Genomic DNA, 115343 nt, shown 5'->3' with positions numbered 1-115343 from the left:
CAACAACAAATTAAATAGTGCGACTACAAAATAGTTTAGGAGCGGTAAGATCATTTTACTTTTTTGCAAATTTTATCAAACATTTAAAATACAAACACCGCCTGTAAAATAGGCGGTGTTGATTAAAAAGTTAATATTAAATTAATTCTCTTCTTTTGGCAGTAACAGATTCATTAAAATAGCAATCACGGAACAAAGAGCAATTCCTTTAATGGCGAAGAAGCCAACATCAATAAGCATTCCTCCAATACCAAATGTAAGAACAACAGATACAATACAGAGATTACGAGGTTGATTTAAATCAACATTGTTTTTAATCAGAGAATTAATACCAACAACAGCAATTGCACCAAAGACAAGCATCATAATTCCCCCCATCACAACTGCAGGAATAGTTTGTAAGAATGCACCAATTTTTCCGACAAAAGCCATTAAAATAGCAAAAACAGCTGCCCAAGTCATAATTTTAGGGTTGAAGTTTTTAGTCAGCATTACGGCACCTGTTACTTCTGAATAAGTGGTATTAGGTGGTCCACCTAAGAATGAGGCCGTAATTGTTGCAACACCATCACCTAACAATGTACGATTTAGTCCCGGTTTCTTTAAGAAATCTTTACCTGTTACTTGACTAATCGCCATCATATCTCCGATATGTTCGATAGCAGGTGCAATAGCAATAGGGAGCATATATAAAATGGCTTCTAACTTAAATTCAGGTGTCGTAATTTGAGGTAGAGAAAACCAAGGTGCTTCAATGATTTTAGTAAAATCAATAATTCCCATAAAGATGGAAAGAATATAACCCACAGTAATGGCACATAGAATAGGGACTAAACGTAAAATTCCTTTTGCAAACACCGATACAATCAAAGTAACGAGAAGGGTAGTCATTGAAATAATGATAGATGTATTATAATCCGTCCCTGTTGCTTTTCCTGTTGCCATATTTACGGCGACAGGTGCTAAACTTAAACCAATGATGATGATGATAGGACCGACCACGACAGGAGGAAAAAGCTTCATCAATATATCATTACCACGTAGTTTAACAAAAGAACTTAAGACTACATAGACCAATCCAGAACAAGCAAGCGCACCTAAGGTAACGGGAATTCCCCAAGTTTGTACACCATATTGAATAGGCGCAATAAAGGCAAAACTAGAGGCCAAAAAAATTGGTACTTGTCGTTTCGTAATAACTTGAAATAACAAAGTACCAATTCCAGCGGTAAGTAATGCAGTATTGGGATTAAGTCCTGTCAGGAGGGGGACTAAAACCAATGCTCCAAAGGCGACAAAGAGCATTTGGAGCCCCATAAAAGCCTGTTTCGATGGACTCATATTTTCAGAAGATGACATAATTTACACTCCATTTGGTTAAAAAATCTGATTGATTATACAGAATAAAAATAATAATGCAAACGTTTTCGTATTTGTTGAAAAATGAAATTTATAAAAAATTATTGGAGTATAAAATGTTAATTTTAATACAGAGAATGAAATCAGTATTTATTTACAAAAAAGTTGTTCTGAAAATGTAAAAGATATAGATTTGCTCCTACAGTAGGATATCGGTGGCTTTTTAAAAAATAAAAATATTCACTCTAATATGGATTTTATTCAAAATCATTTATTCTAAATAATTTATTTGTTTTTTGTTTTTTGTTTTTTGTTCTTTGGTTAGCGTTGGATCTAACTTGATTTGAATTATCCAACCAATATTTGCCAACGCCAATACCCCCCAAGGAATAAGACTATAATAGCCTCCAAAGGTACTTTTAAACCAAGATGTGAGCGCAATCATTCCCACAATAGCTACAGGAATAAGTATTATAAAAGGGTTAATGTTTAGCCACGCCAAAAAACCCATTAGTAAATAGAGTACAACTCCACAAACAATTAATGCTCCCATAATATTTCTCCGGTTATCTTATCTACGATTTGTTTTTATACACGATTACCCAGCTCTTTTTGTGGTGCAACTGCCAAAAAATACCTAATCAGATAAAATAGCCTCAATTCTTAACAAAACATCATCAATAATAAAATCAGGCACGCTTTCTTTAAATTTAGCTTGTCTGCTTTTCCAATCTAATGACTTCAATTGATGACAATGTACTGAACCTTGTGTGTGGGTACCACTTCCCATAAGTGTTACTACGGTACCAAAAGAACGAGCTTGATTAACCTTTCCTTGAGAAATGGGGCAAACAAAAGCTAAACCTTGTTTATTAAACAACTGGCTACTTACTACTAAAGCATAATGCTCGCCTTTCATTTCTGAACCGCTCGCAGGATCGAACTGTAAATGGATGATATCACCTTTTTTGGGAATATACATTATAGCTCCTCTAACCCTACGCTTGGCATTTCATCCCATCCTTCTACTCTTGGTAAGCCATCTGGCATTTCATTAAGTAAGGTTTTTAAATCGTACTTAACTTTATTAACAGGGCGCAACACCAACGAATTATCACTAATTTCGATATCTAAATTATCATTATTAGAAAGATTAAGTTGTGCTAAAAATGCTTGTGGTAGCCTTATCGCTGCACTATTACCCCATTTTTTAATTTGAATTTGCATAAAATTCCCCTTCAGTATCTAATTTATACAAAGTATATACTTAATTGCTTTTTTAGTCAATTTACTGATTATCTATTGGCTAAAAACTCTGCACTACCATCATTTTCGTCCTCATCTTTCTCAAAACTTGATTTATTCCAAAATCTTGTAGCTTTGATAGTTCGCTTTTGCTGTCTCGGTCTATTAAAGCGAGCAAGTGTGATATTTGAGCTGTCCGATAATCATCTCTTTATTGCCGAAATGTTGCACTTCGCTATTGAATCTAAGCAGTCCCCTTATTGAACCTAATTCTTTGATTTTAATACAATCTCCAGCTTTTAAACCGTGAGAAGTGGCTGTGATTGTTGCGTTAAGCGTAACAGTACACATCTAAGTTTATTTTCTTTTAAATGTTTCAGAATTTGTTGCGGATAGTTAGAAAGTTGCTTTTTAAACGCATCCGTAAAAGATTGTGAAAGTTTTCTAAGCCATCTACACGATGGTTAACTTGTCAAAGCGTGATTTATACGATGGATATTGTTTCTAAGCCATCTACACGATGGTTAACGTCGCAAACAACTCTTGGAAACTTAGAATAGATTTCTAAGCCATCTACACGATGGTTAACAGATCGAAAGATCGCCGTTTTCTCAGTATAGCTTTCTAAGCCATCTACACGATGGTTAACTTCTTTTTTTATTCTGTAATTTCTAAAATAAGTTTCTAAGCCATCTACACGATGGTTAACTAGAAATTTTATTGATAAATCCCTTATTTTGCAATATCTGAAGTGAAAAAATAGCAAAAATACCCTTTTTTTAGCAGGTTTTGTAACTTATTGATAATAAAGTGATTTTAAAACAGCTAAAAATAAAGGGTATTTTGAGTAAATAGGAGATACAAGCGGTATGATGTTATCAAAAATTTGCAAATATCCTTTTAAATCTTCATTACCTTACCAAAAACTAGATATATTCTTCCATTTCATCATTACGCTGTAACGTTAATTTTATAGCGTATTTTTTAGTTGCTTTACTCTAAATGGTAAGTATTGCCATTGTACTCTATGAGATTTTTATAATTCGGGCTGTCGGGAAGTGCGACAACGGGAACTACGCTCTTAAACTTTATTGTTTTATTTTTAAAGGTTAATTCATAATAATAAAGATCCTTAGTACCTATACCTATCACAAAATGATTTTCGCCAGTAAGATAATAACTAAGTGTTACATCATCTATCAGTTTTAATTGATATTGTGGCTTTGTTTTATAAAACGTACAATTTTTGGGTTTTGCATTTTCGTCCTCAGGTTTTACTTCTCTAAATGCCCTATGAGTATCATCACAAAAAGGAAATTTTTCTGATGAACCGTAAAACATAATATTATTTGGCGAGCGAAGAAATGATGCTATCATACTACCGTCATTTGTGGTGTATCTAAGTCTCTAAATAATTCTTTTGTTTTTATTGAATTCAAATAAGTAGTATAAGTTTGCGTGCTGTATCTTTCTAATATATTTTAAAATAAATCTGTTGAATACGAGAATCGTGCAAAGAGTATATTTTAGTTGTTAAATTTTTATCTTTTTTAAATTTCATACTTATATTTGATACTTTATAAATTTTGTTAATATAAATAATACACAATTATTGACTTTATAGGTAGAGTAGTAGCGGTCAGATCCTAACTAAAATTTGCAAAAATTTAAGATCATCCTACCGCTTAATTTTTTAAAAGATAAATTTTTGATGAAGGGTTATCTATTGATATTTTTACGTTCGTGTTCAATCAACCATTTTTTTCGTTCGATTCCACCGCCATAACCCGTTAATTTTCCGTTTTTTCCGATAACTCTGTGGCAAGGAATAATGATAGAAATTCGGTTATAACCATTGGCAGCAGCGACCGCCCTTATGGCTTTTGGATTATTGATCTTTTCTGCTTGAGTTTGATAAGTCGTTGTTGTTCCATATTCTATTTCTTGTAGCGCATTCCAAACGCTTTGTTGAAAGTCGGTTCCAGGAGTGTCCAGTTTCACATCAAAGGTTTTTCGTGTACCTTCAAAATATTCAGTGAGCTCCTTTTTTACTTGTGTGATATGTTTATTTTCACCTGTTAATATTTTAGCGTTTAATCTTTTTTGTAGATCTCTAAATTCCGTTTCGAGCATTCGTCTATCTACAAATTCCAATAAACAGATACCATTTTCTGTGGCACAGGCAAACATTGCTCCAAGTGGTGTTGTTAAGCGACTAATTAAAATAATACTTTTCTCGTTACTGTTTTTAGGGGATTTTCCGATCATTTTTTTAAAAGTATAACCAAAGCCACTTAATGATTCGTAACCTGAATCAAAGGCGGTGTGAGTGGTGTTCTTTCCTTTTTTTAATTCTTGATAGGCATTGTTTATTCTGTACATTCTTTGGTATGCCTGAAAAGTCATTCCATAATGCTTATTAAACCATCTACGTACAACGTCAGGGCTTATTCCTTTTTGGCGGAGTTGATAATCCGTTATTTTTTCCTTTGGATTTTCTTTCACTAATTGAATAGCCAATTCTACTTGCTTTGGTGCTTTATTTGCATTTTCAGTAGGTTTACAAATTTTACAAGGTCTGTAACCATTGTCTAAAGCCTCTTTGAATGTCGTATAAAACTCAACATTTTCTAATTTAGGTTTTCTGGCTCGACAAGTCGCAATGCAAAAAACAGAGGTTGTTTTTACGCCTACAAAAAAGATCCCCACAAACTGTTGATTTCTTTCTAGTAGATCAGTGTAATAGGTGTTGATGGTCTTTTTATCTGTAATTCGCATTTAAAAAATCGCTTGAAATGATTGGTGATTTGAAATTTCTTGCATTGTATTCTCAAGTTGACGATACATTTTGTCAAATAAAAAATTTCCCATACTTATTCGCTTTACCCCCAATTGATGTAATGTTTCAAAATCAGGAAGATTGGGCATACACATTACATTTATAGGTAATTTTGTATAATTAACAACCTCTTTTATATCCGTTATCTTTTCAATGCAAGGTAAAAATATCCCATTTATATTTGTTTTCTCATACAGTTCGATTCTATTCTTGGTTTCTTCCATTTTATTTTAAATATCTAGTAAAAATGTATCAATTCGTACATTTATAAAAATATTGATATCCTCTTTTTTTAAATGTTCTGTTACTTCTTTTAAGATTTTTGTAAAGTCATCCGCATTAACTAGTGTCCGAATATCATTGATCACGACACTGTCTTCGATATTAATACCAACAACGCCTAATTGGGCTAATTTTTTAATATGATTAACAATTGTTGCTGGGTTTCGGCTATATCCAGCTTCTAAATCAACAGATAATGGCAATTTTGTATTTGAAATAATACGTTTTACAAAATATTCTAATTCTGAAAAGCTGATTTTTTCACCATCTTCATAGCCTAAAAGTGTTGTAATTGCTGCACTTGATGTGCCAATTGCTTGAAAGTTTTGTTTCTCCGCAATTTTTGCACTAGGTACATCCCAAACATTTGCGATTAGTAGTGGTTTAGTCTGATTATGTAATTCTTTAAATCTCATTGCTTATATTCCTAAATATGATCTTTTGATATAAGCAATGTTATAGTGTACAAACTTAGTCAACAACCGAAAATTAGACGAGTATTTTTTATATATCCTGATCAAAATTTGCAAAAAATGGAGAACATCATACCGCTTAATTTATTTTCGAATTAATGAAATGAAAGCAGGGGAGCATACAACCTTACTTTTGCGTTACGCTGTTGCGATTAATGAGTCATTTTTTAGATATCCCTTTCTTTATTTCCATATTTTAGTAAACTTACTCTATTATTTTAATCACCGATATTTGCAATGAGTAATATTCTAACTGTTACACAACTTAACTATACCGTTCGTAATCTACTTGAAATGGAGCTGGGGCATATTTGGCTGACAGGAGAAATTTCTAATTTTAGCCAGCCTGTTTCAGGGCATTGGTATCTTACTTTAAAAGATGATAAGGCTCAGGTTCGTAGTGCGATGTTCAGAATGAAAAATCGATCCGTCAATTTTCAACCTCAAAATGGTATGCAAGTGTTAGTTTGTGCCAAAATAAGTTTGTATGAGCCAAGAGGGGATTATCAACTTATTATTGAAAGTATGCAGATGGCAGGGGATGGTTTATTACAACAGCAATTCGAACAGCTGAAAATAAAGCTATCTGAAGCGGGGTTATTTTCACAACAATATAAAAAAGCGATTCCATCATTTGTAAAAGCAGTGGGAATTGTAACCTCTTCAACAGGTGCTGCATTACAAGATATATTAAATGTGTTACAACGTCGCGATCCTAGTTTAAATATCATTATTTATCCAACTTTGGTGCAGGGAAGTGAAGCAAAGCGTGACATTGTCACAAGTATTGAAGTGGCAAATAGCCGTAAAGAATGTGATGTGCTTATTATAGGACGAGGAGGTGGCTCATTAGAGGATTTGTGGTGTTTTAATGAAGAAGACGTTGCCTATGCCATTTTTAAGTCAGATATTCCCATTATTAGTGCCGTAGGACACGAAGTTGATGTAACCATTGCAGATTTTGTGGCAGATCTTAGAGCTCCGACACCTTCAGCAGCAGCTGAATTAGTGAGTCGAGATCAACAAGATCTATTACGTCAATTACAACAATATTATGATAGATCCAATTTTGCTTTCGATCGTTTATGGGGAACTAAGATCACTCAGCTTAAGCAATTACAAAAACGTTTAAGTTTTCAACATCCAATGCGTCAAGTTGACTATCAAAAAACACAACTTGAACAACAAAAAACATTGTTATTAAAGGCATTTCAACAGGTTGTTAAAACTAAAAAGCAGAGCATTGTACAACTAAATCAGAGGGTAAAATTAAATCCATTGTCTTCTTATTTAATAAAACAACAGCAGAAGCAAGATTATTTAACACAACGTTTAAACTATGCAATAGAAAAAAAATTCACTCAAAAACAACAATTATTCCAACAATATTGTACTCAGCTTGAAAGTTTAAGCCCCTTAAAAGTACTTTCAAGGGGGTATAGCGTAACCAAAAATGAGAATAATGAAGTGATCACATCAATAAAACAAATAAAAATGGGTGATCAAATTAAAACAAAAGTATTAAAAGGCGAATTAATCAGTGAAGTTATTAAGATAAATAATTAAGATCCTTTTATTTTTATAGCGGTAAGATACTAATAACAATTTGTAAAAAACTAAAATGATCCTACCGCTTGATCCCTTTCTAGATCATTAATAGAGATCCACAAATCGCTATCTTCCTTCTTTTTGATCTGCAAATTTTTGGTAGTCACTATCAGAGATATGTTCCAATCCTTTATTAATTAACATTTTTAAAATCTCCGTATCTTTAAAACTGGTTTTAGTTAAAATCACGGCTTTTACGTGTTCTTTCTGAACACGATCCCAAGTTAAATTATCAATATGTTTAGTAGGCATCTTAAACTCTCTTTCTATAACTTATTATAAATAAAGGAAATAATAACAACTTTTTAATAAAAAACAAAGGATTTATCTATCTAATTTCTGAGAAAATAAGTTGATTAATATTTCTAATAAATTATAAACTTAGAAAATCAAGATTGAAGAGAGTGGTTACTTACTTTTGGAGATCCTTTCTTATTATAAAGTAAGCAATTACTTACTAAAGGAGGCTTTTAAAGATCTATGAATAAAGTTAAAATAAAGATCTGCTCACTTGATTGTTTTAAAAGGATCTTTTTTATACTAATTAGATATAAGAATTTAAAGAAAAGATCTTAAGTTATTTTTAGTAAAAAATAGAAGAAGACTAGTAGATAAATAGGAAAATAAAGTTATCCACTTATCCACAACAAAAAACAACCAACTAGTGCAAATGCACAATTTTAATTTTCTGAAGGAATAAAAAGAAAGTAAGCACTTACATATTTGATTTATATATATTTAATATGATGTTTGCTATTTATGATGTTTGCTATTACTGAAAGTAAATTCAAAGAGTATCTTGATAAAAATGCTTAACTTATCTAAAATATTACATCAATTATTCCATTTTAAGTTTAATTAAGGAGTTAAAAATGAATAAATTAGCTTTATTGTTAACACTGTTTAGTGTAACTGTTTTTGCTGATCCTACCGTTTTTAAGATGGAATTAGGAAAATCAACTGAGCAAGAAATAAAAAATATGTATTCACTAAAAAAAGAGGGGATTAATAAATATAGTAATGGAAATCAATATTATATTAATCCATCAGAATTAAATCTAAGCGATTTAAAATCTACATTAATTATTTTTAATGAAAAAAATATTTTAGTTGGTGTAAGTTCTGTATTGCCTAAAAAATCTGGAAAATTTAAATATTTATATAATATTCTAAACTCAAAATATAAGTTAGTAAAAGAAGAAATTCCCTTTGTTGGGGATAAGTTTGCTAAATTTAAAGATGGTAAATCTGAAATTATATTAGATGCACCTCATTTGGGGTTTCAAATCTATTTGGATTACTTACATAGTAATTTTATAGATGCAGTGAATAAAGCAAAATTAGAGAAGGAAAAGCAGAGACGCCAAAATGATGCTTCAGTATTATAATGAAGACTTAGATTAGCCTCTATGATCTCTACGTGGAATTGATCATTAATTATTATTTTTGAAAAGCAGAGACGCCAAAATGATGCTTCAGTATTATAATGAAGACTTAGATTAGCCTCTATGATCTCTACGTGGAATTGATCATTAATTATTATTTTTGTGTAGATTTTGAATTTAATATCACCGCTATATTTATAAATAACCCTTAATCTTTCAAAAAAATCGTTAAAAGCTCATTTAAAAACAATTTTCCTTTATGAGTAATTTGCCAGTAGTTAGTCTTATCTATTATATAACCTTTTTTAATGGCTTTTTCAATTTCTTGCGTGACACTGTTTCGATTTAATCCTGTGTATTTTTCAAATTCGACTTTAGGAGTGGCTTCAAGCAAACGAAAGCGGTTCATAAAATATTCAAATGATCGGTCATCAATTTTTATTTGGTTTTCTTGATATAAATAGTTACCACGCATATAACCTTTGGGGTGTTTGGTTTTGTTGAAACGATAAATCTCACCATTAGAATAACTGATTTTACCGTGAGAACCACAACCTATTGCAAGATAATCACCAAATCGCCAGTAATTCAAATTATGTTTACATTGAAAGCCTTTTTTTGCATAAGCAGAGGTTTCATATTGCTCATAACCTGCATCAGTTAAGATTTGATGCCCTTGTTCAAAAATATCCCACAACTCATCGTCACAAGGTAACGATGGTGGACGGTAATAATATAAGGTATTTGGTTCAATAGTCAGTTGATACCAAGATAAATGAGGCGGGGAGAATTCAACGGCTTGTTTTAAATCATTTAATGCTTGCTCTACAGATTGATTAGGTAAGCCATGCATTAAGTCAACATTAAAACTTTTTAAGCCAAAATTTGCAGAATTTTGTGCAAATCGTACCGCTTGTTTTGCCTCATTACCATCGTGAATACGTCCTAATTTTAATAATTTTTCAGGCTCAAAACTTTGAATTCCCATAGAAAGACGATTAACGCCCCCTTCAGCATAACCAATAAAACGTTCTGCCTCTGCCGTACCAGGATTTGCTTCTAAGGTAATTTCAATATTGTCATCAAAATCAATTAACTGCTTAATTTCATTGAGTAAATATGCAATGGATTGCGGTGAAAACAAACTCGGTGTCCCACCACCGATAAAGATAGAGTGCAATTTACGTTGTTGTATCGCAGTTTTATGACGGATTAGATCCTGATGTAAATCTTTTAACAAATGCTGAATATAATCCTCTTCGGGAATAATCCCTTTTTGAGCGTGTGAGTTAAAATCACAATAAGGGCATTTTTGCACACACCAAGGGATATGAATGTAAAGGCTTAAAGGGGGGAGAGTAATATTCATTAAAAAAGTTTATTTTATAAAAAGATAATTATACACGATACAGGGTTTGATGTTCTAGTTTCAGTTTTATTTATATAAAATTTAAACCACGTTACATACAACAAAATAGAAATAATTAGAAATAATTTTAATACATAAATTCTATTTAACATAATATACATTATGCGAAGTTAAACATTGTTAAGTTTTGAAGAAAAAATGTGTTTTTTTAGTTCGAGTATAATTTATAATTCTAATTGTTCCCTTTTTGATCTAACCAATATCCCACAATCATACCTATTAACGCGGAAATAACCAATCCTTGCTCAACAAAAAAAGTAAAATAATTTAACGTTAAAATACTTATTCCACTAGTTATAACCGCCATCAATATTACTCTTTTTTTAATCATAGGAATAACCATTGCAATAAATGTGGCTGCAATAGCAAAATCTAAACCTAGTTGATCGACATCTTGTAATAAGTGAGCAAAATAGATGCCTGAGAAAGTCGCAATATTCCATATAAGATAAAATGTAAAACCAGCAATAATGGCATACCAATAATCAAAATAGCCTTTTTTAAATTGCTCTGCTTGAGAAATAACAAACATTTCATCGGTTAATAAAAAAGCGAAAAAAACACGTTTAATTAAAGGTAATTTCACTATCTCATTATGATAAGTGGCAGAATATAAAAGGTGGCGAGAACCAATCATTACAGTGCTATTAATTAATGCTAACCAACTGCCCCCTGCCCCTAAAATAGCAATGCCAGATAACTGTGCCGCCCCTGCAAAAATACATAAAGACATCATTTGAGCTTGTATATTGCTAAGCCCTGCTTGTATCGACAATGTACCACATAAAATTCCCCAAGGTACGCAGGAGAGAGCTAAGGGTAATACAGCTAAAATTGCTGATATATTTCTTGAAAATTGCTGTTCTTTTTTTATCATTCTGTTTATTCTCTACTCTATTCAATTATTATTTGCAAATTTTCGTGGTAATGTTACCGCTTATTATTGTCATAAAAAGGGCTATAAAAATGTTCTTAATCCATAAAAAGCTACCATACTTAAAATAATTACCGTAAAGGTATGCTTAATAAAAATACTAAATAAAATGGCACAAATACCTGCCCAAAAGTAGCTACTATCAATCAATGCAGTTACTTGCTTAGTGGCAATAAAATCTTGAAAGAGTACGGGGGTAAACATTGCCGTTAACACACAAGGTGCGGTAAAAAGTAGGATCGATCGAACTTTGTTACTTAAATTAATTTTAAAACTACGGGTAAAAAAGAGATAACGAATTAAAAATGTGATAACTGCCATTACTAAAATCGCAATCGTAAAATAAGATGATGAAATCATTGTACTCCCCTTCTATCTAATGAATAACCCACTAACATACCAATTAAGGTAGAAATGACTAATCCTTGTTCAACAGCTAAATAACTGAAAAATAAAATACACACGCCACTCGTCATCGCCGCAATAAGAATGGCTTTATTTTTGATCATTGGCACCATCATCGCCACAAAGGTTGCAACAATAGTGAAATCAAGCCAAAACTGATCAATATCTTGCACAACTTGAGCAAAATAAATACCACTAAAGGTCGCCATATTCCATATCACATAAAATATAACGCCACTAATGACAACGTGGGTATAATCAAGATAACCTTTTTTAAACTGTTCTGTTTGTGCAATAACAAAAATTTCATCAATTAAAAAGAAAGCAAAAAACATTCGTTTAATCAACGGCAACTTTTCGATTTCTCTTTGATAGGTCGCCGCATATAAAGAATAACGAGCCCCAATCATTATGGTATTATTCACTAATCCCAACCAGCTACCACCAGCACCTAAAATAGCAATTCCTGAAAGTTGAATGGTGCCTGAAAACACCAATAATGACATAATTTGAGCCTGCATACTGCTCAACCCTGCTTGAATTGACAAGGTGCCACATAAAATTCCCCAAGGAATAGCAGATATTGCAAGGGGTAAGACTGCAAAGGTGGCATAAATTATTTTTGATAAAAAAGACTGTGTTTGTTTCTCTGTCACTCCATTGCTCCTGTTTATTTTTATATCTATTTTTTACATAACAATAACATTAGCAATACAATTTTGCAAACTTCAATAGTCTCTATAAATTTGCAAATTTTTCAATCTATCTACCCGCTATTTTTACTATAAAAAAAGCCCTTCTCAATCGAAAAGGGCTTTTTAAAAGATATCTTTTAATTATTTATAATCTTGCGAACTAAACACTTGTTTTAATAAGCGAGTATTACGCAATCCAACATTATGACGAATTCCCTGCTCTTCTTTAGCAATCATTGTAAATACGCCTTTTAAGGCTTCGTTAGTCACATAATCATTTAAATTTGGATTCACCTTATTCACAAAAGGAATATTGTTATATTGTGAAATCACGTTTTGCCAAATGGTATCCGCACCCACTTTGGTAAATGATTTCTTAATAACAGGATTAAATTGACGATATAACTGATTAAAGGTTTGTGTTTGTAAATACTGTGTCGCCGCATTATCACTGCCCATTAAAATATTTTTAGCATCACTAAAACTAATATTTTTAATCGCATTAACAAAAATAGGGGTTGCGGTTTTAACTGCATCTTCAGCACTTCTGTTTAGTGCTTTAACGCCTTTTTCTGCAATATGTCCTAATCCAACTTTATGTAGCGTATCATTCACCATTTGTAACTCTTTTGGTAATGCTATTTTAACCAGTTTATTTTTATAGAAACCATCAACGGCGGTTAATTTACTTACCTGATGACTAACACCATTATTCAGTGCTTGACGTAATGCTGTTGCAATGTCCATTTGTGATAATGAGGTATTTTGCATAACAGAAGGAAGTTGTTGCATTACCTGTTGAGGTAGTTGAAGATTTTCTAAATTTTTACAACCTGCAATCAGTGTGATTGTGGTTAATATTATGATTTTTTTCATTATTATTTCCTGATTAAAATTAGCTCTATTTTATTGTAACATAACTGCTCATCCCGTTATAGCATTAGGAAAAAAAGCCTTACTCTAATAAGTAAGGCTTTTTTATCTATTTATCCTTTAACTGTTTATTTAACGTTTCTTTTACTACACCATCAAATGAATCAGGCTTTTCTGTTTTATGCTGTTTCAAGTAGTCATCTCGCTGCTTAACTAAAGTAGCGATTTCCGCTTCTAATGATTGACGTTTTTCTAACTTCTCTTGAATAATGGCTTGCTTTTCCTTTGTGCTTTTATTTTTTAACACTTCAGGTAATTTGCTCTCTTCTAGTTCCTCTAGTGCCACTTCTTTATTTTTAATATCAGCCACTAAGTCACCCGCTCCAGAAATAACTTTTTTAACGCCTTTCTTCTTGGCATAGTAGCTTGCATTATCGACCTGTGTTGCTTTAGGTGCCGCACTACGCACTCGCATTTTAGAAACGACTTCAGCTTGTACGCTATGATCACCATAGACAATAATCGTTGTATCCAGCGCTTCTTGCTTTCTTAAAATTTCATCATCATAAGGCGTATCAATTTGTACAACTTGACCACCATCTTGCGGAATAGCCAAATACGTACCTTTACCTAAACGTGCCATTTTTTTCCATACTTTTTTGGTCGCTCTGCTATCCCCTGCCTGAACGGTATTTACAAGAATACTTTTCTCCGTTGCTTCATTAATAATCGCAGGATATTGTTTTTCATCTAAATAATCCATATGTGGAGGTGCATCACCCACTAAGAATAAAATACGCTTGGCATTCTTATCGGTGCTCCATTGCAACTTATTAACACCCTTATCAAGTGCTTCATTCACTGACTCTGGCATATCTCCACCACCATTAGCGTCAAGCCTTGTTAATGCAGAATAAAGTGATTGCACATCAGTATCTAAATTATGTACAGTTTTGACGACATAATCATCACCACGATCACGATAGGCTACCAATGCCATACGAATTTCTGCATTTGGATTAATATCAACAATGGTATTCGCAATAGACCAAATTTTCTTTTTTGCTCCATCAATCAACGATCTCATAGAACCTGTTGTATCCAGTACAAAAAATACTTCAACAAGGTTTTTCTGATGTTGCATTTGTTGTGAAACTGGAATTTGTTTGTTTTGAGTGTTTGGCTCGGCAATAGCCACACCACCAACTAATGCAGTACATAAACCTGCAAGAAGTATTTGTTTAAATTGTGTTTTCATTATTTTCATCCTGTTGTTTAATTTAACCCTAGTATATTATCGAGAACAAAACGAGATGATTTATATAATAAACTTTTATTACACACCATAATTGGGTATCTCGAACTCTATTGGAGATAAAATTATAGATGTTCCATCTGATTTATTCTTAACGTGAAACAATAACAATCCTCTTGTCCACGCATAAGTCTGTAAGTTCCCTTTTTCAAATAACGTTGGACTATATTTTTCTAAAAATGCTTGTTCACCACCTAAAACAATACTACCAACAGCAAAAGGAGGAATCCATATTAAACCAATATTATTCTCTTGATCCCAGCCAACTGATATAAATTTTTCTTTTAAATCACTTTCAATAAATGAATTATTGTCAATAACTTCTGATGGCTCATATATAAAATCTAAAAAATCAATCCACTCATAATAATAATAATGATATAAATCTGCTGCTATTATGTTTTCTTTTGTATAAAAAGTATTCTTTTTATCTTTTCCAATCCATATTGATTCCTTAATCTTGTATTTTTTGCAAATTTTATTCAACAAGTGACCGCTATAATCTACTCTTCCCACCATTCTAGTTTAGGCAACTTATTCAAATCAAAAACTTCACCAATTCTAGGGGTGACCAATTTAATTTTATCTTGTTCTAAAACCTGATTATTATACTTTTGTAAAGCTTTGGCGATACGTTGTACAGGTTCATTCCATTGATGAGTGGCTAAGTCAAACTTGCCCCAATGTATCGGTAAAACCACTTTGGTTTGAATATCAATACTCGCCTGAGCCGTTTGTTCTGGGAGCATATGAATATCTTTCCAACTTTCGTTATAAGCACCATCTTCCATAAAGGCGATATCAAAGCCACCAAAACGCTGACCAATTTTAGTAAACTCAGGTGAATAGCCCCCATCACCACTAAAATAAACTTTAATTTCAGGTGCAATAACTGCCCACGATCCCCATAATGTTTGACGATGGTTAAAAATGCCTCTACCACTAAAATGGCGACTTGGTGCAAAGACAAATTGGATATGATTAAAGTTTATCCCTTCATACCAATCATATTCAGTCACTTTTTCATTTTTTATTCCCCAACGTAATAGATGAGCTTTCACCCCCAAAGGCACATAAAAATGCCCTACTTTTGCCTTCATTTGTTTAATGGCTTGATAATCTAAATGATCATAATGATCGTGAGAAATTAAAACAATATCAATAAAAGGTAAATCATTAATAGTTGGCTTATTTGTCATCTTAAAAGGTTCTACAACAAAAGGAATAGGTGCTGCATTATGAAAAACAGGATCGGTCATAATTGTCGTATTATTGGTTTTAAACAATACACTGGAATGCCCTAGCCACACAAATTCACCATTCTTTAATGAGTTTAGGTTTAACTTTTGAGTGATAAGAGGTTGCTCTGGATTTTTACCCTTTGGAGGAAAAATAAAATTCATTATTAATGCCACACGATCGATTTTTCGCTCACTTTGAGCTTTACCAATTGAAGTGGCATTAGTCGGAACTAAGTTTTGAAAATGCTCTCCATCAAAATGTGTAGATTGTTGAATTTTAACCATACTCTCTGTATTTGGACTATCCCCAAAAGTAGGGTGTAAATTAACATATAAAACGACAATCACTACCAAACTAACAATCAATAGTAATAATTTTTTGAGCATTTTTAGGAAAATTTTCATTTGTTATTTTTTACTCACGGCTCATTTATATCGAATTTGACATAGAAAAAAAGAAGTACAATATAACACTTCATTCACAAAACTTAAATAACGAGGTAAAAAAATGTTTATTATTTGGCAAGGATTTGGATTTTTAGCCGCCCTTATTCCACTTATCATATTCGCTACGGTACAATCCACTTTAGTAGCAACATCATTTGGTGCATATATTTTTGATATCGCTGCTACACTATCTGCTATAGCCGTATGGCTAGTGGGTTCAAAACTAAATGGTGGAAAAGGGAAAGAACTTATTGCTCCTGAAACGAATGAAAAGGTTATTTTGAAGAAAAAACATACTCTTTTTTGGATTCCTATGCAATGGTTTGCTATTCCTCTTATTTTAATTGCCGTTGTTGATATTTTCACATCTTTAATGACCACTTTCACTTAAATACAAGCGGTCACTTATTACATACTTTTTGCAAATTTTGTTCAATAAGTCACCGCTATTAAAGTTTTACTCTAAAGAAGTCGCTACTATTTGTTAAGTAATCTTATCAATTCACTATTAAATTTATTTTGATCAGAGACTTTTCCAAAAAATAAATGATCAAAACGTTCAACTTCTACTACTGATTTTTTAAGTATTTCAACGCCCTTGTCTGTTAGCTTAACGACTTTTGCCCTTGTATCAATTTGATGTTCTTTTCTAATGATTAATTTTTTATCTATTAGTTTACGAATGACATTTGAAGTCATCATCTTATCAATATCAATAAAATTAGCGATTTCAACTTGTGTAACATTTTTATGTGTAGTTGATAGCCAATAGGCACTTGCTAAAATCACAAATTGTGTATGAGTTAAATCATATTTAACTAACGCTCTTTTAATTTCTCTCTGCCATAGATTTGTTGTTTTCCACAATAAAAATCCTGTGCTTTCACTTGGCGTATCAACGCTAAAAACTTTATTCATTACTCACCTTTTCTGCCATCTCTGATAAATTATTCATTGTATTAGGAAGTCCTTTTATAATTTTTTCACCAATAATTTTTGAAAATAAAAAAGTCAATAATCCCGTTATTTGAACAGCGTGTGTTATATAAATCCCCCCTTCTTTTTCAGTTATTTTATGGATAAAATCTATTTTTGTAAGGGGTAAAAATGCACGTGTCGTAAATTCATTAAATTTATCTACTGTAATCAACTCAAACTTCGATTTAGGAGCTTGGCAAGGCTTTAAAATACCACAAACGCCCTCTTCAAATTTTCCATTCAATTTAGCAAATTCAATGTCATTATCCCATTTATGCCAATTTTCAACATCAGACCACAATGTCCAAACTTGCTCACGTGTTGCATTTGTTTTAATTGTTACTTCTTTAGACCACATACCAACTCCTATCATACTCATCTTAAAAGAGCATAATAATATATTCGTATATTATATTCAAGTATATTTTATGGTGATGTTATTTTACTTTCAGAGTAATCGCAAACTTTTTACTTTTATCTAGCGTAGAGGCGTAGCATGCTACGCCTCTACAAATACACTTTTTGCAAATTTTGTTCAATAAGTCACCGCTATAATAAGGTTTATTTTAACTGAATATGTATATGATCATACTTTAGTGAAATATTTATTACTTAAGTATTGGTGCATAAGCATTATGACCTGTCCAAAACTCAACAGCTTTTTGTATTCCACTGCTCGTGATAGTTGCTCCAGTAATACCATCCACTTCAAATTGATTGGAGTCAGCTATTTTTGAATTAGTCAGTTTGAGTTGAAACTGTTGTTCTTTTCCAAATAGATGCTTACCTACAAAACGTTGTCCAAAATCGGCATTTAAAACCTCTTGTCCCAATCCTGGGGTATCTTCAGAGTGATAAAAGCGTACACCTGCAATTGTTTTATCTGGTAAATTAATGGCTAAAAATCCTACTGAAAATCCAAATTTTCCCCATACCGTCACTGGAATAATAATTTTTGATTGTTCCTTTAGCTTCCAAAATGGAAGTGCTTCAGGTAAATGTTTGATATGTAATTTTTGTGCTTCAATTGGTACATCACTTGACTTTTTTGTTAAATCTAATGGCCAATTAAAACGAGCAACAACATCATTTATTGGTGTTACCTTGCCTGTTTTACGATTTAACGAAAAGCGTGTTAGATTACTTTGTAAACTTAATTTAATTTCCTCTTTCTGAGGAGATAAATTTACCGATTCTAATAATGCAATTCGCCAATCATTAATCACTGGAACAGGTTTTTTTTCTGTATGGACTATTAATTTTTTAGAAGATTTATTATCTCCATCACAAGCAGTTAATCCTACGCCTAAAAAAACATTATCATTAAAATAGCGGTATATTTTTTCATAATTATTACACTAAAATTATTTTAAACGACGAGGAACAATTTCAGCAATTACAGGTATTGTTCCCAAATTAGTTTCTAGAGTCATTTTTAAGTATTCACCAATCTTAAATTTACGTTCTGGTTGAAACATCATAAAATGCATTGTATTTGGTGAAATTACTTTTTTAGTGTGTGCAGAAATAACAATTTTTTTGATCATAAACATTTTACGTTCACCATTAACAAACTTTGAATCGTGCAACATTGTTTCTCCAAAACCTTCACATTTGAAATTAGTAATGATCAGATCTTTATCACTACCATTGTGAATTGTCATTTTACTACCTGTTGCTTTCGCTCCTTCTCTAACTTGGAAAATTTGAGGCTTTTCAAACTCAATTGAAGGAATGTTTTTTATTATCTGTGTATTGTTTACGATATTTTCATTATGAGCGTAACTTGGTGCAACCATTAATGCACTAAGTCCAATAGCGAATACTAATTTATTTAACTTCATAATAAATCTCCTCTGTTGTTATAAAAAATAATTAATTTTGTTTAGTAATCCACTTTGTTATATTGACTTGCCAATTAGGATCACTACTTAAACCTTGTTGTACTCTTTCTAAAATATGATTTTTATTAAGATAAAAAATTGTTGGATAACCCATCACTTTATATCTTTCTTGAGAAATATTTAATTGATCCGCTGTTAACAAATATTCAATTTTTTTCTCTTCTTTGTAAATATTTAACTGTGTTTCTGTCATATCAGTGGCAATAGAAATAATCACTAATCGTTCTTTATTTTGTTGGTGAAGTTTATTTAAAATAGGCACCGCTGCAATACAAGCTCCACAAGTTTGTGACCAAAATTCAAGAAGAATAGGTTGATCTTTATAATCACTTAATTTTACTCGCTGACCTTGGGCATTTTTTATCGCCAAATCAGGGGCAAGTTCACCTAATGCTAGTGTTTGTTCCTTACAACTAGATACTATAAAAATAACATTGATGATAAGAAATAATTTAATGCTATTTTTCATTATTACTCCATTGATTTACTAGCGTGAGTAGTTTTTTTTATTCTATCTTCACCCATATATTTTCCATGTTGTAAACGAATAATACGATCTGTTCTTTGTCCTAGATCTGGATTATGCGTTACCATCACAATAGTTCTCCCTTGTTGATGTAACTCTTCCAGTAATTGAAGAACAATTTTTTCATTTTCTTCATCAAGATTACCAGTCGGTTCATCAGCAAAAATAATTGGTGGCTGGTTTACTAACGCTCTTGCAATACACACTCTTTGCTGCTCTCCGCCTGAAAGCTGGTTAGGTAAATGTTCAAAACGAGAACCTAATCCTACTTGTTCCATTACTTTTTTAGCCGCATCAATATCTGTTACACTATGATAATATTGTGCTAACATCACGTTCTCTAAAGCGGTTAAATAAGGAATTAAATGAAATTGTTGGAAAACTAATCCTATTTTACGAGAACGAAATACTCGACGAGCCTCTTCATCTAATTCAACTGTATCTACGCCATCTAAAATTACATTACCACTGGTTGCTGTATCTAAACAGGTTAAAATATTCATTAATGTTGTTTTTCCAGAACCCGATGCTCCCATAATGGACACAAATTCTCCAGCACGAATTTGAATATTGATATTATCTAATGCCACCACATTTTTAAAATGCTTACATAAATTTTGAGTTTCTATTACAATTTTAGACATTTTATTCTCCTTTCAAAACTCTAGCTGGTTGATAATTTATTGCTTTCATTGTTGGCATAATTACTGCTATAAGCCCTGCTAATACCGATGATAATACTGTAATTGGAAAAATTTGCCAACGTAGATCAATAGTCGAATAAAAAACAGTTTTACCTAAAATTTGAGCTAATCCAAATCCAATAATTAATCCAATAATAATCGCTGTAGTAGTAATAATAGCGGTTTCACTTAAAATTTGTTGCATAATTGCTTTTTTAGATGCTCCTAATGCTTTTTGTAATGCAAATTCTTTGCGACGTTCTGATACCATTGCTGTTAATGTTGTATTAACACAAAGTGTAGATAAAATTAATATAATCACAGAAACTACACCCATTAATATTTTAACTTTATCCAGTATTTTACCCTCTGAATCAGAAACCTTTAGTATTGGTCTAACTGTATATTCAGGCATTGCCTTATGCAATTCTTGTTCGAACTGTTTTACTTGGTTTTGATTATTTAACACACTATACATCGCATAATTAATTTTATTTTCTTGGTGTAACCATTTCTGCACCAACGGAATATTTACAATAAGGTAGTTGTCTTCCGCTGCTCCTGTTTCAATAATTCCTTTAATTATTAACGAATGTTTTCTTCGCTCATCAATAAGATTAATTTTTTGACCAATTTTTAAACCTAATTTTTTAGCTAGTTTACTTCCTATCATTGCATTATTTTCATCGAAACTCACCGCTACCCATTGTCCTTTTATTTGCCAAAATGGGACTAATTTTTTTAATTGAAAAAAATCTACCCCCATCAAAACAACTTTATCCAAATCAATACGTGCCAAACCGTACAAATAAGGACTTGATGCGACAACTTCACCATTTTTTGCAAGGGTCAATGTTTTTTGATAGTCCTGCATTGTAAATGGGGTCTTTCCATTAGAGCTTACAAATAAATTGGGACCAAATGTTCTTAATTCTTTACTCATTTTAATATTAATATCAAAATAAACCGATGCCATTGCAGTGATAATTGCAGCACCTGTCATTAAAGCTAAGAAAACGACTGAAATACGTCGTATACGTAAACGAATTGAGCGTAATATCAATAATTTATAGAGTGATTGAGTTATTTTTATATTATTGATTGCCATAAAGTACCTCTACAGGATAAAGGTGAGTAATTCGACGGGCTGGAAACCAAGTTCCGATAAGTGCAATCAATATTGATACAATAATAACCACAAACATCACCACCCAATGAAATGAAATAAAAGATCCAAAAAGTGCATATCCCATTGCTAAAGAAAGTAACCAGCCTACAAGACATCCTAATAGTCCACCTATCAATGAACATAAAATAGATTCTGAGTAAAAGAGTAAATAAATTTCTGAAACTGTTGCTCCCAATGCTTTCATTAATCCAATTTCTTTTGAGCGTTGTAAAATCGCATTAGTCATTAAGGAGGAGATCCCCATCGCAGCAGCAAGTAGTGCAGCAAGTGTGACCATAAATAATAAACTTTGAATTTTACTAATAATGACACCTTCAGAGGCCGCAACTTGCCATACCGGATTGACGACGACATTACTCAATGCTTTTTCCAGCTGAAATGAAATTGATGAGGCATAAGCAGTACAAAACCAACGATCGTATTCATCAGCATCTAAAGTATCTAAATCATTATGTGCTCGATGAGAAAGTTCGTTCTCTGGCACAGTTAATGCAGAAACATTAATACTTTGAATTTTACCTTGTAAACCTAAAAGTTTTTGTGCATCACTAAGTGAAAGAATAAGACTATCATCATTATCATCACCTGAATCTAAAATTCCTGCAATAGTTACTCTTATATTTTGTTTTCCATTGAGATGTACAACCGTATTTTGTTTCCAACCTGTTTTTTTTGCCAATTGTTTACCAATCAATGCTTGATTTTTATCATCTTCAGCCCATTTTCCTGTTATTTTCCAATAGCTTGAAATGATCTTATTGCCTGTATGGTAATCTTCCTCATCACGAATGGGGAGAGATTTATCAAAGAAAGTTCCTTTAATAAGAATAGATTGTGTTTTTTCATTATCTACTCTGGCTTCAACCTCTCCTTGTAACCAAGGTGCGAAGCCAACGATATTATTTCTCCAAAAAATATCTTTGATTTGTGGTAAATCTCGTTCGGCTAAAAAATCCTGTGTTGTTTGGCGTTGTTTTAAATCTAACCATTTTGGCAATACAACCTGTCCTGCTGGTGTAATTTTAATATTCGCACCATAATTTTTCATCTCATATGAAATTTTATCTCCAATTCCAATAGAAATAATCAATAAGGCACTGATTAAACTCGTTGCAAGGAATACTGTTAATACAGCCATTAACTTTCGATTTACATCATTTTTCCAAGATTGACGTAACATATTCCAGAACATATTTACTCCTTAATATATTTCAATGGGTCATTACGAAATAGATCATAAGACTCTTTTTCTGTAAAAAAGTAAGCCTTGTTACCATATTGATATTGATATGGTGCCTCTGTATTAATTAAATGTTTACCGTTAACAGGATCAACAACATCGATTGATAACACCGTGCCAAAAAAACGTAACCCCATCTCTAATGATGTTTGAGGGATAATGATTTCATTATCTTTTTGTGTCCATTTATCAATAGGGATTGGATTACAGCCACCTTTACGACCAATTGATGGGATAAAAATACGTACCCCACAAGCAAGACAAATCACATTATTTCCTTCTTTTGCATAACCTGCATCACCACACAACATACAAGAATCAAAAACAACACCATATTTCGATTGATCTGCATAATGACGAATAACAAAAAATCGGACTTCTTTACCATCACTTGCCACCCAAGAAAAACGATGTAAGTCACTATCATCTAATTTATTTTTTTCAATATTTAAATGTATTGCATTATCTACACCTAACTTGACTTCAATCGCTGGGCTTCTTTCTATTGGATTTGATGCAACCAAATCCCACCACAATAAAATAGAAAATAAGGTGACAACAAGTAGAATGAAACGTTTTAAGTAGCTTTGTTTCATTTTTTGTTGTGCCAATGCTAATCGATGTTCAATATGATCATTTTTTGATTGTGTATTTTGAATTGCAGGAAAAACTTGAATTTTCCAATAATAAATTAATATCCCAATAAAACAGCACAGAAGAAGATAAGGATATAACCAAATATAATAATTAACTTTTGCAATATAACTTAAATTAAATATATCTAATAAATCAGTATTTAACTTAATCATTACCAACATCCATTCTCCAGATAATGGTAAAATAGCAAGTAAGCTAATCACGATAATTAATATATTATGAGTAACTCTAGGTAGCTTTAATTCTGATGATAACGCAAAACTAATAAAAGAAATAAGTATAAAGCCTAAAATCGGCATAAAGGAATTGAGTACCATATCTGTATTAATGACACTGGTTGTAGATAACATTCCTAATTGACCAATCCTTGCCCAAAAATAACTAGATGTAAAAAAAATAGAAAATAAAATTATTATTATAAAAAGATGAATATATGTTGTATTGGTTACTTTAACTAGGTTTTGTTTTTTAAATAATTCCCGAATACCATATAAAATAATTACTGCATAAGTAACTAAAGCAATACTTGCAACAATAAAAATCCACTTTTGTTGCCAAGGTAATAATAGAAATAATGTTGCACCTGTAATAATACCTAATAAAGAAACTAGGAGTTGTCGTTTATAAAGATACGTTTTAACATTCGACAAAACCAGCCCACTTAAAAATGCAGGGAACAAAAGATAAGTAATAAACTGTGAAAGATAAAAGCTCATAGTACACTCTGCAAAGTAAGAAAATAAAAGACAAAAACAATATACTCAAAATAAAATATGAGTATATTGTTTTAATAATACTTAAAATTAAGGTTTTGGTTTACCTAAATATTTAAAGGTATAGTTAGCTTCAAAAGGTTTAAACCATTTACCCACACCAGTTTCTTTATCTGTGTGACGTAATAATTCTGTTACTGGTGGTTTAATTGTGAAAGTTAATTTGTAGTTACCTACACCTAACATTTTGATATTTTGACCATAGTGAGGTCCATCACTGGCAATCATAGGCATAAATGTACCAGTTTTAGTTTTCCCAGTGTCAGTATTTGTTAATTTATAATCAATAGTTAAGAATGGAATCCACTCACCAGCACCAAATCCATTGATGTTACCTTTAGTCGCATGAATATCTGCTTCCAAGTGAACATCAGATTGTGATGCTGGACGCATTAAACCTTGAGGTTCCATTGTAATTGGTTGTAAATAAACAGCGGCAATTTCCATATTGTTCATAGTTACTGTATCACCAATTGGTGTTTCTCCAGCAAATGCAGTTGTTGAAGTTAACATTGCTCCAGCGACAATACTCGCTAACATAATTTTTTTCATAAGATTTCTCCATTTAATTAAAAAGTTTATTGCGTAACTTTATTTGTTCGCAATTTAATTACTATCCAAGCAACAATTGCTGCAAGTATCAGTAATAGTTGGGGAATTAGGCTTTCCATATAAGGATAAATACCTAACCACTGTATTTCTGGTACAGAAGAAAGGAATGTCGGCTGAATAATTTTGCCCTCAACCAACTCCATTATTCCTTTACCAGCAAAAATAAAGGCCATCAAATACATAAATGAGCCTGTGAACATAAAAAATAGTTTCAATGGTAGTTGTACAACAGTGTATTTCATAATAAAGAATACTAGCATTAATACCACTATAGCTAAGATAATGCCAATCGAAATACTCGCTAATCCACCACCTTTAACACCTGCTGATAATGCAAAGTAAAATAACACCGTTTCTGCACCTTCTCGGTATATAGCTAAGAAACTAGCTAACCATAAACCAATAACAGAACCTTTTGTTAATGAACTACTTAATTTATTTTTTAAATAAAGTTGCCATTGATGTGCTTCCACTTTTGATAATAACCAGTAACTCATAAAGAATAAAACGACAACGGCAACAAGCATTGTTATCCCTTCTAAGATCTCTTGATTTACACCAGAATTTGTGAATACAACACCAAATATATACGCAGTAATAACACTACACACTAAACCTACAATCACTGAATTTTTTACAATTCCCATTTTGTCTTGGTGATTATTTTTAACAAGATAAGCTGTTATTGCAGCAACAACTAACATTGCCTCTAATCCTTCTCGTAATAAAATCAAAAAAGATTGAATAACTACACTCCAAAAATCTTGAGGAGTGTCCGTTAATATCACAGCCGCCTGAGTAAAGGCTTCTTTCTGGGTATTATGAACTTTAATTATTTCTGAAACGGATCGTTTTGATGACATCAAACTTACAATACGAGTGAAATATCCCTCTAATTCAACTTTAAGCTTACTATTTTTTGCTCCAATCGTATTTTCATAACCACTCGCTTCAAAAATATCAAAATAACTATCCTGAATGTCACCAATAGCTTCATCTATATTTCCTTTTTGGTATTTTTTAATTGCAAGTTCAATTACAGTAGAAATTTTGATATTAATGTCATTCCAGTCTTGTTCGATAGCGGTAGGTTGCACATCATTTTTTACAATTTTTTTATTCTGAGCAGAGACTATTGATTGAGTAGGTAAATTAGGTAATTCGTCACTTAAACGTTGAGTAAGTAAATATCCTTGATAGGCGATATCCTTTACCTGTTTCTTACGAAGGATTTGATCTTGTGGATTTAATTTTATTTGTTTTTTTATTTCTGCAAAAAGAGTGGAAATTTTAGTATCAATTTCTGTTTTATTATTCTCTTTAAACGCAACAGATAAACCTGAAGAATAATATTCTGCCAACGATTTATTAATAGCAATAAGCGCCTCTTGCTGTTCATTATTTTTATATGCCCAAACACTATTATTAATTTGTTCACTGATCGTATTTGCAACCTCTTGCCATTTAGAGGCAATATTTTCATTATCAAGCCCATCACCTTCAGCAATAAGTTGATGTCCTTTGCTTAATTTTTCAGGAACAGAACTAATTTCATTTTTTAACCAATTCACCTGCTCTTGAATTTGTGAAACAGGGACTTTTTGAGTAATTAAACGTCGAATTTCACCAAATTTACTTTCTAATTCAATACTATATTGAGCAGAATAATTAATTCTAATAGGTCCTTCTAAATCTTCATATACCCCAAAATACGCCATCTGTATATCTCGTTTGGCTTGGGCTACCTCGCCCTTCTCATACAAAGCGACCACAACATCTAACCGATGATGAAGATCATCTACTGCTGCTTTATAATCTATTTGTTGAGCTAAAATAACTGAACTAAAAAAGTACAGTAAAATAACAACGAAAGAATAATATATTTTATAAAAAAATTTCATAATTTACCTTGATCATTTGGCTAAATCACTTATACAATAAGGAATCATTCTTAACTAGACTCAATATGAGTTACATAATATACTATTAATGAGAATAACTTTCAATAACAAAAAGTATTTTCGAGTATAATATGACCAAATAATACACAGCTATATCAAAGAGAATAAACTATGAAAACCCCATTTTATAAACCGCCATTTTACTTATTTATTCTAAGTTCTCTCGCTTTCGCAGATCAGGGAGTTTTACCCTATTGGCAACAGCAAATGGAATCTATTAGTGTACAATTAGATGAGATGCAAAAACTATATAAAATGGGCAATAAAAAAGCAGCAATTCAGACAAAAACAACCGCTCAATTCACTTACTACAAAAATTCTGAGTTAGAATCCTCCATTCGTACTAATTACAGTATGCGTTTTGCAGAAGAAATAAATCAGAAATTTTCAAATTTATCTACTGAATTAAATGCAGAAGGGGATCACTTCAAAAATATTCAAGAGATCGCAAATAATATACAAAATGATATTAAGAAAACACTGATAGGATTACCATTAACACCTAAATTAAAGGAACAAAGAAAGAATCAATTAGCCAAAGAGAAAGCACAACAAATCGAAAATAAAAATTATGGTGCTGATATTCTAGCCTTAAATCAAGCTCTCACAAAAATTCAACAGGCATATCAACAACATCAGGTTGCCACTGCAATAAAATTAATTCAAGATAGTTACTATACTTATTGGCAACAATCTAATTTAGAAGAAAAAGTAGATTCGCAATATAGACAAGATATTAATCGTGATTTTGATCGCTTATATAGAAGTATTCAACAGCACAATCAAGAAAGTGACATTGTCACTCAAATTAAAACATTAAAAATAAAATTAGCTACTGATAAATGAGTTAAATTGTACTAACTCAAACTTACTCTAACAGTGACCCATTTTTTTGGTATGCTCTACTCTTTTAGATTAGATTAAATTTAAGTAAAAAAATAACCACTTATTTTTATAAAACAAGCGGTTACATTTTAATAAAAATTTGCAAAATATAATTTAATAGATTTTAAATCTAGAACAAAAATTACAACTTATCATCATAAATAGTACGACGGCAAAACACAACATTAATACAATGGCGGTAATTCTTTATTTCCTTTTTGAATATCTCTTTCCTTTAATGATTTCTGTTGCTGTATCGCCTTATTCATACTCTGCCAATCCATATTCGTTTTGCTGTTTAGCTGATAGCATAATTGTTCTAGTTGTTGGAAAAGTTGTTTTAATTCATCCGTAAAGTTCACGCCACTTCTTTGCCATTGTAATAATGCTTGATAAAGTTGCTTTTCATTTTGAGAGTGTAACGCCTTTTCAACATTTTCTACATAGTGAGTATTATTATTTTTAGTAACCATTTTTTTATCATCAGCTTTATTGCTATAAGCAGTTGATGGTTGACGCTTTCTTCTTATCAAGAAGATGGATAATACACCAGCCCCTAACAAAGCACCAATAATTCCTCCCCACGCAATAAATGATAAAGAATTATCATTATTTTGAGCATTCTCAATTTTTTCTATTTTAGGAGGCTCACTCTTTATTGCTTTCGTTTGTGTTGTTGTTTGTGAATTAACATTTTGCAAAGCACTCGTTGGTGCAGTGTTAGGTAAGCCTTCTACTGTTATTGTTTGTGCTGGTAAAACGGCAATCTCTTGTTTATTTGTTTGGGTATTAAGCCACTTAACCTGTATCTCAGGTAATGTTATTTTACCAGCTTGTGTTGGAACAATAGAAACACTGATTTCACGCAAGGCTTGTGTGCCTTGTGGTGTTTCTTGGCTAGCGGTTTTATCACTATCAACATAAATTTTCACTCCATCAGCATTTGAAAAAGTAAGTTTCGGCAATTGCTCAGGTGTTGCACCTAATGCAATTAGGTCAATTTTACGGGTTACCGCTTCTCCCACGTTGAAGGTTGGATTTGGTATTTGCCACTTGGCTTGTAATTGTACTGATTTAGCGGGTAAAAACCATTCGCCAGCTTGAGATTTAGCAGAGGTTTGAACTGATACACTAAGTGGTTCAGATTTAATTGCAAAAGGCTCTCCTTGACTTATCATATCGTCAAATGGCGAATTAAAGAAGTTATCAAAACCACCAAACTGACGCTGAAAATCCGCAAAAGGATCTTGGCGTTTACCTTGTAAATAACCACGTAATACAAATGGAGGTAGCGTTAAGTCTCCCGTTTTTTGTGGACGTAAAAAATAATGACGTTCGATCACAGAAATGGGCTGCCCATCTTTGACCATTTGTGTAACACGATCATCGCCAGTTTGACTAAGTTCAAAATCCGCAGAAGTCGGTGCTATCAGTTCCGCTTGTTGCAAGGGAAGACTCGTTTCAATATGCACTGTCAAAGGAATTTCTTGGAACTGGTAATATGTAGTCTTGTCAATGCTCGCTGTAATCAACATTTTACCTTGATGCGTTGCACTAATAGTTTCGCCTTTGACAACCTCCATCGCAATAGGTTGGCTCGCTGTGGTACCCGAATGGATTGCAGGAATATTTATTTTTCCTATTTTTTTAGGCGATAAGGTAATTATCCATTTTTTCGATTGAGTCGTCGATCCGTTAATCACTTGTATTTGTGAAGATTGCGATGTGCCTAGTACAACAAAATCCTTTTGTAACGGCGATAAATCTGGAGAATCCCCAAACATCTCATCACTTGATAAAACAAGTTGAAATTGTTCATTCAAGCCTACTTTTTTAGTATTTACACTTGCCGTTAATTCTGTTGCCCATATTTGTGTTGCAAATGTAGTTGCAATCAATGTACAAATAAGTTTTTTTGCTAAATTTGGTCTTTTTTGTTTACTCATTTTTATCATCTCTTTTTTATTATTTACTGAGCTTATTCCTTATGCCTTTGATAAATGAAAAGCGTTAGGAATCCCTTGCTCAATTGATTACTGCCCATAGTAATGTTGGCGAATTCTTGCTTTCAATAAACCCGATGGATCATCAGGCACTTGGCGAAGTTGTTGCTCTGTCGCTTGATCAAGTGGTGGAATACCCTTTATGGAACTCATCTCTTCACTTGGTTTATCCATTTCTTCTGTTGGTTTTGCCGCATTACTTTGAGATCGTTTATCTTCTTGGTTTTGCTTACCTCTTTGACCTTGTTGATCTTTTGGGTTTTGCTTACCGTTTTGAGCTTGTTGGTCTTTTTGGTTCTGTTTATCGTTTTGACCTTGTTGGTCTTTTTGGGCTTGTTTGCTTTTTTGACCTTGTTGGTCTTCTTGGGCTTGTTTGCCTTTTTGACCTTGTTGATCTTTTGGGTCTTGTTTACCTTTTTGACCTTGTTGATCTTTTGGGTCTTGTTTACCTTTTTGACCCTGTTGATCTTTTTGGTTTTGCTTATCCTTTTTATCTTGCTTGTTTTGTTGTTGCTGTTTTTTCTGTTTTTCTAGTAATTTTTTCACTAAATCACGATTAAAAACGGCATCACTATCTTTTGGTTTCTCTTTTAAATAACTTTCATAAGCATTTAAAGCACCTTGTAAATCGCCTGATTTTGCTAAGGCATTGCCTAAATTATAAGCTTGTTTTTGTTTTTTATACATTTTTGCTGCATTTTCATAATCCTTCGCTCGATAATTAGCGGTAGCTTTCCAATCATTATTTGCAAAAATATTCGCAGCAGTTTGATAATCTTTGCTATCAAAGGCTTGTTGTCCCTGTTGATCGGAGGTTTGCCATAAATCTTTCCAAACTGAGCCAATCTGTTTACTATTTTGGATTTTATCCTGAGCATAAGCCGATTGTGGCATAATACTTGGAGCAATCACAAATGCCATTGCGAGCATCAATAAACTACTGTTACGACGAAAAGCAAATGCGATGAAAACGGCTGGAAGTAATAAAAACCAATAACCCATATCGTGCCAATCATCTGATTTTTGGCTTTGTTTTTTCACTCCATCTTTAAACTTACTTTCACTATTTGCTAATAGTTGATTCACATCGTTATCATTTGGAGTGATTTGGCTAAATATGCCATTGCCCATATTTGCTAATTCTTCCATTGCTTGAACAGGTAATTTCATTGTTATATTTTGTCCCGATTGTGTAATTTTACGTCCATCGGCGGTTTGTAATAATGCCCCTTTTTCCGTTCCAACGCCAAGAATAGAGACTTGATAGCCGTTGGATTTTGCTTTTTTCACCGCTGTTATTGTCGCATTCTGATTATCACCTAAATTATCGGCAAGTAGCACAATACGTCCACGTTTCGCATTTGAGCGTTGTAACATATCCGTTGCCGTTTCAATCCCTAAATCAGGACGATTACCAAGCACAGGCATTAAAGTTGTCGATAATTCAGGTAACATTTGCTCAATAATTTTGGCATCATTCGTTAATGGTGTCGCAATAAAAGAAGTATCCGAATAAATCACTAAGCCACGCTCGTCCCCTTGTGTTTTAGCTAAAATGTCATAAATTTTATGTACCGAACGCTGTAAGCGACTCGGTTTAATATCATCAGCATTCATTGATTGTGCCAAACTCAACACTAATACGGTCGGTTCATTACTTGTAAAAGACGGCACGTCAGTTTTTTGCCACGTAGGGCCCGCAATTCCCAGCACAAAAATACTACTTACGAGTATTGATAACCACGAAACATAAGGACGACTTTTTTTGATATTTAGGTTGATCGCTAAATGTTTTAATAAATGTGCATCAACGTATGAATGCCAGTCGCTACTATTTTGTTGATTGCGATGACGGAAGAACAACCACACTAACGCTAAGAGTGGGACTAATAATAGTAACCACATCGGACGTAAAAAGTGAAATTGTTGTATAAATTCAGTCATTATTATTCTCCTTTATTTACTTGTCGAGAATTTAAGATAGTATGTGGTACAACTTGCCACAACATCAATAATATTAACAATCCTAGTGAGAGTGTTGCAGGATAGTAATACAATGCAATTTCAGGACGAACAAAAATAGGCTCACCTGAAACAGGTTCTAATTTATTTATATCTTTATAAATATTCTTTAAGCCCTGAGCATCAGTTGCACGAAAGTATTTTCCACCTGTAAGCTGAGCAATTTGAGTTAATGTTGTTTCATCTAAATCGCTGGTAGCAATACGCTGTCTGCCAAAAGGCGTATCAATCACTTGACCGTTTCCACCCACCCCAATGGTATAAATTTTAATCCCTAATTTTTTGGCTAATTGTGCCGCTTTCAGTGGTTGCATTACGCCCGCATTATTTGCCCCATCGGTTAGCAAAACTAAAACACGGCTATCTTTTCCTGTATTTTTATTATTTTGTGGAATATCTTTTAAGCGTTTCAATGCGACGGCAATCGCATCACCAATCGCTGTTTTTTGTCCTGTTAAACCAACTTGTGCCTCTTTTAATAAGGATTGCACCACTTGAAGATCAAAGGTTAAAGGTGCTTGCAAATAAGCACGATCAGAAAATAAAATTAAGCCTAAGCGGTCTCCTTTTCGTTGAGAAATGAAATTATCCGCTGCTTGTTTAACCACCGATAAACGATTTGTACCTGTCCCTAAATCACGTTCAGCCATCGAACCAGATAAATCAATCGCCAGCATTAAATCTCGCCCTTTGGCAGGCAAGGGTACTTCTTTACCCACAAAAGCAGGACGTGCCAACGCGGTTACCAAAAAAATCCACGCCAAAGAGAGCAATAATACTTTTCCCAATGATATTTTTTTATGATTTACCGATCCGCCAAACTGACGTTGTAGCTTGGCAAAAAAAGGGACATTTAACGCACCATTTAAGGCATTCTTATCGTTAGTTTCTTTTTTTGAAAAATAGCGTAACACTAACGGAAGTGGTAATAACGCAAACATCCAAATCCATAAAAAAGTCATTTTTTTCCCCTTTTGAGTTGATGAACAATCCAACGCTCAGCCTCTTGGCGTAACGCATTCGCATCAAACCCGCTTGATACATTATTACTATAAGGTGCATTAGCAATCATATTTGCCAATGGCATTGCTATGCCTTTATCCCCTTGATTGAGAAAATTTGCCCATTTTTGACCGCTTAAATTATGCACGGAATAAGCTTGACCGTAGCGGTAAATTGCCACACGTCGTAGCAGTGCCGATAATTCGCTGATAAACAAAATCGGATTATCACTTGGTAAACCGTGCAATTCAGCTAATACGCTTTTTTTCAAACGTGAGCTTTTCTTGAACCACCACCAAATACCTGCGATAAAAGAAATCAAGGCAATTGCAATTAAAATCCACCAACCGATCGCCAAAGGCCACCACGAAATCGGGGCGGGTAAATGAATATCTTTAAGCTGTTCAAGTTGAGCCTGAATATCAGGGGTTAACGTTGTTTGAGACATCAAGTCCTCCGTGATTTTTGCTGTGGTTTCAATATGACACTTGGATCATCACTCGTTTGTAATTGATGAATCACAATTCGATTTTGGCGACAAATTTTTTCTAACTGTTGCTGACGGTTACGATACGCCTGTTCATAAGATGCAAGTTGCTGTTTGCTCAAACCACCTAATGCAACTACCGATTGACCATCACTTAATCGACCTTGTGGAGGCAATGCTTGATCAAGGGGATCGCTGATTTGAATTGTGGTAACTTGTGTATGCGTAGCTAATCGCACCAACTCTTTGGCAGTCTGCTCATCAAAATCACTGAAATCACTGATAATAAATGCCAGTGTCCCAGGACGACAACTTTTACGCAAACGATGAATACCTTGTGCCAATGTAAGCGGTTGTTTTTCTGATGAATTTTGCAATTTTTCAGGATTATTTGTTAATTTTGTATTAAAAGAGACCGCTTCTAGAAATCGCAATACCGCACGACGAGTACGAGCTGCACGAAAATCAACAATACCGTCAGATGTCAAAATTTGTCCACCCACACGATCGCCCCCATCGTGTCCTACCCACGCCAATTCTGCGGAAATCAATGCAGCTAAATTTGATTTAAAACGAACACGAGTACCAAATTTCATCATCGCACGCATATCAACAAGTAAATGCACAGGACGTTCACGCTCTTCTTGAAATAACTTAGTATGCGTTTTGCCTGTACGAGCGGTAACACGCCAGTCAATATTGCGAACATCATCGCCTTCTTGATAGCCACGTGATTCCGCAAACTCCATTCCTCGTCCTTTAAAAATTGACCGATTACTTCCCCATTGATGTGTTGATACCTTTCCCGAAGGAGCGAATCCTGTTACTGCTTTACTAGGGCGAGCTTGAATCAGTTCATTTAATTCAGCAACAATACCTGTAAAATGTGTCATCGTATGCCTCCGCTTAAATCACAGGAACACGAGCAATAAGTTTATCAATCAGTTGATCCGTCGTCACCCCATCAGCCTCTGCCTCAAAACTTAATAAAATTCTGTGGCGTAATACATCGTGAGCGATTGCTTGTACATCTTGTGGTGTGGCAAATTCTGAACCACGCATCCACGCATACACTCTAGCACAACGTTCAAGAGCAATAGTGGCACGAGGACTTGCACCAAAATCAATCATTCCAGCTAAATCATCGCCATATTTTTCAGGATAGCGTGTTGCTTGAATCAATTGAATAATATACTCAATAAGAGACTCAGAAACGTGCGTTTGTAAGGCTTCTTGGCGAGCGGTAAATATATCTTCAATGGCAATCATTGATGTATTTTCCTCTGCTTTACCTATTGCTTCATTATGCACTAGCTTTAAGATTTCTCGTTCTGCCTCTGCACTTGGATAATCAATATTCACTTGCAACAGAAAACGGTCTAACTGTGCTTCTGGTAAAGGATAAGTCCCCTCTTGCTCAATCGGATTTTGGGTTGCTAACACCATAAATAAAGGAGGCAATGGATAAGTTTTACCGCCAACCGTAACCTGACGCTCTGCCATTGCTTCTAATAATGCTGATTGCACTTTGGCTGGTGCACGGTTAATTTCATCAGCAAGCACTAAATTGTGAAATAGCGGACCAGATTGAAAAGTAAACGTTCCTTGTTCAGGACGGAAAATATCCGTACCAGTTAAATCGCTCGGCAATAAATCTGGCGTAAACTGAATACTTCTTGCATCACATTTTATTTTACTTGCTAAGGTATTGACGGCTTTGGTTTTCGCCAATCCCGGTGCCCCTTCTAATAAAATATGCCCATCGGCAAATAAGGCCAATAATAAACGATCGACAAAGTTGGCTTGTCCGATAATACGTTTATTCATATAATCTCTTAAATCGTGAATCAGGGGATTTTTTTGTGTATTTGTCATTGTAAACTCCATTCGTTATTCTATATTTTGATACTAGTATAATAACAAATGGAGTTTAAGAGAAATTAAAGTGAAGTTTAAGAAAAATTAAGGTTTGGGGAGCTATAATTATGTCCCTTTCGGAGTAATTATAGTAATAATTTGCATACCATTATCTAATTTTGTTAAATCATTTTCTATTCCTTTCGGATTTCTAATACGCCCTTCTGGATCATATACAAAGCAAATTAAATATTTACAATTTGGGTGTTGCTGGTATCGTTGAATATCAATTAATAATTGATCTCCAACTTCTTTATGTGTAAGACCTTTTCTTGTTTTTTTAACTTCTATTATTATTTCCTCTTTTTTTAAAAGAAAATCAACTCTAGATGCTTTCCCAGCATAGCTAGGACACCACTCTTCAGGTCTTATATCATCAAACTCTAATTTTAAAATTGCGTGAAGTAAATCTTGAACATCATATTCATCTTCATCTTCAACATCCAATGTATCACGGTTATCATATCTAGCCCTTAATTGATTTGTTATTAAATGAAATCTATTACAAATTTTTTTAATTTTAATAAGAGGATTTTCATCTATCAAATTATCTTTTTCTAAATCTCCAAATTCTATTAATTCATCTTGCATTGATGTCAATATTGAGCGAGCACTTTCCATTCCATTTATAAAAGCTTGATCGAATTTATAATCTGGTGTTGAAGTAGTAAAAGCACATAAAGAATATGATATTTTATCAAAATCTTTTAGGTGGCGAGTATTATCTCCAAATATCTTTTCAATTATAATTTCAGTATCTCGATACCACTTCTTATATTCTTGTGAGAATCTTTGTTTTTGTTTTATTCCATCGATTAAATTGATCTGTTTTTGTAGTAATTCTATCGCTTTTTCTTTTTTCATATATTTTCTCCTTTAGAACTTTTAAAATTTAATTTTCAAAAATAGTTACTGTATTCGTGATAATAAAAAAGTACTAATATAAATTTTATTCGAATTATTTTAACACCAAACTCACACACAATCTCTTTAACTAAAGATATCTCTAGTTAATATCATTTGTCATATTCTCTAATTCTTCAATAGTTGGCAAATTAGATTTTAAATTATCAGGCAAAATTTCTGTTAAGTTAAACTCGCTCACACCGATTGGTTTTGTCATTCCGCGTAATGCAAATTCTGTTTCTAATTTCTTTTTATCTCGACATAATAAAATGCCAATCGTTGGATTATCATCGTCAGCTTTTATTAAACTATCTACTGCGGATAGATAAAAGTTTAATTTTCCTGCATATTCAGGTTTAAATTTTGTATTTTTTAATTCAATAACAACATAACATTTTAGGCGTGTGTGATAGAATAACAAGTCCATATAATAATCACTTTCATCAACTTCAATATGGTATTGTCGACCGACAAAAGCAAAACCTTTACCTAATTCCAATAAAAATTTAGAAATATGTTCGATTAATTGTAATTCAATATCTCGTTCATTATATGGTTCAGTCATCGAAAGAAAATCAAAGGTATAAGGGTCTTTAATGGTTTGCTCTGCCAAATCAGATTGTGGTTTTGGCAACGTATCTTGAAAATTATTAATCGCTTTACCTTGTCTGTGGTATAAATCTGATTTTATTTGCAAGGCTAACATATCTCTACTCCAACTATTTTCTATGGTTTGTTGGATATAGAATTTTGCTTGTTCGATATGGTTTACTTTGGTAAATATGTGAATATTATGTCCCCACGGAATTTGTAAAACCAAAGGCATAAAATGATCAATCTGTTTATTTTCAACAAGTTGAATTTGGTCAACAGGCTGTTGACTAATTGCATAGAATTGATAAAAACGACTACAATATTTTAAGTTCGTTTTTGATAAACCTTTAATATTTGGAAACTCAGATTGTAAATCAGCAGAAAGTTGGTCTAAAATTTTTGTTCCCCATTGGGCTTGTTGCTGTTTTTCAAAAATTTCACGCCCTAAATTCCAATAAAACTCAATCAAAGATGCATTTGCTACTAAAGCTGTTCTAACTTGTGCTTTACGAACACTATCTTTGATTTCTTGGAGCCAATTTGTATATTCAGTGTTATATGTTTTTATCTCTGTCATTTTAATCTTCCTTTAATCGCTATATGCTAGTACCAAACTCACACACAATCCCTGTGGTTCATTCTCCCCCAATTCTAATTTTCCCTGATGATATTCTGCAATCGCTTGAACTAAAGCTAATCCCAAACCGTTGCCAGAAGTAGAGCGAGAACTATCTAGGCGGTAGAAAGGTTCGAGTACTTTATCATAATCAGATTTATCAATGCCTTTGCCTGTATCACATACGCTAATGATCAAATTATCAGCAGATTTTTTTGCGGTAACCTTGATTGTGGTATGCTTTCCTGAATGAATAATTGCATTATTGATCAAATTCATGACCGCTTGTTGGATCATTGTTTTATCGGCGGTGGCGTGTAAATTTGTATCGCATTCAAAATGTAAAGTTTGTCCGTTTAGCTCAGCATTTGGGGTTAAAAAATCGATAATTTCTGTTAGTATCGGAGCAATTGCAAAAGTGCTAAATGTTGCAGTATTAGTAGGCTGTGTTTGCAATCGAGAAATGCGTAATAAGGTTTCAAAAAGTTCATTTAAGTGAATATTTTCATCGAGTGCTTGTTGCACATATCCAGCGGGATCTTGATTATTATCACAACAATCAAGAGCGGATAATAATGCAATCTGTGATCGAGAAAGAGGTGTTTTTAGATCGTGAGCAATCGCTTTACTGGTGTTTTGCACACTGTGAACTAACTGCTGTAAGCGGTGTAATTCTGTGTTGATTTTACAAGCGACCATATCAATTTGTTGCATCGGTTCTGCAACGGGTAAACGTGCAGATAAATTGCCGTTAGCGATTTCGGTAAGGGTGTGTTCAAATTGTTTGAGTTTATTTGCTGAACGGCGACTAAACCAATAACCAATAAATAACGCCGTAATAATAAAAATTAGCCCAGCAATAATAAAACCAAGAATAAGCCGTTGTTTTGCAATGTGAATAATGTTATTACCACGTCCAACGATAAGCGTGGTTTTATTCAGTTTAAGGCGATAAGTTAAATAATTTTGATGAGAAAACTGCTTATCTGAAAAGGTAAAGAATTGCTGGTTAACGTGAATAGAGGGAAGATTTTTAATACGTCCTGTTAAACTTAATCCATTATCATCAAAAGCATCAACAAGGCGTTCCGATGATGAGACTTGTTGTAAGGCTTGAGTTAGCCCAGTTATGCCATTTTGTTGATAAATATCTTTTAAAAATTTAGTTTCTTCAATAATTTGGGTTTGTAATTCAGCATTGAGCGTATTACTTACGCTCGCCACCAATACATAACCAGACGCCAAAAGTAATAGCACAAAACTCAGTACAATTTGTACGGCTGTTTTTAGGGGATTTCCTGATAAAATAAAAAAGTTATTTTGGTGCACGTAAACAATACCCCATATTGCGAACGGTATGTAATAATGAGATATTAAAGGGCTTATCAATTTTCTGGCGTAAATTACTGATATGCGTTTCGATAATTGTCGTCCCTGGATTGAAGTTAAAATCCCACACTTTTTCTAATAAGGTTGTTTTGGTAATAATATGTCCAGCGTTTTGCATTAAAATTTCCAATAATGCAAATTCTTTACCTGCTAATTCAATGAATTGTCCCTGTCGATGTGCTTCACGTGTAAGTAAGTTCAGGGTTAAATCGTGTACTTGTAATAATGTATTATCTGTGGTGGCTTTAGGACGTCTTCCTAACACGACAATACGGGCTAATAACTCTGATAAATGAAAAGGCTTAACAATGTAGTCATCGCCTCCTGCCAATAGCCCTTCCACTCGATCATCAACGTCGCCCAAAGCGGTCAAAAAAATCACAGGAATATCACATTTAGCAGAACGTAACGCCTTAACAACGGATAAGCCGTCTAATTCTGGCATCATACGGTCGATAATCGCAAGATCAATTTCGTTGTATAAACAGGCGGTCAATGCCTCACGTCCATCTTTTACCCAATCAATGGTATAACCTTGTTCCGTCAAACCTTTGTGAATATATTCGCCGTTAGTGTTATCATCTTCTGCTAAAAGGATTTTCATTGTGCTATTTCTTTTGTGATCACATAAGTGGATAAATTATAACATACAATCAATTTTTCGTTTTGATCAATGATGTTAATGTCATAAATACAACACCATTAGAAAGTAGTTCTACGCCTAAAGCATAATTTAAAGTCACTTTAAATTATTTTAAGAAACACTGTTTTTTTTATAAATCCATTCACTCAACAAACAAAAAGAATAATTGATATAGATAATCGCTAAATTAGACTACTTAGTGGATGAGTTAAGCGGTTAGTTTTTAAATAAAATTTGCAAAACTAACCAAACTTACTTTTCACTTTTTACTTTTCACTTTTTGCTAATGCGTTTTTGTAAGATTCAATCGCTTCAACTCGCTCAACATAATCAGCAATATTTGGAAAATCTCGCTGAAAATTAAATAACTTAAGACGATTAATAGTGAGTAATTCAAAGCTCGTCACAATATCCGCAGCGGTTAACTGCTCACCTGCTAAAAATTGATTTTCTTCCAAATGATCATTCATATAACCCAATAATGCTTTAATACGTGGCATTGGAAAAAATGTTGCTGCCGTTTGAGTGACACGTTTGATTAATGGACGTATTAAGAAAGGTGTTTTTTCCGTCATTGCATTAAAAATAAATATTAACAACAACATCGGCATTAAACTCCCCTGCCCACTATGAAACCAATATAAATAAGGTACTCGTTGTTTATCATCTTTTGCAGGACGCAGTCTCTGCCCTTCTTCACTATATTTATCTAAAATATAATCCACAATCGCATTAGTTTCAGCTAAAGCAATATCACCGTCAGTAATAATCGGTGCAGTTCCTGCGGGATGTAATGCTTTATATTCTGCGGGCGCGAGCATTGTTTTTTTGTCACGTGCATATACCTTTAATTCATAAGGTACATTAAGTTCTTCAAGCAACCAAATAATGCGAAAAGATTGTGAATTTTCTAGGTGATGTAATGTAATCATTTTAAACTCCTTGATATGTTAATTGATGATTTTAATAAATTGTTTTTATAGAGAGAGAAAATAAATTTGCAAAAAGTGGTAAAAATCTTACCGCTATAAAATCTAAAAATACACATTTACGATAAAAGTAAAAACTACTTGTAACAATCCTTTTCCTCTTTTTTATACCTAAATCAAATCTGATTTTAATTTATCTAATAAGTAAATCAGCTGTTGATATTCTGTTTCACTTAATATCTGTTTTTGCTCTTGTTGGATTTTTTCTCGTTCCTTTTGAGCAATAACTTTTAATTTAAGACCTTTATCAGTTAATTTTACCTTTTTTATTCGCTTATCTGTATCACTCGATATTAATGTAATTAAATTTTTATCACACATTTTTTTTAACATTACTGTTAAGCACCCATTATCAATTAAGGTTTTTTTGTGTAATTCTCCAACGCTAATATTATCCTCTTCCCACAAAGCCATCATCGCCACATATTGCGGATAAGTTAGATCAATCTTTTCAAGTGATGCTCTATAACGTCGTGTGATTGCATTTGAAATCACATAGAAACGATGACAAAGCTGATTAGATAATTGTTGGTTATTTGTTGTCATTATTATTACCTTCTATTATTAAATTTTGTATGGATAAGTATAACAGAAAATATTTTGTACACAAAGTACTTGCAAATAAAATTTTCTTCTATATAATAGTTTGCACACAAAACAATTACAACTTATAAAATAGGAATGACGATGAAAAACTTTCAATACAAAAACCCGACAAAAATTCTTTTTGGAGAAGGTCAAATAGCAAATTTAGCTAATGAAATTCCAAAAGAGTCTAAAATTTTGATGCTCTATGGTGGGGGAAGTATTAAACGTAATGGTGTTTATGATCAAATTATCAATACATTAAAAGACTATACCCTTATTGAATTTAGTGGCGTACCTGCTAATCCTGAATATGAAGTTTTAATGGAAGCGGTTAAAACGATTAAAGAAAATCAGCTTGATTATATTCTTGCAGTAGGCGGTGGTTCAGTGATTGATGGAGCAAAATTTATTTCGGCTGCCACACACTATGAAGGCGATGCTTGGGATATTTTAGCCAAAAAAGCAGAAATAAAATTAGCCGTACCTTTTTCTGCTGTTTTAACACTGCCCGCCACGGGTTCTGAAATGAACTCAGGTGCTGTGGTTTCTCGCCGAGCAACAAAAGAAAAATTATCTTTTGGTTCGCCACTATTGTTCCCTCAATGTTCTGTACTTGATCCTACGGTTATTCAATCCTTGCCTAAAAAACAATTGGTAAATGGGGTAATAGATGCTTTTACTCACGTTTTAGAACAATATATGACGTATCCAGCTGGTGGTTTACTCCAAGATCGTTTTGCTGAAAGTATTTTACAAACCTTGATCGAAGTGGGTGAAACTGTTGTGAATGATCCTAACGATTATCAAGCAGCCTCTAACTTTATGTGGTCGTGTACGATGGCATTAAATGGATTGATCAGTCAAGGCGTACCAAGTGATTGGGGCGTTCACGCCATTGGACACGAATTAACAGCATTGTTTGGTATTGATCACGCACGTACCTTAGCCATTGTTGCTCCACGCTATTATGAGCATTGTTTTGAAACTAAAAAAGAAAAATTAGCTCAATATGCTGAACGAGTTTGGCAAGTTACAGAAGGTAATCTTGAACAAAAAGCACAGCAAGGTATCTTAAAAACAGAACAATTTTTTAATTCATTAGGTATCGAAACGACGCTATCAGCTTATACGGAAGATTACAATGATAGTGCCGAAATTATCGCTGAAAGATTTACTCAACGTGGTTGGTTAGGGCTTGGAGAACATCAAGCTATTACACCTAATGATGTACAACAAATTGTAAAAAACACTTATACAAAATAAAAGGAAAATAAAATGAAAACATTATATTCAACAACGGTTACTGTAACTGGTGGAAGAAATGGCAATATTAAATCAGATAATGGTGTATTAGATTTAGAAGTCAGAATGCCAAAAGCATTAGGTGGTCAAAATGATGACTTTACTAACCCTGAACAATTATTTGCTGGTGGCTATGCGGCGTGTTTTGATAGTGCGTTAAATTTAGTGGCTCAAAAATCCAAAGTGAAAATTGATAGCACCATTACAGCTACGGTAAGTATTTTACCAAATACAACAGGTGGTTTTGAATTAGCGGTTAATTTAGTCGCTGACATTCAGGGTGTAGATAAAGAAACTGCTCAACAATTGCTTGAAAAAGCTCATCAAGTTTGTCCATATTCAAATGCCACACGTGGCAATATTGAAGTAACGATCTCTTTAAAATAAATACATTTGTCTGATAAAAGAAAAAACATTATGCTAAAAAAACTACTCGGACTTGCACCACAACCAACCAAAGACGGTGCATTTATTCCGTCAAAACTTGCTTTAAAGCTAGCAACATCAGACAAAACTGATTTTGACGGTTCAATTTATCAAAATACCTATCAAGGCTCGAAAAAAATCTTAATGATCTGTACCGAACAGCAAAATATGACAATGGCAAACGGCACAAAATTTTCAACAGGAAACCATCCTGTCGAAATGCTATTGCCTATGTTACACCTTAAAAACGCAGGTTTTGATGTTGATATTTACACACCAACAGGCAAATCAGTAAAAATCGAAATGTGGGCAATGCCACAAAAAGATGAAAATGTTCAAAAAATCTATTCAGAATATCAATCACAATTTGAAAATCCTAAAAGTTTAGCTGATTTTGTACAACATAAAATAAATGATAACGATGATTATGTAGCTGTTTTTATCCCTGGTGGACACGGTGCAATGCTTGGATTACCCGAAGATAAAAATTTAAGCCAACTCATTCATTGGTCACACAAAAAAGATTTATATATGATGGCAATTTGCCACGCTCCTGCGGCTTTACTATCGGCGAATTTAGACACCGATAAAGATTTTATTTATAAAGGCTATAAAATGGCAGCCTTCCCTGATAGCGTAGATAAACAAACACCGATGATTGGCTATATGCCGGGAGATTTAACTTGGAAATTTGGTGAAACATTGGAAAATTTAGGTGTTACTTTTGTCAATAAAAAAGCCGATAAAACTTGTTATATCGACCGAAAATTGATTACTGGTGCAAGCCCACAAGCCGCTAATGATTTTGGGAAATTGTGTGCAGAAGAACTATTAAAATCAATCAACAAATAAAAGGAAAAAATATGAAAAATAATAATTTTGAAGATATTGTTTATAATCGAACGTCTATAAAAGTTTTTGATGAAAATATCAAAATAGATCGTGAAGAAATGCTAGAAATGCTTAATAAAGCAGTAAAAGCACCATCATCTGTGAATTTACAGCCTTGGCGATTTGTTGTCGTGGATACGCCAGAAGGAAAAGATATTTTAAGACCACTTATTCGCTTTAATACAAGACAAAATGATACATCCGCAGCAATGATTGTCCTTTTTGGCGATATGCAATGTTACCAAAAAGCGGAGGATATTTATTCAAGAGCGGTTGAAAAAGGGTTAATGCCTGAAAATATCAAGCAAGAGCTGATGGGAATGTTTGTGCCATTTTATGAAAATGCTTCTAAGCAAAAAATGAATGATATTGTTAAAATTGATACAAGTTTAATGGCAATGCAATTAATGTTGGTTGCTCGTGCTTATGGATACGATACCAACGCTATTGGTGGTTTTGAAGAAGATAAAATTGCCGAGGCGTTAGGCGTTGATCCTGAAAGATATGTACCTGTAATGATCATTGCAATTGGTAAAGCAAATTATCAATCACACGGTAGTATTCGCCTTGATGCAGAAGAAATTACCACCTTTAAATAAGTTTAGGACAAAATAAATACTCATCAGTTGATTTATTCCGTTAACGGGTTTGGTATTTTTACTTGTGACTTATTCTAAAACAAAGAAAGCAACAAAAAGGAGTAAATGTAATGACGACTTACACACCGCCAAAAGTTTGGAAAAATAAAGAAAATTCTCATCATTTTAACCGCCCCACTGCTGGGGCAAGATTTGAGCAAATATTACCTCGTGGCGATAAACCATTACAACTCTATTCATTAAATACGCCTAATGGTATAAAAATCAATATAATGCTTAAAGAGTTAGCACTTTTGAATGTAGCTGGTGCTGAATTTGATGCCTATCAGATCAATATTATGGAAGAACAACAACAATTTGGTTCAGATTTTGTAGCAATAAACCCTAATTCTAAAATTCCTGCCTTGCTCGATCAGTCACTTGATGAACCGATAAAGTTATTTGAGTCAGGAGCAATTTTAATCTATCTAGCAGAAAAATATGGATACTTTTTACCAAAAGCTGGCAAAGATCGAGCTGAATGTTTGTCGTGGTTGATGTGGCAAATGGGTTCTGCTCCGTATTTAGGTGGTGGTTTTGGGCATTTTTATCATTACGCACCAGAGCCGATAGAATATGCTATTGACCGCTTTACGATGGAAACAAAACGCCAATTAGATTTATTAAATAAGCATTTAGCGGATAGTGAGTATATCTGCAAGTGTGGTTATAGCATTGCCGATATAGCGATTTGGGCGTGGTATGGACAATTAGCATTGGGTAAGTTATACACAAGTTCAGATACATTTTTAGATATTAAATCCTATCAACACTTAATGCGTTGGGCTAAGCAAATTTCCGAGCGTGATGCCGTTCAAAACGCGATGATTATGGAATTACAACCAATCTAAGTAGTTAAAATGTATCACTGTAGGCAGAAAATCAGGTATATTTAAAGGAGAGAATAATATGTTTCCTGTGATTATAATTTTTTCAACTATTATTTTACTTTTAATAGTAATTTATTTCGTTGGATTGTTATTACCTAAAAAAAGAGTTTTAACAAAAAAAATTATTTTTGATGTTCCTATCGAAAAAGTTTACAACACTGTCACAAATAATGCTGATTGGAAATATAGAACTGACCTAGATGATTTGAAAATCATAGATACAAACGGAGATTTTCAAACTTGGGAAGAAATATCTAATGGATATACTATTAGTTTTAAAACTACTAAAAAAATACCTTATACTTTTTATTCATTTGAAATGAATAGCAAATTATTTAAAGGTTCGTGGAGTGCAGAATTTAAAAAAATTGAAAATCAAAAAACTCTTTTTTCTGCGACTGAAAACATTGAATACAAAAATCCATTTATAAAGGCTTTATCATATATTTTTATGAATTTAGATAAATATATGGAAACATATCAAAAAGATTTATTGAAAAAATTAAAGCAGTAAACTAAGTACATCTTGTAATGGAATAACCGACCATAAAAATGTAATAAATTAAAGAACGGGAGCATATACGCAAACTACGTTTGCTAATACTCCCCTACAATATATTTATTAATCAATGAGTTATATTGTTTTACTATAAAATATAGCGGTGATATTAAATTCAAAGAGACTGTCCCACAAACTGTGTAAGTTCTGAAAATAGGGTTCAAGGTTATCCTTGAATCCTATCTCCAAAAATAGTCAAAAATTGATTTAAAATCAAGCCCCAATTTCTGATTGGTTGTGTCCATTTTTTTGACACCTCTCTTAAAGATAAATAAACTGACTTTGTCACTGCTTCATCTGTTGGATAAGAAAGTTTATTTTTGGTATATTTCCTAATCTTACCATTTAAGTTCTCAATCAGATTTGTCGTGTAAATAATCGTCGTAATTTCAACAGGATAGTCTAAAAATACCGTTAACTCTTCCCAATTCCGCTCCCAACTTAAAACCGCATAAGAATATTTATCATTCCATTTCTCTTTAAAAACTTCAAATGCAGCCCTTGCCATTTCTCTATTTGGGGCGGTATAAATATCCTTCATATCCCTTGTAAACGCTTTTTTATCCTTCCATACAACATATTTACACGCATTTCTGATTTGATGGACGACACAAATTTGAGTCGCTGATTCAGGGAATACACTTCTAATTGTTTCCGTAAAACCGTGAAGATTATCGGTGGCTGTGATAAGAATATCTTGTGTGACACGGGCTTTGATATCACTTAACACACTCATCCAAAAGGCTGATGATTCATTACGTCCAAGCCATAAGCCTAAAACTTCTTTTTTGCCATCAGTACGTAATCCTACCGCTATATACATGGTTTTATTGATTATTTTGGCATTCTCTCTGACTTTAAACACAATGCCATCCATCCAGACAATCAAATAAACAGGCTCTAATGGTCGGTTTTTCCACGCAATAATATCAGCGTTAATTTTATCGGTAATACGTGAAATAGTGGATGATGAAATATCAAAATGATAGATTTCTCGGATTTGTTCTTCGATATCCGAGACCGTCATTCCTTTGGCATAAAGGGAAATAATGACATTTTCAATACCGTCTATGGTATTTTTTCTTTTCTTGACAATCATTGGGTTAAAGCTACTATCACGGTCTCTAGGCACATTGATTTCAGCTTCACCTAATGAGGATTTGATTGTTTTGGTTGAGTGTCCATTACGGTAATTTGAGCCTTTAGATTTTTGATGTTTATCATAATCTAAATGGGCATCAAGCTCTGCTTCTAACAGTTGCTCAATGCCACGTTTCTGTAGCTCATTGAGAAAGGAGGTTAATTCATCCCCTGTTTTGAATTGTTTTAGAAATTCATCTGTAATTAGCTCTGTCGTTTTCATTGGTGTAAGTCTCAAAATATTATTAAGTTTAATATTAATTTAGGGCTGAAATTATTCAACCCTTATTTTTAATTTACACACTTTGGGGTATAGAGCCAATTCAAATTCAAAATTTACAAATTTAATTTTTTATTAGCTTAAAAACCATATATTCAATGTATTGTATTTATAAATCTCAACCAACCCTTTAGTACTTGAAGACTCTGCAACAAAATCAACAATATCTTTTATTTGCTGACTAGCATTATTCGGACAAGCTTTATATCCACAAAGCGATATAAATCCAAAATCACCCATTGAATCCCCTACACCAACGGCATTTTTGAGGTCTATATTAAATTTTTCAGCCAACCATAACAACGCATTCTCTTTATTAATATTGAGTGGTGTAATATCAACTGCGGTTGTTGAATGTGCGATATGAACACCTTTCAGATCAATTTTATCTAAAATTAAATGATATAAATATTCAATACTCACACCGATTGGATTTAAGCTGATACAAATTTCTTTACCTAATTCAAGTTTAGAAATATTGGTAAACTCAGATGATGTCGTTAAAATTTCTTGAATTTCTTTTAAATGCTGTTTTGTTTCAGGTGTTATATCAGGATTATAAATAATCTCTTCCGTTTCTGTATGGTAAATATAAGCCCCATTTTCACAAATACACCAAGTTTTTAAATCTAACATTTGTGCAATCGCTTCAACATAAAGTGCAGAACGTCCAGTACATAACATTGTTCCCTGCTCTGCTTTGTGTATCTGTTGTTTTAATTGATTTAAAGAAACGAGATCAATATTTTCCCCTTTTCCATCAGTAATACAGCCATCAATATCTAAAATAAACATAAATATCCTTAATTATATAATATTGAGTATGTCATATAGTATATACCAAATTAAATCCTGTTATGAAAGGGGCTTGAAACTATAATAAAAAAGGATATAGTAGGACTGGTTAAATAAAAAACTGGATAATTAGGAATATTTTGATGAATGATAAAGATATTTTTGAAAAAATTAACGCACTTCAAGAGCTAAAACGCTATCGACAAGCCATTCAGCTATGTTTAAAACATATTGGTTATCAAAATGAAGATAATGATGTTCTACATTGTCGATTGATAGAATGTTATCTGCATTTGGATGATTTAAAAAATGCAGAAAAATTTACCAAACAAGCTTTATCAAAATATCCAAATAATTCAGACTTTTATTTTTACTATGCTAAAATTTTCAATCAAAAAAAGCTTTATGATTATGCGATTGAATATATTGATAAAGCCCTTGCTCTGGAACCTAATTTTGCTAATTATTGGTATTGGAAAGCTGATATTTTAGATAGCCAGCTAGAGTATTTAGAAGCGAAGGAGTGTATTTTAAAAGCCTTAAAAGAGAACAGTAATAATACTGATTTTTTAAATCTTTATGCAATAATTTTATTAAACCTTGATGATGATAAATATAACACTATTTTAGATAAAATTTTAAGTATTGATCCTCATAATATCGATGCTTTAAGACTTAAAGCAGCACTAGAAAAAACGTGGTGGAAACAGAAACAAGCCTATTTAAAAACCTTAAAACTCAATCCTTTTGATGACACTTTACATTCATTACTTAAAAAAAATAAACTTGAATTTATTGTCTTTTTTCCCTCTTTATTTATCTCATTAGCAATTTTATTAACTAATTTATATTTTAATGTTCCAGTGATTGCAAATATATCACTTGTGTTAATTTTAATTATTAGCTTAATGCCCTTGGTGCTATATAAAATAGTTTATTTGTTTATTTTTATTGCGTGGTTTTATGTTTTTTATGATACTCATCAACCAGTATTAAGCATCATTACATTAAGTGTACATACCTATGTATCTAAATTGATTTTAATGATTATTAAAGGAGCTTTTCTTCTTATTTCTGAATATCTCACACAATTAAAAAACAGCCGTGAATACAAGCCTAAAGTTAATCCAAAAGAATTTATTTTAGCAAAAATCCCTTTTATTGTTTCAGTGCTAATCGTCGGATTTTATTTTTTACATATACCACAACAAAGCTTAAAATGGACACTATATACTGCTCTACCCTTTTTATTATTTTTTATCCAAATGGGATTTGATTTTAAACAACTTAGAAAAGAAACTATAAATATCATTATTACTTACGGATTTTTAGCTTTTTTTAACTTAATTATCAATGGGTTTTATCAGCCATTAGCTGAAATTTCCTTTGAATGGGTTGCTTATACTCTCTCTATATTATTAACAATACTTATCGTCTATCTGATTGATTTTAGAGATGATGATATATCGTCAAAAAATGAAGAAAATAAATAATACTAAAATTTAATTAAGGAATTTTTATGAAAAAAAGTGAACAAAAATATCAAAGAAGTAATGAAGTTTTAACAAATAAGGATGACTTTAAAGAAGAGCAAGAAATGGACGAAATATCAGCTCAAGGTGAAAAAAGTTTTCTCTTTCAAAAAGATTTAAAATTAAATTTTGATGATGTGGCAGGACTTGATGTGTTAAAGAAAAAGGCAAATATGAAAATTATTATGCCCTTTAAAAACCCTGAACTTTTTCAAAAATATAATAAAAAAGTCGGTGGTGGGATTTTAATGTATGGTGCACCGGGCTGTGGTAAAACCTTTTTTGCCAAAGCGATTGCCGGTGAATGTAATGCCACTTTCTTCCACGTTAGTATTAATGAAATTCTGGATATGTGGTTGGGTAATAGTGAAAAGAATATTGCTGCCCTTTTTAAGCAAGCCAGAGAACACAAGCCTGCCATTATTTTTATTGATGAATTAGATGCACTAGGCGGTAAACGTGAATCAAATCACGCAAGTCGTGCTAGTGTGATCAACACTTTTCTAGCTGAACTTGACGGTTTTGATACCGATAATGAAGGGATTTTAGTCATTGGTGCAACCAACGCACCTTGGGAAGTAGATAATGCTTTCAAACGAACAGGACGCTTTGATACAATGTTCTTTGTGACCCCTCCTGATGAATCATCACGATTTAAACTGTTTGAGCTTCTGTTAAAGGATATTCCGCATAAAGATATTGATTATGCTAAATTAGCTCAAGAAACAAATTTCTATTCTGGTGCAGATATAAAAGGCATTGTCGATAAAACCACAGAAGTGGTTTTAGAAGAAATTCTTGAAACAGGAAAAGAGCGTGACATTGTGACGGAATATTTACTTGGTGTGATTGCAACCACAAATTCAACGGTATTACACTGGTTTGAACTGGTCGAAAATATGCTAGATTATGCAAATGAAACGGGCGAATATGATGAAGTGGCAGAATTTGTACAATTTAATAAACCAAATAAGCCTAAAAAGAAAAGATTAATGGGCTTTTTGTAAAAAATTTGGTAAATTTTAATTAAAATCTAACCGCTATAAAATACTAAAATAAGGAATATTATGATAAATATACTACAACCCAACTCCCCTGCCCCACTTTTTACACTTTTAGATCAAAATGAAAAAGCAGTATCATTGGCTGATTTTAAAGGTAAAAAAGTCTTAGTTTATTTCTATCCAAAAGCAATGACACCGGGTTGCACAACCCAAGCCTGTAATTTACGAGACAGCAAAGCAGAATTAGACGAGTTAAACGTGACAGTGTTAGGTATTAGTCCTGATTTACCTCAAAAATTGGCTAATTTTGAGCAGAAAAAAGAATTGAATTTTACGCTACTTTCCGATCCTGATCATAAAGTTTCTGACGCATTTGGTGTTTGGGGGGAGAAAAAATTTATGGGAAGAACTTTTGATGGCGTACATCGTATTAGCTTTTTGATTGATGAAAGCGGTATCATTGAGCAAGTTTTTTGCAAATTTAAAACCAAAGAACATCATCAAGTAGTAATGGATTATTTAAAAGGAAAAATGCTATGAAACAAAAAGCGATTTTCCTCGACCGTGACGGTACATTAAACATAGATTATGATTATGTTCATAAAATTGATGATTTTGATTTTATTGAAGGGGTCATTCCAACTTTAAGAAAATTCAAAGAAAAAGGCTATTTATTGGTTTTAGTTACCAACCAATCTGGTATTGGTCGTGGTATTTTTACAGAAGAGCAATTTTTAGAATTAACTCAATGGTTTGATTGGTCTTTAGCAGAACAAGGCATTGATTTTGATGGTATTTATTACTGCCCTCATCACCCTGAAAAAGCCTTAGGTGAATACAAACAGGAATGTGATTGTCGCAAACCAAAACCAGGTATGTTCCTTCAAGCAATTAATGAGTTAAATATCGATCCTGCTCAGTCATTTATTGTGGGTGATAAGCTCAGTGATATTCTTGCAGGTGAGAATGCAGGCGTTAAAACCAAAGTACTTGTTAGAACAGGGCATAAATTAACAGAAGAAGCCATTGCAAAAGCGGATTATGTGTTGGATAGTTTGGTGGATTTGTTAGAAATAGTATAATATGTCCTTATAAAAATTTAATTATGTTTTAGGATAAAAAATGGCTCTTTTAAAGATACTTTTAGTCTATTTTAAAGTTTGGTGGATTCCTATCCTTTTTTATTTAGTGCCATTTTTTTTATTTAATTTAGGAAATACTTTTAGAAGTAATTTACTATTAGAGTGGTCTGATATTACTTTTTTAATTAATTTTTTAGGAAGTTTTATTGCTGCAATTAGTATAATATGGAAAAAACCATGCTTTTCTTTATTGCAAATTATATTTTCTCTTTTCTTTCTCCATATTATTTTAGTTATAGATTTATTTGGTGCCAGACCTGATTATTATGGTGTCAACAAAGAAATTCCTGAAAATATAGAAATAGGTCACCCAATATTATATAAATCATGCCCTACCCTTGAAGAATTAAAAAAATCTGATCTAATTATAGCTGATTCATTTCAAGGTGGACTATATACTTATTTTACAGATTATCAACCTACAGAAACGGGATATTTCTATCTTAAAGCCTTCGAAGTCACGTCAAATGATTCCCTTTCAGATAAAAGGTTACCACATCAATCTAAAATCTTAGTGAATGATCTTACTCGTAATGAACTTTATTCACTTGGAAAATCATTTACTATTTATGAAGGATCTTGGGGAGATTATTATGGAGCAAGATTTGAGTTATGGTTTGTTCCATCAAACGGTAATCCTGAATACAAAATTACAGAGCGAAATTATATTATTGAAGGTTGGCAAAGGTAATGATCTCTACATTTATTCTTTGCTATTCTTTTAAAGTATCTTTACTATCTCTCAATTAGGCTTCTTTATGAAAATATTAAAAAAGATATCTTTGATAATATAATTTATGAATTAATCTTATCCAAGATGTCTTTTTAATTTTTATATTCTATACCTAAACACAACTTATATTTATAGGCGTAACCTGATAATCTTTTTGTTTCTGCTCAGCAACCCATAAATCATAAGTGGCTTGTTGATGTAACCAACTTTCAGGGCTAGGACTATCCTCCCCTAACCATTTATGTAAACGAATGGCCATATCAGCACTAATTGCGGATTTTCCACTTAACAATCGTGACAACGTAACTCTATTAACACCTAGTTGTTTCGCTGCCTGTGTAACACTCAAACCAAGGTCAGGTAAGATCACTTCTTTAATTGTTTCCGCTGGATAAGATGGATTATACATTCTCATTTGCTCTCTCCTTTCCTTCTAATGATAATCTTGATAATCGACCACTTGAATATGCCCATTTTCTAGTTTAAAAGTGACTCGCCAATTTCCATTTACTTTCACACTCCAATGATCCTTTAAATTCCCACTCAATTTATGTAAATCAAATCCGATAATATTCATATCATTGATAACCTTAGTATTTTCCAAGTGAGTTAACAGAATTTGTAATTTCTTTTTATGGGAAACTACAATCCCTGCTGTACTTCCCGTTTTATAAAACTTTTCTAGCCCTTTATGTTTAAATGAAATAATCATTATACACACCTTTATTCATAATATTGTAGCCCATAACACTACGCCAAGCAACCGTTTTATATTGTGCCGTAAAAAATAAATAATTAGATTATTTAACCTTATTTTCTCGATAAAGGTCGCAAAAATAACATTACACAAGCACTTCTTCATTGACATAGTGTGAGTTTTAGATAAAGTATTAATTCTATTTTACAAACAAACTTATCATTGAATAGAAAGGTATCCTTATGAAACTACTAAGAAATTTGATTGTTACTTTCTTATTTGTTCTTACTACCTATATCGTTGTTTCCCTTATTTTAGGCTCAATGACCGTTGAACGAACTGATAAATCCTCTACTCCAAATCAAGCTATTTACTTAACGAGTAATGGCATTCATCTAGATATTGTGTTGCCTAAAGAGGGGGGGGAGTCCATCGCTATTGTCTGATATAGAATATTATCCTACAGATCGCTATTTAGCTTTTGGTTGGGGCGATGAAAATTTTTATCTCAATACGCCGACGTGGAAAGATCTCACATTCAAAACGGTATTTAAAGCCATTTTCCTTAAAAGTACTGCATTATTGCACGTAACTCGATACCAAGAAACATCCCCGAATTGGGTGGAAGTGAAAGTCACAACAGCAGAATTACAAAAATTAAATCATTATATTGCAAATTCATTTATCACTGATAAGATAGGAAAAAAAGTATTACTAAAAGATAAAAGTTATACTTTTAGGGATTATTTTTACAAAGCGAAAGGTAGCTATTCAATGTTTAACACCTGCAATAGTTGGGCAAATAATGGATTTAAACAAAGTGGTTTAAAAGCCAGCTTATGGACACCTTTTGATTTTGGACTCTTAAATAAATATCGATAGCGGTGACTTCTTGTTAAAAATTTGCAAATTTCTTATGGTAGTGTTCTATGTCTAAATTTAGTTAATCAAACACCTATGCTATGTTAAACTAACGCAATATTTTATTCTATTTTTTATGACTCAAAAACAATATGCAAAAACAAAAACCTTTTATTTTACATAGTCCTTTTAAACCAGCAGGAGATCAACCTGAAGCCATAGCAAAACTAAAAGAAGGCTTAGAAGATGGTTTAGTCCATCAAACGTTACTGGGTGTGACAGGTTCAGGTAAAACCTTTACTATTGCCAATGTTATCGCAGACTTAAACCGTCCAGCGATGCTACTCGCCCCTAACAAAACTCTTGCAGCACAGCTCTATGCAGAAATGAAAGCTTTTTTTCCTGAGAATGCTGTAGAATATTTTGTATCTTACTATGATTATTATCAACCAGAGGCTTATGTTCCAGCCAGCGATACTTTTATTGAGAAGGATGCCTCTGTAAATGAACAAATCGAACAAATGCGGCTTTCTGCTACCAAATCTTTTCTTGAACGAAGAGATACCATTGTGGTTGCCTCCGTTTCTGCAATTTATGGATTAGGGGACGCCGATGCTTATCTAAAAATGATGTTGCATCTACAAGTAGGCGAAATTATCAATCAGCGTGAAATTTTATCTCGCTTAACGGAATTACAATACTCTCGCAACGATCAAGCCTTTCAACGTGGTACTTTTAGAGTACGTGGTGAAGTGATTGATATTTTCCCTGCGGAATCGGACGATCAAGCATTACGTGTCGAACTTTTTGACGATGAAATTGAAAATTTATCCCTCTTTGATCCTTTAACAGGACAAAGTTTAGGGCGAATGCCACGCTATACCGTTTACCCTAAAACCCACTACGCCACACCTCGTGAGCGTATTTTAGAAGCAATTGAAAAAATCAAAGCTGAGCTTGTTGAACGTCGTGAATATCTGATCAAAGAAAATAAGCTCGTTGAAGAACAACGCCTGACACAACGCACGCAATTTGATATTGAAATGATGAACGAACTCGGCTACTGCTCTGGTGTTGAAAACTACTCTCGCTATCTTTCAGGTAGAAAAGAGGGCGAAGCTCCGCCAACGTTATTTGATTATATGCCTGCTGACGGTTTGCTAATTATCGACGAATCTCACGTGACCGTGCCGCAAATTGGAGGAATGTATAAAGGCGACCGTTCTCGTAAAGAAACACTCGTGCAATATGGCTTCCGCTTGCCTTCTGCATTAGACAATCGCCCACTACGGTTTGAAGAATTTGAAGCCCTTGCACCACAAACCATTTACGTATCCGCCACCCCAAGTAACTATGAATTGGAAAAATCAAATGGCGATGTGGTTGAACAAGTGGTTCGTCCAACAGGACTGCTCGACCCTATTATTGAAGTTCGCCCTGTGGCAACCCAAGTCGATGATTTACTTTCAGAAATTCATAAACGTACTGAAGTAGAAGAACGTGTTTTAGTGACAGTTTTAACCAAGAAAATGGCAGAAGATTTAACAGATTATCTTGATGAGCACGGCGTACGAGTGCGTTACTTACACAGTGATATTGACACCGTTGAACGTGTGGAAATTATCCACGATTTACGAATGGGAATGTTTGATGTACTGGTTGGAATTAACTTATTACGTGAAGGCTTAGATATTCCAGAAGTATCGCTTGTCGCCATTTTAGACGCTGATAAAGAAGGCTTTTTACGTTCTGAACGCTCACTGATCCAGACTATCGGACGTGCAGCTCGAAACTTAAACGGCAAAGCCATTTTATATGGAGATAGAATTACCAACTCAATGGAAAAAGCCATCAGCGAAACCCAAAGACGTAGAGCCAAACAGCAAGCTCACAATGAAAAACTGGGTATTACCCCACAAGGTTTAAATAAAAAAGTCAGTGAATTGCTAGATATTGGGCAAAGTAATAAAACAAAACGAAATAAAAAATCTGCAAAAGTAGAAGAAAATCCTACCGCTTATATTCCAAAAACTCGCAAAGCACTAGAAAAAGATCTCAAAAAATTGGATACCGAAATGCGAGAGTTCGCTCAAAATCTTGAATTTGAAAAAGCCGCTGCCACAAGGGATAAGATTAAGCAGTTAAAAGAGTTTTTGTTGATGGTGGATTGATTGCATAAAATACCCTTTATTGTTGACTATTTTAAAATTTCTTTATTATCAATAAGTTACAAACCCTGTTAGAAAAAGAGTATTTTTGCTATTTTTTCACTTCAGATATTGCAGAATCAGGATTTTGCGAATAAAATCTCTAGGTTAACCATCGAGTAGATGGCTTAGAAACGATGGTTCTAAAGAAGAATTGAAGGGGTGTAGTTAACCATCGAGTAGATGGCTTAGAAATGAGCGTTATCAATTAGAACTGGCAAACCCACAGTTAACCATCGAGTAGATGGCTTAGAAAAAGAAAATTATCATTGGTGTTGGAGATTGCCTGTTAACCATCGAGTAGATGGCTTAGAAAGAGTAGGATATGAAAAATCACTTACATAATTCAAAACTCAAACAGATAAAAAACATTCTTAATAATAATCTTAAAAATACTATTGAATTTCACTTTAAAACTGCTTAAAGTTACGCTTAATCACATAGTAATAAATAGAAAAGGAAAAAATAATGGATCTTAGTTATATGGCAAAAATGCCACAATCTGAATTTACTGCTCGCCGTCAGCGTGTATTTGAACAAATGCAGGATAATTCCGCATTAATCGTTTTTACAGAAACAGAAAAACGTCGTAATAACGATTGCGAATACTTATTCCGTCCAGATAGTTATTTTTGGTATTTAACAGGCTTTGCAGAACCTCAATCGGCTCTACTTTTAATTAAACAACAGGGTAAAATGCAAAGTATTCTTTTTCTACGTGAAAAAGATCCATTAATGGAAACGTGGAATGGTCGCCGTTTAGGTACTGAAAATGCACCACAAAGCTTAGAAATAGATGAAGCTTATAACATTGAAACCATCAACGAAATTTTTGCAAAAAAATGTAACAATGTGACCGCTTGTTATTATGCAGAAGGCTTACAAACTTGGGGAGATGAGATTGTTTCAACTGTTTTCGATGAAGTTATTAGCTGGGAAACAATGCTGTCTGAAATGCGTTTGATCAAATCTAAGTTAGAAATTGATTTAATGCAACAGGCTTGCCATATCTCTTCAATGGCACATATTCGAGCAATGAAAACCACTCGCCCTAATCGTTATGAAATGGAAATTGAGGGAGAAATTCATTATGAATTTAGTCGCTTTGGTTCTCGTGGTCCCTCTTATAATTCGATCGTGGCAGGAGGCGATAATGCTTGTATTTTGCACTACAATGAAAACGATCAAGTATTACAAGATGGCGATTTATTACTGATTGATGCAGGGGCTGAATTTGCAATGTATGCAGGAGATATCACACGTACTTTCCCAATTAATGGTAAATTTAGCCAACCACAACGAGAACTTTATCAATTAGTATTAGAAGCTCAAAAATCACTGATTGAACAAGCTCGTGCAGGTATTTCAATGCAAACCTTGAATGAAATTTATATCGAAAAATTAACCACAGGTTTGGTTGAATTAGGCATTTTAAAAGGTAATGTCAAAACGCTGATTGAACAAGAAGCGTGGCAAGAATTTTATATGCACGGTTTAGGACACAGTTTAGGGTTAGATGTACACGATGTAGGTAAAATTGGTAGAGATAAAAGATACCGTGATCGTCCACTAGAAATAGGAATGGTGTTTACCATCGAGCCAGGTGTCTATATTCCAAAATCGGCGGATGTGCCAGAGCAATATAAAGGTATTGGTATTCGTATTGAAGATAATATTGTGATTACTGAATACGGCTGTAAAAACCTCACTAGTAGCTGTCCGAAAGAAATTGAAGATATTGAAATGATGATGGCTGAACAAATTTAAAATTCAATCGTTGGTGTAGGGACAAAACAGGGTATGTTCTGTCCCTACAATGTATTTTATATCAATAAGTTATTTTTTTGCAAATAATAGCTATTCATCGTTATCATTACTTGAAATTTCAACCACTCAAATCATCGTGATGAAAAAAACAATATAAATTGTTGTTTTATATTGACTATCGATTTTATTCTGCTCTGTCTCTTTGTTAATAATTATTTTTATAACTATATGAATCACGGACAAGGTGGTTGATGATATCTATTTTCTACAAGAAATTTCTCCAGTAATAGATTGCACGGATTTAATTTCAATAGCTTCTACCACACTATCATAATCTTCTGCAAAGCCCTCTGTGGCTTTTCCTAAGTCTTTCAATACCAGTTCTGCAAGGACTGGAGTATAAGGTTCCGAAGGCTTAGCGAGTTTCTCATTATACAAATTATTCAATTTATCTGTTGGATCAATAATCCAATAGGCTTTTTCTGATCCACAAGGTTCGAAAGACGACACCTCGTGACCAAAGGTTAATAAACCTTGTACAGCTGTATTATCTTGAGCAATATTACAACCTGATAACGCTATTGTAATTGGTAAAATTAAATGTATTTTTTTCATATTTGTATCTCTTGTTTTTTTTAATAATAATGTAAGGATAGAGTATATAGGCTAACGAAATATTTATCTCTATTTTTATAAAAACTATACTTTACATTTATAATAAACAAATTGCAAACCCCTCATTTTTTGCATAGAATATTATCCATTCCTGTTTAAATAACGAGTAAATATGACAAATATAAAAGAACAAAAGCTCAAACAACAAGGTAAAATCAAACGTCTTACCAATAAAACCTTTAAATTTGATGAACGTGTAGGTGAGGGTTGGTTCTCTGCGGTCTATTTTTTAAAAACAGCTCAGATTGCACAGGCTAATTTTCCGAAAGATCGAGTTACTATGCAATTTTTCCAAAAGAAAAATGCTATTTTATGTGGCATTGATGAAGCGGTGGCTTTATTACATTGTTTTGCAAAAGAGCCTGAAACCTTAACTATTCACGCATTAAATGATGGCGATAAAATTTCACCTTATGAAAGTGTGCTCACCATTGAGGGGGAATACGATAAATTTGGTTATTTGGAAGGGATTATTGATGGTATTTTGGCTCGTAGAACTTCTGTTGCGACTAACGTTTATCAAATTGTACAAACAGCAAATAATAAACATATTATCTTTATGGGCGATCGTGATGATCACTTCTCTCAACAAGCTGGCGATGGTTATGCCGCTTTTATTGGTGGTTCTTCTGCTCAAGCCACTTATGCAATGAATGAATGGTGGGGCGAGCAAGGAATGGGTACTATGCCTCACGCCTTAATTCAGCTCTTTGGGGGCGATTTAGTGGCAGCTTGCCGTGCTTATAAAGAGCAATTTCCTGATGATCATTTAGTGGCTTTAGTCGATTATCATAATGATGTCATCAATGATTCTTTGTTAGTGGCAAAAGCCTTTGGTAAAGAGTTATACGGTGTTCGAGTGGACACCTCACAGCAGATGATTGATAAATACTTCCTTGATAATCCACAAGAATTGGGTAAATTCGATCCTCGAGGTGTCAATAAACGCTTAATCCAAGTATTACGTAAAGCCCTAGATGACAATGGTTTTCCTTATGTAAAAATTATTGTTAGCGGTGGTTTTAGTGTGAAAAAAATTAAAGAGTTTGAAGAGGAGAATGTCCCTGTTGATTCTTATGGTGTGGGGTCATCATTATTAAAAGTTAATATCGGTTTTACAGGTGACTGCGTACTACTCAATGGTAAACCACAAGCAAAAGTGGGACGAAATTATGTCAAAAATCCTCGTTTAGAGTTAGTTGACTTTCCAGTAAACAAACAGAGTAAATAAAAATGAAAGCAAATTGGAATGTAGCAAACTATGCTGATTATTTAGTAAATTGGTTAGAAAAACAACGCATAGAAAACTATAACGCGAACGGCTATACCATTGGTATTAGTGGTGGAATTGATTCTGCTGTGGTGGCTTGTTTATTAGCAAAAACAGGGGCGAGAGTGCAAGGTATTGCTCTACCAAGTGCAAATACTCCCGCTATTGATATAGAGCAATCTCAAGAATTAGCGGAGAGTATTAATTGCCCGCTATTAATTAGCCCTATTACAGACATTTATGATACTTTTATAAAAAGTATGCAGCCACTATTTAACGACCAAGCAGAACGCCAAAATGTGATTTCAGGTAATGTTCAAGCAAGATTACGAATGATCGCCCTCTACGCTCACGCACAAAGCCATAATCATATTGTAGTCGGCACAGATAATGCGGCTGAGTGGCATATGGGCTATTTTACTAAATTTGGTGACGGCGGTGCCGATATTCTCCCTTTAGTTCATCTTACCAAAGCCCAAGTTTATGATTTAGCTCGCTATTTAAATATTCCTCAAAGCATTATCAACAAAGCCCCGAGTGCAGGTTTATGGGTGGGTCAAACCGATGAAGATGAAATGGGTGTGACTTATGCAGAAATTGATGCTTATTTACAAGGCGAAACGGTCAGTGAAAAAGCCTTAGAACGTATCAACTTTTGGCACAATCGATCTCATCATAAAAGAGAGCTTGCGGCAGTGCCGGAGGTTTTACCAAGATAAATACAAACACTGAGTTCTTTATTTTATTCCATAAGGACAGGATCTACCCTGTCCTTATATTTTGCATATATCCAACCGTTCTTGTTTACTTGTAAATTTTTGTTTAAATGTTACCGCTTATTTTTGATTAATTTCCGTTTTTAAATTATCTTTGGGTAATGAATGTCCAAATTTATATGTGTTTTTTAAAAAACAATATCAGATAATCTTCTCAATTCTTCATTCGTAAAATTTTCTTGGTCTTTACTTAAATTGTACCCATTCATTTGACAAATATATTTCATACCATATTTTATTTTTTCTCACTACGCCTTTTCCTAAAAAATTGGCTAATCTTGTGACTACATTGTTCTTTCAAAACCCCTCCTTGAATCTCTAAAAGATGGCTGAACAAGTTTAATATGATGTAGGCAGAACATACCTCAGAGAAAGAGCATTTTACTACAAAAGTAACAATGCTCTAAAATTATCACCCAATACTGCCCTTTTTAATTTGCATTGCATGCTAGAGCAATACGGCTTGTATCAGTTTTAACAATATTCAATGCAAGTTTGCTAAATGCATTCATCATTTGGGCAGCATTTCCTCGTTTAATTAGCGAGTTATCTTAATGAAACATCATATCTAAAGTCCAAAGCTATTTTTGACACTCTAATAATTGTGAATAATAACGTTATTATTTATTGCTCTAATCGTAACAATAATATTTAGTTCAATTTAAAATAATCTCCGTCTTATCATAAAGGAATTTTTATTTGTAGTTTTCTTACAAAAGTTTAAAGTGTACGATTATCCTGCTTACTTACTAAGATTTTATGATTGAATATGTTTTTCAAATGCTTTCAAACGTTTTCTAATTGACATCAATTCAACCACGGTGCTCCACGAGTAAACAAAAAATTGAAAAGAGGTTTCTACCTGTTTAAATGCACGAATAATTTGTTGTAATAAACCTAAGGTTACCACGCCTGCAATAATGGTTGGCGCTAATGCAATATAAGGTAAAACAACATTAAATTGTAGATAAGACCATTTTACCATATCAAAATAGAAATAATTCCAATAAAGACGGAAATAATTTTTTCGGACATCTTCATATAAAGCTTTTACTGTAAAATCATCTGCACGCTGGTTATCATCTTCACCATACACTAACTCTTTACGATAAGCAGCCTCTACTCGTTGATTATTAAACTCTAAACCTGGTAATTTAACCCCAACAACAGCAAGTAATATCGTACCACCTAATGAGAATAAAATAGCTAAATAGACTAATCCGTGACTCACTTCTCCCACTAATGGATAAGATGTGACGTGTTTACTTAACTCCCAAAGTAGTGGTAAAAAAGCAAATAATGTCATTAAAGCACGTATAAAACTAATACCCAGCGATTCCATTATCCTTGCAAACCGCATTGTATCTTCTTGTACACGCTGTGCGGCACCTTCAATATGACGTAACTTGTCCCAATGGCTCATATAATAATCATTCATTGCAGTACGCCACCGAAAAATATAATGACGAGCTAAAAAATCAACAAAAACAGCTAAAGCAATATAAACCCCAGCTATTTTTGCAAAGGTAAATATTTTCGCAAAAAAATCTGATAAAGTAACAGAATTAGGCTTAGAAAGGGCTTGTTGGATCATATCATAAAAGCCACCAAACCATTCGTTAATTTCAACATCAAGAGAAACCTTATACCCTGTTATAAGGATTAAAGAAAGACTTCCCAATACTGACCATAACAGCCATTGTTTATTTAAGAAAAAAGATTTAAACATTATAAGATCTCACCATAAAATACGAATTGCCCAGTATATCTGAATTAATTTATAAGATAAACTCGGCAAATTTTATGTTATTATAAAATTCGTTTTCAACATTATGGATAATCTTATGAAATCAGTAGAAGAAATTTTTGAACAAAACCATCGTTGGGCAGTTGAGATGAAACAAAAACAGCCTGATTATTTTGAAGCAATTTCAGAACAGCAAAAACCTCGTTTATTGTGGATTGGTTGTGCTGATAGTCGCGTACCCGCTGAAAAGCTAACTGGACTAGAGTCTGGGAAATTATTTGTACATCGAAATATTGCCAATCTCGTTATTCATACCGATTTAAACTGTTTGTCTGTTGTGCAATATGCCGTTGATGTGTTAAATATTGAGCATATCATTATTTGTGGACATACTAATTGTGGCGGTATTCAAGCCTCTTTAAATAATGAAGATTATGGCTTAGTTAATAATTGGTTATTACATATCAAAGATATACGCTTTAAATATGGCACGCTGTTAGGCAAACTTCCTGCTGAAAAACGCGCAGATATGTTAGTACAATTAAATGTCGCAGAACAAGTGTACAATTTAGGGCGTACTTCTGTGGTTCGTGCAGCTTGGAAACGAGGTAAAAAATTATCATTACACGGTTGGATGTATGATGTTCACGATGGTTACTTAAATGATCAAGGGGTGATCGCAACCAGCCCAGAAACCTTAGAAATCACTTATCGCAATGCAATCTCAACATTGCAAGCAAGTGTTGATGAATAGCTCCCAAACAACCATTGAACCATAATATAGCCCTATGATAAAAAAATGACCATAGGGCGTTAAATGAATCGGTCACATTCCACTTAAAATTTACACATTTTACACAACTTAAATCGTCGCTAACGCATCACGGGTTTTTAATAGTGGACGTAAAATATAATCAATAATTCTCATACTTCCTGCTTCTAACTCGGCTTCCACCACCATCCCTGTACGAATGTCTAATTTTCTGGCTCGCCATTTGGCTAAGGAATCAGGGTTAATTGCAATGGTTACGACGTAGCTTAATTGTCTGTCGCGTCGATTTTGATCTGGTACAGTATCTGCCCCGATCTTTGTGACTTTTCCTAATAAGGTACCGTAAATACTATAATCATAAGCTGTTAATTTTAATGAGGTTTTCATATTTAACACCACATAACCAATATCTTTCGGTGCCACTCGGGTTTCCACTAAAATTGTGCCATCATTAGGGACGATTTCTAAAATAGTTTGTCCTGGGCGTACCACAGCACCTACCGTAGAGAAAAAGATTTGGTTAACTGTGCCTGATGACGGTGCTCTTACAATGGTGCGTTTTAATTGATCTTTCGCTGTTTTAATTCTTTCTTTTAATAAAGAAATTTCAGAGACGGCTTTTGACATTGTTTCTGCCTGCTCTTTATAACGGGTGCTCAAAAAATTATCTAAATCGGCTTGTAATTTGGCGAGACTTTGTTGTGTATTGAGAAGTTCTACGGAAGATACCGCCCCACCTCGATTAAATTTTTTCAACTTATTATATTCTTGTTTTTTTAGTGCAATTAAATGTTTCAAGTTGCGCTGTCTAGATTGTAACTCTTTTAAGCGAGAGGATAACAATGCCTGTTCACTATTGACTAAATCAGGGTATTGTTTTAAGTATAATGCGGGTACGGTAAGTTTTTCTGTGCCATTAATTTCGTGCTCTAAGCGTAATTTTCTTAAGGTATAAGTGGCAATTTTCTTTTCCGATTCTTCCACTAAAATTTGAAAACGTGTCGGATCAAATTGTGCAAAAATTTGTCCTTTTTTAATATTATCTCCCTCTTTCACATAGAGAGCGGTTAGGATACCCCCTTCAAGGTTTTGTACAATCTGTGTTCTTGCTGCTGATACCACTTTGCCACTGGCTCTGACTACACGTGCAAATTGTGTTTCATAAGACCACATAAGCAAAGCAATTAAAAACAGGGAAATCAATAATAAGAAAATTTTACTTTTCTTGGGTTGATGTATTTCCTTACTTAAATCACGCATTTGTTTATCCTTTTTCGTCTTTTTTATTGTTGTAAAAATGTGTAAATTTTTAATCGAATGTAACCGCTTGTGTATATATTATTCTATCCCTAATACAGTATTACAAATCAATAGGTTATGAACCATTCTCTTTTTTCTGAACCTGTTGAATCCGTTGTAAAATCTCATCCCTTGAACCATCGGCAGTGATTCTGCTGTTGGAGATAACAATAATACGATCCACCAATTCCAATATCGGCATTCGGTGTGTCACTAAAATCAATGTTTTGTCCCTTGAGAATTGTTTTAAGCGTTGAATTAACCGAGCTTCAATATTCGGATCTAAACTGGCGGTGGGTTCATCTAACAGTAAAATGTTGTGTTTACCCAATAACATTCTGGCGATTTGTACGCTCTGTTTTTGTCCTACGGATAATCCAATACCGCCATCTTTAATGGGTAAATCAAGACCGTGAGGGTGAGAGCTCAGCAATCCACCTAACCCTGTTTGTTGTAATACATCAATAATCACATCATCGCTGATTTCAGTATCATCAAAGGTGATATTTTGGCGTAAGGTACCATTAAAGAGATTTACTTCTTGGGTAAAATAATTAATGTTACGGCGCAAGTCTCTCTCTGAAATTTGTCGCATATCTAGCCCATCGCACTTAATTTCCCCTTTTTGAGTAAAATACAGTCCTGATAGAAGTTTTAATAAGGTGGATTTTCCTGAGCCATTAGGACCTAAAATGGCGACTTTTTCCCCTGCTCGTATGGTTAATTTACCAATTTGAATTGCAGGATCGACCTCTTTTTCATAGCTATATTCGACATTTTGTAATGATAGATGCCCTTTTAATTGCGGACGGCGTAACTTTTTCTGAGTGATAGGATCGTCTTGCTCGCCTTGTGCGATCGATTCTAAGCCTTTTAACGAGGATTTTACTTGCGCCCAACGGATAAAGAGTGAGCTTAAGCGAGTCATTGGGGCAAGGGTGCGAGATACCAAAATATTTAAGGCAATAATGCCCCCCATTGTCATTTTACCTTCAAAGGCGGCATAGGTTGCAACGGTGATAGTAATCACATAAGCGAGTTGTTGCATACTCATTGCCCACTGGGTTAGGGCATTGACAAGGTAGCGTTGGCGTGTGGAGACATTGGCATTAATCACATTAATATCGTTCCACTGTTTTTCAAAAAAGCCGTAAGATTGGGTGACTTTAACACTTTCTAAATTATAGGCGACTTCGTTACACAGACGATTTGCTGCACCGTGTGCCCCTTGTGCGGATGCCACTATACGGCGCATTTTTCCTCGAAAAATAAAAGCCGGTAAAATCATTGCAATACTTGCGAGTATCGGTACCCAAACCACATTCCCCCCAATTGCATAAATCACAAATAAAAATAAAAACGCAAAAGGAATATCGACTAAAGAGCCAACTGCCGCTTCGGTAAAAAACTCTCGAACAGAAGCAAATTCTCGCATCATTTGGGTTAAATAATTAGGCGGTGGCGTGTTGGCTGATAGACGTAACCGCAGTAGATGACGTAATAAAAAGCCATTGGTGGTTAAATCGACACGTTTACCACTGTGATCTAATAACACTGAGCGTAACGTCCGTAACACCGCTTCCAATCCCATTGCTAATAACACACCAATCAATAATGCCCACAGGGTTTCCTCTGATTTATTCGGTATGACTCGGTCATACACTTGCAATGAAAACAGAGAGGCGACAATGGCTAATAAATTGGCAAAAAATGAGGCGATTAATACACGGGTAAAAATAGGGTATTCTTGATTAAAGACACGCCAAAACCAATGTTTTTTCTCTGAGTCGATCCCCTGTTCATTATACATTCGGTTGATGTTTTTACGGATCAACAATACCTCATCCTCACATACCGCTAAAAAGGTTTTTAGGGGTAAGGTGATATTAACCCCCGTATCACTGGCAACAATCACCTGTTTTTTGGTTATTTTAAGTACTGTGGCATAGTGATTATTTTTAAGTTTTACGGTGACAGGACACTGCAACTGTGAAAAATGTGAGAGGGAGAAGTGGCGTATTTGTAAATCAAGTTGCAACTCTTCTGTTAGAAACGCCGTGTTGGCGAGAGCAGCAAAGCTGTTTAAACCTTGAATATCACTGAGTACTATCCCTACACCAATTTGGGCAGTTTGAAGAATCACCGCCTGTTGCAGAGGTAATTGCCAGTTATGTTGTGTCTGTTTATCTTGCATTTTGTCATATGTTCCGTTGCTAGTTTACCGTGGAGACCTCGCCTATGAGCGGGTCTCAATTTTGAGGTAAATCATTGATTATTTGACTTGTTGGTTACCTGCGGTAATTTTGATTAATTTAGCCTTTAAGACCATCAGTTCTTTATCCACATTTACCAATTGTTCTTGTGCGTTTAATAGGGTGCGGTAGGCGCTGATCATATCGCTGATGGAGGCTTTAGCGACCCCAATTTTTTGACGGTATAACATTAAACTGCGCTGACTGGCGTTTTCCAATTGGCGCAACTGCAGTTGATTTTGTTTTAAGCGTTTGGTTTCTAGTTGAATACGTTCACGCTCAGTGGCTAAATTTAAGCGAGTTTGACTTAACCGCTTCCGTTTACTGCGATAATTTGCCTCTGCCACACTGACATTGGTATTACTGGCAAAAATAGAAGTCGGTGCGCTCAAGGTTAGATTGGCTTGATACACTTCTTCATTGTCACTGTTATACCCTGCACGTCCCTCTACGGCGATTTTAGGGTAACGTTCGGCTTTGGCTTTAAGTAATTGCTGTTTTGCTGTTTGTACTGCCAGTTCCGCCTGTTTGAGGGCGAACGGTTTTCCAACGGTGCTGAATACTCCTACCATTTTTGCTAATTTATCAATGGCAGGGATAGCGTTTAAGGTAATAGGGTCGCTTAATTTTGACGATAATAATTTTAAATTTAACTGAATTTCCACCTTTGTTGCATCTAGTTTGGTGTTGAGTTCCGATAAACGTAAATCTAATGCAAGGGGTTCTGATTCAGTAATCAGCCCTGCATTCAGACGGTTACTGGCATAATGCGCCAGTTGTTGCTGTTGTTTAATCGACCGGTGAATTAAGCGTTGTTTGGCTTGTAATGCGGCAATTTTACTGACGGAAATCAGGGTGTCAGCAATGGTGTTGCGTTGCTCTTGTAAAAAATCCAAACGGGAGGAGAGGGTTTTCAGCTCGCCTTGTTGTTCAAGGGCGTTATTTAACCCAAAATCATACAGAGTGTAAGAGCCTGAAATACCTGCAAATTTATACCCATTTCCAGACACACTGGCCGTAGGACGAATATCGGGTAAATTACGGTTACGAATAGTTTCGGTTTCAAATTCTCGCTGTTCAATCACCGCTGGCAGAGGGGAGTGCGCCATATTGTATTGCAATGCAGAGTGAATAATACGTTGCAACGCATTTTGAGAAGCAATAGGTGCAACGGGTTTGATTTTGGTAATGGCTTTCATTGTGGAAAGCAGTTTTTTAACCTCTTTTTTATTATTGGCGACCTGTGGTTGTGATTTAACGGTTAATTGTTTAGGGGGTTGTGTATGCGTTTTTTTCACCGACGCTGTGGTGGAAGAAGCAAACGAAAGTTTGCGAACAGTAAAGCCACCTTGTTTTTTAGGCAGACTACAGGACGCTAACATAAAGACACACAGTCCATAGCTAAGTAATCGAATTAAAAGGTGATAACGAGATATTTTTTTAGTTGTTTTCATTTTGACAATCCCATAGAGTAAAAATGTGTAAATTTTTAATCACATCTACCCGCTTCATTGAAAGAATTTATGGTTGCATTCATTTTTGTTTAAGCTAATATGAAAGTTGTATGCATAAACGCCGTTTATCCATACAAATCCAATAAAATTACGGTGGAAGAAATGACTGCTAAGAGAGAGGACTAGTAACCCTTAATAGATATCTCAACCACCGCAATAAGGGTAGGACAAAAAATCCGTTTTCTATCATCCTAAAAGCAACGGCACAAATGTCGTTGCTTTTTTACTGTAAAACAGTGGGTTAGATAATATTAACAGTTACATCAGGGTCAACAATTAATGCATTACCTGCATCATCCGTGTATTTCACATAGTCTTGACCACCAATGGTTTCTGTTCCAGTCGTCTTAACAAAGTTGTCACAGTCCAAGATAAGTTTGGTATCTGTTGCATCTTTAAAGTGATGAACAACAACTTTATTACCATTTTCAGCATTGGCAACTTGTGCTAATACTTCATCAGATATTGTGACATCAACGTCTGATTTTACTAACCAAAGTTTTTGCATACCTTCACTATGGTCAGATGTTAGAGTTGCATCTTTAAAAGCATAAACTTGATCTGCATTACCATCGAAACCATCTGCAACATCATCTCTGAATATGAGATCTTTCTCTCCTTTATCATTATAAGTAATGGTATTTATTTGATCTGTTGTTCCGTCACCATTGTTGTCTTTTATTTCCTTTATGACTTTTCCATGAACATCATGTTCGTATTCTACAGAAGCCTTAACAGTCACACCATCCTCTTTGAAGAAAGTATTTTTATGCAAGCCGTGTATATCATACTCGGAAATTTTATCAACTTTACCGTCATCATTGGTATCATAAATCACTTTCACTACATCTCTACCATACGTTGTATACCCAGCAGTATTAATATCTGTAAGTTCGGATATTCTGTCCATAATCCCATCATTATCTGAATCTCTAAGTAGTTTTACCAATTCATGTTGATCGTTATACTCAAAATATAGAACTCCATCAATAGTACCATCATTACCAGTATCAATGTCTATTCTTGACTGAGAACCGTCAGGGTGTCGTGTAGTTGCCCAACGTTCAATAGCTTCACCAGAACCTTTATATAAAATAGTTTCTATAACTTGGCTCATATCATCATATGCCCATGTTTTATATTTATCACCCACATCAGTGTAATCACCATCGGCATTGTTGTCTTCCGTAACTTTTACAATACGTCCCATGTCATCATACTCATAGGTTTCAATTTTATTAGGCGTACCATCGCCAGTATAATCCAGATATCTAGCTATCTTTTCTCCTTTATCGTTATATTCATAACTGACTATTTTATCCACAGTAGTGTCATTGTTTTTATCAATAAGTTCTTTGATAAGTTGATTTTTGTCATCAAATTCACGTGTGGTTAATGCATCGATGGTTCCGTCCGCATCTTCATCATACTCAGTTTTGATTTGATTACCCTTATCATCATAAGTATTGATCTTGATTTCATCGACTGTTCCATCGTTATTTTTATCATTAGAATATTTTGTAACATTACCTTTATCGTCAAATTCACGCATAGTTGACGCATCCACTGTTCCATCAGCATCTCTATCATACTCAGTTTTGATTTGGTTATCCTTATCATCATAAGTATTGGTATTGATTGCATTAGCGGTTCCATCATTATCTTTATCAACAAAGTATTTCGTAACATTACCTTTATCATCAAACTCACGCGTGGTTGATGCATCTACTGTTCCATCTGCATTTTTATCATACCCAGTTTTGACTCGGTTACCCTTATCATCATAAGTATTAGTATTGACTGCATCAGTAGTTCCATCATTATTTTTATCAAATAATTCTTTAGCTACTTGACCTTTATCATCAAATTCACGTGTGGTTGACGAATCTACTGTTCCATCGGCATTCTTATCATACTCAGTTTTGATTTTCTGCCCCTTATCATCATACGTATTCGTATGAATTTCATCAGGCGTACCGTCATTATTTGAATCTTTAATCCACTTAGTATTCTGACCTTTGTCGTCAAACTCACGTGTGACTGATGAATCTACCGTACCATCTGCATTCTTATCATACTCAGTTTTGACTTGGTTACCTTTATCATCATAAGTATTAGTATTGATTGCATCTGCTGTTCCATCGGCATTCTTATCATACTCAGTTTTGACTTGGTTACCCTTATCATCATAAGTATTAGTATTGACTGCATCAGTAGTTCCATCATTATTTTTATCAAATAATTCTTTAGCTATTTGACCTTTATCATCAAATTCACGTGTGGTTGACGAATCTACTGTTCCATCGGCATTCTTATCATAATCAGTTTTGACTGGGTAATTCTTATCATCAAAAGTGATGGTGTTGATCTTATCTACTTTTCCATCATTATTTTCATCCATAGAGTATTTTGTAGCATTACCTTTGTCATCAAACTCACGAGTGGTTGATGCATCTACTGTGCCGTCTGCATTTTTATCATACTCAGTCTTGGTTTGGTTACCTTTATCATCATAAGTATTGGTATTGGTTGCATCTACTGTGCCATCGTTATTTTTGTCGAAAGACTCTTTTGTTGCATTGCCTTTATCGTCAAATTCACGTGTGGTCGATGAATCTACCGTACCATCAGCATTTTTATCATACTCAGTTTTGGTTTGGTTACCTTTATCATCATAAGTATTGGTATTGGTTGCATCTACTGTGCCATCGTTATTTTTGTCGAAAGACTCTTTTGTTGCATTGCCTTTATCGTCAAATTCACGTGTGGTCGATGAATCTACCGTACCATCAGCATTTTTATCATACTCAGTTTTGGTTTGGTTACCTTTATCATCATAAGTATTGGTATTGGTATTGGTTGCATCTACTGTGCCATCGTTATTTTTGTCGAAAGACTCTTTTGTTGCATTGCCTTTATCATCAAATTCACGAGTGGTGGATGAATCTACCGTACCATCAGCATTTTTATCATACTCAGTCTTGGTTTGGTTACCTTTATCATCATAAGTATTAGTATTGGTTGCATCTACTGTGCCATCGTTATTTTTGTCGAAAGACTCTTTTGTTGCATTGCCTTTATCGTCAAATTCACGTGTGGTGGATGAATCAATTTTACCATCATTATCGATATCGTATTCTGATTTAACCGCATTGCCATCAGCATCTACAGTGTCTGTTCTGCCACTAATTGCTTCGCCATCAGAATATTTATCAACTTCATATTTGATCGTCTGTGTACCATCAGGATTATTGGTAATTTCACCTGTTTCTGTTTGAGTTACACCACTAGGATTTTTAGTAGTAATGACTACAGTGTCAGGTTTACCATCATCATTGCTGTCTGTGGTAACTGACGTTACTTTAGTTCCGTCTGGCTCTGTAGTCACCTCAGTTGCTGTCTCTGTAAAACCGTCTCCATCCGCATCAATTTCAGTGACTGTTGATACAACATTACCGTCTTTATCTGTAGTAGTGGTCACAGTTTCAAGGTTTTTACCATCACTATCTGGATCACTTGTTACCGACGTTGATGTTGTGCCATCATCATTTTGAGTTACTTTTGTGGTTGTTTCAGAATTTCCGTCACTGTCTTTGTCTTCTGCTACAGTTGTGCTGTCTACTGTACCATCGTCATTGGTGTCTTCTTTCGTTGTAGTTGTGGTTGAACCATCTGCATTAGTTACTGTTTCAGTGGTTTTTTCAGGGTTACCGTCACCATCTTTATCGACTGTTACGGTTTCTTTCGTTGTTTTACCGCTTGGGTCTTTTTCAATTACTGTTGTGGTATCTGCTACACCGTCATCATCTGTATCTGTTTTGGCTGTCGTTGTAGTTGAACCATCTGGATTAGTCACTGTTTCTGTATTATTGGCTGAGTCATTATCTGAATCAGAATTAAATACTCCAGTTGTACTGGCAATACCTACTGCAGCACCAAAAATGCCTAATCCTAATGCAGCACCACTGATTGCGTCATCCGTTGTCATTGCAGATGTTTCAGCAACACCTTTATATAAACCGTCTGACAACAATACATCCGATGATGCTTGTGAACTTAACATATGTAAATCATTGCCTAATAGGGCACTTGCTTCACTTGATGTTAATGTTTTAGTACTTAATATGCTACCTGAAACATCGTTTATATCGAGTAACTGAAGGTATTTGCCTTGTTCTGGGTTTAATAATAAGTGACGCGGCATATCAAAGAAGTCTTTCACTCTCACTACTTCGCCACTGCTTAGCTTGACCAATAAATCATCACCATTTCTGTTGGTAAAAATGATTTCTTGTCTATTAAATGGAAGAACTATATACTTAGTTGTTCCTAAATTGTTGATTACGTTCATAAGTTATTCCTTAGTTGTTGAAAATTTAAGGTCTCACCGTATCAAATTAAAACCATACTTACACTTTGCAAATACTGTAAAATTCAGGTAAAACTTCCTTATTGTAAAAAAAAAAAACGCAAGCGAAATCGTAGTAATGAAGGGCTTTTGGATGAAAAATGAGCAGCGCTGTTGTAAAGGGGAATTTAATAAGAAATGACAATGAGAAAAGCGAATGGGATATCTCTCTCTCAAACTTCTGGATAAAATTTTGTGATGAAAATAAATGCTATATAAAGTTAAATATCAAAAAATGGGAGCATATTCGCAAATAAATTTGCTAATCCTCCCATTACTATTTTAATGTAACTGAATAAATTTTGTAAATCTAAGAAAAGTTCGGTTGGTAATAAATACAACAGGAACAATTCGTTTATCGGTAACAAAACTTTCTTGTTTAACCACTGATGCTAATGCCTGAAACTTCCCTGCCCGTTTATCCACATCAAAATAGCGGACATAGAGTTTATCATTACTATGTTGTAATGCTTGTTGCTCGGCACTGTTTATGGTTAAATTTGTTCGCCAGTAGTAAAATGAATAAGGGTGTGGATCTTGCTTACAAGCTGACAAACTCAGTAAGCATAAAAATGTGGGGAATAGCCATTTTAAAGCGTTTTTTATCATTTTATTTTCCAATACCCCGTTTTATCACTTCCAATTCGTTGTATTTTTTGAGTATCTTTTAGAACTTTAATTCTGCGTTTTACTGTACTTAAACTGATATTTAAAATTTCAGCTATTTGATTTGCTGTAGCTTTATTATTTTTTTTAATCTCATTAAATACAGTATCATTTACAGTGTCATTTTTTAAATTTAGAGTGTCATTATAACGAATGTGCAATTCTCTATTTTTGAGAATATAATCTTTTCCTAGCAATAAATTACAAAGGAAATGGATAAGATATTTTTGCGTAGGATAAATACTTTTTGATACATCTTCATAATTAGCTCGTACAAGAGCGTTACGAAAATACCACGAGTGTTTTTCAAACAACGTATTATTTACTTCTTTAAAACCTAATTTACGAAGATATTTTATTAAGAAAATAGCGACAGTTCTTGTGTTTCCTTCTTCAAAAATATGAATTTGCCACAAATAACTAATAAAACTCGCAATATGCTCTATAATTCCCTGCTGACTTAAACCACGATAACTGAATTTTTTCTCTTGCTCAAAATCGTATTCTAAAGCATCTTTTAAATTGTAAGCACTTCCGTATAAAACGGTTTCACCATCTAATATCCATTCTTTTTTTGTAATATTGTAATCTCGTATTTTTCCTGCATTAGGGTAAATATTTTCAAATAATCTGCGATGTATACTTAAAAACTCTGTCGGAGAAAATGCAAAAGTTTGCTCGTTTAATATCTGAGCAATTCTAGCCGAAACTTTATCTGCTTCTTCTTCTCTATTTATGTCATTTTTTATAGGAAACTGTTCATAATAACTATCTATTCGCAGTTTGACTTCTTCTATAGAAATATCACCTTCGATATTTTGTTTGGCGGTTTGAATTAAATAGTCAGAAGGAACTAATCCATCTACTTGCTGTAATCCAATAGCGGTTTTCCAAACGTTAGCTTTTTGGATCTTATCAGGCTCGCCTTGTTTCAAGTATTCGTCAAAATTATTGTATGCATTATCTAACATATATTTTCCTTTTTTGTCTAAATCTAGATTAGGCTATAAATAGATGGTGTATATCAATTGATTTTAGCATATTAGAATACTCTCTTTTAGCAAATTTTTATAAAAATAAAATTAGCAATTAAGCAGTGGCTTTACTTTTTTCACTACGCCTTTTCCTAAAAAATTGGCTAATCTTGTGACTACATTGTTCTTTCAAAACCCCTCCTTGAATCTCTAAAAAATGGTTCATTTTGTAATCTTCAAAAAGGTGATAACGAGAGCCTACGGCTCCTGTTTTGTAATCGCTGGCACCAAATACTAAACGCCCTATTCGACTATGTAAAATGGCTCCTGCACACATTGAGCAAGGTTCTAAAGTAACATAGAGGGTGGTATTTAATAAACGGTAATTTTTTGCAAATTTTGTTGCAGATCGTACCGCTTGAATTTCGGCGTGAGCCGTTGGATCGCAGAGGGAAATAGATTGATTATACCCCTCTCCAATGATATTGCCTTGATTATCAACCAACACAGCCCCAACAGGGATTTCCCCTTCTGCTTCCGCTTTGTCTGCCAGCGTTAAGGCATACTTCATAAAGTATTCATCTTTTTCTGAAATAACCAAAGAACAGTGGTTTTGTGTGGGTTGAATAAACATTTTATACCTTGATTTCTTTCATTATTTCCGTTTCCATCCAATCAAACATTGCATAGCGTTTACGATACATTGACCGTTTTTTCGCTATAACCTCATTTAAGTCACGGCGTGTGATTTGTGATGAAAGCTGCCAATAACCATTAATTAATGTTGCCTCATTTTCTTGCCAAAAGGTATTATAATCAAAATAGACTTTTTGTGAACCATAGCAACGCTTTTTGACTTGATATTTTAATGGAATACCCATTAATTCTTTATTCATTCCTTGAGCCAGTAAACGAAATGCCTCAACTAATAAATACATTGGTCGTATTCCGTGTAGTTTTTTCGTCAGATTTCTTACAATATCTTGTGCTTTCACACCTTTAGGACCTTGACCGCAGGTAATAAGTAACTGATTTTTGTTTAAAAAAGTAAACGAAGCATTATAAAGATGACACTGGTTACTATCGACCAAACTTAAAGCAAAAAATCCTTCAAAAGGATCAATGTCATAAATATCTAAATTTAAAGAAAATTCCTCATCCAGTTGAACTAATTTGATTGTACCCAACTCGACGAGTTTTTGACAATTTAATTCCTTAATTTGAGTATCCATTTCCTCGAAATTGTGACAAATAGCATCTAATCGTTGTTTTACGGAAAAGCGTTTATCTGCATATTTAAATAAAAGTGCATTAAAACGCCAAATATCTTTTTGAAATAGTCTCGCCCATTGTTGGTTTTGATTTAAAAAATCAACCATTATTGCTGTTTTTTTGCCACAATAAATACGAGCAAAAAAATAACGAAGAATGTTGCGACAACGTTTTAAAACACGTTTGTCTCCATTTTGGATATACATTTCTACAGCATTAGGAAAATGCGAAAAAATCCTTTTTTCTAACATAATTTAACACCTAATTAAAATAAAAAGTCCCCCTATCTACTCCTCGCAAGCGAAGGAGATAATAGGGGGATAACTTATTGATTATTAATGCTTAATAATTAACGTTTACTACGACTATCATTAAAACGTTTTTCTTTAAAACCGCCGCCTTCTTTACGACCTCTGCTGTTTGAACGATTATTATCAGAACCAGAACGTCCTCGTCCACCTTCTGAACGACCACGTCCTCTGCCACCATCACGGCGACCGCCACCACCAGATTGTTGCTCTGCTTCGCCAATAAATGACATTTGCATCGGTTTATTTAATACACGTGACTTAGTCGCAAAGTGCTGAACAATATGCTTTGGTAAACCTTGTGGTAATTCTAAGGTTGAGTGTTTATCAAATAATTTGATATGGCCAATGTAACGACTATTGATATCACCTTCATTTGCAATTGCACCCACGATATGACGTGCTTCCACACCATCTTCACGACCAAGTTCAATACGGTACATATCCATTTTTACACCGTTACTTTCACGATGTTCACGACCACCACGACGATCATTACGACCTCCATCACGATCATTACTACGCTCTGCTCTTGCAGGACGAGCTTTCGCATCTGGTGGGAGAATTAATTTTTTATTTTGAGTAAGCATCATCATCATTGCTGCTGCTAATTCTTCGTGATCTTGATCTGCAGTAAATAAATCTTCCAATAATTGACGATACATTTCTAAATCACGATGCTCTAACTGTTTAGAAATTTGTTTTTTGAATTTCTCACTACGACTTTCCATTAGCATTGCGTGATCAGGCACTTGAACTTCGTCAATTTTTTTCTTCATCAAGTTTTCAACATTACGCAATAAACGACGTTCTCTTGGATCAACAAAAAGTAACGCTTTACCAGAACGACCCGCACGACCTGTACGACCAATACGGTGTACATAACTCTCTGAATCTAATGTAATATCATAGTTGACCACTAAACTGATACGATCAATATCGATACCACGAGCAGCAACATCTGTTGCAACCACGATATCTAAACGTCCTGATTTTAAACGTTCTAAAGTTTGCTCACGTGCAACCTGTGTCATATCCCCATTTAATGCCGCAACACGGAAACCATTACGTTCTAGTAATTCAGTCACATCCGTCGTTGCAGATTTTGTACGAGTAAAGATAATTGAAGCATCAAAATCTTCGACTTCTAAGAAACGTAATAACGCTTCATTTTTACGAAAACCATTGACTAACCAATAACGTTGTTCAATATCTGGTGCTGATTTTTGGGTTGCTTTAATTTTAACTTCTTGAGGATTTTTCATAAAACGACGTGTAATACGACGAATTGCCTCTGGCATTGTTGCGGAGAATAATGCTGTTTGATGCTCTTCTGGTAATTCTGCCATTACCGTTTCAACATCATCAATAAAGCCCATACGTAACATTTCGTCTGCTTCATCTAAAACAATAGCTTTTAGTCGTGACAGATCTAACGTTTTACGGCGAATATGATCTAAAATACGCCCCGGCGTTCCCACCACAACGTGTGCACCCTGTTTTAAGGCACGAAGTTGGATATCATAACGTTGTCCACCATAAACGGTAACAACATTTAAACCTTTAATATTTTTTGAGAATTGTTCTAATGCATCAGCAACTTGAATAGCTAATTCACGAGTCGGTGCCATTACCAACATCTGTGGATAACGCTGACTTGGAGCAATTTGTGCTAATAATGGTAAACCAAACGCTGCAGTTTTACCGCTTCCTGTTTGTGCCATACCTAATACGTCATTACCATTTAATAAATGTGGAATACATTCTAATTGAATTGGTGACGGCGTAACGAACCCCATACCTGTCACAGCATCAAGTAATGCTGTTGGTAAGCCTAAATCGGCAAAAGTTTGAGTTTGAGTTTCGATTTCTGTCTGAATTTGTGTTTCTGTAGTCATATAAGTCCAAAAATAATGAATAAGCCTTATGGCTTTTCATTGAATAAAAAATTGCATTGTTGAGGGCTAAGCAGTTGATTCTGTTTAACTATTCCTGAGTATAGCGGTATGATTTTAATAAAAATTTGTAAATTTTTGTACAAATCGAACCGCTTCATCGTTTTAATTCTCCCAACAATAACGGGATATTAGTTTTCACCTTTTATTCGGCTAAACTAAATAATGCAAAACGATACTCAACAAAGTTGTTCACCAGACCTGCTAATTAGACGGAAAAGGTATTGTATTCCCTTTTCAATTTGATTAATTTGAGTGTTTGTTTTGCAATTGTGTTTTATAAAAATAATCATAAAACACTGTAGAGATAGGGCGTACCCTATCTCCACGTAATTTAATAATAAATTCTCTTTATTATTCTTCTGTCTGTTCTACTTCTAAAACAGTTTCTGTTTCTTCTTGTGGTAACTCTTCGGTTGTTGATGCAGCATCGACACCTTTCATCGTTAAGCGAATACGCCCTTGACGATCGATTTCAACGACTTTCACATTCACTTCTTGACCAAGTGTTAGATAGTCACCCACTTTCTCTACTCGCTCTTCCGCAATTTGAGAAATATGAACTAACCCTTCTTTACCACCTAAAATAGAGACAAATGCCCCAAAATCTACAACGCGAGTAACTTTACCACTATACACAGTATTCACTTCAACTTCTGCTGTAATTTCTTCGATACGAGCCATTACTCTTTTCGCTGCATTGCCATCTATTGCTGCAATTTTAACAGTACCATCATCATCAATATCAATCGATGTGCCTGTTTCTTCCGTTAATGAACGGATAGTTGCACCACCTTTACCAATTACATCTTTGATTTTCTTAGGATCAATTTTAATGGTATAAATTCTTGGTGCAAAATCTGAAATCTCTTCACGAGGACCTGCAATTGCTTGCTCCATCACGCCTAAAATGTGCATTCTCGCACCTTTAGCTTGGTTTAATGCAATACGCATAATTTCAGGAGTAATCCCTTCAATTTTAATATCCATTTGTAATGCTGTAATACCATCACGAGAACCAGCTACTTTAAAGTCCATATCACCTAAGTGATCTTCATCGCCTAAGATATCTGAAAGAACCACGAAATCATCGCCTTCTTTCACTAAGCCCATTGCAATACCTGCAACCGCTGATTTAATAGGCACACCTGCATCCATCAATGCTAATGAAGCACCACACACAGACGCCATTGATGAAGAACCGTTTGATTCTGTAATTTCAGAAACAACACGCACAACATAAGGGAATTCTTCTGCACTTGGCATAACAGCTAAAACACCACGTTTTGCTAAACGACCGTGACCAATTTCACGACGTTTTGGCGAACCAACCATTCCAGTTTCACCTACAGAATATGGAGGGAAATTATAATGGAATAAGAAACGATCTGATTTTTCACCCGTTAATTCATCAATATTTTGAGCATCACGTTCAGTACCTAATGTTGCGACTACTAATGCTTGTGTTTCACCACGAGTAAAGATTGCAGAACCGTGAGTACGTGGAAGTACACCAGTACAAATGTCTAACGCACGAACGGTTTCTTTGGTACGACCGTCAATACGAGGTTCACCCGCAATTACACGACCACGTACAACTTTACTCTCCAAAGAAGTGATAATATCAACAATTTCACCTTCAGAAACTTCTTCACTTTCTATTTCTGCCGCTAGTTGTGCAACAACCTCTGCTTTGATTTCATCAATTTTTGCATAACGATCTTGTTTTTCAATAATTCGGAATGCATCACCGATACGAGATTCTGCTAATGCTGTTACTTTTTCGATTAATGTTGTATTTGGCTCAGGTGCTTTCCAATCCCAACAAGGTTTACCTGCTTCTGCAACTAACTCATTGATGTTTTGGATAACCACTTGTTGTTGTTCGTGACCAAACACAACCGCTGCTAACATCTGCTCTTCTGATAAAATATCTGCTTCAGATTCAACCATTAATACCGCATTTTGCGTACCAGCAACCACTAAATCTAAACGGCTGATTGCTTGCTCAGAAATCGTTGGGTTAAGAACGAATTGATCATTAATAAAACCAACACGTGCTGCACCGATAGGACCATTAAAAGGTACACCTGATAATGAAAGTGCTGCTGATGCACCGATCATTGCCACTAAATCTGGGCTAATTTGAGGATTGACAGACACCACTGTCGCAACAATTTGGATTTCATTTAAGAAACCTTCAGGGAATAAAGGACGAATAGGACGGTCAATTAAACGAGCTGTTAAGGTTTCGCCTTCAGAAGGACGCCCTTCACGTTTAAAGAAACCACCTGGAATACGACCTGCTGCGTAAGTACGCTCTTGATAGTTTACGGTTAATGGGAAGAAATCTTGTCCTTCACGCATTTCTTTTTTTGCTACGACTGAAACGAATACGGTTGTATCGTCCATACTTGCCATTACGGCTGCTGTTGCTTGACGAGCGATTGCACCCGTTTCTAGTGTTACGGTGTGTTGACCGTATTTAAATTGTTTTACAATTGGATTCATTACATTACCTGTTAAGTTAAATATCTAAGGTTCTGTTTTATTCCTAAAAAATTGCGACTAGCAAAAATCATCTTACCCTTATTCATAGGTAGAAAAATAACTTTTGTTAGCCGCCTCTCAGTACACAGAAATAAAACGATGTGATTATATAACAATTTTTCAAGATTGTCGCCTAGTTTTTATAAGACTGCATAAATGATATTTTGATCACAAAATTGATCAAGTGGAAATTGACATAGGACAACAACCGTAATACAATTTGTAATACGAAAATCAATGGTAAGGTAAAAAATGATTACACTTAGACTTGACCCAATGCTAGAACAACAAGTTAATACAGCAGCAAAAAAGCTGGGCTTTACACGTTCTGAATTTATCAGAAAAAGTATTATCAACTATATCGAAGCACAAAAAACACAAACTGCTTGGCAAACTGGTGAAGATTTATTTGGAAAATATACGAGTGGAAAAGGTAATCTATCTGTAGATAGAAAAGATATTCTCAAAAACAAAATTCGAGCTAAATATGCAACAGATTCTAATTGATAGCGGACCTTTAATTGCTCTATTTGATGCCTCTGACAGATATCACAATAAGACGATAGAATTTATCCAAAATAACAAAAGCACATTGATAACAACTCTTGCATCTATAACAGAAGTATTACATCTACTCGACTTTAATAGAAATGCTCAACTAGATTTTTTAGAATGGATTTCTCGTGAAGGAATACAAATTGCGGATATTCAACAAACTGATTTTGTCAGAATTAAAGCCCTAACTGATAAATACCTTGATTTACCAATGGATTTTGCTGACTCTTGCCTTGTTTTACTTGCTGAAAAAATGGGAATTAAAACAATTGCGACCATTGATCGTGATTTCACAATTTATCGTATCAATGGAAAGCAGGCATTTGAAACAATTTTATTATAATTATCTCGCATTTAAACTAAGTAATAAAATCGGAGAGAAAAAATGAAATTCGAACTCTGCATTGACAATATCCAATCTATCCAAACCGCAAGTCAATCCAAAGTAGATCGAGTAGAACTCTGCTCTGCTTTAGCAGTGGGAGGATTAACTCCTTCTTATGGATTAATTAAACAAGCACTTCATTTTAACAACCTATCCCATCACGTAATGATCCGTCCTCGTGCGGGTGATTTTGTTTTTAATCAGGCTGAAATTGAGATAATGATTAACGATATTTTAATTGCGAAAGAATTAGGGGTTGATGGTGTGGTAATCGGTGCTTTAACTGACAATCACGATATTGATACGCAAATCTGTGAGAAGCTAATAGATACTGCTCAAGGTATGGAAATCACTTTCCACCGTGCTTTTGACTTATGTCGTGATCCTAAAACAGCATTAGCGCAAATTATTGATCTTGGTTGTACTCGTTTGCTGACTTCTGGACTGAAAAAAACTGCTTGGCTAGGCAAAGAAAATATTGCTCAACTGGTGCAACAAAGCAACGGACGTATTCAGATAATGGCAGGGGCAGGGGTCACTTCTGAAAATGCGTTAGAGATCGTTAAGGCGACGGGGATAGAGAATATTCATTTCTCTGCCAAAAAAGTACAACAGAATAAAACACCACAAACTGATGTGGCTATGGGTAGTAACAGCGATTATGATAATCAAATTATTCAAGCAGATTTGAATGAAATATTACGTATCAAACAAACGGTTTTAGATGGCTGATCTCTGAATATTAAAATTGTGGTTCAATTTTTGACTATTTTTAGCTTACATACTTTGTCGCATAAAGCCCTATTTATTTTTAGGGCTTACACAGTTTGTGGAATAGTTAAATTTTAAGTATTCTTACTCTGTTCTTCTAAAAACCAATGTACTTTTTCCACCATCTCCTTAGAACCCACAAATAATGGCACTCTTTGGTGTAATTCTGTTGCTTTAATATCTAAAATACGTTGTTTACCATCTGTGGCTAATCCGCCCGCCTGTTCTGCTAAGAATGCCATTGGATTTCCTTCATACAATAAACGTAATTTTCCATCAGGATAATTGGTTGATTGAGGATAAATATAAATTCCCCCTTTTAGCATATTTCGATGAAAATCAGAGACCAAAGAACCTACATAACGGGCTGAATAAGGACGATTTTCAGCGGATACATCTTCTTGACAATATTTAATATATTTTTTCACCCCTTGTGGAAACTTAATATATTGCCCCTCATTAACAGAATAAATGTAACCCTGTTCAGGTATTTTTATATTTGGATGAGAAAGACAAAATATACCTAGTGATGGATCATAAGTAAAACCATTAGTACCATTACCTGTTGTATAAACTAACATTGTTGAAGAACCATAAACAATGTAACCAGCTGCAACTTGTTTATTACCTTCTTGTAAAAAATCTTCTAAAGTGACAGGTGAACCAACAGGCGTTACACGGCGATAAATAGAAAAAATGGTTCCCACTGCTACATTAACATCGATATTGGAAGAACCATCTAGTGGGTCAGCTAAAACTACATATTTTGCATTACGGGCGTGTTCATTATCAAAAATAACAATTTTTTCCTCTTCTTCAGAGGCAAATCCTGCAACTTCTCCACGTGCTAACAGTGCTTTTTTCATTTTATCGTGAGCAAAAATATCCAATTTCATTTGATTTTCACCTTGAATATTTTCTTCTCCTGACAATCCAATAATATCATCCGTTAAACCTGCTCGATTAATATCTCGATGAATAATTTTTGCCACCAGTCGAATTGCAGATAAAATACTGCTTAATTCTCCTTTTGCATTTGGATATTCTGCCTGTTTTTCAACAATAAATTCGCCTAATGTTTTCATAACAACCTCTTTACAAAATAAGTGAAATTATATCTTTTATTCAACAATCCATACATAATAAAACTGTTAGAATGTGAGCTGTATCACAATAAATATTTTATATTTTAACTGATATAGTTTTGCAAAAAATGATAAATATCATACCGCTTATTTCTTGAAAAAAATCATAAAGCCCCAATTTCAAGACTAAATAATCGACACTTTAATCTATTATGTTGAACCACTAACAAAACTTATAGTCATAGTGTTCGACTTTGCCGTAAATAAACGTGTTCAAATATAAACAAAAATAATAAGGAATTTTATATGAATAAAAAAATAAGAAAATCATTATTAGCATCAATTATTATTGGTACGACTGCATTAAGTTTTTCAAACTCTAGTTATGCAAACTCAATTTTAGATGCCTTAACTAATTCGAGTGATACCCAAACTGTTAGCCTTGCACCAATGTTAGAGAAAGTAAAACCAGCAGTAGTGAGTATTGAGGTGGAAGGAAAAACCAAAGAGCAATCTTTCCAACAGAATATTCCTGATGAATTTCGATTTTTCTTTGGTGATGATTTCTTCGGACATAGAGGGAGTAATGCTCCTCGCAAATTTAAAGGATTAGGTTCTGGTGCAATTATTAACGCTGAAAAAGGCTATGTATTAACCAATAATCACGTGATTGATAAAGCCGAAAAAATCACTGTTTTATTAGAAGATGGGCGTAAATTTAAAGCAAAATTAGTGGGTGCAGATCCAATGTCTGATGTGGCGTTAATTCAAATTGAAAACCCTAAAAACCTAGTAGAAATTAAATTTGCAGATTCAGATAAAACCCGTGTCGGTGATTTCACCGTTGCTATTGGTAATCCATTTGGATTAGGACAAACTGTGACTTCTGGAATTGTGTCAGCGTTAGGTCGCTCAATGGGTAATTTAGATCGTGGTTATGAAAATTATATTCAAACGGATGCAGCGGTCAATCAAGGAAATTCTGGAGGACCATTAATTAACTTAAAAGGTGAGCTAATTGGTGTCAATACGGCCATTATTTCTCCAAGTGGAGGTAATGCTGGTATTGCTTTCGCTATTCCAAGTAATATGGCACACAACTTGGTAAATCAAATTATTGAATTTGGTCAAGTTAAACGTGGAATGCTTGGTATTAAAGGGGGCGAACTTAATGCTGATTTGGCCAAAGAATTTGGGGTTGACGCTCAACAAGGTGCCTTTGTTAGTGAAGTACTACCAAATTCAGCCGCTGAAAAAGCAGGTATTAAAGCAGGGGATGTTATCGTAAAAATGAACGGTAAAAAAATCTCAAACTTTAGTGAAATGCGAGCAAAAATCGCCACTTCTGGTGCAGGTAAGGAAATTGAGCTTACTTATTTACGCAATAATGACAGTAAAACAGTAAAAGTGAAATTACAATCTAGTGATGAACATTCACAAACAGCATCACAAGATTTATTACCTGAATTAAAAGGTGCTAAATTTAGTAACTTTAGTAACTATAGTGAAGGCAGTACGAAAGGTGTCGAAATTTCAGAAGTAGAAAAAGGATCAATGGCTGAAATGCGAGGGTTAGAAAAAGGTGACATCATTATTGGTATCAACCGTAAATCTGTCAAAAATGTGGGAGAATTAAGAAAAATTCTTGATAAAAAACCATCAGTAGTTGCACTAAATATTATGCGTGGTGATATCAATTTATTTGTAATTATTCAGTAATTCCCTCCCCCTCCCCCGCAAGCGGAGGAGGGGATCTATGTATAACCTCCACACCAAATCCCTCCCTCCGCTTGCGTGGGAGGCTAGGAGGGGGGCAAAACTTAACTTTCTCTCTTAACAATAAAATCAGCTAACGCCTTTAATTCTGTGGTATCAAAAGGAAGTTTATCTAACGCATTTACCCCTTGTTGATAAAGACTTTGAGCTTTAGCCTTTGCGCCATCTAAGCCTAATAATTTAGGATAGGTACTTTTATTTAACGACTCATCAGCACCAACTTTTTTGCCTATTTTATCGGTATCACCAATAATATCTAAAATATCATCTTGAACCTGAAAAGCTAAACCTATCGCCTTAGCATAGTCAATTAATGATTGCTTAATTTGTGGGTCATTAGCATACTCAGACACATTTAATCCCATTAAAATCGATGCCTCAATTAATGCCCCTGTTTTATTACGATGAATATATTTTAATTCTTCAATCTCTACACTTTTATTTTCTGCCAACAAATCCAAACTTTGCCCTAAACACATTCCTTTGGCACCTGCTGAATGAGATAAAATCTGAATTTGTGCCACCTTTTGTGCTACAGTGAGATGTGGATCTTGAGTAATCAACTCAAAAGCAAAACTTTGGAGAGCATCTCCTGCTAAAATTGCTGTGGCATCATCAAAAGCGATATGACAGGTTGCTTGCCCTCTTCTTAATTCATCATTATCCATTGCAGGTAAATCATCGTGAACTAAGGAATAGGCGTGAATAGCTTCTATCGCTGCTGCACTATGATCTAACTTCTCTAATGACACTCCCAATAATTTTCCTGTGGTATAAACTAAAAAGGGACGAATACGCTTGCCACCGAGTAATACCGCATAACTCATTGCTTCACCAAGAGGCGACTGCTCGTTTTTATAAATACTTAACTGTTTATCTAAAAACTGGTTTACTCGTTGTTGCTTTTCAATTAAATCTAAAGAAAGAGAATATTGCATCGTTCATCCATATTATTGATAGTCTGATAATTCACTATGTTCATCTTTTTGCAGTAAAATTTGAATACGTTGCTCTGCTTTTTGTAAATGCTCCTGCCCTTTTTTAACCAGTTTCACTGCAGTTTCAAATTCACTTAATGCTTCTTCAAGAGGTAAATCCCCTGCTTCTAAATGGGTCACAATATCCTCTAATTGCTTTAGGGTTGTTTCAAAATCTTGTTGTGGTTTCTTTGCCATTTTTACTACCTATTTTGATAAATTTATTTGCTAGCGGTTATTTTACTTGAGAAATTTGCAAATGTGGATTTTTTTCTGAATTTAATTGTCAAAGAAGTACATTGACATTTTACTCAATTATCGTTAACTTAACGCTAAATTTAATGTTGTCACCTCAAGGAGATTTTATGCAACAAGATCGTATTGTCACTAATACAAGAGAACAATCTGTTTTAAGTACAAATAAGGTTCTACGCAATACTTACTTTTTACTCTCATTAACCCTTGCATTCTCAGCAGCAATGGCATTTGTTGCAATGGTAACCAATGCACCAATGATGTCCCCTTGGATCTTATTAATTGGTTTTTATGGTCTACTTTTCTTAACCAATGCAACCGCTCGTAGTGGATTTGGAATTGTGAGTGTTTTTGCCTTAACAGGTTTTATGGGTTATACACTGGGTCCAATTATCAATATCTATTTAGGAGCAGGATTAGGTGACGTTGTCACACTTTCCTTCGCAGGAACTGCTGGTGTATTCTTAGCATGTTCAGGCTATGTATTAACCACTAAAAAAGATATGTCTTTCCTTTCAGGAATGATGTTTTCGCTCTTTATTGTGTTAATTATTGGGATGATTGCCAGTATCTTTATGCAAATTCCAGCATTGCATCTAGCCCTTAGTGCATTATTTATCCTTTTCTCAAGCGGTGCTATTTTAATGACCACAAGTCGCATTATTCACAATGGTGAAACTAATTATATTTTAGCGACTGTTGAATTATATGTTGCTATCTATAATATTTTTGTGAGCTTGTTAAATATTTTAGGTGTATTACGAGGTGATGACTAATTATTAAGATTAGCTATCGATAATTATTGAAATATTAAGGCGAATGTTTATTCGCCTTTTTGGTTTTTAGAAAATGACAAATTTTATTGAATTTAATCAACAACAAATCCCAACAGATAATGAAGGTTACTTGAAAAATCTTTCTGATTGGTCGCCTGAATTAGCCGAAACCATTGCCCAAAATGAAGAGTTAGTTTTAACTGATGAACATTGGGAAATCATCAATGTAGTACGTGAATTTTATCAAGAGTATAATACTTCACCAGCTATTCGTATGTTGGTCAAAACCTTAGCCAATAAATTTGGACAAGAAAAAGGCAGCAGCCGTTATTTACAACGTCTATTTCCTAATGGACCCGCAAAGCAAGCCACTAAAATTGCTGGACTACCAAAACCTGCAAAATGCTTATAAGGTAAAAAGAATGTTGTGTTTATTAGAATGTTTGAAAGAACAAAAAATTATCAGTGAATTGGATTATCAGTTTGCAAAAATGATTAACCAAAAACAACAACCTTATGGATATAGCCAACAAGTGCAAGATCTAGCTATCTTTTTGAGTGCTTTTGTTTCTTACAACGTAATGCAAGGTAATACTGCCTTAGATCTTCATTCTCCTCTAGCCAATAATCCTTTTGGTCTAAAAAACAAAATTTTAGAAGAAGACTTTTATAGTCAAATTTTGCAAAAAATAGAAAATATCACACCGCTTGATTGGCAAAATAGATTACAACATCATATCGCCTTTAGTGACAATCCATCAAAAGTAGCACCGATGTTATTTCAGCATAACCTACTTTATTTTTACCGTTATTGGCAATCGGAAAATCGTATTGTCAGTTATCTTAAACAAGCGGTAACTTTTGAACAAGAATTTGCAAAAAATGATCTTAATCATACCGCTTTAACACAACTTTTTACGGAACAAACACCGCATATTGATTGGCAGAAAATTGCTGTTGCAACTGCATTAACTAAAAATTTCACCCTTATTTCAGGTGGACCAGGAACAGGAAAAACCACGACTGTGGTTAAAATTTTGCTTGCCTTACAGTTAAAACAACAGTATTCAAATTTACCCCCACTTAATATTAAACTTGCTGCCCCAACAGGAAAAGCGACCGCTCGTTTAAAAGAATCTATCAGTGATAATTTGGCAAGATTTCCCTTTTCTGATGAGCTGAAAGCTCAAATTCCGACAAATGCATTGACACTACATCGTTTACTTGGCATTAATCCAATGAGTGATATGCCAAAATATAATCAACATAATCCATTATATTTAGATGTCCTCGTCGTGGATGAAGCCTCAATGATTGATTTATCCCTAATGGAAAAAATGATCAATGCCTTAAAACCCAATGCTCATTTAATAATGCTAGGAGATAAAGATCAGCTGGCATCTGTTGAAGCAGGAGCCATAATGGGAGAGCTTGGCACTTTTATTACCAAGGGTTATTCAGCAAAACATTGTCAATATTTAACTCAAAATACGGGTTATACATTACTTCCTCAACAGGATAATCCCCCAATTATTGGTGACTCACTGTGCCATTTAAGACACAGTTTCCGTTTTAATCAAAATGCAGGAATTGGTGAAATTAGCCGAACAATAAACAGCCAGCAAGCGGTTACATCTTGGCAACTTTTTACAAAATTTACTGATCTTGATTTAATTGAATACCAAGCTGCCACACAGTTTAGTGAAAAATCAAAATGGATAGAACACAATGTTAAGCTAATTGTAGACAAAGCAGTGAGCTTATATGAAAGCTATTTAAAATTAGTAAAACAACGCACAGAAACCCCTTCAGCAGTTAATGTTGAAGATATTTTTAATACGTTTAATAAAATACGCTTGCTCTCAGCCCTGCGGGTGGGTGAATTTGGGGTAGAAAAATTAAATGAGCGTATCGCTCAAGCATTACTTAAAGCAGGTTTAATACATTTTCACCATAGCCGTGAAAACTATCTTGGCAAACCCATTATGATTACAGAAAATATCCCTCAGGCTCATATTTACAGTGGCGATATAGGATTAATATTAGCCGATGAAAACGGTAAGTCACGTGTTTATTTTGAAACGCAAATTAACAACCAACCTCACAGTATTACCCCTAACCGCTTGCCAAATTACGAAACAGCTTACGTAATGACAGTGCATAAATCTCAAGGTTCAGAGTTTGAACATACTGTACTTATTTTACCGTTAAATTATTCACCAATTATCACCAAAGAATTGCTTTATACTGCGGTTACTCGTGCAAAAAAACACTTTACTCTCTTTAGCAATGAAAAAGTGTGGAAACAAGGTGTGAATAGTAAAATTCAGCGACAAAGTGGTTTGGCGAAACAACTTACTCATAATTAAATTAAAAGGACATTTTATGGCAGATCCACATATCAAATCCCCAATGGATTATTTAGACTACTTAACCGTGATTGTTTATCGTTGTGGTTTTGTTTTAGCTGGGATGATGGTTTTATTACTCCCTTATCAACCCAATATTGCTCAAATAGGCATATTAGTCGCAGCTGTTTGTTGTGCGTCATCATTGCATATTTATTTAAAATCTTTTCGACTACTCTTACAATGTGCAACTTGGATCGCTTTATTATGTCAAATTCTTGGCTTTGATGCACTTGCTTTAGGTGGTGCATTGGTCACGTTAGGAGGTTTGGCATTTAAAGAATATTTCTGTTTTAAAGTCCCTTTGCTAAATTTACAACCTCTTTTTGTTGCATTGTTATGGTTTGCTATACAACTTAATATCTTGCTTGCTACTCAAATTATTTCAGTTATTGTCGGAGGCTTATTTATTATATTAGCCATTCAAAAATGGCGAATGCCTTTACATTTTGATATTGGTGATAAAACTAAGTATCAAATATAATAAAATAATAGCGTTGACATTTTTCAACGCTATTATTGGCTTAATTACAAATATTCCTTTACTCAAATATATCATAACGGTATGAATATTATATTTATAATCCTGGTGCTTTCCATAAAGAAGTTGTTAAACCATCATCAACTAGTTGTAATTGTTTCTGATAAACTGCAGTCCATTTTTTCTTATGTTCTTGATATAATTTAAAATTATCAGGATTTGGTTGATATGCTTTTTCAAATTTAACTAATTTTTTACTTGCATCAGAAAAAGAAGAATATAGACCTACCCCAACACCAGCAGCTATTACACAACCTAAAGCAGTAGCTTCTTTAACAACAGGAATATTAACAGTTAATCCTGTTACATCTGCTAATATTTGACTCCATAACTTCCCTTTTGAACCACCACCAGCAAATACGATTGAGGTTAATTTTACTCCTGAGAATTTTTCTACTTGGTCAAGATTACAAGAGGATACAATAGCAGCATTTTCTTCTAAAGCTCTAAATAATACTTGTTTGTTACATTTATCTGGATCAATAGAAAGATTTATAAATGAGGGGGCTGCGTGATACCAAGATTTAAAGTGCATCGCATCAGAAAAAATAGGGATAATATCATTTGCACCGACAGGAACTCTTTCTGCCATCTGTTCTAACAATGAATAAGCATCAATACCTAATTTTTGAGCCAGTAATTTTTCTTCTTCACAAAAAGCATCTCTAAACCATCGCATTGTTAATCCAGTAAAAAAGCTAATGGATTCAGCTTGAACTAAATTAGAAATAACGTGTGGATTAACTCTTACGTTCATTTGAGGATCTGTAACAGGATTTGGTAGATTTACAACTTGTTGCCAGAATGTACCTCCTATAACAGCGGCTTGTGATGGTTCTATAATACCAAGACCTATACAGCCAAGTTGTACATCGCCACCTCCAACAATGACAGGCGTGCCTTGTTTTAAACCTGTAATCTTGGCTATTTCTGATGTAACTTTACCAAGAATTTCCCCTGTTTCTTTAACTGGAGGAAGAATATCACTGTTTAATCCAACTAAATCTAGTAACTCTGTTGACCATTGGCGAGTTTGTAAATCTAATATTCCTGTTGTGCCTGCATTAGAGGGTTCAACGGCTAATTCACCACTTAGCATAAAACCTAACCAATCACTGATCATTGTCATTGAGCTTATTTCTTGGTAAATATCATTACGATGACGAGATAGCCATAATAAACGAGGGATAGCACTTAATGCTAATGTTTGTCCTGAGATGTTATATACTTTTTCTTCAAAAGAGGCATCACATAATTTTTTAAGATCAACCACTTCTTGTATTGCCCTTGCATCAACATTACCACAAGCCCAAATTGGTTTATTGTTTTTATCATAAAGAACAATCCCTTCTCTCATTGAACAAGTTGATATTGCAACGATTTGCTCAGGATTTATTTGGGATTCTTGCAAAGCTTGTGTTATACATTGACAGGTTAGTTGCCAGTTATTTTCAAGATCAAACTCCATTGATCCTGGAATATTTGGATCAGATAAATGTGTCCATTCTTTCTGGGCAACAGCAATTTGATTTCCATTAGTATCAAAAATAACCGCTCTTACACTGCCAGTACCTGCATCTAATGCCATAAGATAAGCTGATTTTTTATCCATTATTTTCTCCTTCAATAAATTTGGAAGAAATACTTTGAATAACAATCAGCTCTTTATAGGATCACACTAATTGAGCAAGTATCATTCTTGCAGTTTTTTCTTCCGTTACCAATGAATTGATGTGTCCGCCATATAATGCATTTAAAATAGCTTCGACTTTATCTTCTCCACCTGCAATACCTATTACATTTGGTATTTTTTTTAGGTTATCTAAAGGAACACTTATAAGTTCTTCGTGCAGTGGCATATCTGGCTGTAATCTTCCATCTGCTTGCATAAAATAACCTAAAATATCGCCAACAGCACCTTGCTGGCGAATTATTTGTTGTTTTTCTTCAGTAATGTAGCCTGATCGTAATAATGTTGCTTGCCCTCTTTGTTGTGTGGCTCCAATTCCAACTATTGCAACATTAGCACTACAAGCAGCTAGCATAATATCTCTAACACAAGATTCTTTTTTAAAGAGCCTTGCTGCTTCAATTGATGAGGCTCTAAGAGGTGCAGGAATTATACTCACAGAGCAAGAGCCATCTAATTGTCCGATCCCTTTCATATAAGGACCAACCCCACCAGATAATGTTACTAATTTAATACCATTATTAGTAATAAATTCATTACAATATTTAATTGTTTGCATTATTGTTTCACCAAAACCAATTGATAAAAGTTGATTTGGTTTAAGTAATGACATTAGCATTTGAGCAGCCCCAACACCTAGACGTTCATTTGTTTCGTGTATTTCTAGTGCTGGTAAAATCCTTATATACTTTAAATTAAAATATTGTTGTAATGATTTTTCTAATTCTAAGCAACCAGTAAATCGAGAATTAATCTGTACTTTTATTATTCCCTGCTGGCGCCCTTTCTCTAACAATCGAGAAACTTTAAGTCTAGATAATCCTAATCGATCACCTATATCACCCTGTGTAAGGTTGTCGTGATAATAAAACCAAGCAATACGAGCAACTAATTCTTCCTCTGTCATTACTTGTATTATTTCATTATATTCTTGTTTTTTGTCTGTCATATTTTATTCTTTAGTTGATGAAATATATTATTCATTTGTTTTTAATACTTATCAATTGTTCATTTTATAAAAATTTCAAAATCGTGATATAGATCACAAAATTTAATAAAAATAAATATTTTTAGTTAAATTTGTGATCTAGATCTCAGAAATTTAAATTTATACCTTTTATTATTATGAAAAAATGATAAACCGGAAATACATTTGTTCACTTTTATAAGGCAGGTATAAAATGCAATCTCAAATTTTAGAAAAAAAGTGCTTATTAGATGCATATAATATCAGCAAATATTTTTCTGGGGTAGAAGTACTTAAAGAAATTAACTTTTCATTGTATGTAGGAGAGGTGCATGCTTTATTAGGTGGTAATGGCGCCGGTAAATCGACGTTAATGAAAATTATTGCGGGTATTCAGCCTCAAGATACAGGAACATTAAAAATAAATGGAAGAATACAAACGAATTTATCACCAAATAAAGCACATTCTCTTGGTATTTATTTAGTACCTCAAGAGCCTTTGCTCTTCCCAAATCTAACAGTAAAAGAAAATATTCTATTTGCTTTACATAAAAATGATGAAATAGATAAAAAATTAACAACATTACTAAATGAATTAAATTGCCATTTAAATCTTGAAATGCAAGCGGGTTCTTTAGATGTCGCAGATCAGCAACTTGTTGAAATTATGAGAGGGTTAATGCGAGATGCCTCAATATTAATTTTAGATGAGCCAACCGCCTCTTTAACACCCGCAGAAACAGACAATTTATTTAAACAAATAAGATCATTATTAACAAAAGGTGTTGGAATTGTTTTTATTTCTCATAAATTACCTGAGGTATGGCAAATATCACATAGAGTAAGTGTAATGAGAGATGGTTATATTGCTTTAACAGGACAAACGAATGAACTTGATAAAGACGATATTATAAAAGCAATTACCCCAAAATCTAAAAATACCCAACTAACAGATAATCAAAAACTTTGGCTGGAATTACCAGGGCACAATCGTATTAAATCTAGAGAGGAGCCTATTTTACAAGTAAATAATCTTACTGGAGAAGGATTTAAGAATGTTTCTTTTAAAATTTATCCTGGTGAAATTCTTGGTTTAGCTGGTGTTGTTGGTGCAGGAAGAACAGAGCTTGCGGAAACCTTATATGGATTACGTAATAAAAAATCAGGAGAAATTTTATTTGATGATCAAGAAATTAGTACTTTAAATATTAAAGAAAGATTACAGAAAGGAATTGTATATTTACCTGAAGATCGACAAGCCTCAGGTTTATATTTAGATGCACCTCTGACTTGGAATACTTGTGGATTAACTTATAGCAATATGGGGCTTTGGATAAATTCAGCAAAAGAAAATGCTATTTTAGAGCGTTACCATAGAGCAATTGGAATTAAATTTTCTAGTGGTCAGCAAACTGTAAGAACTTTATCTGGAGGTAATCAACAAAAAGTACTCATTGCCAAATGCTTAGAAGCTAATCCTGTATTATTGATTGTAGATGAACCAACGAGAGGTGTAGATGTAAGTGCAAGAGTAGATATTTATCAATTAATTAAAAGTATTGCAAAACAGAATGTTGCTATTCTATTTATATCATCAGATTTAGAAGAAGTTGAGCAAATGTCTGATCGAGTTTTGGTAATGCACGATGGAGATATTAGCCATTCTTTGGTTGGTGATGACATAAATACTAATAACATAATGCAAATAGCTTTTGGTGATACTCAAGCATAGGAGAAAAATAATAATGTGGAAATTTATTCAAGATAATCGAGAATTAACCATTTTAGCAGCCATTGGATTACTATTTTTAATACTAAGTGCTTGGGGAAATGGATTTCAAATTCAAACATTAGCAATGATTTTTAATTCAGCTCAGATTGTTATTTTACTTGCTATTGGTGCAACCTTTGTAATATTAACTCGTAATATTGATGTATCTGTTGGTTCTACAATGGGGTTATGTGCAGTTATCGTAGGTAGTTTACTTAATTCAGGGTATAACCTAATAAGTGCTTTTATCATCACATTGATTTGTGGTCTTTTTGCAGGGTTATTAAATGGAGTATTGGTGACGATTTTACGTATTCCTGCAATTGTTTCGACCTTAGGAACGCTTGGTTTGTACAAAGGTATTATGTTACTAATTACAGGGGGTAAGTGGATTGAAGGTTTACCACAAAATCTCAAACTATTATCTGAACCTTTCTTCTTAAATATATCCCCTATTGGCTGGATCTTAGTTGGTTTAATTATCTTAATCTATTTCTTACTTACAAAAACACAATTTGGACGAAATTTTTATGCGGTGGGTGATAACCTACAAGGTGCTTTGCAACTAGGAGTAAAAGTTAATCAGGTGAGAATTACTGCCTTTGCTATCAATGGGTTTATGGCAGCGATTGCAGGCATTATTTTTACATCACAAATTGGTTTTGTACCAAATTCAACAGGTAATGGTTTAGAAATGAAAGCGATAGCAGCTTGTGTTCTAGGGGGAATTAGTTTGTTAGGTGGTGCTGGTAATATTGTTGGAGCAGTATTGGGAGCTTACTTTCTTATTCAAATAGATAGTATTTTAGTTTTACTTAAAGTTCCTGCGTATTGGAATAATTTTGTTGCAGGCTTAGTTTTACTTGCTGTATTAGTATTTGATGGACGAATAAGGGTAATGATTGCTAAAAATCTAAAATTACAACGTTATGCTAGATTTTTAAAAGATGATTAACAACCAGCAAAGGAGAAAAACAATGTTAAAGGTAAAAAATTATAGTTGGGAAATTGCACTATTTTGCTTGGTTATTATTGAGATATTAGGATTTGGATTACTCAATCCTAGAATGTTAGATATCAATATACTACTTTATAGTACAAGTGATTTTATCTATATCGGAATGATAGCTTTACCATTAACAATGGTGATTGTAAGTGGAGGAATGGATATATCTTTTGGTTCAACAGTTGGTCTTTGTGCTATTTCTTTAGGTGTCTTGTTTAAAGCAGGTCTTCCGCTTATGTTTGCTATTCCCCTTACTTTTATTATTGGAATATGCTGTGGTTTAGTGAATGCAAGTTTAATTATTTATACTAAAGTGAATCCACTTGTTATCACACTAGGTACTATGTATTTATTTGGTGGTGGAGCTTTATTACTTTCTGGATTTGCTGGAGCAACAGGCTATGAAGGAATTGGTGGTTTTCCTGATAGTTTATTAGACTTTGCTAATAAAGACATTATGGGAATTCCAAGCTCTATCATCTATTTCTTAATTATGACTGTTATTTTTTGGTTGTTAATGCATAAAACAACTATTGGTCGTAGTATTTTCTTAATTGGTCAAAGTGAAAGAGCTGCACGTTATAGTGCTGTTCCCGTTAATAGAACACTCTTAATCATTTATTCGTTAATTGGTTTAATTGCTGCATTTGTTGCCATTTTACTTGTTTCTTATTTCGGTTCTGCTCGTTCTGATATTGGTAGCTCCTTATTAATGCCAGTATTAACAGCAGTTGTTTTAGGAGGTGCAAATATTTATGGTGGTTCTGGTTCAATTATAGGTACAGCGATTGCAGCTCTTTTAATTGGATATTTGCAACAAGGATTACAAATGATTGGAATACCAAATGAAATATCAAGTGCCCTATCTGGCGCTCTACTTATTATCGTATTAATCGGAAAATCCATTAGCTTACATTATGATGCTATTTCACTGTGGATTAAACGAAAAATAGAATTTACAACACCTGTAAATAACTCATTATCTCAATAGGAGTATTATTATGAAAAATCAATTTAAAGCAACAGCACTCGCAATTGCGTTAGGTTTATCTGCTATCACAACTGCACAAGCAACGGATAAAATAGCATTTATTCCAAAACTTGTTGGCGTAGGTTTCTTTACGAGTGGCGGGCAAGGAGCTACTGATATGGGAAAAACCTTAGGTGTAGATGTTACTTATGATGGTCCAACTGAACCAAGCGTATCTAATCAAGTTCAGTTAATAAATAACTTTGTAAACCAAGGTTATAATGCCATTGTTGTTTCAGCAGTATCTCCTGAAGGACTTTGCTCTACGCTTAAACGTGCAATGAAAAGAGGAGTAAAAATTCTAACTTGGGATTCGGATGTAAAACCAGAATGTCGTAGCCATTATATAAATCAAGGAACACCTGATCAACTTGGATCAATGCTTGTTGATATGGCTTCTAGCCAAATTAGTAAACCTAAAGCAAAAGTTGCATTCTTCTACTCTAGCCCAACAGTAACAGACCAGAATCAATGGGTTAAAGCAGCAAAAGTCAAAATTGCTAAAGAACACCCAGAGTGGGAAATTGTAACAACACAATTTGGATACAATGATGCAATTAAGTCATTACAAACAGCAGAAGGTATTTTAAAAGCCTATCCTGATTTAGATGCAATTATTGCACCTGATGCAAACGCTCTTCCTGCTGCTGCTCAAGCAGCTGAAAACCTAAAAGTTAAAGATGTAACCATCGTTGGTTTCAGTACCCCAAATGTTATGCGTCCTTATGTTAAACGGGGCACAGTAAAACAATTTGGTTTATGGGATGTGGTAAAACAAGGAAAAATTTCTGTGGCTGTTGCCAATGCATTGTTAAAAGGAAAAACACTTAATGTAGGTGAAAAAGTTGATATTCCAGAAATTGGTACTGTTGAAGTTTCACCAAATAAAGTTCAAGGCTATAAATATGAAGCAAAAGGTAACGGTATTGTTTTATTACCTGAGCGTGTAGTCTTTACTAAAGATAATATTGATAACTACGATTTCTAATAATAGGAGTAATTAAATGGCTGATTTAGATGATATCAGAGATGGTAAAGATTTTGGGTTAGATAGACCACAACAAAACAAAGCTTTTTATCTTAAAGGATCAGGAGCTTTAGATTGGGGAATGCAATCTCGTTTAGCAAATATATTTAATCCTAAGACAGGTAAAACTATTATGCTTGCTTTCGATCATGGTTACTTCCAAGGTCCAACAACAGGTTTAGAGCGTATAGATTTAAATATAGCACCATTATTTGAATATACTGATGTTTTAATGTGTACTCGAGGTATTCTTCGTAGTGTTGTGTCATCTGATGTTAGAAAACCTATCGCATTACGAGCATCAGGTGCTAATTCAATTTTAACTGAATTATCTAATGAAGCTGTTGCGGTTTCAATTGAAGATGCTCTTCGCTTAAATGCATCAGTAATGGCAGCACAAGTTTATATTGGCTCTGAATATGAACATCAATCAATTAAAAACATTATTCAATTGATTGATCAAGGTAACCGCTATGGAATGCCAACAATGGCAGTAACTGGTGTAGGAAAAGATATGGTTCGTGATCAACGCTATTTCTCACTTGCTACACGTATTGCCGCAGAGATGGGCGCAAATATAATCAAAACTTACTATGTAGATAAAGGTTTTGAACGTGTTGTTGCTGGCTGCCCTGTACCAATTGTCATTGCAGGGGGTAAGAAATTACCTGAGCTAGAAGCATTAGAAATGTGTTACAAAGCAATTGATCAGGGGGCTTTAGGTGTTGATATGGGACGTAATATATTCCAATCAGATGCACCAATTGCAATGTTAAAAGCAGTTAATGCAGTTGTTCATTGTGGTGAAACAGCTGAAAAAGCCTATCAACTTTACTTAGATGCAAAAAATGCATAACAATTTGTACGGTAAAAAGAAATTTTTACCGTACTATTTTAAATAAGGAGCCTTTATATGTTTGCTATGCTAGTTGAAATCAATATAAAAGAAGACAAAGAAGAAGAATTTTTGGAAGTCTTTGAACGTAACCAAGTAGGTACAAGACAAGAAGAGGGTAATCTACGTTTTGATGTACTAAGAGATACTGAAGTCAGAACCCGTTTCTATGCTTATGAAGTATATAAAGATCAAAATGCACTAGAAGAACATAGAAAAACACCGCATTATCACCGCTGTGTTCAAGAACTAGAAAGCCTAATGACAGGGTCAAGAAGTAAAAAAATTTTTGAATGGATAATGCCTGAGAATCTTTCTAATGAATAAATCAACGTTAATTAATGAGCTAAAAAATCAGTCAATTAGTGTAGGAATTATGGCATCTGATTGGCTGAATTTTCGTGATACTCTAAATATATTGTTACAACATAATTTAAAATTATTGCATTTTGATATCGCAGATGGGCAATTCTCACCAATGTTTACTTTTGGTGCGACAGTAATAAAACCTTTCAATTCTCCTTTTTTAAAAGATGTACACTTAATGGTAAAAGATCAATTTACTGTAACTAAGGAATGTGCAAAATTAGGTGCAAATATTATTACCCTCCAAGTAGAAACGGATGAGAATCTAACAAACATTTATCAATGGTTGAATAAAGAACATCCCAACATTTTGTGTGGTATTAGTATCTGTCCAAATACAGATTTAGAGTTAATTACGCCCTATTTGAATCAAGTTGATGTAATCCAAGTTTTAACTTTAGATCCTAGAACAAAAACTAAGGCAGAAACAGGTTTTGTGATAGATAGAATCCAATTATTATTAGACAAACTAGGAAAAAAAAGGATAAATAAACTTATTTCTATTGATGGTTCAATGAATTTAGAATTAGCAGAAGAATTATTCAAATTAGATATAGATTGGGTTGTTTCTGGTAGTGCTTTATTTTCTGATGAAAATATAGAAAATACTTTAGTAGAATGGAAAAACTTTCTTCCCTAAAATATCTACTCTCAATCTCGCTTTCATAATGGAGCGAAATTGAGAGTCGCTAAATAAAAAATAGAATTAATTTGTCTTTTGCTGTTATATTGTTATCTCAAACTCAATCAATATTATTGATGAATACCTAATGTAATTGATAGTAAGTAAAAAATTACTTAGAAAAATACAAGTGATAATGTACAAACATTGGATAATTAACTATGAATATTGCAACCATTATAGAACAACAAAAAATCTTTTTTCACTCCAATCAAACCAAAGAAATTTCATTTAGAATTTCACAGTTAAAAAAATTAAAGCAGATCCTAAAACAAAATGAAGCTCAAATTTACCAAGCCCTTGAGAAAGACTTAGGTAAACCTAAATTTGAGAGCTATTTAACAGAATTATCAATACTTAAGATAATCAATGAAAAACATTTGGAACGAATAATCAAATAATGCAGCAGGAAATTTTTGCACCTGTTTTGCCAATCATCGCCTTTGAAGATTTAGATCAGACTATTACTCAAGTAAAACAATATGAAAAGCCGTTATCTTGCTATATTTTTTGCAAAAATAAGCAAATAACTACCCACTTATTAAATGAAATTTCTTTTGGTGGCGGTGCGATTAATGATGCTTTGATGCATTTATCCAATCACCACTTACCTTTTGGAGGTGTTGGCTTTAGTGGAATGGGAAGTTATCACGGTAAAGCTGGATTTGAGTGTTTTTCTCACTATAAAAGCATTTTTGAAAAACCTTTTTGGTTTGAAAGCGATCTAAAATATCCGCCTTATACAACATTAAAACAGAAAATTTTACGTTGGATTACAAAATAAATTGCAGAGGGTAAAAATACTCCTCTGCAAAAATTATTTTAAATGAAAATATGTCTAATTATAGCCAGAATAAATAAGCCACTGTTGCAATAATAAAGACACACATAATATTTAACCAGAAACCAACACGAAGCATTTCACGCTGTTTGATCACTCCTGTTCCAAATACAATCGCATTTGGTGGTGTGGCGACTGGTAACATAAATGCACAAGACGCACCTAAACCAATAATTAATGATAGTCCTACAACTGGCATATTTAATGCTTGTGCAATAGAAATAAAGAGAGGTACTAACAACGCAGCACTGGCGGTATTTGAAGCCACTTCGGTTAAGAAAATAATAAAGGCAGCAACCAGCAATCCAACTAGGAAGAAATGTCCACCTTCCATCATAAATACCACACCATCAGCCAGTACTTTACTTGCTCCTGTTTTACCTAAAACAGAACTCAGTGTAATACCGCCCCCAAAGAGCATTAACACGCCCCATTCAGTATTTTTTTGAATTTGTTCCCAAGTTGTCACTCGAGTAATACACACTAATACTGCAGCAAAAAGTGCCACCATTCCATCAAATTTAGCAATTGTTCCTTCAATACCCAATAATCCTGAAAGTAATGGATTAAGATAACGACCAAATACCCAACATAATGCAATCGCCACAAAAATAACTAAAGTGGTAATGCGTTGACGGTTTAATTTAATTTCTTCAAATTGATGTTCAAAAGTTTTGTTTAAATTTGGTTTTAATAGCACATAAAGTACGCCTACCATTAATGGAAGTAACATTACCACCATAGGTAAACCGTAACCCATCCATTCAGAAAAAGACATTTTAAGTTGAGAAACCACAATCGCATTCGGTGGACTACCTACTGGCGTTCCCATTCCGCCAATACTAGCACTATAAGCAATACCAAGTAATACAAAAACATAAGTATTATGATTAGTTTCTCTATCCATTTGGCTTAAAATACCCATTGCAAGAGGCAACATCATTGCCGTTGTTGCAGTATTACTGATCCACATTGAAAGAAAAGCCGTTACACCAAATAAGGATAAAACCGCAATCAATAAATTACCTCGTGCTAAAGTCATAATTTTATTGGCAATTAAGCGATCCAATTTTTGAATATGTAACGCAGTGGCCAATGCAAAACCCCCAAAGAAGAGGAAAATGGTTGGAGATGCAAAGCTTGCTAATGCTGCTTTTGATTGGACAACACCTAAGCCTACTGCCATTATAGGCACGAGTAAGGCTGTTACTGTTACGTGTAACGCTTCTGTTAGCCATAACACCGCAATAAAAGCCAATAGTGCTAACCCTTTATTCTCTGCTGCAGAAAATGGTAAAAAATTTAGAAGTGCAAAAAATAGTACAATATCTACTAATAAAATAATCGTATTTCGCCAAGACCTTGTGGTCTCAAAATGTAATTGTTTTTGTGTTTTAGCCATATAACCCCCTTTAAAATGTGAAAATACGTGACTAATACTAGTAGAAATTAATTCAAATTAAAATTACTTTGTTGCAAAAATGTGACATCTGTCTAATTATTGTTTTTTATTCTTTAATAATTAAGTAAATTAAACTATTGAGAAGTACGATCAGCAAGATTTTTAGAAAATTTATAAAACCACTCTTGAAACAATGACGATAATCCCCATTTACTTAACACCCAAGCGGTCACATTTTTTAATTTTTTACAAAATTTTTCAAATAAAAATAGTCACAGACTATTAATAAAAGAGGATAACAATGAGTACTAATCAAGAAAATCGAGGCTTTCAATCAGAAGTCAAACAACTATTACAATTAATGATTCACTCACTTTATTCAAATAAAGAAATCTTTTTACGTGAGTTAATTTCAAATGCCTCTGATGCGGCAGATAAACTACGTTTTAAAGCACTTTCAGATAATTCACTTTATGAAAATGACGGTGAATTAAGGGTTAGAGTCAGTATTGATGAAACCTTAGGGACTATTACTATTAGCGATAATGGAATCGGTATGAGCCGTGAACAGGTTATCGAGCATTTAGGTACTATCGCAAAATCAGGCACAAAAGAGTTTTTAAATTCATTAGGCGGTGACCAAGTAAAAGATAGCCAATTAATTGGTCAATTTGGGGTTGGCTTTTATTCAGCTTTCATTGTGGCGGATAAAGTCACCGTAAAAACTCGTGCCGCAGGCTTAACTGCTGAGCAAGGGGTGATTTGGGAGTCTGCTGGTGAAGGTGATTACACCGTTGCTGATTTAGAAAAAACAACACGTGGAACAGAGGTGATTTTACACCTACGTGAAGAGGAAAAAGAGTTCTTAAATGAGTGGCGTTTACGTAGTATTATCAGCAAATATTCGGATCATATTAGTTTAGCTGTTGAGTTACAAACTAAAGATTTTGATGATGAAGGCAATGAAAAAGGCACCAAATGGGAAAAAATCAACAAAGCGCAAGCTTTATGGACTCGTGCTAAAAATGATATCTCAGAAGACGAATATAAAGAATTTTACAAACATATCAGCCACGATTTTGCCGAGCCTTTAACGTGGTCACACAACAAAGTGGAAGGAAAACAAGAATATACTAGCTTGCTTTACGTACCTTCAAAAGCACCTTTTGACCTATTTCAACGAGATCAAAAACACGGCTTAAAACTGTATGTACAACGTGTCTTTATTATGGACGATGCCGAAGTCTTTATGCCAAATTACTTACGTTTTATGCGTGGTTTACTAGATTCTAACGACTTACCATTAAACGTGTCTCGTGAAATTTTACAAGATAATAAAACGACCTCCGCATTGCGTAATGCTTTAACAAAACGCACCTTGCAAATGCTTTCAAAATTAGCGAAAGACGATAAAGAGCAATATCAAACATTCTGGAATGAATTTGGTTTAGTGTTAAAAGAAGGCGTGGGCGAAGATCAAGCAAATAAAGAAAAAGTGGCGGAATTATTACGTTTCACTTCAACCCATTCAGACAGCAGCGTGCAAAATATCTCTCTAACTGACTATATTGAAAGAATGAAAGAGGGACAAAAAGCGATTTACTTCTTAACTGCCGACAGCTACCAAGCCGCAAAAAATAGCCCACATTTAGAGCTATTTAACAAAAAAGGCATTGAAGTGTTACTGCTTTCTGATCGCATTGATGAATGGTTAATCAGCTACTTAACCGAGTTCCAAGACAAGCCATTACAAAGCATTACCAAATCTGATTTAGACTTAGGCGACTTAGCAGATAAAGAAGACGAAGAGCAACAAAAAGCCCAACAAGAAGAGTTTGGTTCATTCTTAGAAAGAGCAAAAACCTACTTAGGCGATCGTGTAAAAGATGTGGTATTAACGCACCGCTTAACAGATACACCTGCGGTTGTTTCTACAACTTCAGATGAAATGAGTACCCAAATGGCAAAATTATTTGCTGCAATGGGACAACAAGCTCCTGAAGTTAAATATACTTTTGAGTTAAACCCTGATCACACAATGGTTAAACATATTGCAGACATTGCCGATGAAACGCAATTTAATGAATGGATTGAGTTATTATTAGAGCAAGCCCTGTTTGCAGAACAAGGCACATTAGAAGATCCAACTTCATTTATTAAACGAATGAATAAATTGTTAAGTGTTTAATTTATAAGGATTTTCGTAGGGGCGGCATTAGCAAACGTAGTTTGCGTATATCCGCCCGTTATCGCTCCTGTTCGTGATAATAAACTTGTTTCGCTCAAACAATATTTTTATACTAAAACAAGCGGTCACTTTCTTTCAAAAATTTGCAAAAAATTGGGAGAAAGTGACCGCTTTATTATTTTGCGTAAAATAGCTAAAAATCATAGTTGAATATAGCTTATTACCATTGAATTTATGTCATTACAACTACAAGCAGGCAAGCTTAATAATAGTGCAGATAAAATAACTATTGTTTTGTTGGTAATAGGTTTTATACTGTCTTGCCCTAATTAAAGTATGATCTTATCCTGTAAATAACACTTAATTAACTCAACAATTTTATCCTGATTAAACTGCGAAACAAACTTAATGTTCAGCACATTCCCAAATTGCTTAAATAATTGTTCAGCGTGTTGAATTTTCTTTGCTTCTTCTTTTCTTAAAATATCATTACTCTCCACACCTTTACTTTCAACAACAAGATTTAAGACTTCCCCACTCTCTTTTTTGATGATATAGGCAAAATCAGGAGAATAAGTTCCGCCTCCTGCAACAGGGATTTTAATTGAATTTTTAGGAATTTTAGTAAATACCATAACCTCTTTTATTTCATCATTCACAATATTTTCTTTTTCAATCTCACTGTCATAAAAAACACGATCAAAAAGATAGCTTTCAAGCGGTGATATTTTTTCATCATTTTGCAAACCTAAATCAGCACTGCTAATTTCACTTAGCACCTGCCCTTGTTTATTCGTAAATTTTGTAGGGTGAACTTTGCTATCAATTTGATTGAAGGCAACTGTTTATCAAGGAATAACAAACAACAAGAAATATACTAAAATTTATCTTATTGTTGAACGCTATTTATTACGATATTTTACTCAACAAGCTCATTAAACTTACCAACAAACACTTTTTTTCTATCATTTAACTCATTGAAAAATGGCAAACCAACCAATTTATAATCACTATTTTCCACATTCAGAATATGATTTTTGGCATACTTTTGGGATATTTGTAATAAAAAATCTTCCTTCCATTTATCTTTTTCTAGCAAATGTTCGCCTTTTGGTTCAATGAAAATTTGATAATAAATATTCTCTGTTTTGCTTTTTAAGAACAGTAAAAAATCAGGATCAAAACCACGTCCTTGTTCAAAATCATAGATTTTATACACTTCTTCATTACGCAACAAATACACATTTTCATATTTTTGTTCAAGGCGTTGAATATGTTCACTCATAAATTTAAGCAGTTTTTCTTCTTCGCTCGTTCCCACAAATTCATTTAACACATACCAATCTTTTTCTTGCACGTCATAAGTTGCACCGCTCTCTTCAACCAATTTTTTCTTAGGCTCGCCAAAAACCTCTGTGAGAGATTTTGCATAAAAATCCTCTGTGCCTTTATTCGGATAAATAAAGCGGTCTAATTCTGCAAAGATTTTACTAATAAATGTAAGCATCATATCCAGTTTGTCTTGTGCAGGAATAACATCAAAATTTGGCTGTGCAAATTTTAAATGAAGTTTAATATCGCCTAAAAATTCATCTTTTAATAAATCTTTAACGCTATTAATCTGCAAATTTTGCTGTAACGATTTAAACTGAAATGTTGAATTATCACTTTTCGCTTTAATCGCCATTGCTTTATAAAAAAGTTGGGGCGATAAATCAGAAAAAGTGATGGTATCAGTTTTAATTTTTTGCTCATTAACAAATCGTGTATTTTCATTATTTTCTTCTTCATTAAAATCAATCTCTTCTTCTTTTAACTCATAAACAGGGAACTGATATTCAAAGTAAAAGTCGTGTTTAACTTCATCTAAATTACGCTTACGGCGATTTGCATTTTTAATCTGTTTATTTGCAAAAACTTTTAAACTATTTTGCTGAGCAATTTCTTTAAATTGTGGTTTTAATTCAAATTGCACCACTTTTTTATTACTAATGGGGAAACCCTTTTTTTTCAGCTCGGCTTTTAAGTGAGAAATATAACGACTATCTTCATCAAAGGTATGAAAATAAAGCTCTTCTAAAATTCGTAAATCGTGATCTAAATCTTCATCAAATTTTCGTTTATTCGCTAATTTTTCATCAAAATCAAACGGATAATAACGCACGCCACGCCCAATCAGTTGCATTTCTTTAACCGTTGTTTCAGGCGTTTTCTTATCGCTACCGCCTGCATTTTGAGTTTGATATAAACGAACAATATCAAATAAATTAAGCACGTCCCAACCTTCCGTTAGGCGATCAACCGTAAAAATTGCACGAATAGGATTATTTTTATCTTCTAAGCTATTAAGCAATTTTTCCGTTTCTTCATCGGTTTTTTCTGTTTTGGTTGTATTACTTTTAGAGTTCGTAATAATGGTTTGTCTTTGGCTAAAATGATGTTTAATCCAATCGGCAATCTGTGAAAATGAATGTTCTTTTTCAATAAATTTCAGTATTTTCACAATGCGAGAATTGCCCATTTCATTGATATTTTCATCTTTTTGCTCATTTTTAAACGAGTGAATAAAATCAAAATCATTGTGCGAAATATTCTGTGTCATTTGCAAAAAATGTTCATAATCCTGCTCACTTTCAGCAATGGTTTTACTGCGGAATAAAATCACAGATTTAAAATGCGGAATTTTGTATTTTAATGCAATTTGATGGCGATACCACGCAAACAATAAAGCGGTTAAAATTCTTTCTTTATTTGCAAAAGTAGAAGAAAGCAAATTAATTTCTTTGGTAAAACCTGCTTGCAAGAACTGTTTTAAGTCAAATTTTGCAATAATTTTATCTTGGTATTTTTTCTGTACTTCTTCGTTATCTGGAATTGTTGCCGTAAATTCTAACATTATATTTTTAGGATTTGGTTTTAGCACCAATTCTAAAATCGTATGTTCCCAGCCTAATTTTTCTTTTACTGTGTCCGAAGTTCTATCTGTCAATTCAATGTTTAAATCTAGCTCTTCCTGTTTCTTGCTTTTGGTATTCGCATTTAAGTGATGAGCCTCATCGGCAAGTAACACTAAATTGAGTTTTTTCAACTCATCAAGGGTGTTGATATTCTCTTTTTCAGCGTGAATATCATTATAAAATTTCTGCACCGTCGTAAATTTAATTTCTATCCCTTGCGGATTATCAGAAAAACTCTCAACTTTTTTAACCGCAACAGTTTTATTATCAATAATAATTTTCTGCTTAAATAAATATTTATTGTGATTAACATCAATAAAATTATTCTCGGTTTTATCAACAATATTATTTTGATTAACAAAAAACAGAAAATGGCGATAACCCTTTTTATAATAATGCAAAATACAGCTTGCCATCAGCAAGGTTTTCCCTGTTCCTGTTGCCATATTGAACATTAAATGGGTGGCTTGTTCTTGTGGTTTATTTTCAAAAATAATCAAATTTTCAAGGGCATTTTTTTGCCAATCAAAGAGGTTGAATTTAAGGTTATCGGTAATAAAACTAGGGATTTCAGGGCTACCAGTAAACTCTTTTGCTCCTTCAATTTTTTCAAATAACATTACTCACACTCTCCATAAAATGCTTTGCTTAACACTTTATCCTGTTCATCAATCGCAAATTGTTCATCATCAATTTCGCTTTGATTAACATAGAGTTGGTTATTATCCAGCATTGCACAAAATATCGCTTTCTGCTCATCTAAATATAACGCCTTAAATTGCTCACTTTGAATTTGTTTTTCTATAAAATTTTTCGTCGCAATGTTGTAATGCAAGAAATAATTATTATATATTTCATCAAAATAAGCGGTCAATTCTTCATAAGAATTTACATTTTTTATCTGATTTTTAACCGCTTGATTAAACTGTGCAAGTTCGCAATAAATAAACTCGCCACCACCTTGCCAGTTTACCGCCTTACTAATTCCTCCCTGCTCGCCTGCAATTACTTTTTTCAAGCGTTCAACAGCAATCGTTTCAATATAATCCATTTGCTCAACACCGATATATTGACGCTTCATTTTATGAGCAACCGCTGCTGTTGTACCAGAGCCTAAATGGAAATCTAGAACGATGTCGTTTTCTTGGGTTGATATTTGTATTATATCTTTAATGATTTCTTCTGGTTTTGGAAATGAAAAAACTTTATCATTGAATAAATTTTTAATTTGATTTGTACCATTCCCACTACTATACTCAGGCTTATAAAATAATGTTTTTGGCTTTTTAGAAGGTAGTTCTCCAACATCTGGTCTTTGCTTTTTATATAATGAAAAAGTTTCATTATTTTTCAATACAATAATATCATTTATATTTTTTATTACTGCACTTTTACTCCACCGCCACGACATTTCTTGTCCATCAGTAACTGGTAAAATTTCTGCAAATCCATCTTTCTTTTCTAATGAAACTTCTAAATTTTCATTCACATAAATTGGATAAAATAAATTAGGTCTCTTATATCTTGGAGCATTTGTCCCTGTTGCTTTTAAATTTGCACCTTGCTTATAAAAACCTATTTCATCTTTTTGCCATTTATCTAGTTCTTCTACATCATCAATAGGTAAATTATAAAATTTGGCTTTTTCTTTATTTTTAGCAAAACACAGAATATATTCGTGCGTTCCAGCAAAAGCAAATTGATCTTGATTTCCTTTTAAATTCATTACAGCAGTAAGAGTATTAACAAAGTTTTCTCTACCAAAAATCTCGTCCATTAATACTTTTAAATAAGCCATTCCATCTTCATCAATAGAAATAAAAATAACACCATCATCTTTTAAAAATTCTGTTGCAACTTCCAAGCGGTTTTTCATAAAAGTTAGCCAAGTAGAAAGATGAAAATTTGAATTATAAGCAAATGTATCTGTTGGTTTTTTTTCTTTAAAATAATACGGCGGATCAATATAGATAAGTTTAACTTGTCCTGCAAATTCACTTTTTAGCGAATGTAACGCCAGCAAATTGTTGCCTTTAATAATCAAATTATCAGTAATAATTCCTTGCTCATTACGATGAAATGCTGTCGATTTTTCTTCACTATCGGCACTAAATTTCTTCCAGCTTATTAACGCTTTATTATCAAAAAGACGATCAATTTCATCGGCTGCAAGCACATTGTTGAAAAAGATTTCTTGGCGTTTTTGTGATTTTTGATTAAATGTGTTGGCTTTATAACCCTTTTTTTCATCGGTTTTAGTTACTTTTTCATCATATTCAAAAATAACATCAGTTCCTTCTTCACTGCTCTGCCCACCTGCCAGTACGCAATCTTTATAAGGAAAATCCAGCACCACATCATTGCAATTTTTGAAAAATTTCTGACCGCTTGTTAGCCCAATCCTATTTTTAAATTGCGTATAAGAATTGTTGATTTTGTTTTCTTCAAGGAAAAAACGAAAATTATTGAGTTTAAAAACCAGCGTTTCATCAACATTGATAAAAAATTGTTGTTTTAATTTGGGATTGTTAAGAAGAGATGAAAGTAATTTTTGATCGTATTTTTCAGCATAATCAATCACTAAATTATGATCTAACTCGCCATTGATACAAAAACGATCATCGGTTGATAGTGTGGTTTTAAGAATTACAGCTGTCTGTCTGTCTGTCTGTCTGTCTGTCTGTCTGTCTGTCTGTCTGTCTGTCTGTCTGTCTGTCTGTCTGTCTGTCTGTCTGTCTGTCTGTCTGTCTGTCTGTCTGTCTGTCTGTCTGTCTGTCTGTCTGTCTGTCTAGCATTTTGTTTCCCTTTGAAATTAAAGTCAATGAATTATTTCGGAGCGAATTAACAAATTTTGATTTGTTTTGCGGGCGGATATTCCATTCGCTATGCTCATTCAATCCGCCCTTACGTAAGTAATAATTAAACTTAAAATCCTTTCAATCCAACCACGTGAACATACTCTTGATTATTTGCAATTTTACGTACCAATTTATAAGTTGTTCCTTGCTCTGGGCTGATATTTTCAGGAGCGGCGATCAGTAATTGCATATCTAATCGGTCGCACAATTCAAATAAGGTGTTAATCGATTTCGCGTCAAGTCGAGCCGCTTCATCTAAGAATAATAAGCGACAAGGGAGAATATCTTTGGCACGCATACGGCGAGATTCTTCTTCCCAACTTTGCACTACCATTAGCAAGATTGACATACCTGTACCGATAGCTTCCCCTGTTGAAAGTGAGCTACTTTGAGCCTTCATCCAGCCATCTGCACCGCGATAGGTTTCAACATCAAGGTCAAGGTAATTACGGTAATCTAACAACTCTTCGCCGATAGTTTGTGCCGTACGTTGTCCTAATTCAAGATGTGGATTAACACGTTTATACAACATCGCTAATGCCTCAGAGAACCCAAGTGTTTCACTTTCAAATAAGTCTTTGTGGTTATCTTTTTCGGTCGATAATGCGTTAAGTAAAATAGCGTGAGTATCACGAATATTTACCACCAAACGCACCCCTTTAACCTGTCCAAAAGTAATATTTTGTAGCCCTTGATTAAGTTGTAAAATACGGTTTTGTTCACGTTGAATGGTTTTACGTAAAATATTTGCCACACTTTCTGAACTGATCGCTAATTTTTTCTCACGATTTGTCAATTCACTGGTTAAGCGAGAAAGCTCAATTTCCATTTGTTCAATGGCGTCAATCGGATCATCCGTTTTGATAATATCTTGACGAATTCGCTCACGCAAATGCTGATAAACCGCAATAAAGAATGCCACTTTATTTTCAGGTTTACGATTATCTTCTGAGGCTCGCAAGCTATCACGCAGATATTCATTATCCGCCACCGCAATACGTAACGCCCCTAAGGCTTTATCAGAAATAGAACGTAATTCTTCAGATGACATATACGCCAACTCACGGCGGTTCAGACGTTTTTCTACATCGCTGTTGCGAGATAAACGCATTACCACACACCAACTCACTTTCGCTTGCACCACTTGTTCACGCAATACTTTATAATCACGTTCTGCTTTGCGTACTGCACGATTTAAGTTATCCATATCAGCCTCAATCACGGCTAATTGTTTTTCTAAATAACTCTTACGGCTACGTTGTTGGCTTAAACGTTGTTGCAATTCATCACGTTGTGTTCTAGCTCTTTCTTCTGCCTCTGAATCGCCTCGCAAACCTAATTCATCAATTTCACGCACTAATTCTACAAGCATTTCATTTTTCGCCTCATAAGAACTGCGTAATGAAGTAAGCACTTGATTATATTGTGTATATTGTGTTTGAGCTTGTCTAAATTGTGCTTTTGCTTGTTCACGTTCACGTTGTGCGTTTTCTAAACGCACACGCAACTGTTCGGTTAATTCTGACCCCTCTTGGGTTGAATCTTCATAGCTAAAATGCAAACGTCGGTTCATTACATCAGACAAACAGAACACTTGCTGTTTTCGTAATTTTTGATCAGAAACAGACCGCTTATATTCTGCTTCAAGCTGTTCAAATTTAGTCGGATCACTTTGTAAAGCGGTTGCAATCGGTTCTAATTGTGCTAAATATTGCCCAAATTGACGGATAAATTGCTCATCTTCCTGTGCTTCTAATAATTGCTCCTTGCATTCTTCAGCACGATCAATCAAGGTTTCGTCCGCTAATAATTCAACCTGTGGCAAGGCTTTATTAAGAAGTTGTAACTGCTCTTTACAATTATCACGTTTATGGCGTAATTGTTGCTCATTACCGCTGATTTGATTTAATTCACGTTCAATTTCAACACGTTGAGCAGAAATTTCTTGCATTGCTTGTTCAGGATTTACCTCAAACGCAAGGTTTAAATGTGTACCGACAAACTGACTTAAATGTTGATATAAACGCTGACATTTTTGCACTTCAAAGGCACATTTTGCGTGCTGTTCGGTAATTTCTTCCTGCTCTGCTTTTAATAATTCAAGCTGTTTCTCACGAGCTGCACGTCCAAATAACGGCACTTGTGGGAATTTTGAATAACGCCATTGACGGTTTGAAACTTGCACCACCACACCATCGCCTAATTCGGTCGCTTCAAATACATCATCATCAAATGAACTTGGATCACCTTCAATTAAATAAAGATCATCTGGGCAATCATCTAACTGTTCTAACTGTGATTTCACACTTTCTAAATCTCGCACCACGATTGCGTGACGAGCCTCGCCATAAAGAGCTGAGAAATAAGGGGCATCATCAATAGACACATCTTCGTATAATTCTGAAAGCAACACACCACCAAAACGCTCGGCAAGTTGATTTAAGCGTGGATCTTCTGAACCATCAGGCTGGCTCAAACGGGTAATTTGCCCTTCTAAACGATCTGATTTTCTGGCTAATTTATCACGCTCTAAGGTTATTTCACGCTCTGAATTTAAGGTGTCTTGCATAAACGCCATAACCTGTTGGCTTGCCTCAAATTCTCTGTCGCATTGTTCTTGTAAACGCTCTAATGCTGATTGTGCAGTATGCCACGCTGGTGCAGTTTGAGTTAGTTTTTGATATTGTTGGTTAAGTTGTTCTAACTGCTGACGTTGCGTTGAACGTACTTCCACCACTTCGCCTAACTCGGCTTCAATATCTTCTAAACTTACTTGCTGTTCTTCAAAATAGCCTTCTAATTCTTCAGCTGTAGTAAAGTCCGTTTGAGCTTTATGATTAAATTCTTTTAACAAACGCTCAGCATTTTGTTGTTGCTGTAATTTACGTTCTAATTCATTTAATTTTTGGCGTAAACTCACCGCTTGATTTGCTTGTGATTTTTGGCTTGGATAGGCTGATAATAACGATTTCGCCTCACTCCACGCCTCTGAGCGGTCAATTTTTCCTGAAATTTTGCAAACCAAATCATAGGCTTTATCAAACTGCTCTTTGGCAATTTCTGATACCGATAAACGCTGTTCTAATTCAAACACTTTATCGGTTAATTCTTCCGCTTGGGCTTCAAATTCAACCGCATAATCTTGAATATTGTGTAAATCTAAATTTGGCAAACCACACACTTGTTTTGCTTTTTCAAGGGCTTGCACCGCCTGTTGATATTGCAATGCTCGGGTTTGTTGAGCGTCTAAGGCTTGTTGATAATCAGCTAATTGTGAGCGTAAATCTTCCACCACTTCTTCGGCTTCTTCGGCTCTAAATTGCGAACTTTCCACTTGTTCAGAAAGCTCTTCCATCGCCATTTGTTGCTCTTCAATTTTCTCAACTAAATCATTGACTTCGTCTTGATAACGCTCTACTTTTTCTTGATGACGTAGTGCATTCATCACTAAATTTAGATGATCGGTCGCACTATTAAATTCTGCCTCTAAATGACTTTCCGTTTCCGCAATTTCACTGACTTCACGGCTATATTCCACTAATTGCGTTTGTGATAGCTCAATTTTTGCTTTTACTTCTTGCCAGTTTTTACGTTGTGCCAACACATTTTCAACATTACCACGACGCTCATTTGCATTACGCATATAGTCCGCAGACACATAGTTGGTACTTTCTGTAATCAGCTTTTTGAACATATCACGATCAGATTGCGTTACCTTAATCGCCTCTAAGGTCATACGGTTTTCACGCAATGCCGATTCCATATCTTGGAAGGCTTGGCGAACCCCTGTATTTTCAGGCAATAAATATTCACGCAATGATTTTGTGATCGCCCCTGAAATCCCACCATAAAGGGACGCCTCAATCAATTTATAGAATTTGCTACGATCTGACGCTGATCTTAAACGTTTTGGTAACACGCCTAAATCAAATAAAAAACTATGATAATCGGTAATTGAGTTATATTGTTTGAACTGAATTTCAGTGCTTTCACATTTCTCTTTTAGCTCATTTAACGCTAATACTCTCGCACTGCGATCAGCGACTTTTTCTGTTAAAATGCTAATAATAGACTGTTCAGTCGGTAAGTTTTGCAATGAAAACGGACGAATATCCACTTTCTTATCTCGTCCAGCCACTTGTTGCAAACGCACCCCTGAAATAATACGCTGTTTGCGAGAGTTTTCACTTTCTAACACCGCATAACACACGCCTGATTTCAATTTACCGTGTAAGCCTTTATCACGAGAGCCTGCTGTTGAGCCTGCCTCTGTGGTATTACGGAAGTTTAACAAAGTTAAATCTGGGATTAACGCCGTAACAAAACCTGCCATTGTGGTGGATTTACCCGCACCGTTTCCACCTGAAAGGGTCGTTACTAAATCATCTAAATCAAAAGTACGAGCAAAAAAACCGTTCCAGTTAATTAAGGTTAAAGAAATAAATTTTCCACGTGCAATGCTCTCTTTTTTAGTTACGACAGGCTTATCTACAATAGGAGAAGCAAGCGGTGTGATTTCTACTGTTTTTTGCAATTCTTGTTGTTCTACTTGTAATTCAAATTGTTGTTCAGTCATTATTCTTCCTTACCTAAATCTTGTTCAATTTCATCAAACTGCTCATCTTCATCATCTGCATTTTCTTGATCAAAAACCACCGCTTGTGCTTGTTTTTCTAATTCTTGTGGGGTTGTACCTTCTCCATCACGGATTAAACGAAGTTGTGCTTCACGTGGATCATCGCCACTGCGAACATCAGCACCAAAACGGAATACTGACTCTGAAATTACAAATTTTTTGCTATTTTGATCACCAACACGAGTAATCATTCCAATACGCATTAAACGACGTAAAGCCCCACTGACTTTTTCTAATAATTTCGCTTTATCTAAATCAGAACCTGTCGAACGTGGATTCACCGCTTTTAATAATTTTGTTTCATCTGCAAGGTTTAATAACTCTTCATAAACATCATCAAAACTAAAAATCCCTTGCTGAGCCAAACGTTCAGGGCTTAGATAAAGATAACAAAGTACTTTACCCACCAACATTTCCATTTCACTCATCACGCTACGAGCAATTAATGTTGTCGCTTTTGGACGTAAATAGAAAAAGCCCTCAGGCGCACGAATTAGCTCCACATTGTAACGGCGATAAAATTGCTCTAACTCTGCTTGATAATCCATTAAAAAACTATGTTGATCTAACAAATCAATACTAATATGTCGTCCTGCTCGTAACTGGCTGTCTAGTTCAGGAAAAATAGGATTAGCAATGGCGATTGCTAACTTGGTTGAAATTACGTCTTCTATGTTTTGTGTCATTGTGGTTCTCTTTTTAAACTAATAGTTTGTAGAAAATATGATGTGCTATATCTCTATATCATATTTCTACTTTCAAATATATTTACTTGCCTCTTTGAGGCTTAATTTTGCCATTTTATCTTTGTATTTTACAATAAAGGTTCTCACCCATTTAGGATTAGTTTTGGAATAATCTCTTAAACTCCAGCCAATAGCTTTATTAATAAAAAATTCATCACTTTCTAAATTATTTACAATAATTTTTTCTAATAATTCGGTATTTGTTTTTTCTTTTCTTAAGAGTTGATGATCTATAGCAATTCGTCTAACCCAAAAATCCTCATCCTTTGACCATTTTAGCATTACATCATCTATTCTATTATCTGTAAGCCCAATATTTCCAATAATTCTATCCAATTTATCAATAGTATCCCACC

107 protein-coding genes, 1 pseudogene and 1 CRISPR repeat array (2 of these 109 cut by a window edge) are annotated in these 115343 nt (G+C 34.0%); of the genes and pseudogenes, 41 read left to right on the top strand and 67 right to left on the bottom strand.

Features of this window, described 5'->3' with window-relative positions:
* Nucleotides 1-14, top strand: partial view of a hypothetical protein gene (locus KGI96_RS03755; RefSeq protein ID WP_211596938.1) — the 3' end only. The gene continues 832 nt to the left of window position 1, outside the view; 14 of the gene's 846 nt are visible here — the last part of the coding sequence; its start codon lies off the left edge, out of view; the stop codon is at nt 12-14.
* A 127-nt stretch (nt 15-141) separates the two neighbouring features.
* Here KGI96_RS03755 and KGI96_RS03750 read toward each other — a convergent pair whose 3' ends face one another.
* The 7 genes and pseudogenes from KGI96_RS03750 to KGI96_RS11115 form a co-directional block, all read right to left on the bottom strand.
* On the bottom strand, nt 142-1359 hold the full coding sequence (locus tag KGI96_RS03750) for a uracil-xanthine permease family protein (protein ID WP_211596937.1): 1218 nt from the start codon (nt 1357-1359) through the stop codon (nt 142-144).
* 271 nt (nt 1360-1630) lie between these two features.
* Nucleotides 1631-1912 (bottom strand): hypothetical protein, encoded by a 282-nt coding sequence (locus KGI96_RS03745; RefSeq protein WP_213156557.1) that lies wholly within the window; start codon nt 1910-1912, stop codon nt 1631-1633.
* A gap of 84 nt (nt 1913-1996) precedes the next feature.
* Entirely contained in the window at nt 1997-2341 is a 345-nt protein-coding gene (locus KGI96_RS03740; RefSeq protein ID WP_213156556.1) for a type II toxin-antitoxin system PemK/MazF family toxin, read from the bottom strand.
* A complete protein-coding gene (locus KGI96_RS03735; protein WP_211596934.1) occupies nt 2341-2586 on the bottom strand; it encodes an AbrB/MazE/SpoVT family DNA-binding domain-containing protein in 246 nt (81 codons plus the stop codon). The genes KGI96_RS03740 and KGI96_RS03735 overlap by 1 nt, the downstream gene beginning before the upstream one ends.
* 459 nt (nt 2587-3045) lie before the next feature.
* Nucleotides 3046-3313: a CRISPR direct-repeat array (repeat unit 28 nt; unit sequence TTTCTAAGCCATCTACACGATGGTTAAC).
* A 284-nt stretch (nt 3314-3597) separates the two neighbouring features.
* Nucleotides 3598-3981, bottom strand: coding sequence for a CDGSH iron-sulfur domain-containing protein (locus KGI96_RS03725; protein WP_211596933.1), 384 nt, complete (start codon nt 3979-3981; stop codon nt 3598-3600).
* Nucleotides 3982-4323: 342 nt separating this feature from the next.
* On the bottom strand, nt 4324-5382 hold the full coding sequence (locus tag KGI96_RS03720; protein ID WP_211596932.1) for a bifunctional transcriptional activator/DNA repair enzyme AdaA: 1059 nt from the start codon (nt 5380-5382) through the stop codon (nt 4324-4326).
* A pseudogene (locus KGI96_RS11115) lies at nt 5383-6141 on the bottom strand (isocitrate lyase/PEP mutase family protein).
* Between the two features lie 294 nt (nt 6142-6435).
* Between KGI96_RS11115 and xseA the strand changes: the two are divergent.
* Complete coding sequence (gene xseA, locus KGI96_RS03705; RefSeq protein WP_211596929.1) at nt 6436-7764, top strand: exodeoxyribonuclease VII large subunit; 1329 nt, start codon at nt 6436-6438, stop codon at nt 7762-7764.
* Between the two features lie 108 nt (nt 7765-7872).
* On the opposite strand, the gene KGI96_RS03700 is transcribed toward xseA, so the two are convergent.
* The gene (locus KGI96_RS03700; protein ID WP_211596928.1) at nt 7873-8058 is read right to left on the bottom strand and encodes a hypothetical protein; all 186 of its coding nucleotides are present in this window, start codon (nt 8056-8058) and stop codon (nt 7873-7875) included.
* A gap of 620 nt (nt 8059-8678) precedes the next feature.
* Here KGI96_RS03700 and KGI96_RS03695 point away from each other — a divergent pair.
* Nucleotides 8679-9194 (top strand): hypothetical protein, encoded by a 516-nt coding sequence (locus KGI96_RS03695; RefSeq protein WP_229577219.1) that lies wholly within the window; start codon nt 8679-8681, stop codon nt 9192-9194.
* Nucleotides 9195-9399: 205 nt separating this feature from the next.
* Here KGI96_RS03695 and hemW read toward each other — a convergent pair whose 3' ends face one another.
* The 8 genes from hemW to KGI96_RS03655 all read right to left on the bottom strand — a co-directional run bounded on the left by hemW (nt 9400) and on the right by KGI96_RS03655 (nt 16470).
* Nucleotides 9400-10560, bottom strand: coding sequence for a radical SAM family heme chaperone HemW (hemW, locus tag KGI96_RS03690; protein WP_211596927.1), 1161 nt, complete (start codon nt 10558-10560; stop codon nt 9400-9402).
* A gap of 232 nt (nt 10561-10792) precedes the next feature.
* Nucleotides 10793-11497 (bottom strand): AzlC family ABC transporter permease, encoded by a 705-nt coding sequence (locus KGI96_RS03685; protein ID WP_211596926.1) that lies wholly within the window; start codon nt 11495-11497, stop codon nt 10793-10795.
* A gap of 81 nt (nt 11498-11578) precedes the next feature.
* Nucleotides 11579-11914, bottom strand: coding sequence for an AzlD domain-containing protein (locus KGI96_RS03680; protein WP_211596925.1), 336 nt, complete (start codon nt 11912-11914; stop codon nt 11579-11581).
* Nucleotides 11911-12615 carry an AzlC family ABC transporter permease gene (locus KGI96_RS03675; protein ID WP_211596924.1) on the bottom strand — a complete coding sequence of 235 codons (705 nt, stop codon included), beginning with the start codon at nt 12613-12615 and terminating at the stop codon, nt 11911-11913. Before KGI96_RS03675 ends, KGI96_RS03680 begins: the two co-directional genes overlap by 4 nt.
* Nucleotides 12616-12795: 180 nt before the next feature.
* Nucleotides 12796-13530, bottom strand: coding sequence for a DUF4197 domain-containing protein (locus KGI96_RS03670; RefSeq protein ID WP_211596923.1), 735 nt, complete (start codon nt 13528-13530; stop codon nt 12796-12798).
* 106 nt (nt 13531-13636) lie between these two features.
* Nucleotides 13637-14785: a vWA domain-containing protein gene (locus KGI96_RS03665; protein WP_211596922.1), complete on the bottom strand. Its 1149-nt coding sequence runs from the start codon at nt 14783-14785 to the stop codon at nt 13637-13639.
* A gap of 78 nt (nt 14786-14863) precedes the next feature.
* Entirely contained in the window at nt 14864-15361 is a 498-nt protein-coding gene (locus KGI96_RS03660) for a hypothetical protein (RefSeq protein ID WP_211596921.1), read from the bottom strand.
* A complete protein-coding gene (locus tag KGI96_RS03655; RefSeq protein WP_211596920.1) occupies nt 15346-16470 on the bottom strand; it encodes an MBL fold metallo-hydrolase in 1125 nt (374 codons plus the stop codon). The genes KGI96_RS03660 and KGI96_RS03655 overlap by 16 nt, the downstream gene beginning before the upstream one ends.
* A gap of 121 nt (nt 16471-16591) precedes the next feature.
* On the opposite strand from KGI96_RS03655, the gene KGI96_RS03650 reads away from it, so the two are divergent.
* Nucleotides 16592-16921, top strand: a complete 330-nt coding sequence (locus KGI96_RS03650; RefSeq protein WP_211596919.1) for a hypothetical protein — start codon at nt 16592-16594, stop codon at nt 16919-16921.
* 86 nt (nt 16922-17007) lie between these two features.
* Here the strand turns inward: KGI96_RS03650 and KGI96_RS03645 are convergent, their stop codons facing one another.
* From KGI96_RS03645 to KGI96_RS03595, 11 genes are all read right to left on the bottom strand, one after another.
* Nucleotides 17008-17448 (bottom strand): MarR family winged helix-turn-helix transcriptional regulator, encoded by a 441-nt coding sequence (locus KGI96_RS03645; RefSeq protein ID WP_211596918.1) that lies wholly within the window; start codon nt 17446-17448, stop codon nt 17008-17010.
* The gene (locus KGI96_RS03640; protein ID WP_211596917.1) at nt 17441-17866 is read right to left on the bottom strand and encodes an SRPBCC family protein; all 426 of its coding nucleotides are present in this window, start codon (nt 17864-17866) and stop codon (nt 17441-17443) included. Before KGI96_RS03640 ends, KGI96_RS03645 begins: the two co-directional genes overlap by 8 nt.
* Before the next feature lie 250 nt (nt 17867-18116).
* Nucleotides 18117-18734, bottom strand: coding sequence for an FMN-binding protein (locus KGI96_RS03635; RefSeq protein ID WP_213156555.1), 618 nt, complete (start codon nt 18732-18734; stop codon nt 18117-18119).
* Nucleotides 18735-18872: 138 nt separating this feature from the next.
* Nucleotides 18873-19352 carry a copper chaperone PCu(A)C gene (locus KGI96_RS03630; RefSeq protein ID WP_211596915.1) on the bottom strand — a complete coding sequence of 160 codons (480 nt, stop codon included), beginning with the start codon at nt 19350-19352 and terminating at the stop codon, nt 18873-18875.
* Between the two features lie 31 nt (nt 19353-19383).
* Complete coding sequence (locus KGI96_RS03625; RefSeq protein ID WP_211596914.1) at nt 19384-19881, bottom strand: TlpA family protein disulfide reductase; 498 nt, start codon at nt 19879-19881, stop codon at nt 19384-19386.
* Nucleotides 19882-19883: 2 nt separating this feature from the next.
* Nucleotides 19884-20582, bottom strand: coding sequence for an ABC transporter ATP-binding protein (locus KGI96_RS03620; protein ID WP_211596913.1), 699 nt, complete (start codon nt 20580-20582; stop codon nt 19884-19886).
* Between the two features lies 1 nt (nt 20583).
* Nucleotides 20584-21729 (bottom strand): ABC transporter permease, encoded by a 1146-nt coding sequence (locus KGI96_RS03615; RefSeq protein WP_211596912.1) that lies wholly within the window; start codon nt 21727-21729, stop codon nt 20584-20586.
* Nucleotides 21716-23002, bottom strand: a complete 1287-nt coding sequence (locus tag KGI96_RS03610; protein ID WP_211596911.1) for an ABC transporter permease — start codon at nt 23000-23002, stop codon at nt 21716-21718. The genes KGI96_RS03615 and KGI96_RS03610 overlap by 14 nt, the downstream gene beginning before the upstream one ends.
* A gap of 2 nt (nt 23003-23004) precedes the next feature.
* Nucleotides 23005-24423: a Fe-S-containing protein gene (locus KGI96_RS03605; protein ID WP_211596910.1), complete on the bottom strand. Its 1419-nt coding sequence runs from the start codon at nt 24421-24423 to the stop codon at nt 23005-23007.
* 87 nt (nt 24424-24510) lie between these two features.
* Complete coding sequence (locus KGI96_RS03600) at nt 24511-25032, bottom strand: iron transporter (RefSeq protein WP_211596909.1); 522 nt, start codon at nt 25030-25032, stop codon at nt 24511-24513.
* Nucleotides 25033-25058: 26 nt separating this feature from the next.
* On the bottom strand, nt 25059-26993 hold the full coding sequence (locus KGI96_RS03595; protein WP_211596908.1) for an FTR1 family iron permease: 1935 nt from the start codon (nt 26991-26993) through the stop codon (nt 25059-25061).
* A 171-nt stretch (nt 26994-27164) separates the two neighbouring features.
* On the opposite strand from KGI96_RS03595, the gene KGI96_RS03590 reads away from it, so the two are divergent.
* Nucleotides 27165-27899 carry a hypothetical protein gene (locus tag KGI96_RS03590; RefSeq protein ID WP_211596907.1) on the top strand — a complete coding sequence of 245 codons (735 nt, stop codon included), beginning with the start codon at nt 27165-27167 and terminating at the stop codon, nt 27897-27899.
* Nucleotides 27900-28123: 224 nt separating this feature from the next.
* Here the strand turns inward: KGI96_RS03590 and KGI96_RS03585 are convergent, their stop codons facing one another.
* From KGI96_RS03585 to KGI96_RS03530, 12 genes are all read right to left on the bottom strand, one after another.
* Nucleotides 28124-29884: a BatD family protein gene (locus KGI96_RS03585; RefSeq protein ID WP_211596906.1), complete on the bottom strand. Its 1761-nt coding sequence runs from the start codon at nt 29882-29884 to the stop codon at nt 28124-28126.
* An 87-nt stretch (nt 29885-29971) separates the two neighbouring features.
* Nucleotides 29972-31885, bottom strand: coding sequence for a VWA domain-containing protein (locus KGI96_RS03580; RefSeq protein WP_211596905.1), 1914 nt, complete (start codon nt 31883-31885; stop codon nt 29972-29974).
* A 2-nt stretch (nt 31886-31887) separates the two neighbouring features.
* On the bottom strand, nt 31888-32925 hold the full coding sequence (locus tag KGI96_RS03575; protein ID WP_211596904.1) for a vWA domain-containing protein: 1038 nt from the start codon (nt 32923-32925) through the stop codon (nt 31888-31890).
* On the bottom strand, nt 32922-33413 hold the full coding sequence (locus tag KGI96_RS03570; protein WP_211596903.1) for a DUF4381 domain-containing protein: 492 nt from the start codon (nt 33411-33413) through the stop codon (nt 32922-32924). The genes KGI96_RS03575 and KGI96_RS03570 overlap by 4 nt, the downstream gene beginning before the upstream one ends.
* The gene (locus KGI96_RS03565) at nt 33413-34345 is read right to left on the bottom strand and encodes a DUF58 domain-containing protein (RefSeq protein ID WP_211596902.1); all 933 of its coding nucleotides are present in this window, start codon (nt 34343-34345) and stop codon (nt 33413-33415) included. The genes KGI96_RS03570 and KGI96_RS03565 overlap by 1 nt, the downstream gene beginning before the upstream one ends.
* A gap of 13 nt (nt 34346-34358) precedes the next feature.
* Nucleotides 34359-35327, bottom strand: a complete 969-nt coding sequence (locus tag KGI96_RS03560) for an AAA family ATPase (RefSeq protein WP_211596901.1) — start codon at nt 35325-35327, stop codon at nt 34359-34361.
* Nucleotides 35328-35435: 108 nt separating this feature from the next.
* Nucleotides 35436-36233: a PD-(D/E)XK nuclease domain-containing protein gene (locus tag KGI96_RS03555; RefSeq protein WP_211596900.1), complete on the bottom strand. Its 798-nt coding sequence runs from the start codon at nt 36231-36233 to the stop codon at nt 35436-35438.
* 142 nt (nt 36234-36375) lie between these two features.
* Entirely contained in the window at nt 36376-37446 is a 1071-nt protein-coding gene (locus tag KGI96_RS03550) for a PDDEXK nuclease domain-containing protein (RefSeq protein WP_211596899.1), read from the bottom strand.
* A 12-nt stretch (nt 37447-37458) separates the two neighbouring features.
* Entirely contained in the window at nt 37459-38742 is a 1284-nt protein-coding gene (locus tag KGI96_RS03545) for a HAMP domain-containing sensor histidine kinase (protein ID WP_213156554.1), read from the bottom strand.
* A gap of 58 nt (nt 38743-38800) precedes the next feature.
* Nucleotides 38801-39478: a response regulator transcription factor gene (locus KGI96_RS03540; RefSeq protein ID WP_213156553.1), complete on the bottom strand. Its 678-nt coding sequence runs from the start codon at nt 39476-39478 to the stop codon at nt 38801-38803.
* A gap of 305 nt (nt 39479-39783) precedes the next feature.
* On the bottom strand, nt 39784-40449 hold the full coding sequence (locus KGI96_RS03535) for a glutathione S-transferase family protein (RefSeq protein ID WP_211596896.1): 666 nt from the start codon (nt 40447-40449) through the stop codon (nt 39784-39786).
* A gap of 168 nt (nt 40450-40617) precedes the next feature.
* Nucleotides 40618-41052, bottom strand: coding sequence for a MarR family winged helix-turn-helix transcriptional regulator (locus KGI96_RS03530; RefSeq protein WP_211596895.1), 435 nt, complete (start codon nt 41050-41052; stop codon nt 40618-40620).
* Between the two features lie 141 nt (nt 41053-41193).
* On the opposite strand from KGI96_RS03530, the gene KGI96_RS03525 reads away from it, so the two are divergent.
* From KGI96_RS03525 to KGI96_RS03500, 6 genes are all read left to right on the top strand, one after another.
* Nucleotides 41194-42357 (top strand): iron-containing alcohol dehydrogenase, encoded by a 1164-nt coding sequence (locus tag KGI96_RS03525; protein WP_211596894.1) that lies wholly within the window; start codon nt 41194-41196, stop codon nt 42355-42357.
* 12 nt (nt 42358-42369) lie between these two features.
* Nucleotides 42370-42783 (top strand): organic hydroperoxide resistance protein, encoded by a 414-nt coding sequence (locus KGI96_RS03520; RefSeq protein ID WP_211596893.1) that lies wholly within the window; start codon nt 42370-42372, stop codon nt 42781-42783.
* Nucleotides 42784-42813: 30 nt separating this feature from the next.
* On the top strand, nt 42814-43674 hold the full coding sequence (gene hchA, locus KGI96_RS03515) for a glyoxalase III HchA (protein ID WP_211596892.1): 861 nt from the start codon (nt 42814-42816) through the stop codon (nt 43672-43674).
* An 11-nt stretch (nt 43675-43685) separates the two neighbouring features.
* Nucleotides 43686-44312, top strand: coding sequence for a nitroreductase family protein (locus tag KGI96_RS03510; RefSeq protein WP_211596891.1), 627 nt, complete (start codon nt 43686-43688; stop codon nt 44310-44312).
* A 110-nt stretch (nt 44313-44422) separates the two neighbouring features.
* Nucleotides 44423-45202: a glutathione-dependent disulfide-bond oxidoreductase gene (gene yghU / locus KGI96_RS03505; protein ID WP_211596890.1), complete on the top strand. Its 780-nt coding sequence runs from the start codon at nt 44423-44425 to the stop codon at nt 45200-45202.
* Nucleotides 45203-45260: 58 nt separating this feature from the next.
* The gene (locus KGI96_RS03500) at nt 45261-45755 is read left to right on the top strand and encodes an SRPBCC family protein (RefSeq protein ID WP_211596889.1); all 495 of its coding nucleotides are present in this window, start codon (nt 45261-45263) and stop codon (nt 45753-45755) included.
* Between the two features lie 211 nt (nt 45756-45966).
* Here KGI96_RS03500 and KGI96_RS03495 read toward each other — a convergent pair whose 3' ends face one another.
* Together KGI96_RS03495 and KGI96_RS03490 are read right to left on the bottom strand one after the other, a co-directional pair.
* On the bottom strand, nt 45967-47163 hold the full coding sequence (locus KGI96_RS03495) for an IS256 family transposase (RefSeq protein WP_211596888.1): 1197 nt from the start codon (nt 47161-47163) through the stop codon (nt 45967-45969).
* Between the two features lie 132 nt (nt 47164-47295).
* On the bottom strand, nt 47296-48015 hold the full coding sequence (locus KGI96_RS03490; protein WP_211596887.1) for an HAD family hydrolase: 720 nt from the start codon (nt 48013-48015) through the stop codon (nt 47296-47298).
* A 143-nt stretch (nt 48016-48158) separates the two neighbouring features.
* On the opposite strand from KGI96_RS03490, the gene KGI96_RS03485 reads away from it, so the two are divergent.
* From KGI96_RS03485 to KGI96_RS03465, 5 genes are read left to right on the top strand one after another with little or no spacing between them, the layout of a single operon-like run.
* Complete coding sequence (locus KGI96_RS03485; protein WP_213156552.1) at nt 48159-49508, top strand: tetratricopeptide repeat protein; 1350 nt, start codon at nt 48159-48161, stop codon at nt 49506-49508.
* Nucleotides 49509-49534: 26 nt separating this feature from the next.
* Nucleotides 49535-50554 (top strand): ATP-binding protein, encoded by a 1020-nt coding sequence (locus KGI96_RS03480; protein ID WP_211596885.1) that lies wholly within the window; start codon nt 49535-49537, stop codon nt 50552-50554.
* 60 nt (nt 50555-50614) lie between these two features.
* Nucleotides 50615-51091, top strand: a complete 477-nt coding sequence (gene bcp, locus KGI96_RS03475) for a thioredoxin-dependent thiol peroxidase (RefSeq protein ID WP_211596884.1) — start codon at nt 50615-50617, stop codon at nt 51089-51091.
* Nucleotides 51088-51633, top strand: coding sequence for a D-glycero-beta-D-manno-heptose 1,7-bisphosphate 7-phosphatase (gene gmhB, locus KGI96_RS03470; RefSeq protein WP_211596883.1), 546 nt, complete (start codon nt 51088-51090; stop codon nt 51631-51633). Before bcp ends, gmhB begins: the two co-directional genes overlap by 4 nt.
* 40 nt (nt 51634-51673) lie before the next feature.
* The gene (locus KGI96_RS03465; protein ID WP_211596882.1) at nt 51674-52384 is read left to right on the top strand and encodes a hypothetical protein; all 711 of its coding nucleotides are present in this window, start codon (nt 51674-51676) and stop codon (nt 52382-52384) included.
* A gap of 154 nt (nt 52385-52538) precedes the next feature.
* Here KGI96_RS03465 and KGI96_RS03460 read toward each other — a convergent pair whose 3' ends face one another.
* Together KGI96_RS03460 and KGI96_RS03455 are read right to left on the bottom strand one after the other, a co-directional pair.
* The gene (locus tag KGI96_RS03460; RefSeq protein ID WP_211596881.1) at nt 52539-52841 is read right to left on the bottom strand and encodes a HigA family addiction module antitoxin; all 303 of its coding nucleotides are present in this window, start codon (nt 52839-52841) and stop codon (nt 52539-52541) included.
* Between the two features lie 18 nt (nt 52842-52859).
* The gene (locus KGI96_RS03455) at nt 52860-53138 is read right to left on the bottom strand and encodes a type II toxin-antitoxin system RelE/ParE family toxin (protein WP_211596880.1); all 279 of its coding nucleotides are present in this window, start codon (nt 53136-53138) and stop codon (nt 52860-52862) included.
* Between the two features lie 227 nt (nt 53139-53365).
* On the opposite strand from KGI96_RS03455, the gene KGI96_RS03450 reads away from it, so the two are divergent.
* The 4 genes from KGI96_RS03450 to pepP all read left to right on the top strand — a co-directional run bounded on the left by KGI96_RS03450 (nt 53366) and on the right by pepP (nt 57958).
* Complete coding sequence (locus KGI96_RS03450) at nt 53366-53569, top strand: hypothetical protein (protein WP_211596879.1); 204 nt, start codon at nt 53366-53368, stop codon at nt 53567-53569.
* Complete coding sequence (locus KGI96_RS03445) at nt 53562-54005, top strand: DUF2459 domain-containing protein (RefSeq protein WP_211596878.1); 444 nt, start codon at nt 53562-53564, stop codon at nt 54003-54005. Before KGI96_RS03450 ends, KGI96_RS03445 begins: the two co-directional genes overlap by 8 nt.
* Nucleotides 54006-54136: 131 nt before the next feature.
* On the top strand, nt 54137-56155 hold the full coding sequence (gene uvrB, locus KGI96_RS03440) for an excinuclease ABC subunit UvrB (protein WP_211596877.1): 2019 nt from the start codon (nt 54137-54139) through the stop codon (nt 56153-56155).
* A 504-nt stretch (nt 56156-56659) separates the two neighbouring features.
* A complete protein-coding gene (gene pepP, locus KGI96_RS03435; protein WP_211596876.1) occupies nt 56660-57958 on the top strand; it encodes a Xaa-Pro aminopeptidase in 1299 nt (432 codons plus the stop codon).
* Nucleotides 57959-58216: 258 nt separating this feature from the next.
* Here the strand turns inward: pepP and KGI96_RS03430 are convergent, their stop codons facing one another.
* Nucleotides 58217-58573: a COG3650 family protein gene (locus KGI96_RS03430; protein ID WP_211596875.1), complete on the bottom strand. Its 357-nt coding sequence runs from the start codon at nt 58571-58573 to the stop codon at nt 58217-58219.
* Nucleotides 58574-58745: 172 nt separating this feature from the next.
* On the opposite strand from KGI96_RS03430, the gene KGI96_RS03425 reads away from it, so the two are divergent.
* Both KGI96_RS03425 and nadE read left to right on the top strand, forming a co-directional pair.
* Nucleotides 58746-59864 (top strand): nicotinate phosphoribosyltransferase, encoded by a 1119-nt coding sequence (locus KGI96_RS03425; RefSeq protein ID WP_213156551.1) that lies wholly within the window; start codon nt 58746-58748, stop codon nt 59862-59864.
* A gap of 2 nt (nt 59865-59866) precedes the next feature.
* Nucleotides 59867-60622: an NAD(+) synthase gene (nadE, locus tag KGI96_RS03420; protein WP_211596873.1), complete on the top strand. Its 756-nt coding sequence runs from the start codon at nt 59867-59869 to the stop codon at nt 60620-60622.
* A gap of 814 nt (nt 60623-61436) precedes the next feature.
* Here the strand turns inward: nadE and KGI96_RS03415 are convergent.
* On the bottom strand, nt 61437-62408 hold the full coding sequence (locus tag KGI96_RS03415) for a putative transporter (RefSeq protein WP_211596872.1): 972 nt from the start codon (nt 62406-62408) through the stop codon (nt 61437-61439).
* 115 nt (nt 62409-62523) lie between these two features.
* Here KGI96_RS03415 and can point away from each other — a divergent pair, with 115 nt between their 5' ends.
* Nucleotides 62524-63180, top strand: coding sequence for a carbonate dehydratase (can, locus tag KGI96_RS03410; RefSeq protein ID WP_211596871.1), 657 nt, complete (start codon nt 62524-62526; stop codon nt 63178-63180).
* Nucleotides 63181-63288: 108 nt separating this feature from the next.
* Here the strand turns inward: can and KGI96_RS03405 are convergent, their stop codons facing one another.
* The 10 genes from KGI96_RS03405 to pnp all read right to left on the bottom strand — a co-directional run bounded on the left by KGI96_RS03405 (nt 63289) and on the right by pnp (nt 80357).
* A complete protein-coding gene (locus tag KGI96_RS03405; RefSeq protein WP_211596870.1) occupies nt 63289-64458 on the bottom strand; it encodes a beta-barrel domain-containing protein in 1170 nt (389 codons plus the stop codon).
* Nucleotides 64459-64573: 115 nt separating this feature from the next.
* Nucleotides 64574-66691, bottom strand: a complete 2118-nt coding sequence (locus KGI96_RS03400; RefSeq protein ID WP_213156550.1) for an ATP-binding cassette domain-containing protein — start codon at nt 66689-66691, stop codon at nt 64574-64576.
* A gap of 78 nt (nt 66692-66769) precedes the next feature.
* The gene (locus tag KGI96_RS03395) at nt 66770-68203 is read right to left on the bottom strand and encodes a TolC family protein (protein ID WP_211596868.1); all 1434 of its coding nucleotides are present in this window, start codon (nt 68201-68203) and stop codon (nt 66770-66772) included.
* Between the two features lie 301 nt (nt 68204-68504).
* Nucleotides 68505-72614 carry a BapA/Bap/LapF family prefix-like domain-containing protein gene (locus tag KGI96_RS03390; protein ID WP_213156549.1) on the bottom strand — a complete coding sequence of 1370 codons (4110 nt, stop codon included), beginning with the start codon at nt 72612-72614 and terminating at the stop codon, nt 68505-68507.
* 339 nt (nt 72615-72953) lie between these two features.
* Complete coding sequence (locus KGI96_RS03385) at nt 72954-73280, bottom strand: hypothetical protein (RefSeq protein ID WP_211599050.1); 327 nt, start codon at nt 73278-73280, stop codon at nt 72954-72956.
* On the bottom strand, nt 73277-74308 hold the full coding sequence (locus KGI96_RS03380) for a Fic family protein (RefSeq protein ID WP_211599049.1): 1032 nt from the start codon (nt 74306-74308) through the stop codon (nt 73277-73279). The genes KGI96_RS03385 and KGI96_RS03380 overlap by 4 nt, the downstream gene beginning before the upstream one ends.
* Nucleotides 74309-74426: 118 nt before the next feature.
* Nucleotides 74427-74945 carry a tRNA adenosine(34) deaminase TadA gene (gene tadA / locus KGI96_RS03375; protein WP_211599048.1) on the bottom strand — a complete coding sequence of 173 codons (519 nt, stop codon included), beginning with the start codon at nt 74943-74945 and terminating at the stop codon, nt 74427-74429.
* A 1-nt stretch (nt 74946) separates the two neighbouring features.
* Entirely contained in the window at nt 74947-75834 is an 888-nt protein-coding gene (locus tag KGI96_RS03370) for a DUF535 family protein (RefSeq protein ID WP_211599047.1), read from the bottom strand.
* Nucleotides 75835-75932: 98 nt separating this feature from the next.
* Nucleotides 75933-77789, bottom strand: a complete 1857-nt coding sequence (locus tag KGI96_RS03365) for a DEAD/DEAH box helicase (RefSeq protein WP_211599045.1) — start codon at nt 77787-77789, stop codon at nt 75933-75935.
* Nucleotides 77790-78200: 411 nt separating this feature from the next.
* Entirely contained in the window at nt 78201-80357 is a 2157-nt protein-coding gene (gene pnp, locus KGI96_RS03360) for a polyribonucleotide nucleotidyltransferase (protein ID WP_211599043.1), read from the bottom strand.
* 291 nt (nt 80358-80648) lie between these two features.
* Here pnp and KGI96_RS03355 point away from each other — a divergent pair, with 291 nt between their 5' ends.
* Genes KGI96_RS03355 through KGI96_RS03345 form a run of 3 tightly spaced genes read left to right on the top strand, consistent with a single transcriptional unit; the run spans nt 80649 to nt 82068 of the window.
* Nucleotides 80649-80903: a ribbon-helix-helix domain-containing protein gene (locus tag KGI96_RS03355; protein WP_211599041.1), complete on the top strand. Its 255-nt coding sequence runs from the start codon at nt 80649-80651 to the stop codon at nt 80901-80903.
* Nucleotides 80884-81294, top strand: coding sequence for a type II toxin-antitoxin system VapC family toxin (locus KGI96_RS03350; protein WP_211599039.1), 411 nt, complete (start codon nt 80884-80886; stop codon nt 81292-81294). The genes KGI96_RS03355 and KGI96_RS03350 overlap by 20 nt, the downstream gene beginning before the upstream one ends.
* 42 nt (nt 81295-81336) lie before the next feature.
* The gene (locus tag KGI96_RS03345; RefSeq protein WP_211599038.1) at nt 81337-82068 is read left to right on the top strand and encodes a copper homeostasis protein CutC; all 732 of its coding nucleotides are present in this window, start codon (nt 81337-81339) and stop codon (nt 82066-82068) included.
* A 113-nt stretch (nt 82069-82181) separates the two neighbouring features.
* Here the strand turns inward: KGI96_RS03345 and fbp are convergent, their stop codons facing one another.
* Nucleotides 82182-83192, bottom strand: coding sequence for a class 1 fructose-bisphosphatase (fbp, locus tag KGI96_RS03340; protein WP_211599035.1), 1011 nt, complete (start codon nt 83190-83192; stop codon nt 82182-82184).
* Nucleotides 83193-83498: 306 nt separating this feature from the next.
* On the opposite strand from fbp, the gene KGI96_RS03335 reads away from it, so the two are divergent.
* A complete protein-coding gene (locus tag KGI96_RS03335; protein ID WP_211599028.1) occupies nt 83499-84911 on the top strand; it encodes a DegQ family serine endoprotease in 1413 nt (470 codons plus the stop codon).
* Between the two features lie 101 nt (nt 84912-85012).
* Here the strand turns inward: KGI96_RS03335 and ispA are convergent, their stop codons facing one another.
* Complete coding sequence (ispA, locus tag KGI96_RS03330; RefSeq protein ID WP_211599026.1) at nt 85013-85906, bottom strand: (2E,6E)-farnesyl diphosphate synthase; 894 nt, start codon at nt 85904-85906, stop codon at nt 85013-85015.
* A 12-nt stretch (nt 85907-85918) separates the two neighbouring features.
* Nucleotides 85919-86143, bottom strand: a complete 225-nt coding sequence (gene xseB / locus KGI96_RS03325) for an exodeoxyribonuclease VII small subunit (RefSeq protein ID WP_090922879.1) — start codon at nt 86141-86143, stop codon at nt 85919-85921.
* A gap of 167 nt (nt 86144-86310) precedes the next feature.
* Here xseB and KGI96_RS03320 point away from each other — a divergent pair, with 167 nt between their 5' ends.
* From KGI96_RS03320 to KGI96_RS03305, 4 genes are all read left to right on the top strand, one after another.
* The gene (locus KGI96_RS03320) at nt 86311-86976 is read left to right on the top strand and encodes a Bax inhibitor-1/YccA family protein (protein ID WP_211599024.1); all 666 of its coding nucleotides are present in this window, start codon (nt 86311-86313) and stop codon (nt 86974-86976) included.
* A 73-nt stretch (nt 86977-87049) separates the two neighbouring features.
* Nucleotides 87050-87388 (top strand): TusE/DsrC/DsvC family sulfur relay protein, encoded by a 339-nt coding sequence (locus KGI96_RS03315; RefSeq protein WP_211599022.1) that lies wholly within the window; start codon nt 87050-87052, stop codon nt 87386-87388.
* 10 nt (nt 87389-87398) lie between these two features.
* Nucleotides 87399-89345, top strand: coding sequence for an exodeoxyribonuclease V subunit alpha (gene recD, locus KGI96_RS03310; RefSeq protein WP_211599020.1), 1947 nt, complete (start codon nt 87399-87401; stop codon nt 89343-89345).
* Nucleotides 89346-89361: 16 nt separating this feature from the next.
* The gene (locus KGI96_RS03305) at nt 89362-89868 is read left to right on the top strand and encodes a DUF2301 domain-containing membrane protein (protein ID WP_211599018.1); all 507 of its coding nucleotides are present in this window, start codon (nt 89362-89364) and stop codon (nt 89866-89868) included.
* A gap of 94 nt (nt 89869-89962) precedes the next feature.
* Here the strand turns inward: KGI96_RS03305 and lsrK are convergent, their stop codons facing one another.
* A complete protein-coding gene (gene lsrK, locus KGI96_RS03300) occupies nt 89963-91513 on the bottom strand; it encodes an autoinducer-2 kinase (protein ID WP_370685838.1) in 1551 nt (516 codons plus the stop codon).
* An 85-nt stretch (nt 91514-91598) separates the two neighbouring features.
* Entirely contained in the window at nt 91599-92564 is a 966-nt protein-coding gene (gene lsrR / locus KGI96_RS03295; RefSeq protein WP_211599014.1) for a transcriptional regulator LsrR, read from the bottom strand.
* Between the two features lie 232 nt (nt 92565-92796).
* On the opposite strand from lsrR, the gene lsrA reads away from it, so the two are divergent.
* From lsrA to KGI96_RS03250, 9 genes are all read left to right on the top strand, one after another.
* Entirely contained in the window at nt 92797-94314 is a 1518-nt protein-coding gene (gene lsrA / locus KGI96_RS03290; protein ID WP_211599012.1) for an autoinducer 2 ABC transporter ATP-binding protein LsrA, read from the top strand.
* Between the two features lie 13 nt (nt 94315-94327).
* Nucleotides 94328-95308 (top strand): autoinducer 2 ABC transporter permease LsrC, encoded by a 981-nt coding sequence (gene lsrC, locus KGI96_RS03285; protein WP_211599010.1) that lies wholly within the window; start codon nt 94328-94330, stop codon nt 95306-95308.
* A gap of 22 nt (nt 95309-95330) precedes the next feature.
* Nucleotides 95331-96350 carry an autoinducer 2 ABC transporter permease LsrD gene (gene lsrD, locus KGI96_RS03280; RefSeq protein ID WP_211599008.1) on the top strand — a complete coding sequence of 340 codons (1020 nt, stop codon included), beginning with the start codon at nt 95331-95333 and terminating at the stop codon, nt 96348-96350.
* Between the two features lie 10 nt (nt 96351-96360).
* Entirely contained in the window at nt 96361-97377 is a 1017-nt protein-coding gene (gene lsrB, locus KGI96_RS03275; protein ID WP_211599007.1) for an autoinducer 2 ABC transporter substrate-binding protein LsrB, read from the top strand.
* 16 nt (nt 97378-97393) lie between these two features.
* A complete protein-coding gene (lsrF, locus tag KGI96_RS03270) occupies nt 97394-98272 on the top strand; it encodes a 3-hydroxy-5-phosphonooxypentane-2,4-dione thiolase (protein WP_211598999.1) in 879 nt (292 codons plus the stop codon).
* A gap of 57 nt (nt 98273-98329) precedes the next feature.
* Nucleotides 98330-98638 (top strand): (4S)-4-hydroxy-5-phosphonooxypentane-2,3-dione isomerase, encoded by a 309-nt coding sequence (gene lsrG / locus KGI96_RS03265; protein WP_211598997.1) that lies wholly within the window; start codon nt 98330-98332, stop codon nt 98636-98638.
* The gene (locus KGI96_RS03260) at nt 98631-99317 is read left to right on the top strand and encodes a beta/alpha barrel domain-containing protein (protein WP_211598995.1); all 687 of its coding nucleotides are present in this window, start codon (nt 98631-98633) and stop codon (nt 99315-99317) included. The genes lsrG and KGI96_RS03260 overlap by 8 nt, the downstream gene beginning before the upstream one ends.
* A 203-nt stretch (nt 99318-99520) precedes the next feature.
* Complete coding sequence (locus tag KGI96_RS03255) at nt 99521-99760, top strand: hypothetical protein (RefSeq protein ID WP_211598993.1); 240 nt, start codon at nt 99521-99523, stop codon at nt 99758-99760.
* Nucleotides 99760-100143, top strand: coding sequence for an aldehyde dehydrogenase family protein (locus KGI96_RS03250; RefSeq protein ID WP_211598991.1), 384 nt, complete (start codon nt 99760-99762; stop codon nt 100141-100143). Before KGI96_RS03255 ends, KGI96_RS03250 begins: the two co-directional genes overlap by 1 nt.
* A 58-nt stretch (nt 100144-100201) precedes the next feature.
* On the opposite strand, the gene KGI96_RS03245 is transcribed toward KGI96_RS03250, so the two are convergent.
* A complete protein-coding gene (locus KGI96_RS03245; RefSeq protein WP_211598989.1) occupies nt 100202-101602 on the bottom strand; it encodes a DASS family sodium-coupled anion symporter in 1401 nt (466 codons plus the stop codon).
* Between the two features lie 301 nt (nt 101603-101903).
* Here KGI96_RS03245 and htpG point away from each other — a divergent pair, with 301 nt between their 5' ends.
* Complete coding sequence (htpG, locus tag KGI96_RS03240) at nt 101904-103790, top strand: molecular chaperone HtpG (RefSeq protein ID WP_211598986.1); 1887 nt, start codon at nt 101904-101906, stop codon at nt 103788-103790.
* 329 nt (nt 103791-104119) lie between these two features.
* Here htpG and KGI96_RS03235 read toward each other — a convergent pair whose 3' ends face one another.
* The 6 genes from KGI96_RS03235 to KGI96_RS03210 form a co-directional block, all read right to left on the bottom strand.
* A complete protein-coding gene (locus KGI96_RS03235) occupies nt 104120-104569 on the bottom strand; it encodes a restriction endonuclease (protein ID WP_229577216.1) in 450 nt (149 codons plus the stop codon).
* Nucleotides 104570-104709: 140 nt separating this feature from the next.
* Nucleotides 104710-107367, bottom strand: coding sequence for a DEAD/DEAH box helicase family protein (locus tag KGI96_RS03230; protein ID WP_211598984.1), 2658 nt, complete (start codon nt 107365-107367; stop codon nt 104710-104712).
* On the bottom strand, nt 107367-109328 hold the full coding sequence (locus KGI96_RS03225; protein WP_229577214.1) for a site-specific DNA-methyltransferase: 1962 nt from the start codon (nt 109326-109328) through the stop codon (nt 107367-107369). Before KGI96_RS03225 ends, KGI96_RS03230 begins: the two co-directional genes overlap by 1 nt.
* Before the next feature lie 344 nt (nt 109329-109672).
* The gene (gene mukB, locus KGI96_RS03220) at nt 109673-114181 is read right to left on the bottom strand and encodes a chromosome partition protein MukB (protein ID WP_213156548.1); all 4509 of its coding nucleotides are present in this window, start codon (nt 114179-114181) and stop codon (nt 109673-109675) included.
* Entirely contained in the window at nt 114181-114927 is a 747-nt protein-coding gene (gene mukE / locus KGI96_RS03215) for a chromosome partition protein MukE (protein WP_211598980.1), read from the bottom strand. The genes mukB and mukE overlap by 1 nt, the downstream gene beginning before the upstream one ends.
* Nucleotides 114928-114999: 72 nt before the next feature.
* A protein-coding gene (locus KGI96_RS03210) for a DNA alkylation repair protein (RefSeq protein ID WP_211598978.1) crosses the window boundary here: on the bottom strand, nt 115000-115343 show its 3' portion. It continues 316 nt past the right edge of the window; only the last 344 of its 660 coding nucleotides appear in the window; the start codon falls outside the window, past its right edge; its stop codon occupies nt 115000-115002.

Origin of the sequence: Phocoenobacter atlanticus subsp. cyclopteri, from assembly GCF_018343795.1 — a bacterium.
Classification (GTDB): domain Bacteria; phylum Pseudomonadota; class Gammaproteobacteria; order Enterobacterales; family Pasteurellaceae; genus Phocoenobacter; species Phocoenobacter atlanticus.
Note: the sequence above shows the minus strand (reverse complement) of the source record. Positions and strands in the feature narration are given on the sequence as shown.

Bases quoted from the DNA above. Each gene is read 5' to 3' on its own strand.
- KGI96_RS03750 (WP_211596937.1), bottom strand. From the start codon at position 1,359: ATGTCATCTTCTGAAAATATGAGTCCATCGAAACAGGCTTTTATGGGG.
- KGI96_RS03745 (WP_213156557.1), bottom strand. From the start codon at position 1,912: ATGGGAGCATTAATTGTTTGTGGAGTTGTACTCTATTTACTAATGGGT.
- KGI96_RS03740 (WP_213156556.1), bottom strand. From the start codon at position 2,341: ATGTATATTCCCAAAAAAGGTGATATCATCCATTTACAGTTCGATCCT.
- KGI96_RS03735 (WP_211596934.1), bottom strand. From the start codon at position 2,586: ATGCAAATTCAAATTAAAAAATGGGGTAATAGTGCAGCGATAAGGCTA.
- KGI96_RS03725 (WP_211596933.1), bottom strand. From the start codon at position 3,981: ATGATAGCATCATTTCTTCGCTCGCCAAATAATATTATGTTTTACGGT.
- KGI96_RS03720 (WP_211596932.1), bottom strand. From the start codon at position 5,382: ATGCGAATTACAGATAAAAAGACCATCAACACCTATTACACTGATCTA.
- xseA (WP_211596929.1), top strand. From the start codon at position 6,436: ATGAGTAATATTCTAACTGTTACACAACTTAACTATACCGTTCGTAAT.
- KGI96_RS03700 (WP_211596928.1), bottom strand. From the start codon at position 8,058: ATGCCTACTAAACATATTGATAATTTAACTTGGGATCGTGTTCAGAAA.
- KGI96_RS03695 (WP_229577219.1), top strand. From the start codon at position 8,679: ATGAATAAATTAGCTTTATTGTTAACACTGTTTAGTGTAACTGTTTTT.
- hemW (WP_211596927.1), bottom strand. From the start codon at position 10,560: ATGAATATTACTCTCCCCCCTTTAAGCCTTTACATTCATATCCCTTGG.
- KGI96_RS03685 (WP_211596926.1), bottom strand. From the start codon at position 11,497: ATGATAAAAAAAGAACAGCAATTTTCAAGAAATATATCAGCAATTTTA.
- KGI96_RS03680 (WP_211596925.1), bottom strand. From the start codon at position 11,914: ATGATTTCATCATCTTATTTTACGATTGCGATTTTAGTAATGGCAGTT.
- KGI96_RS03670 (WP_211596923.1), bottom strand. From the start codon at position 13,530: ATGAAAAAAATCATAATATTAACCACAATCACACTGATTGCAGGTTGT.
- KGI96_RS03665 (WP_211596922.1), bottom strand. From the start codon at position 14,785: ATGAAAACACAATTTAAACAAATACTTCTTGCAGGTTTATGTACTGCA.
- KGI96_RS03660 (WP_211596921.1), bottom strand. From the start codon at position 15,361: ATGGTGGGAAGAGTAGATTATAGCGGTCACTTGTTGAATAAAATTTGC.
- KGI96_RS03655 (WP_211596920.1), bottom strand. From the start codon at position 16,470: ATGCTCAAAAAATTATTACTATTGATTGTTAGTTTGGTAGTGATTGTC.
- KGI96_RS03650 (WP_211596919.1), top strand. From the start codon at position 16,592: ATGTTTATTATTTGGCAAGGATTTGGATTTTTAGCCGCCCTTATTCCA.
- KGI96_RS03645 (WP_211596918.1), bottom strand. From the start codon at position 17,448: ATGAATAAAGTTTTTAGCGTTGATACGCCAAGTGAAAGCACAGGATTT.
- KGI96_RS03640 (WP_211596917.1), bottom strand. From the start codon at position 17,866: ATGTGGTCTAAAGAAGTAACAATTAAAACAAATGCAACACGTGAGCAA.
- KGI96_RS03630 (WP_211596915.1), bottom strand. From the start codon at position 19,352: ATGAAGTTAAATAAATTAGTATTCGCTATTGGACTTAGTGCATTAATG.
- KGI96_RS03625 (WP_211596914.1), bottom strand. From the start codon at position 19,881: ATGAAAAATAGCATTAAATTATTTCTTATCATCAATGTTATTTTTATA.
- KGI96_RS03620 (WP_211596913.1), bottom strand. From the start codon at position 20,582: ATGTCTAAAATTGTAATAGAAACTCAAAATTTATGTAAGCATTTTAAA.
- KGI96_RS03615 (WP_211596912.1), bottom strand. From the start codon at position 21,729: ATGGCAATCAATAATATAAAAATAACTCAATCACTCTATAAATTATTG.
- KGI96_RS03610 (WP_211596911.1), bottom strand. From the start codon at position 23,002: ATGTTCTGGAATATGTTACGTCAATCTTGGAAAAATGATGTAAATCGA.
- KGI96_RS03605 (WP_211596910.1), bottom strand. From the start codon at position 24,423: ATGAGCTTTTATCTTTCACAGTTTATTACTTATCTTTTGTTCCCTGCA.
- KGI96_RS03600 (WP_211596909.1), bottom strand. From the start codon at position 25,032: ATGAAAAAAATTATGTTAGCGAGTATTGTCGCTGGAGCAATGTTAACT.
- KGI96_RS03595 (WP_211596908.1), bottom strand. From the start codon at position 26,993: ATGAAATTTTTTTATAAAATATATTATTCTTTCGTTGTTATTTTACTG.
- KGI96_RS03590 (WP_211596907.1), top strand. From the start codon at position 27,165: ATGAAAACCCCATTTTATAAACCGCCATTTTACTTATTTATTCTAAGT.
- KGI96_RS03585 (WP_211596906.1), bottom strand. From the start codon at position 29,884: ATGAGTAAACAAAAAAGACCAAATTTAGCAAAAAAACTTATTTGTACA.
- KGI96_RS03580 (WP_211596905.1), bottom strand. From the start codon at position 31,885: ATGACTGAATTTATACAACAATTTCACTTTTTACGTCCGATGTGGTTA.
- KGI96_RS03575 (WP_211596904.1), bottom strand. From the start codon at position 32,925: ATGACTTTTTTATGGATTTGGATGTTTGCGTTATTACCACTTCCGTTA.
- KGI96_RS03570 (WP_211596903.1), bottom strand. From the start codon at position 33,413: ATGTCTCAAACAACGTTAACCCCTGATATTCAGGCTCAACTTGAACAG.
- KGI96_RS03565 (WP_211596902.1), bottom strand. From the start codon at position 34,345: ATGACACATTTTACAGGTATTGTTGCTGAATTAAATGAACTGATTCAA.
- KGI96_RS03560 (WP_211596901.1), bottom strand. From the start codon at position 35,327: ATGACAAATACACAAAAAAATCCCCTGATTCACGATTTAAGAGATTAT.
- KGI96_RS03555 (WP_211596900.1), bottom strand. From the start codon at position 36,233: ATGAAAAAAGAAAAAGCGATAGAATTACTACAAAAACAGATCAATTTA.
- KGI96_RS03550 (WP_211596899.1), bottom strand. From the start codon at position 37,446: ATGACAGAGATAAAAACATATAACACTGAATATACAAATTGGCTCCAA.
- KGI96_RS03540 (WP_213156553.1), bottom strand. From the start codon at position 39,478: ATGAAAATCCTTTTAGCAGAAGATGATAACACTAACGGCGAATATATT.
- KGI96_RS03535 (WP_211596896.1), bottom strand. From the start codon at position 40,449: ATGATTACATTACATCACCTAGAAAATTCACAATCTTTTCGCATTATT.
- KGI96_RS03530 (WP_211596895.1), bottom strand. From the start codon at position 41,052: ATGACAACAAATAACCAACAATTATCTAATCAGCTTTGTCATCGTTTC.
- KGI96_RS03525 (WP_211596894.1), top strand. From the start codon at position 41,194: ATGAAAAACTTTCAATACAAAAACCCGACAAAAATTCTTTTTGGAGAA.
- KGI96_RS03520 (WP_211596893.1), top strand. From the start codon at position 42,370: ATGAAAACATTATATTCAACAACGGTTACTGTAACTGGTGGAAGAAAT.
- hchA (WP_211596892.1), top strand. From the start codon at position 42,814: ATGCTAAAAAAACTACTCGGACTTGCACCACAACCAACCAAAGACGGT.
- KGI96_RS03510 (WP_211596891.1), top strand. From the start codon at position 43,686: ATGAAAAATAATAATTTTGAAGATATTGTTTATAATCGAACGTCTATA.
- yghU (WP_211596890.1), top strand. From the start codon at position 44,423: ATGACGACTTACACACCGCCAAAAGTTTGGAAAAATAAAGAAAATTCT.
- KGI96_RS03500 (WP_211596889.1), top strand. From the start codon at position 45,261: ATGTTTCCTGTGATTATAATTTTTTCAACTATTATTTTACTTTTAATA.
- KGI96_RS03495 (WP_211596888.1), bottom strand. From the start codon at position 47,163: ATGAAAACGACAGAGCTAATTACAGATGAATTTCTAAAACAATTCAAA.
- KGI96_RS03490 (WP_211596887.1), bottom strand. From the start codon at position 48,015: ATGTTTATTTTAGATATTGATGGCTGTATTACTGATGGAAAAGGGGAA.
- KGI96_RS03485 (WP_213156552.1), top strand. From the start codon at position 48,159: ATGAATGATAAAGATATTTTTGAAAAAATTAACGCACTTCAAGAGCTA.
- KGI96_RS03480 (WP_211596885.1), top strand. From the start codon at position 49,535: ATGAAAAAAAGTGAACAAAAATATCAAAGAAGTAATGAAGTTTTAACA.
- bcp (WP_211596884.1), top strand. From the start codon at position 50,615: ATGATAAATATACTACAACCCAACTCCCCTGCCCCACTTTTTACACTT.
- gmhB (WP_211596883.1), top strand. From the start codon at position 51,088: ATGAAACAAAAAGCGATTTTCCTCGACCGTGACGGTACATTAAACATA.
- KGI96_RS03465 (WP_211596882.1), top strand. From the start codon at position 51,674: ATGGCTCTTTTAAAGATACTTTTAGTCTATTTTAAAGTTTGGTGGATT.
- KGI96_RS03460 (WP_211596881.1), bottom strand. From the start codon at position 52,841: ATGAGAATGTATAATCCATCTTATCCAGCGGAAACAATTAAAGAAGTG.
- KGI96_RS03455 (WP_211596880.1), bottom strand. From the start codon at position 53,138: ATGATTATTTCATTTAAACATAAAGGGCTAGAAAAGTTTTATAAAACG.
- KGI96_RS03450 (WP_211596879.1), top strand. From the start codon at position 53,366: ATGAAACTACTAAGAAATTTGATTGTTACTTTCTTATTTGTTCTTACT.
- uvrB (WP_211596877.1), top strand. From the start codon at position 54,137: ATGCAAAAACAAAAACCTTTTATTTTACATAGTCCTTTTAAACCAGCA.
- pepP (WP_211596876.1), top strand. From the start codon at position 56,660: ATGGATCTTAGTTATATGGCAAAAATGCCACAATCTGAATTTACTGCT.
- KGI96_RS03430 (WP_211596875.1), bottom strand. From the start codon at position 58,573: ATGAAAAAAATACATTTAATTTTACCAATTACAATAGCGTTATCAGGT.
- KGI96_RS03425 (WP_213156551.1), top strand. From the start codon at position 58,746: ATGACAAATATAAAAGAACAAAAGCTCAAACAACAAGGTAAAATCAAA.
- nadE (WP_211596873.1), top strand. From the start codon at position 59,867: ATGAAAGCAAATTGGAATGTAGCAAACTATGCTGATTATTTAGTAAAT.
- KGI96_RS03415 (WP_211596872.1), bottom strand. From the start codon at position 62,408: ATGTTTAAATCTTTTTTCTTAAATAAACAATGGCTGTTATGGTCAGTA.
- can (WP_211596871.1), top strand. From the start codon at position 62,524: ATGAAATCAGTAGAAGAAATTTTTGAACAAAACCATCGTTGGGCAGTT.
- KGI96_RS03405 (WP_211596870.1), bottom strand. From the start codon at position 64,458: ATGCGTGATTTAAGTAAGGAAATACATCAACCCAAGAAAAGTAAAATT.
- KGI96_RS03400 (WP_213156550.1), bottom strand. From the start codon at position 66,691: ATGCAAGATAAACAGACACAACATAACTGGCAATTACCTCTGCAACAG.
- KGI96_RS03395 (WP_211596868.1), bottom strand. From the start codon at position 68,203: ATGAAAACAACTAAAAAAATATCTCGTTATCACCTTTTAATTCGATTA.
- KGI96_RS03390 (WP_213156549.1), bottom strand. From the start codon at position 72,614: ATGAACGTAATCAACAATTTAGGAACAACTAAGTATATAGTTCTTCCA.
- KGI96_RS03385 (WP_211599050.1), bottom strand. From the start codon at position 73,280: ATGATAAAAAACGCTTTAAAATGGCTATTCCCCACATTTTTATGCTTA.
- KGI96_RS03380 (WP_211599049.1), bottom strand. From the start codon at position 74,308: ATGTTAGATAATGCATACAATAATTTTGACGAATACTTGAAACAAGGC.
- tadA (WP_211599048.1), bottom strand. From the start codon at position 74,945: ATGTTTATTCAACCCACACAAAACCACTGTTCTTTGGTTATTTCAGAA.
- KGI96_RS03370 (WP_211599047.1), bottom strand. From the start codon at position 75,834: ATGTTAGAAAAAAGGATTTTTTCGCATTTTCCTAATGCTGTAGAAATG.
- KGI96_RS03365 (WP_211599045.1), bottom strand. From the start codon at position 77,789: ATGACTACAGAAACACAAATTCAGACAGAAATCGAAACTCAAACTCAA.
- pnp (WP_211599043.1), bottom strand. From the start codon at position 80,357: ATGAATCCAATTGTAAAACAATTTAAATACGGTCAACACACCGTAACA.
- KGI96_RS03355 (WP_211599041.1), top strand. From the start codon at position 80,649: ATGATTACACTTAGACTTGACCCAATGCTAGAACAACAAGTTAATACA.
- KGI96_RS03350 (WP_211599039.1), top strand. From the start codon at position 80,884: ATGCAACAGATTCTAATTGATAGCGGACCTTTAATTGCTCTATTTGAT.
- KGI96_RS03345 (WP_211599038.1), top strand. From the start codon at position 81,337: ATGAAATTCGAACTCTGCATTGACAATATCCAATCTATCCAAACCGCA.
- fbp (WP_211599035.1), bottom strand. From the start codon at position 83,192: ATGAAAACATTAGGCGAATTTATTGTTGAAAAACAGGCAGAATATCCA.
- KGI96_RS03335 (WP_211599028.1), top strand. From the start codon at position 83,499: ATGAATAAAAAAATAAGAAAATCATTATTAGCATCAATTATTATTGGT.
- ispA (WP_211599026.1), bottom strand. From the start codon at position 85,906: ATGCAATATTCTCTTTCTTTAGATTTAATTGAAAAGCAACAACGAGTA.
- xseB (WP_090922879.1), bottom strand. From the start codon at position 86,143: ATGGCAAAGAAACCACAACAAGATTTTGAAACAACCCTAAAGCAATTA.
- KGI96_RS03320 (WP_211599024.1), top strand. From the start codon at position 86,311: ATGCAACAAGATCGTATTGTCACTAATACAAGAGAACAATCTGTTTTA.
- KGI96_RS03315 (WP_211599022.1), top strand. From the start codon at position 87,050: ATGACAAATTTTATTGAATTTAATCAACAACAAATCCCAACAGATAAT.
- recD (WP_211599020.1), top strand. From the start codon at position 87,399: ATGTTGTGTTTATTAGAATGTTTGAAAGAACAAAAAATTATCAGTGAA.
- KGI96_RS03305 (WP_211599018.1), top strand. From the start codon at position 89,362: ATGGCAGATCCACATATCAAATCCCCAATGGATTATTTAGACTACTTA.
- lsrK (WP_370685838.1), bottom strand. From the start codon at position 91,513: ATGGCATTAGATGCAGGTACTGGCAGTGTAAGAGCGGTTATTTTTGAT.
- lsrR (WP_211599014.1), bottom strand. From the start codon at position 92,564: ATGACAGACAAAAAACAAGAATATAATGAAATAATACAAGTAATGACA.
- lsrA (WP_211599012.1), top strand. From the start codon at position 92,797: ATGCAATCTCAAATTTTAGAAAAAAAGTGCTTATTAGATGCATATAAT.
- lsrC (WP_211599010.1), top strand. From the start codon at position 94,328: ATGTGGAAATTTATTCAAGATAATCGAGAATTAACCATTTTAGCAGCC.
- lsrD (WP_211599008.1), top strand. From the start codon at position 95,331: ATGTTAAAGGTAAAAAATTATAGTTGGGAAATTGCACTATTTTGCTTG.
- lsrB (WP_211599007.1), top strand. From the start codon at position 96,361: ATGAAAAATCAATTTAAAGCAACAGCACTCGCAATTGCGTTAGGTTTA.
- lsrF (WP_211598999.1), top strand. From the start codon at position 97,394: ATGGCTGATTTAGATGATATCAGAGATGGTAAAGATTTTGGGTTAGAT.
- lsrG (WP_211598997.1), top strand. From the start codon at position 98,330: ATGTTTGCTATGCTAGTTGAAATCAATATAAAAGAAGACAAAGAAGAA.
- KGI96_RS03260 (WP_211598995.1), top strand. From the start codon at position 98,631: ATGAATAAATCAACGTTAATTAATGAGCTAAAAAATCAGTCAATTAGT.
- KGI96_RS03255 (WP_211598993.1), top strand. From the start codon at position 99,521: ATGAATATTGCAACCATTATAGAACAACAAAAAATCTTTTTTCACTCC.
- KGI96_RS03250 (WP_211598991.1), top strand. From the start codon at position 99,760: ATGCAGCAGGAAATTTTTGCACCTGTTTTGCCAATCATCGCCTTTGAA.
- KGI96_RS03245 (WP_211598989.1), bottom strand. From the start codon at position 101,602: ATGGCTAAAACACAAAAACAATTACATTTTGAGACCACAAGGTCTTGG.
- htpG (WP_211598986.1), top strand. From the start codon at position 101,904: ATGAGTACTAATCAAGAAAATCGAGGCTTTCAATCAGAAGTCAAACAA.
- KGI96_RS03230 (WP_211598984.1), bottom strand. From the start codon at position 107,367: ATGTTATTTGAAAAAATTGAAGGAGCAAAAGAGTTTACTGGTAGCCCT.
- mukB (WP_213156548.1), bottom strand. From the start codon at position 114,181: ATGACTGAACAACAATTTGAATTACAAGTAGAACAACAAGAATTGCAA.
- mukE (WP_211598980.1), bottom strand. From the start codon at position 114,927: ATGACACAAAACATAGAAGACGTAATTTCAACCAAGTTAGCAATCGCC.